The sequence below is a fragment of the Methanohalophilus portucalensis genome (assembly GCF_002761295.1).
GTDB classification, from domain to species: domain Archaea; phylum Halobacteriota; class Methanosarcinia; order Methanosarcinales; family Methanosarcinaceae; genus Methanohalophilus; species Methanohalophilus portucalensis.
Map to the genome: position 1 here is coordinate 433087 of NZ_CP017881.1, position 115343 is coordinate 548429.

Here is a 115343-nt window from a genome sequence, read left to right on the forward strand (position 1 = left end):
GGACCTTACGTTACAGTTGGTGGAGATGTTGTATGGACTTACAATGTCACAAACACCGGTAATTCGAATCTGACTGACATCGTGGTCCAGGATAATGTCACGGGTGTAACTCCAGCATACGTAAGTGGAGATACAAATGATGACGATACTCTCGAACCTGGTGAAGTCTGGATGTACAATGCCACAGGTGTGGCAGAAGAAGGTCAGTATGCCAATATCGGTAATGTTACAGGAACTGATCCAACCGATGCCGAGGTTACCGATGCAGATCCAAGCCACTACTTCGGTGTGAATTCCTCAATCGATATTGAGAAAGCAACCAATGGAGTAGATGCTGATGATCCAACCGGACCTTACGTTACAGTTGGTGGAGATGTTGTATGGACTTACAATGTCACAAACACCGGTAATTCGAATCTGACTGACATCGTGGTCCAGGATAATGTCACGGGTGTAACTCCAGCATACGTAAGTGGAGATACAAATGATGACGATACTCTCGAACCTGGTGAAGTCTGGATGTACAATGCCACAGGTGTGGCAGAAGAAGGTCAGTATGCCAATATCGGTAATGTTACAGGAACTGATCCAACTGATGCCGAGGTTACCGATGAAGATCCAAGCCACTACTTCGGTTTGAATTCCTCAATCGATATTGAGAAAGCAACCAATGGAGTAGATGCCGATGATCCAACCGGACCAACCATTGATGAAGGCAATACCGTGAACTGGGAATACGTTGTTACCAACACTGGTAATGTGAATCTTACCAATATTATCGTAACAGATGATCAGGGTGAGATTCCGGAATTCCAGGGCAGTAATATCAATGACGACAATATTCTCGAACCTGGTGAAGTATGGACATACACTGCCACCGGTACAGCTGGAATTGGCCAGTACGCCAATATTGGTAACGTTACAGGAGAACATAATGGGGATACTGTCACAGATGAGGATCCAAGTCACTACTTCGGTGAAGAACCACCCCGGTCAACTCTTGGTAACTATGTCTGGGAAGATCTTGATAGGGATGGTATCCAGGATGAAACCGACACTGGAATATCCGATGTAACAGTCAATCTCTATACAGGAGGGGGGGTGCTTGTAGGCAGTACAACCACCAATGAAACAGGGTACTACCTATTTACAGGCCTTGCTGCAGGAGATTACTTTGTCGAGTTCGTACTGCCGGATGATTATGAATTCACTACTGCTGATCAGGGAACTGACGACACAGTAGATAGTGATGCCAATGTAGCAAACGGAAGGACTACCACAACTTCACTGTTTGCAGGTGAAGTAGACCTTACATGGGACGCTGGAATGTATCTGCCGATTTCAATCGACATCGAAAAGTCGACAAATGGACAAGACGCAGATGATCCACAAGGCCCTAAGGTTGATGTTGGATCAACGGTTGAGTGGGAATATGTTGTTACAAACACTGGAAGTGCCAACCTGACTAACATCAATGTAATGGATGATCAGGGTGTAATTCCTGTATTCCAGGGTAGTGATCTCAACAATGACAGTATTCTAGAACCCGGAGAAACGTGGACCTACACAGCTAATGGAACAGCAGAATTCGGTCAGTATGTAAACAATGCAACTGCAACAGGTGAATACGAGGGAGAAATCGTTGAAGACGAGGATCCCAGTCACTACTACGGAGAGGAGAAAGATGTGCCTACTGCGCATCCGCTGCTAACAGTATCTCTCATTGGAGTAGGAATCGTATTATTCCTGAGAAGAAAAGACGAGTGAGAATGGATTTATAAAAAATTCATTCTTTATTTTTTTTATTGGTAAATTATAGATATGGAAAATTCAATAAGATTTTTTAAGTTGAAATGACTACAATGTTATTATTTGCATGTGCATAACATAATCTTGTATGATATATGGATTTTAAACTTCTTTTTGCATCTAACAAAAATCAGTAATTGTATTTAGAAACTAGGCTTTTATAACTGACTTAATCATCAATGTAAAAAACCGCTGAAAATAAGCTATACTTCAAAATACCTTTAATATGGCAGAAATACTATAGCAAATTCTAACTAATAAAAAGATAATTAATATTGACAATCATTGTTTGAATTATCTCTTTACTACCCATTTTTTACCTTCAAATTTTTGTTTAGAAACAAAGTATACGGCTAGTTAGAAACTAAGTTTACTACAGAACTATAAATCATCCACTTCATAGTTTATAGTATCCTACTACAATATGGTGGTATAAATGGAGTGGATACGATGAAGCAAATGAGGATAGTGCTGGCTATGTGCGCAGCATTGATGTTAATGATAACAATTCCCGCAGCCTCGGCTATAACGGTGGATGGGGTAATTGAGGACAATGAATGGAACGATAATTGGGCTTTTGGCCAAACCAATAATGCTACTGCAGCTTCTGAATATGATATATATGATGTTGGAGATAGATTAGAAGTCAGGCAAGGTGGCTTTGGTCAGGATACTACAATATGGAATGCAGAAGATCCAAAGGCAGATGCTGGAACAGCTCCTGATTTTGGTGATGATATAGCACAGGCAGGAGATTCAAGTGGAATGGACCTGCTAAGGGTATATGGTCACTACAATGTAACTGTAGATACTTTTTACGGACTTGCTACAGTTTATGGAATTCCTGGAGATTCTGATGGTGATGGAAACCTTGATGAGAACTGCTCAAATTGGAATGATTGTAATGGTACTGCAGGTCCTGCAAGTGCCCATCCTGACCAGATAGGAATTGGTCCTGAGGAGGTCTGGAGAATCAGAATAAGTCAGGTAGGAAGTCCAACTGCACAAATTGAAGTAAGTAACAACAATTGGACTGAAATCAATGGTGTATTGGATTATAATGACATAGATGCACGGTTCAATCCAATAGAGGGCGGTGTTTATGAAATTGCAGTAACAGGTATCAGAGACAGATGGGACATTGGCCCATGTCAGGAACCCATAAAAATAGAGGTACAGGGTTCAGTAGAGGGTGATGGTCCTGGGGAAGACACAGCAACTGCTTTTATACGTTTCCCCTGTCCTGATATCATGATCAAGAAGTATGTGTCACCGGACAACTCAACCTGGTATGATGCCCAAACACAAGCATCAGGGCCAATATTTGACAACTCTAGTGATGTTTACTGGAGATACAATGTAACCAACATAGGAGATGAACCACTCGTCGATGTGAATGTCACAGACAACAAGGAAGGCTTTATTTGTGATATCGGCGACCTGGCAGTATCTGAAACAGAGGTCTGCTACTACAGTGGTACTGTTCCAGACCCATGTGTACCTTACTCAAATGTGGGTACTACCAATGGAATCGGATTGGTATCCGGTGTTCCAGTGGATGATACTGACCCGGCTCACTACAATTGTGAAGAACAGCCTCCAAATGGTGTTCCTACAATGACACCGGTTGGTCTGGTTGCCCTTATTGGCATGCTTGGATTTGTCGCGCTGAGACGCCGTGACTGATCCTTTTCCTTTTTCTTTTTTTGACACTAATTATAAATAACGTAAAAGCATTCTTTTTATGGGGAATTCCGGGGGAATAAAATATAAGCCGCAAAAAAGATTCCAAATCACTGAAATATAAAATAAAAGAACTTGCGGATAATCGGGTAGCAAGGTTTGTCGCTCTCTACCTGTTTTATATAGGGCTTTTCACAGCCATGTATCTTTTCTTCAAAGAAGATCTGGGATTTTTGAGGAACCTGACCGCAGAAGTCTTCTCGTTTAGCATGAGCCTTCTGGGAGTCACAAATTCGGTTAATGAAAATGTATTACATTTTACCAATGGAATAACAGCAATGAAAGTCGTGGACGAATGTACCGGCATCTACGAGGTACTTGTATATTCTGGCTGTGTGCTGGCATATTCCACAACTTATCAAAAAAAACTTATGGGAATAGCCTTTGGTGTACCAGCAATACTTGGTATTAACATGGTGAGGTTGGTATGTCTTGGATTTGTAGGCCTGTGGTTTCCTGAAATATTTGACTATGTCCATTATTATTTCTGGCAGGTAACGTTGATTATAATTATAGTACTGGTTGTTCTGATATGGATCGAGAAAATAGTGAAACGATGAGGATTTCAATATTTCTAGGCAAGTTCCTGTTATACCTGACAATTTTGTTCATCCTGGGCATACCGGCAATCCGGGCGTACCTCGCCTCCCCGAGCCATGCTCTGAACGCATTTGATTTTATCACATTCTATCTGCCTCTGAATCTTGTGCCTTTTATTGCACTTATCATGGCTACTCCGATAGATAATAAAAGAAGGCTGAAACTTATCGTTGGGGGATCGTTTTTGATCCTCTTATTTACTCTGGTGGTTATAGTACTGCAATTTAATTTCATCTCTGTAGCCGGAGAACTGTTCTACATTTATGCTATCGGCAGGACAGCGTTTCCCTTTTTGTTGTGGTTTGCATTTGTATACAAGGATTTGAACTTTGAACTATGACCAAACTCCTCTGGAAGGAAAGGCAAATTGAGATAAAAAAGTAATTTTCTGTAATAATTCTCAGAAACATTTTTATTCAAATGCCGACATTAAGAGGATGGCTCGATGATTAATTATATATGATAGTTACGGTAACATATTGCATTCACATTTACGAGGAAGTGTTATGGAGAATATAAAGATCGCAATTGCAGGGATTGGCAACTGCGCTAGCTCTCTCATTCAGGGTCTGGATTACTACAGGGATAAAACCGAGACAGATGCTATCGGTCTAATGCATTGGACCATTGGAGGATACGAACCCTCTGATATTGAGGTTGTAGCTGCGTTTGATATTGATGAAAGAAAAGTAGGGAAAGACATATCAGAAGCCATCTTTGCAGAACCAAATTGCACTGCTGTATTCTGTCCGGACATTCCCGAAAAAGGCATAAAAGTTACAATGGGCAGCATCCTTGATGGTGTTTCTGAACACATGACAGATTATGAAGATAAGTATAAATTCATAATAAGTGATGAAAGCGAGTCCACCAAAGAGGATATCGTTAAGGTTCTGAAAGATTCCGGTGCTGAAATGCTCTTGAATTTCATGCCTGTAGGTTCAGAAAAAGCTGCACGCTTTTATGCAGACTGTGCCTTGGAAGCAGGGATTGGTTTCATTAACAACATGCCGGTTTTCATTGCCAGTAACCCCGAATGGGCTCAAAGGTTCGAAGAGAAAAACCTGCCTATAATTGGTGATGACATAAAGGCCCAGCTTGGAGCCACTATCACTCACAGGACACTGGCAGACCTTTTCAGCAAACGTGGGGTCAAACTGGAAAAAACCTACCAGTTAAACACCGGTGGCAATACCGATTTCCTTAATATGCTCAATCGCAGCAGGTTGTCCTCCAAGAAAACATCCAAGACCGAGGCTGTACAATCCGTACTCAAAGACCGGCTGGATGATGAAAATATACATGTCGGTCCAAGTGACTATGTACCCTGGCAAAAGGACAACAAAGTATGTTTCCTGAGAATGGAAGGGAAACTGTTCGGCGATGTTCCCATGAATATAGAACTACGTCTTTCAGTTGAAGATTCTCCTAATTCTGCAGGTGTTGTAATTGATGCCATACGCTGTTGCAAACTTGCACTTGAAAGGGAAACCGGTGGAATTCTGTATTCCCCTGCATCTTATTTCATGAAGCATCCACCTAAACAATACAACGATGATGAAGCCTTCCTCATGACAAATGCTTTCATCGAAGGCAACAGGGATAACTGAAACTTAAGATGCCTTATCAAATAAGGAAAATATTTGGTGTGGATTTTAGCGGCTCTAAAAAAGCCTGCTATAAAATATGGGTAAGTGAAGGCAGCGTTCACGATAAATCTCTCAGAATCCACACCTGTCATCCTGCTCACTTTTTTTCTGAAAACCATAATACTCAGAGCTGTATTGCTGCTCTTTATGGCATGATCTCCAGAGAAAAATATGCTATTTTTGGATTGGATTTTCCTTTTGCACTACCATCTTCCCTTACAGAAGAAAACAACTGGAAGGATTTTATAATCAATTTCCCTCTTAAACATGCGTCTGCAGAAAGTTTCAGGGATTATTATCGCCAGAAAACAGATGGAAAAGAATTCAAACGTAAAAAGGAAAATGAAAAAGGTGCACCATTTGCTGCATACAATCTCTGGCTGTACAAACAGACCTTTCATGGTATCTCAAGAGTAATTAATCCACTTGTAAGGAATAACCTTGCCTGTATTCTTCCTATGCAAACTCCGAATCCTGAAAAACCCTGGGTAATTGAGATATGTCCGGCCTGCACCCTTAAAGAAAAAGGTCTATATGTGCCGTATAAAGGAAAAAAGAGTGACAGAGAATCTAATAGAAAAATGATTGTGGATAAGCTGGAAGAATTCAATGTTATACTTGATGATGAAATAAAAGATATATGTATTTCAAACACTCAAGGAGATGCTCTGGACAGTATTCTGGCAGCATATGGCGTATTTAGGAATATGCAAATCCTGGAAGGAAAAAATCCGGATGAACTTGAAAAAAGAGAAGGGGATGTTTATTATTAATCCCCTTTTGGTTCTATATTCAACAGTTCATAAATATCATCAGGTTTTGTCAATATGTGTATGTTTTCCATTTCAGCCAGTTTTTCTGAATTGGTAACATCAATGTCTCGCATCTTCAGTTTCATTTTTCTTCCACTGGGTGCATAGGTTGTAACATCGCCACGTACCTGATCAACAGGCAGGACATAAATTGGTGTTTGCCCCTTTGCTGTCTGGGCCACCACATTTGTTACAAGAGTATCGGCAATACCGTGTGCTATCTTGGCAACAGAATTGGCTGTGGCTGGTGCGATTATTAAAGCATCATAATGGCCAACCTGCAGTGGGCCGGCAATAAAAGGCGAGTTGGGGCCCGAATCTGTTTTGAAGTTGGGGAAATCATTTTGTATGTTATCCCACATGCGATACCACTTCATTACAGTTTCCCCTTCTCTTGAAAGGAATACCATAAACTCAATATCGGTTTTTTTCTTAATGTCTACCATTATGTCATACGTCTCTTTTATAAGGTCACCTGAGCCTGTAATGCCCCATGCGATTCTTTTCATATTATCACTCCTTTAAGTTAATAACCTGTAAATAGTTCATATTTGACTTTTGCTTTATCGATAGCCATTTCAGATAGGATTTTTCTGACAGCCTTTACCATTGGAGGGGGCCCACATAAGTAGAACATACGGTCCCTGTAATCCGGAATTTCACGCAATATCATGCTTTCACAGACACGCTCCCTGCAACCTGCCCAATCATTGGAAGCCCTGGTTAATGTATGTACAACTTTCAGGTTAGGATTGTGTTTTTGCATAATTTCCAGTTCATCTTCAAAGGCAATATCCTGCTCTGTTTTGTTACTGGATATCATTACAATATCTGTATCCATGCCTTTATCTGTACAATAACTTGAAATACTAATCATCGGAGTAATGCCAATACCTCCACTTATAAGGGCAATTTTGTCATACTCTCCTGAATAGGTCATTTTACCGAAGGGGCCTTCAATGCCTATCGTGTCACCGGGTTGAAGTAAAGATAGTGCATTGGAAAATTCATGGCCTGTCAATTTCTTGGTGAATTCTATATATTCCTTATTGGAGGGGGCACTTGAGATGGTAAAGGGCTTGCGTACCTTATTGCCGTTGATTTCCAGTTCTACCATAATGTACTGGCCTGCAAGATACTCAAAACCATCAGGCCGGGGAAAAAGGAAACTTAGCACGTCTTCCGTTCTGGGAATAGTTTCCATCAGCCTTGCATCAAATTGCAATCTGTGGTCTCCTTTATTGTTCCAGTGTTTTCATTTGCCTGGATGTCTCAATAAGTTTTTTCATTGTACGGCGCAGACTGCGTAGGCCTTCCTCGTCCTCATCTATACCATCTGAACCTTTATCCTTTGACCAGAGGGTACCTCCCAGATTTGACCCGAAAGATCCTCCGGCAACAGGGAACATCTCACTGATTACATAAAAATTCAATATGGTCTGGAGGGCAGGCTCCTGGCCCCCAACACGGTCCCCTCCATCTGCCAGTGCGGCACCAACCTTATTTTGGAATGCTTTGGGATTTGCCGCTACAACCGCCCTGCACCTGTCCATTATGGTTTTGGTCTGTGCACTGAGATTTCCCTGGTATACCGGTGTCCCTATTATCCAGGCATCCGCCCACAACATTTTCTCATACAGGTCTGAGATGTCATCTTTGTGTATACATCCCTGTTTGGTCCTTATGCAATGATCGCAATGGATGCAGAATTTCAATTCTTTCCCGCTTGCAGAAAAATACTCCACTTCAGCATTGTATTTTTCCTTTGCATAATCCAGTGCATATTGCACGGCACGGGCTGTTGCTTTTTTGCGAGGACTGCCCGATATTCCAAGTATTTTAACAATGTCCGTGTCGGACATCAATTCACACTCCTTTCACTCAAGTACAATGGCATCAGCCGGACAGGCATCCACACACAGCTCACATTCTATGCAGTCATCAGGCCGTGAAACTACTGACTTTGTATCCCCGTTTGAATCTTCTTTCAGATCAAAAACTTCTGTGGGACATACCTCGGCACATTCACCGCTTCCTATACATTTATCTTTGTCTACAACTGGTGGCATATTCTTCCTCCTTACATATTCCTTCTAAACAAATAAATTGTAAATAATGCAATCAATCCAACAACACTTCCAAATCCGGGTGTTCCTTCAGACTCTACTTCACCGTTTATTCCGCCTTTAACGGACTCCATCTCTACAATCGGAACTTCATATTCTCCTCCAAATAGTTCATCTATAAGTGACTGGGGAGCAGATCTGTAGAGCAATTTCGTATCCACAATAATGGGGTCGACTACACCTTCTGGTAAAGTAAAATTGTGCACTTCAATGGCAGTTGATTCAGGCGCAATCCTGTTATCAGATATCACATCTGTAACTTCCCATAATTTCATAGTAGGATTGCCGTCAGCATCGGAATATACGGCCCAGTAAATAGTTCCATTCTCGATATTGCCATCCTTATCCAGATTCCCTGAACTGTAAATCTCGCGTCCCTGGCTGTCTTTTATATCCACCTGGGTCCACATTTGCCTGGCTTCAGTAAGTCCTGTAGGCAAATTATGACCTGCCCCGGAATTCGTAATCGACACTTCAATGGCAACTTCTTCGCCTGATTGCGCATTTTCGGGAATGTTTACCTCTAGTGTAGCCGCTTCCTGAAGTCTTTCGATTGCCATTTCTTTATGATCATCCTCGCCCAGTATCCCTGTAACAAAAACATTGGCTCCTGCGAAGTTGTGCACCGATATATGGTCTCTTTTGGGTGCACCAGATCCAGCACGCCCGGGATTTGCCTCAAATTCAGTAATTCCAGGTGTCATGTGGCAATCCTGGCATTGAACCTCTTCTTCAGCATAAGGGCCTTCGCTCCATGCCTGATAGGTGTCATCCAGCACTACACCGGATGTTGGATGGGTGATCTGGTGACACATTCCGCAATACTCTGATTTTGTATAGAATTCACTGTACTGGGATTCATGGAAAGTAGATTCGGAATCATCGAAAGGGCCATATTTGGTTTCAGAAGGGGCTACAGCATAACCTCCGTTGCCGATCTCAGAGGATTCCTTTACACTGTGGCAAAAATCACAGCCCACCCCTTCATCAGCCTCTTCACTTATATTTGGGTTATCTATAGGGGGGACCTGCCCTGAAACCACGCCGACAGGTATGTGACAGCGTGTACAGAACTCATCAAGGGAGCCATTCGACTCTTTACTTGCAAGTTTTAGTTCTTCCTGATAAAAAGGGTCATCAAAAGCATGGTAATGCATGCTGCCTTCCCACTGGCTCGTTGTGATAGCATGGCATCTGCTGCAGGTAGAATATGAAGTAAACTCTTCATGCGATAAGGTATCTGCTTCAGTGGGAGATGCATCTGCTATACCTCCGGCACAGGCAAAAACTAATGTAAAAATAATAAATATGGTTATAATTCTCACTACATACCCTCCTGAGATCCCCCAATATTAATCAGAAGGAGGCTTGTATGCCTCCTACTGTCTTACTCCTGCAGTAACTTAAGTGCCTCCCTGCATGCTGCAACTGCAGGTGCACCTGAAGTGATAGAGATCACTTCCATAGTTTCCATTATTTCCTCTGCTGTGGCGCCATTTTTCAGAGCGCTCTTCATCTGGGAGACTGTACAGGCCTCACACTGTTTGGAGGCAACGACTGCCAGTGCCATAAGTATCTTGTACTTGGCAGGCATTGCACCGTCTGACAACAGTTTGTCATGACATCTCCTGTACTTATTAACGAAGTTGGGATCGATTTCCTTCAGTGTGTGGAGAATATTCGGGGCAAACCCCATCTTATTCTCTATATCCTGTACTACTTTCTCATGTTCTGTCATCTTTAGTACCTCCTTTACATCATACACATGCATCTTCAACAGTATTTTCGAGACAATAATTGCACATGAAATGGGGCAATCCTTTGTGCAGGTGCTTCACATTTGGTGGTTTGCCTACAGAAACCTGGAGGGGCATCTCCTTTGCATGGGCAGAACACAGGCCTTTCCCACAAACAATACATACAACTGATGCTTCTTCCGTTTTACCTTCTTCCGCACAATCATAACATTTCATCATATTGATCACCTTAGGAATTTTCTGTCAGGGCTTCATGGCAGGGATTGCATATTATTTTCAGAAGAGGCTGCATGTCGTCAATTTCACATGCATCTCCCATACATTTGAGACGGATTTCATATTCTCCTTCCCATACGGGGACCTTTTCCCTTACATAATGTTCTTCACAGATGCCTCTGCCACAGATAATACAAATTCCAATTGTATCTGTTTTCTTGTTTTCTTTTTCACATTCAAAACATTTCATTATTGGTTCACTCCCTTATTGATTCTGAAATAATACATTAACAGGATGATTATTCCATAAGTTCCATTTCTTCCCCACAGCAAATAAGTACTCCGCCGCCAACTTCAGTGACTTCAACTTCGTTGCCACAGATATTACAAATGTATTTTTCACCTACTTTTTGAACTCCCATAGATTCAACTCCTTGTATTTATTTGCATAATAAAAGAGGATAGATGATTATTTATGCATATCGGTGGCTGGGAAAATATAGCAGCCTGTATTATATCAGTGCCCTTCGGGATAAGCCTGGTAGATGACTGATATATAAGCAAACAGGAATATGCCGTTCAAAATCAATAAGGTTTTAATATATGTATGCAATCCTCAATAGCGTCAAAATATTGAATTATAGGAGGATTCAAATGTCATTTGGAATAGAGTTCGTACCAGGAGACCCAGTTCTCAAAATCGCCCACTATGCAAAGCTTGCTGAACAACAGGGATTTGACAATGTTTGGGTTACAGACCACTACAACAATCGTGATGTTTATACCACCCTTGCAGTGTTGGCTATAAACACCAACAGCATAAAACTCGGAACAGGTGTGACAAACCCATACACAAGAAATGCAGCCATTACTGCATCCAGCATTGGTTCTATCAACGAGATATCCGGTGGCCGTGCAATCCTCGGTCTTGGACCCGGAGACAAGGCAACCTTTGATGCAATGGGAATCCCATGGGACAAACCATTGACCACAACCAAGGAATCCATTGAAGCCCTTCGTGGTTTTTTGGGCGGTGAAAAGGTTGAAATGGACGGTGACATGATCAAATTCGGCGGCGCGAAGATGGCATTCAAGACCGGCGATGTGCCTATTTATATGGGTGCACAGGGGCCCAAGATGCTCGAACTTGCAGGTCAGGTCGCAGACGGTGTACTGATCAATGCATCCCACCCAAGGGACTTTGAAGTCGCAATGGAAAAAATAAAAGCAGGTGCTGACAAAGCAGGCCGCAGCATGGATGAGATCGATGTAGCAGCTTATGCATGCTTCTCGATCGACAAAGATGCAGCAAAAGCCAAGAACGCTGCAAAAGTAGTTGTTGCTTTCATCGTTGCAGGTTCTCCCGACATGGTTCTTGAACGCCACGGAATCGACCCTGCAGCCAAGAAGGAGATAGGTGCTGCAATTTCCAAGGGAGACTTCGGAGCACTTATGGGTGACCTTGTAACGGATGAAATGATGGACGCTTTCTGTATCTGTGGAACCCCTGAAGACTGCAAGCAAAGGATCAATGACCTGAAGGACATTGGTGTTACCCAGATTGTTGCCGGCTCACCACTTGGACCTAACAAAGAAAAAGCAATCAAACTCATCGGTAAGGAGATCATCGGAGGAAACTGATGGTTCATCCGAAGATACTAGAGGTCATTGATTATGACGTCTGTACCGCTTGCGGGGCATGTGTTTCAGCATGTCCTGCCGGTGCCATCGTCATGAACAAAAAGGCCGAAGTAAGAGATCCGGACAATTTGGAGTTGTTCACTAAAGGTGCTGCCCCAAATGTCTGTGAAGGTTGCTATACCTGTGGACGCATCTGTCCCGTAGTGGATGGTTATGTCGAGGATGAATTTGCAAATGTCAGGAGTTTCTTTGGTGCAAAAAGTGACATCGAAGGACAGGACGGTGGTGCAACAACTGCAATTGCAAGCAAACTGCTTGAATTGGGAGAAGTGGACTGCTTTGTGGGAATTACCCGCAATGACAACTGGGAAACCCAACTTGAAGTATTCACCGATCCAGAACAAATCAAGAGGGCCAAAGGAACCAAATACACATATGATTCCGTACTCTCTGCTCTGAGGGACCCCTTCGAACAATATGATAAAATCGGTGTAATCGGTGTACCCTGCCAGGCTCACGGTGCACGCTTGATATCCGAAAATGTCAATGACAAGATCGTGGTTATTATAGGGCTTCTTTGTATGGAAAGTTTTTATCATGATGTAATGTCTGATAAAATCATCAAAGAGATAATGGAACTCAATCCTGAAGATGTTGTAAAGTTCGACTTCGCAAAGGGTAAGTTCTGGGCATACACAAAGGATGGCGAAAGTCACAGTGTCAAGATCCCACAAGTTGGTCCGCATGCCAGGAATCCCTGCCACCACTGCTGTGATTACACATCAGTTTCAGCAGATATATCAATAGGTTCTGTAGGTGCACCGGATGGATGGAACAGTGTTCTGATCCGTACAGACGAAGGTGAAAAATACTTCAAGATGGCTGAAGATGAACTTGAGATAATGGAAGATCCAAAACCGGGAATGGACCTTGTCAAGAAACTGGCAACAATGAAACACACCAACAATTCACAACATTATCTTGAAGTTTGCGAGAAATTCAGCTTCGACGAATGTGGCATCAGATAAAACATGAATCTTAAAAGGGCATTCTATATAGGGCGCTTCCAGCCATTCCACAAAGGCCACTATTCGGTCATAAAAACGATTGGAAAAGATATTGATGAACTCGTAATAGGTGTCGGAAGCGCTCAAAGAAGCCATGAAACACCGAATCCCTTTACTGCCGGTGAACGCATAATGATGATTCGTCATTCTCTTGCAGATACGGACATCAAACATTATGCAGTCCCCATTGATGACATCCAGCAAAACGCAGTTTGGGTTTCCTATGTCACCGCACGGACACCTCCTTTTGACATAGTTTATTCCAATAATCCTCTAATCCTCGAGCTTTTCGAAGAAGCAGGCATAGAAACAAAGCAACCTCCCATGTACCACCGGGATAAGTATTCAGGCACCCAAATCCGTGAAAAGATGATTGCCGGTGAAAAATGGGAGCAACTAGTCCCCGAATCAGTTACAGAAGTTATTGAAGAGATTGATGGTGTCAGGAGATTAAAACATGTCTCCGGAAGCGATCAAACTTTCTGATAGACTCCTGTCCTTAATTTTTTATATTACGTCCGTTGAATATTATATAGTGTAAGGAATATACAGGGGGCATCTAATGACTGATAAAGCACCGGTATTTTGTGAAAAATATTGTATTGTATGCAGGGGAGCAAGAGCTGGAAATCCTATCTGTAAGGCAATCCAGAATCTTGAACTCAAGATATTTGGTAAGGAAGGTTGCATATGGGGAAAAGCAAGGACCAGATATTACGGCGTAACACCTGATGAGGAAATACCTCCGGAAAAGAAAGAGTGATCAGAATATTTCCCCGCTCCAATCAAAAGCACCGGGTTTGAATTTATCAAGGGGCGGATGTCCTGAGGATATGCCTTCGATTATCTCTCTTACATCCCCCGCAACTTCACTCATACTTCGACCTGTGGTATCAACTTCAAATACCATTTCACAGTTTTCAACTGATTCTACAAGTATTACATCGAGGCATTCTGCTTCTATATTCTCGTCAACTTTTGCAGGTTTGTATCCCCTTTCCCCAAGCCTTTTTTTGAGTTCGTCGGGAGCCGTACGTAGGACGATGGAAACATCTGCAATCAGATGGGCCATGTGGCTGTCAATGATTACAGGCTTTTCAGATTCTTCTATGGCTGACAGCCGCTTTTGTACCACATCAATGTCAGTAACTACACAGTCGCGTTGCTCATCTTCTTCCAAGAAAAGATTCTCGGATTTTATGAGTTCGTTCAGATGAACTACTCGATATCCAAATTCATTCTCAAGCAGCCCGGATATAGATGTTTTCCCGCATCCGGGGGTGCCGGTTAAAGCAATAAACATATGTCCCGAATACAATTGCCTCTACTATTAAGGATTAATCCTCCTGTATGCCCAGAGCCAGAAAATTTTCAATAATTTTTAAACCATCACTCATAAGGACTGATTCAGGATGGAACTGGATGCCATAGACCAGGTGTTCCTTATGCTTTATCGCCATTATTGAGCCATCTTTTGTATGGGCAATGGATTCCAGGGAAGGGGCAAGTTCTTTAATTTCCAGTGAATGATATCTTCCTCCTTCAAAAGGATTGGAAAATCCCGCAAAAAGAAGCGAATCACTGTGAATTATTGATGAAGCCTTTCCGTGGACGGGCCCCTTTTCACATCTGCCCGTACTGCCTCCGTAAGCCCGATTTATAGCCTGATGGCCAAGGCAAACTCCCAGTATAGGGGTATTTGGGCCGTATTCCTTAATAATTTGGAGGCAGTTGCCGATATCCTCGGGTCTTTCAGGAATGCCGGGGCCGGGTGATATGACAATGGCGTCTGGTTTTATATTCCTGACTTCTTCTATTTTTACAGTATTTGGAACAACTACGGTTTCAACACCCAATACGGAAAAGGCATCCACAAGGTTCCATACAAAGGAATCCCGGTTGTTTACAAACAGTACTTTCATATCATTCACCTCTTACCGCTTTGAGCATGGCAGCCATTTTGCGCTCGGTTTCCTCATATTCTTTCGAAGGTACTGAATCTGCAACTATACCGGCACCTGCCTGAATCATTACATGTCCCTCTCTCATAACAACCGTACGTATTGCAATTGCAAAGTCCGCATCCCCGTTCCAGGAAAAGTAACCGATTCCTCCGCCGTAGACACCCCTGCCGATTCCTTCAAGTTTTCTTATGATCTCCATTGCCCGTATCTTGGGTGCACCTGAAAGGGTCCCTGCAGGAAGAAGTGCCTTGATGGCATCGAACTGGTCGCATTCAGGTCTTAATTTACCTTCCACCGTGCTTTCGATATGCTGTACATGAGAATAACGTACCACTTTCATGAAATCGGATACTTCTACAGAACCGCCTTCACAAACCATACGTACATCGTTGCGGGACAGATCAACAAGCATCACATGTTCTGCCCTTTCTTTTTCATCATGTAGCATTATTTCGGCATACCTGCAATCTTCAGTTTCGCTTTCACCCCTGGGGCATGTCCCTGCGATAGGATTGGTTATCACATGCCCATTATCCACAGTCATCAGGGTTTCAGGACTGGCACCCACCACGGCCATATCCTTAAACGAAAGCAGATACATGTAAGGACTCGGATTAATAGAGCGTAGTTTCCTGTATAGGTAAAGAGGACTATTGTGGTAGGGTAATTCATAGCGCCTTGAAAGGACTACCTGGAAAATATCACCGTCCAGAATATGTTCCTTAGCCTTGCTTACTGCATCTTCATATTCTGCCCGGTCCATTGTGCAGGAAATATTCTCACTTTTCGCACTTCTCGCAGATTCATTTTCCTTGATCAATGATGATCGGTTAAGTACTACCTGCATGCTGCGGGCTTCTTCAAGTACATCATCATAGACCTGTGCTGCATTTGAGGAATTTGCAAGTGGAGTTTTCACGTAATAAGTCCTCTTTTCAAGATGGTCAAAAACAAAGGTACTTGTAGTGAACATAAACTGCATGTCCGGTTCATCTGCGCCTTTTGGAATTTCCTGTTTTAACCAGCAGTCATAGATAATGTCATATCCGGCATATCCCATTGCTCCACCCAGGAAAGTCTGCCTGTCAAATCGATTTGCATTGAGAAGGGGGAGTGACTCATCGGCCACGAATACTTTCCTGAGGGCGTCTAAGACTTCATATCCTGTTTTTATGGTTCCTTCAAAATGACAGGATTTGGATTCAAGAGAATCGCATACCTCTCCCAGTCTTTTTTCCATCAGAGCTGTCAGGGCTGATTCATGTGACATTGTCAGACAAACACGTCTGCCTTTGACAGAAAATAATGCAAGGGGGTCTGCACCTACAAAAGAAAAACGTGCGTGCCTGCTCTCTTTTTCTACAGATTCAAGAATATAGGAGTAATCAAAATGATTCTCCAGAAGAGTGTATAGGTCAAGTGGGGAAAGGGATGTTTCCACCTCGGCTACCAGCTGTACAAGGGCCGGATTGTCCTCTTTATTAACAAGTGAAATGAAATCATCTCTTCCAATATCAAATTCCATCAATTACTACACCTCACAGATTCTATAAAATCACAAACAAGATTCAAATCTTTTTTACCATTCAATTCAACCCCGGAGGAAACATCCACTCCATATGGGGATACGATATCCACACATTCGCCTACATTCTTTGGGTTTAGGCCTCCTGCCACAATCAAAGGGACAGGGATGTTTTTTGCAACTTCACTGCTTATCTTCCAGTCATGGGTCAGACCACTGCCTCCGCCGCCACCGCTACAGGCAGTATCCAGAATTACTGCATCAATCAGGTTACATTCTGCGAGATCATTGATGATTTTAATCGTTTCCTGTATCTTTGTTTCATCAGAAATCGAAAATTTCTGGATTATCCTGACATGCATTGACTGCAGTGCAGTGAGTAATCCTCTGTCAGCAGTGGAATGTACCTGCACCATGTCCGGTCTAGCATTGCTTACAAGTTTCCTGGCATGTGTGATCGACTCTGGCATTATTACCATCACCGTAGTGACAAAAGGAGGAGTGGCTTTTATAAGCTCAATGCTTAATTTCATATCCAGATTGCGAGGCGTATCCACCGGCACTTCTGTTATAAAACCTACCGCATCAGCACCACAATTTACTGCAATACCTATATCATCCACAGACTTCATTCCGCAGATTTTCACCCTTGTGGCAGGTTGCATTTGATCCCCTGGAATTTGTGAATTGTGCAAGTTCTTCTAGCTTTTCAAGAGCTTTGCCATTGTCGATTACCTTTTCAGCAATTCTTGCGGCTTCATTGAGAGACGGGGCCTTATCTGCAACATAGATAGCAGCGGCAGCGTTAGCCACCACTATATCCCTTTTGGGTCCCTTTTCACCCTGCAGGATATAATGTATGTCCGTTGCATTTTCTTCTGGAGTCCCGCCGACAACATCAGGTGCAGATGCTCTTTTAAAACCAAGATCTTCAGGTTTAATCTCGTAGGTAGTGATTAATCCGTCCTTTAGTTCTGCTACGTATGTTTCCGAGAGGGTGGATATTTCATCCATGCCATCACCATGGACCACCAGTACTCTTTCTTTTCCAAGTTTCCTGAGGACCTGCGCAAAGGGTTTGCAGAGGGCTTTATCGTATACTCCCACAACCTGTCTGGAAGCAAGTGTCGGATTTGAAAGCGGGCCCAGGAGATTAAAGATTGACCGGAATCCGAGTTCTTTCCTGATTGGAGCAACCCTCTTCATGGCAGGATGGAAATATGGCGCAAAGAGAAAACCGATTCCTACGGACTCCATACATCTTTTCACTTCTGCCGGAGAACAGTTCAGGTCAATACCGAGAGATTCAAGCACATCGGCACTTCCCGAAAGAGACGTCACGGCACGATTCCCATGTTTTGCGATTGGTACATCTGCAGCTGCAGCTATAATGGCTGCTGAGGTGGAAATATTGATTGTGTTATGGCGGTCTCCGCCCGTCCCAACAATATCTACAAGTGGTCCGGCAATTGCTGGTTTTATTATGACAGCTTCATCAAGCATTCCTTCTACAAAACCACTTATTTCTTCCACACTTTCCCCTTTTATAGTCAAAGCTCCAAGAAAAGCTCCTATCTGGGCATCTGTTGCCTCCTGTAGGATATATTTCAGAGTTTTCTTTGCTTCAGTAGCATTCAGGTCTTCTCCGTTTACTATTTTTTGCAGGCACCGTTGCATATAATCACCATACATGAATGTATTAAGTTGTACAATTATGTACAGGTTTTCCATAGTATAAAAATATATCTCTCATAATGCAACACCCAAAATAAAAATACAATAAAACGAATAATAAAGAGAGGAGCAATGAGTGAGAGATTACAATTCTGAATTGTCCATAAAGGCAGGAATGGACCCCGGCACATTGATCCATGTTGGGGACAAAAAGGTAAAACAACCTAAACTGACATTGATAGAGTACGATGAAAAATATCTGGAAGTACATGTTAATCCTGTCATCGACATAATTAAAAATCTTAAAGTTGCAGAAGACAGGAAAATATGGATCAATGTAGATGGTCTGCACCAAACAGAACTAATTGAAAGTCTTGGACAGGTATTTGGGGTTCATCCTCTTGTGCTGGAAGATATCCTGGATACCACCCAGCGGCCCAAAACTGAATCCTATGACGATTATATCTATATTACGATTCGAACTATGTTTTACGAACGTCTGGAAAACGCAGTAGATTCAGACCAGATAAGCATAATACTGGGAAATAATTTCATACTTTCATTTCAGGAAATGGAGACTGATCTATTCAAGAAGATCAGACAGAGAATGGAAAGACCTGCAGGCAACATTCGCAAAAAGGGAGTAGACTATCTTACCTATTCCCTCATAGATTCGATTGTGGATAATTATTACCTGCTGCTGGAAGATATCGGAGAAGAAATTGAGAGGCTGGAAGATGAATTGATAAAAGAGCCAGCTCCTGCAACCTTACAAAGCATCCATGAGCTAAAAAGGGAAATGATCATTTTACGCAGGTCCCTCTGGCCACTCAGGGAAATAATTGCATCCCTTCAACGTGATGAATCCGGTTTGATCAGGGAAAGTACTGGCATATATTTGCGTGATCTTTATGACCACTCAATCCAGGTCATCGAAACCGTGGAAACTTACAGGGAAATGTTATCCGGCATGCTGGACCTTTATATTTCAACGGTCAGTAACCGGATGAATGAAGTGATGAAAGTACTGACAATAATTGCTACCATCTTTATTCCTCTTACTTTTATTGCAGGTATCTATGGAATGAACTTCGAGTACATGCCCGAATTGAAATGGGAATGGGGTTATCCTGCAGTTATGATCTTTATGGCTACTATATCTGTAATTATGCTGTATTATTTCAAAAAAAAGACCTGGCTATAAACCTCTGAAGAATTCACATATAAATATGCATGTCAAATAATACTAAATAGAACATATATCAATATATATCAAATAAAATTCATTGAAAATATTTTATTAATTGTTTAGATGGGGCATTTATCATAAAGTGGGCAAACATAAATCTTGAAACCAAACTGATACTTCTGATTACAATCGGAACTATAATTGTTTTACTTGGTGCCACGCTGGCTACCACTTCCACTGTTACGGATCAGGAAAAGGAACTTGCATACGACAAATCGATCAAGACTGCAGAAACTTATGCCAGTCAGTTTAATACGGATATGCAGTCAAGTATGTCCATTGCGCGTACCCTTGCGAGTAGCCTGGAAAAATACGATACAAGAAATCGGACTGAAGCCAATGCTATGCTGGAACAAATACTGCGGGATAACCCAGATTTAATAGGTAGCTACGTCTGTTTTGAACCAAATGCCTTTGATGGGGTGGATGCAACATATATAAACACAACCGGCCACGATGAAACCGGTCGCTTCATTCCGTACTGGAATACAATTGGGGGTGAGGTGAAACTTGATCCACTTGTAGATTATCAAACTTCCTCATACTATCAGTTGCCCAAAAGACTAAAAAAAGACGTAGTTACGGAACCCTATCTATATGAAGGGGCATTGATTGTAAGTTTTGTCTCGCCAATAATGAAAGAAGAAAACTTTCAGGGAATCGTTGGTGTGGATGTTTCTTTAAATTATATTGATGATATTGTCAGTGATATAGAAATATTCGATACAGGTTATGCTTCCGTGGTGAGCAGGACAGGAATCCTGATGTCCCATCCCACCGAAAAGGAATGGATTGGCCACAAATCATTGAACTCATTTGACATACCAAACATACAGAAATTGAAAGTGGATGTATATAACGGAAGAAGCGGTTATATTGAAACTCTTGATCCTATTACCGGAAAAGAAGTAACTATTTTCTATGAACCTGTAGAAACAGGCAAATTCTCATTTTTGCTGATAGTCCCTAAAGAAGAAATGCTAGCGGGAGTAACTACTCTCCAAAAACAACTTGCAGGCATTTCCTTTGTAGCAATCTGTTTTATGGGGGGTGGTGCATTATTAATAGCCCGCTCCATAACAAAGCCAATAAAGCGAATTGTTGGCAATTTCAATAAGATATCTGATGAAGCAATTAAAGGGAAACTGGACACACGGGCAAATACTGATGTAGATATTGATTTCCGGAAAATTCCGGAAGGTTTAAACAGTATACTTGAGGCCCTTGAGGAATCAAATGCTTCGATCCAGGAAATGAAGACAGTTATAGACAGCAGCCCGGCTATTGTTTTCAAATGGAAAGCTACACCCAACTGGCCGGTAGAGCTTGTATCCAATAATATCAATTTGCTGGGATATTCACCAGAAGAATTTGATTCAGGGCATTTGTGGTATGGTGACATAGTACATCCGGAAGACCTCGATAGGGTTCAGAAAAATCTGGATAAACAGATGGCAGAAGGACAGAATGATTTCACACAGGAGTACAGGATAATCACCAAATCCGGGGATATCAAGTGGGTTGATGAAAGGACACTCATTAAGAGAGATAAAAAAGGTAACATAACATATCTGCAGGGAATCATTCTTGACATCACTGAAAAGAAGGAAGCTGAAAAAGCAATTATTGAAGCAAAAATGATTGCAGAGGCGGCAAACCAGACTAAAAGCCAGTTTCTGGCGAATATGAGCCATGAATTGCGCACACCCTTAAATTCTATAATTGGTTTTTCAGATGTGCTATTAGAGGGTGCTTTCGGAAAATTAAATGAAAAACAAAAGAAATATGCTCATAACATAAACAATAGTGGGGAACATCTTCTTGAAATCATCAATGATATACTGGACCTTTCCAAAATTGAAGCTGGAAAAATGGAATTAAAACCTGAACACTTCGGCCTCGAAGCAATAATTGTCGAATTAAAAAATTCACTGGAACCTCTGGTCAAGAAGAAACAACTAATTTTGGATGTAGATACCAATCAGGAATATCCTGTTTATGCGGATAAGTTGAAGATCAAACAGGTACTGTATAATATACTTAGTAATGCCATCAAATTTACGCCTGAAAAAGGAAAGATTGCAATTGAAATTAATTACGGAGATCAAGAAATCACGATTAGTGTGTCTGATAGCGGGATTGGTATTCCTTCCGAAGAACAGGACAAACTTTTCAAACCCTTCAGACAACTTGATTCAAATTCCAACCGGAAATATCAGGGTACGGGTCTGGGATTGGCTCTGGTAAGGAATATTATAGATATGCACGGTGGTCAGATATGGGTTGAAAGTGAAGCCGGGAAGGGAAGCACCTTCATATTCACCCTTCCCCGACAAAATGGGTTTTAAGCAGCTACACCCATACCTGTTGCAACTATCAGCAGTCCTCCCAGTATTATAAACTGGCCATCTGCCATGAGATCACACAGTGAATTATTTCCTGTGATCCTCCCAAAGAAAATAACATAGCATAGTGCATAAATAACCCCTGCTGCCAGCACTAACAAAGATGCAATACCTAATTGTTGCATACCCGTATTTATCATGAAATAACCTGCTAGAAGTGTCAGGCAGATTAATAGTATGCGGGTTTTTTCTGCACCAAGCAGTACTGGTATAGTGTCAATTCCTGAAATACTGTCACCTTCGATGTCTCTCATATCAAAAATTACGGTATTTACAAATACCAGAGAGAAAAAGTAAATAAAGGTTACAAATACCAGATCTCCCATTGGCTGTCCATATACAAGTGAAGGGAGAAAGGCAGGAGTTGATGCCCATGCCGTTGCTATTACCAGGTTTTTTACAGATGGTATTTCCTTAAGCCGACGATAACGAAAACCTGAGGGAAGCCATGCAAAACTGTAAAGCAAGCCACTGAAAAGAGGTATAGCAGTAACAAGAAGAGCTTTTAATCCGTAGGGATAAGCAAGCAGGAAAGCAAAAATATAAGCAAGAATTGAAGATAGAAACAAGAATTTTTCATATTTCTTGGTAAACGAATAACGTTGTGAGTGGTTTATGGAATCTTCATCCTCGTCTGCTTTACGATCTATATTATAGACAGAATATGTGACAAAAAACATTATAGCCATCGTCTGCCAGGATAGGGCAAGACCCTGTAACTGACAGGCCATATATGCCATTACAGCTCCGGCTATCGAAAGATAAACCGAACTGTAGGTAAGGAAATCAAGAATTCTTTTGACAACTGTACCATCTAGATTCACCCTGTATGCAAGAGATTTATATTCACCCATGCATGCAATGTTTATAATAGGGGTAAACGTTAGTTGCGGTTCTTAAGATTAATCGATCTGATTAATCTTAGTCATAATAATATATGTATAGTTCTCAGCTTATATTGTATTTCGTAGGTCAAAGTTCATCCGGGAGATTTACATTATGTAAACTTCCGGAGGTTCCTTCAAAAACGATAGGTGTGTAAAAGACATGCTAAAAGAAGATCCCAGAATTTTGATAATCGATGACGAACCCGACATAATCGAATTGCTGGAAATTTTTCTTGAAAATTTCAAGACAATGTCATCCCTTTCTCCATTAGAGGGACTTGAGATTGCAAAAAATGAACATCCTGATCTAATTATACTTGATGTTATGATGCCTCAGATGAATGGTTATGAGCTATGCAGGGAGATTAAGCAGAATTCCTCTACACAAAACATTCCGGTTTTTATGTACTCAGCTCTTTCTGATAGTTCTGATATTAAGAAAGGAATACAGGCCGGTGCAGATGAGTACCTGAAAAAACCAATCCATCCCTGTGAGCTTGAAACAAAGGTGAAGGAAACTCTGCTTAAAAAAAAAGCATTTGAATGTCAGAATCCTGTCACCAGGCCTATGCTACAAAGGTAATACAGTTATATCAAATCCAATTCAACCGCATCTTCCATATAGTACTCAAACAATTTTTCACCCCATTTGATGGCAGTTTCATCATAACTGAAAAGGTCTGTTGTAGTATCATATGTAACTCCATCACTCTTGTACAAACCAAGAGAAAGACATTTATCAGTGACAGTAAATCCGAGATTTATATCATTATCGACCATGAATACCTGAAAATTGGGCAATTTTTGAAGCTGGTGAATTTCCTCAATGTAGGGTTGTTGTCTTAATTCTTCAATTACACTTTTTGTGACTATTAACTTTACAGGAATGCCTTCATGTATCCTTTTTCCAAGGATTTCAGCATGTCCGGAACTCATAATCGCAGTTATTCCATATATATGGCCTGCTTTTTTGATCATATCCAGAAAGTGGTGGTACACATTGAAAATTTCCACATTAGTATCACTGACGATCTTCGAATCATAAAGACTGCCTATGGACTCGAGTAAGGGTTGTGGTATAGCCTCCATGTAATGGGACTTCCAGAATTCTTTATGTTCCAATACAGTACCCATGGTCATTACAGAATCTGCAACTCTGGCGGCTACAATTTTACCCTGGGGTGTTAGCCTGTATTCATGTTCCACACTTTCTATCAACTGATTGGATTCAAGAATTCTTATCTTTGGCAGCAGGGCCTGTGAAGTACTCCCTGTCACTTGACGTAGTCTTGCCAGTGTGTTGTTGTCCTCATAGAGCGACAAAAGCATCTGTGCCTGCAATCTTGACCTGTAGATAGCCTGCACATCCTTTTGTACATCCTCATATATATCGAGTATATCCATCCGATCTCACTCTCTCTGGAAGATAGTGGTATTTAATCTATTTAATAATTTCATATTAGATAATTTTGGATATTGCAGCCGCTTTTCATAGACAAATCCAAAAAAAAGAATATGGCAAACCAAAAGAGGCCTTTGTATATCTACATTCAATTTTTTTTCAGGCCCAGGATGGAATATATTGTTTCCACATCCAGGGATTCTTCCATTAACTGTGCCAATTCTTCGTAAGGGTCATCTTCGAGGTCTTCCTCATTGTACTTGATTCCCCTTTTCTCCAGCAGATAGGATACAAAGGCTTTCCTTATGTTGGCGTTGGAAAACAAACCATGTAGATAGGTTCCCACTACCATTCCGCTTTCATCCACGCAACCATCGTCACCAAATACAGGAACATTTGAACCAGTATCTCCCATGTGAATCTCATAACCACCTATGGTTTCACCTTCTATTGAATCAAAAAGGAGGCTTGCCCTGTTTACTTTCTTGGTTACCTGAAAGGTTTTTTTCTTATATGCATCAAATACGGTATGGATATCCAGGAGGCCAAGTCCTTCATATGTAGCATCTGCTTCACCTTCAATTGCCGCATCTTCTATTTGTTTACCCAGCATCTGGTAGCCGCCACAAATGCCCAGGATAGGTACCTTCCCGTACAGGGATTTGATCTTTTCAGCCATGCCGCTATCAAGCAAATCCTGCAAATCACTTATGGTGTTCTTGGTACCGGGAATTATCACGGCATCAGGTATGCCTAATTTATCATCCAGGTCCACATAGCGAAGATTTACAAGGCGCTCCAGGGGTTCAAAATCTGTAAAATTGGAAATTCTGGGAAGCCGGATCACAGCCACATCGACATCATATATCCCTGATGGAGATGACTTATCTCCGATGGATACCGAATCCTCGGAAGGGATTCCGAGTTTTGAATAGGGCATGACTCCCAATACAGGAATACCGGTTATCTGTTCCAGCTCTTCTACACCAGCCTGAAGTATGGTGGGATCTCCCCTGAATTTATTAATTATCATTCCCCTGACATTTTGCCTGACATCTTCAGGCAGAAGCTGGATAGTACCATAAAGACTAGCAAAGACACCACCTCTTTCGATGTCCCCGACGAGTATTATTGGCGCATTGGTGATCCTTGCAGTGCCCAGGTTTACAATATCCCTTTCATAAAGATTTATTTCAGCTGCTCCGCCTGCACCTTCCATTACAATTACTTCATAATCGTTTCCCAGTGTTTCAAGTGCCTGACGAAGTACACCATGAGTTTCCTCTATTGAATCGTAGTAGGCACCTGCGCTTTTGTCGGCATAAGGTTTGCCCATAAGTATGACCTGTGAAACCCTGTCACCTTTTGGTTTCAAAAGCACGGGGTTCATCTCAGCTGTGGGTTCAACACCTGCAGCCATTGCCTGTATTGCCTGTGCGATTCCTATTTCCTTGCCATCCGTTGTAATCCACGAATTCAAGCTCATGTTCTGTGCCTTAAACGGGGCAACCCTGTAGTTGCGGGAAAATATCCTGCAAAGTCCGGTGACTATCGCACTCTTGCCTACATGCGATGCTGTACCCAGAACAAGTACACTTTTTGGAATAACATCTCTTTCCATTTACAACAACCTTTTATGTAGCTAGTGATATTGTATAGGTACAATATCCAATCAATTCCAATAAACTTTACTTGGGAGAACAATGTCTGAGCTACTACATATAAGCGGCGGGCCTACGAAACCCGAAATAATAGCTGTATCATTATCTAAACTTGACTTGAGTGAAGGATGCACCTTTTATGATATAGGATGTGGTACAGGTGCAGTTTCCATTGCTGCTTCAAAGTTGGCAAGGAATATAAAATTCACTGCCATTGATGCGCGTCAGGAAGCCATTGAAGTTGCAGAAAAGAATTTCAAAAATTTCGGACTCGACTGTGTAAAGCTCATACACGGTGAATCATCGCAAGTTCTTGAACAACTTCCTCCCGAAGAAAAAATTGATTGTGCCTTTGTAGGCGGTACAAAGAATATTGATGCTATTCTCAAATCTCTGGTAAAACATAAAGCAGGAAGCATCATCGTCAATGCAGTAAGGATTGAAACTGTGGTTTCTGTAATGAACCAAATGAAAGAACTTGGAATTTTTGATACTATTACTAATATATCAATATCAAGAGGATATCCAATTACCGGTGAAACTATGTTTAAACCAGAAAATCCCGTGTACATGATATCCGGAAAATACAGTAACATTCAAGGTGATAAAAAATGTTGATAGGAGTAGGACTTGGACCGGGTGACCCCGATCTTCTCACGCTTAAAGCTGTAAATGCACTTAAAGACAGTGACAAGGTATATGTGCCTGGCAAAATGGCAGAGGAACTGGTAAAACCATATAATGATTCGGAAATACTGGATTTTCCGATGTTGCGTGATTATGATGTACTAAATGAAATATGGAAAAAGAATGCTGACATCATTGCCAATGAAGCAAGAAATGGAACAGTTGTATTCGGTCTGATCGGCGATCCTAACTTTTTCTCAACATTTACACATTTAAAGAGAGTCATGCATAAATACTATCCGGACGTTGAAACTGCAACAGTGCCTGGTATTAGTTCAATTACTTCTTTTGCCTCACGTACCGATTCCGAAATCGATTCATCTTTTGAGGTATCTGATGGATCTGACAAAAAATCAAAGATTGTACTGAAAGCAAAACATACACAGGACATCATCCGCAACCTGACAGAAGAAGGATATGAGGATTTCATATTTGCAGAAAGATTATTCCTGGACCGGGAAAGAATTATTAAAGGTAAAGAGGACATTCCCGAGAAAGGCAACTATTTCAGTATTATCTATGCCGAAAAGGGAGAGAAATAACATGGATGACAAAATTGCTTTTGTCGGTGCCGGTCCGGGAAACGCTAAATTGATCACCGTACTTGGCAAGGAAAAACTGGAAGAAGCTGATCTTGTGGTATATGCCGGTTCACTGGTAAACCCCGAAGTGCTTGAATACACAAAAGGGGAAAAAATAGACAGCTATGGAATGACCCTTGAAGAAACTACCAAAGTTATGGTTGATGCACTTAATGAAGGCAAGAAAGTTGTCCGGCTCCACAGTGGAGACCCATCCCTTTATGGTTCTATCATCGAACAGATGGAAGAATTGAAAAAATACGATATTGAAGTCGAAAGGGTACCCGGAGTATCCTCTGTTTTTGCAGTTGCTTCAGCTCTTAACACCCAGCTGACATTAAACGGTGTTTCCGATTCCCTTATAATAACCCGTCCCGCAGGCAAAACACTTGGGGAAGATAAAATTCCTGCCCTTTCCAGACATGGTGAAACGATGGCAATCTTTTTGGGGACCCAGAAGATTGAACAGATAATGGAAAAAATGGAATGTCCTTCAGACACTCCGGTTGCTGTAATTTACCATGCATCCTGGGATGATGAACAGCTAATCTACGGAAACGTGGAAACAATTGCCCAAAAGGTCAAAGAAGCGGGAATCCAGCGCTCTGCCATGATTATTATCGGAGGTGTGGTGGATCCGAAAAATTACAGGAGGTCACACCTATACGGAGTACACCAGCCACCGCTGTAATAACCTTCAATCGTAATATTGACATTGCCCGCCAAATAGCAGAACATGTGGGAGCAGACCTGCTTATCTATAGCAAGGATATTTTCAAGGAAGCCTTTGAAAAATATGACCGGATAATTGCTGTTTTTGCTACAGGTATAGTTGTCCGGGATATCGCTCCTCTCATAAAAGATAAGTGGACAGACCCGGCGATTGTGGTGGTGGATTCGAATCTCAATTTTGCAATCCCGGTCCTGGGGGGGCACCATGGAGGCAATGAACTGGTCCGAAAGATTGCTGAAATTGGTGCGACACCCGTAATAACAACGGCAACTGAAGTCCATAATCGCAACTCTGTCGAAGGTATTGCCAAAAAAATGGGATGCGACATAGTGAACAAGGAATCCACAAAGGATGTGAATTGTGCACTGCTGGAGCAGGATGTCGAGGTTTTGAAAATAAAGGGACCAAAAATTGTGATCGTGGATAGTGATGTGTCCGTACTTAAAAAGGAACAGGAAGACACATGATTATAGGAATTGGTGCCCGCAGGGGAGTCCGCGAGGAAGAAGTCCTCGAAGCCATCGCCCAGGCACTGGAAACAACAAATACCAGAAAGGAAGATATAGAAGCACTGGCCTCAGCCGAACTTAAAAAAGATGAACAGGGACTTAAAAGTGCAGCTGGAACTATAGGCGTACCTATTCACTTCCTGTCCCACTCCAGGATTAACGAAATCGATGTACCTTCTAAATCCAAGGCATCAAGATTTGGCCTCAAAGGTGTGGCAGAACCCTGTGCACTTGCACTTTCTACTAACAAGAATCTGATAATGAATAAAAAAGTATATGGAAGGATTACAATTGCAATCGCAGACTGATAAAAAAGGAAAACTCTATGTAATCGGGATTGGACCCGGTTCGGTGGAACAACTTACCATTGCATCCAGGGATGCTATCCTGAATTCTGATTATGTAATCGGCAATGGTACATACTTGGACCAGGTCAAGGAACTCCTCAATGACCAGGAAATTATCAGGAGTCATATGGGAAAGGAAGTTGACCGTGCCAAAAAGGCAGTGGAACTTGCAGAAGACAATGTTGTCTCAATGGTAAGTGGTGGCGATGCCAATGTATATGGTATGGCCGGCCTTGTGCTGGAAGTTGCCGAACATCATGAGCTGGACGTGGATATTGAAGTTCTGCCTGGTGTTACCGCTATTACGGCGGGAGCAAGTGTACTTGGTGCACCCATTGTCAATGATTTTGCAGTGATAAGCCTCAGTGACTTGTTAACTCCATGGGAACGTATCGAAAAAAGGCTCAGGGCTGCTTCAGAGGCGGATTTTATCATATCCCTCTACAATCCGAAGAGCAGGCAACGTAATTCCAACTTCAGAAGGGCCATTGAAATTATACAAAAAACAAGGGATGGATCATCTCCTGTGGGACTTGTGAAGAATGCACTGCGAGGGGATTCCCAGGAAATGAAGGTAACAACCCTTGGCAAGGTGCTGGATTTTGACGACTGGGTGGATATGAGGACTATGATATTGATCACAACCCCTGAATCCCGTATATGGGGCAAAAATGGCATGGAAAAGATAATAACCCCCAGGGGGTATCAGAGAAAATATGACTACTGAAGAACAAAAAGGTCAGGAACTTGACAACCTTGTGGAGATCACAATGGAAGCAGAACCTGAACTCGTGGAAATGTGCAGGGATATGGGCGCCCAGACAGAAGAAGCAAAGGCCATTTACATGACCAGCAGGCGTATTGCCAGCAAACTGGTTGGAGATGATTCTCCACAGGGACGTGTCAGGCAGAGGTGCATGATATCCACAGGAGATCCTGAAGTTGCCGAAATAATGCGCTTCAAGAATGATCCAATAAAGGCAGGGGTAGAAGCTATCAAAAATGGTGCTCCCATTTTTGTCGATATCAATATGGTCAAAGCCGGTGTTACCAAAAAAGGCCATGATTGTCCGGTAATCTGTGTCCTTGATGAGGACAAGGATGCACAAATCGCTCACAAATATGGCATTACAAGAACAGCAGCCGGATTTTTGAATTGTCGTGACAGGCTTGAAGGAGCAATCGTAGCCATAGGAAACGCTCCTTCAGCTGCATTTGCAGTATGCCGCATGATCGACCATGGGATAAAACCTGCTCTTGTGATTGGAACGCCTGTAGGATTTGTCAATTCCGCTGAATCCAAGGAAGAGGTTCGCAAACGGGACATTCCTTCAATAACCTGTGTAGGTACGCGGGGCGGGACGCCTATAGCTGTAGCCTGTGTCAATGAAATTGTGGCGATCAAAAGAGATGAAGAAACCTGTGACTGATCAGAAGGTCACAAAAGGGTTGATGCTGAGCATCCAGATACCTGCGATAATCAGCACCAATCCAGCTCCTTTTTTTATATAATTCTGATATTTTGCAACATTGCCATAATTACCCGTAAAATGGGCGGAATAGGCAACCAATAACATCGGTATCGCAAAGCCCAGGGAATAAATGGAAAGCATCGCTGCTCCGTAGTATATATTCCCTTCAACAGCTATCCTGGTGAGCACTGCGCCGAGAATCGGGCCGATACAGGGAAGCCACACAACCCCAAGAGACAGGCCCAGGAGCAATCCGCCGCTTACTCCCCGATTTACGCTGGCAGGTACAGGGATTTTTGAAAAGATATTGAATATTTCCACATTGATGACCATAATGATACCAAAAACAATAATGACAGCAGCAGCCAGGATATTCAGGTAGGTCAGGTAATCGCGCAGAGCATAACCAAATGCAGAAGTTACAATTCCCATCGAGACAAAGGATATGCACAATCCTATAACAATGGCAAGGGGTCTGAAACGACCCCGGCCGGTGGATGAAGCAAACAGGGCGGGCAGCAGGGGAAATACACAGGGAGAAGCAATGCTAACAATACCTGCAACAAAGATCGCAATGGGAGTTATGGCATCGGTAATCATTTGTATACTGCCTTTATATCATGATGTATCATTCTGTCTGTAGGCGATCGCATTGTCCAGTGCCTGCCTGAGGATATCACCATCCGTCAACCCCACATAACGTGTGGATCTCCGGTCAAAAGAAACATTGCCATCAGGTCCCATGAACAGATACCTATCATCCTTGATTCCTGCAATGATACTCATGTCGGGTATTGAATACACTCCGAAGAACGAGGCTGCATCACGCTCTTCATTAATGTTGACCATGATCACAGAGGCCTCACCCTCATAATCATCTGCAATAATATCCAGAATAATATCCTGGTCTCTACAGGGGGCACATGTCGGTGAACCGAACTTGATGAGCACAGGTTCCTCTTCCAATAAGGTGTTCAGTTGCTCGATATCTTTAGTGTTCGATTCCTGTACAATAGTTTCCTGTTGCTGGTTAACTTCAGGAGTTGTGCAGCCAGCAGCCATAAATGCCAGTAACATCACAATCAGCACAAATCCATACATAATTCTGTTACCTGCTATCATCTATTAAGAGAGTGGTACATTAAAATATAAGTGTTATGCATGGTATCCCCAAATTTATACAAAACCCGGATGTAAAAAAATCAGGAATTTTTGAGTTTCCACTTCAACAGCACCCCATCCTCCATCTTTTCGGCACTTATAAGAGAACATGTTGGCATGTCGGCTTCGTCAAATCCATCACCGTCGATAAGAGTAGGAGCATTTGACCCTCCTATTATGAGATTTCCTATAAAAGAATATATTTCTTCCACAAGCCCGTTTTTGACAAGTCCCCAGTTAAGGCCGGCGCCACCCTCAACCATAAGACTCTTTATACCCATTTCATCCAGCACGGATAACAATTCGGGAAGATCCACCTGATCTCCGCCAGTCATTATGACCATAGCCTTTTTTCTCAGTGATTCCACCCTGTCAAAAGCTGCACTTTCAGAAACTGCAATTATTATTTTGCCAGCACCCTTCCTTAATATGTCAGCATCTGTTGGGATACGTGCTTTGCTGTCTACCACGATTCGTACGGGATTTTCATCAAGTCCTTTTGCAAGCCTTTTAGCCCGCTTTTCATCGGACTTGACAGTGAGGCTGGGGTCATCAGCAAGAACAGTTCCAATACCTACCATTACTGCATCAGAACTTGCTCGTAACTCGTCCATTCTTTCAAAATCCACATCACCTGATATCCTTACCTGGCACCTCTGGCGGGTGGATATTTTCCCGTCAATGGACATTGCAGCATTTATATATGTAAAGGGAGTGGGCATGAAATCCCTTCATCTTCAATTATAAGATCAGCTATCTATCAGTGCTTTCATGAGATAACGATCTCTCAACAGACCAATGAATGTACCGTTTGCATCCACCACAGGAACCTGATCGACCCTGTTTCTTTTCATTTTAAGAGCACATTCACTAACACTCATATTACTGGACGCCTTGATCAGATCGGTGACCATCACTTCTTTTACAGGCACATCCGGAACTTTTATTCTGGATACGCTATAATATATGCTGAGAGTATCTCGCATGGATTCCCACGTCCATTCATCATCGTCAGAACCAGCAGACATATCCGACATTTCAAGGGAATCTTCTATGACACTTGCACTGATTATGTCACGATCAGATATTATACCTACAAGATCAAGTTCTGAATTAAGAACCGGAACTGCTTTTATATGTGCAAGTTCCATATTCCTGGCAACTAAGGGCAAAGGTGTTTCACACCATACCGGACCAATGCCTCTTCTGCCCAGATATTTACTTATTGGATCATCGAGTTGCAGAGAGGCCATACTTGCAACAATATCGGCAACTGTTATCATGCCTTCAAGTTTGCCGTCATCATCCACAACCGGCAACCTTCTGAAACCATAATCAATCAGGTATTGCGCAGCTTTTTTGATGTTATCTTCCGGTTTTACCTTTATGGGGTCCCGTGTCATAAGCAAAGCAATCTGTTCTTCTTCAGGATTGCTCAGAAGATTACTTCTACTTACGATACCAACCACCCGATTATCTTTGATCACCGGCACACCGGATACCTTTTTATCTTTCAGGATACTCAGTACTTCATCTCGTGAACCGGGCAGAGTGGCTGCGGCTACATTAGTCACCATGATGTCCTTAATAAGGGTTTTTTCTGGCATTTTTAAATAACCTCAATAAAATCTTTTATTGATTTTTATTCCTCTCCATTTCCCCTTACTACCATAACGGGGACATGTGAGTTGCGGGTGACCTTTTCTGCAACGCTTCCAAGAAGGAATCTGTCAAGTCCACTTTTACCGTGGGTACCCATGACTATAAGGTCAATTCCATTGTTTTCAGCAAAATCAATTATCTCATGACCTGGATGGCCTTCAAGCAACTTTGACTCTATTTCGATATCTTCTCCGGTGTCAGATATCACTTTATCGGTTATTTCTTTCCCTTCCTTTTCAAGAAGTTCATACATCATTTCCCATCCGCCATCCATTGGAATGGAATCAAATGATGCGGTATCCACGACATACGTCACGTATACTCTGGCACCACTGAGTTTTGCCAGTTCAATTCCGTAAGAGACCGCTTTTTTGTTCTCTGTGGAACCATCGGTAGCGATCAGTATCTTTTTGTAGATTTCACTTGCCATGTTTGATCTCTCGAATAAATGAATAGATTAATGGATTATTGATAAAATATCGTCTGGCCTTGCCCGACGAACAAGACCACTTAATACATCCTGTATTCCTTTAAGATTATTTGACGTGCCATCCAATACCATCAGGTTTGCCTTATACCCTTCCCGCAGAGGGCCTTTTCCCTCCAACTCCAATATTGATGCCCCATTAAGTGTGCACATTTTAAATACTTGTCTATCCTCAAGTCCAAAAACCTTTGAAAGGAACTCCATCTCAGAGAACATATTTACAGAATTCAGCATAACATTGTCAGTACCTACACCCACATTTATACCGGCTTTCAACATTTCAGCAACCGGTGCCATCCCCACTCCCGTAAGGAAATTGGATCTGGGACAGACAACCACCGGAATAGATGCATCGGCAATGTTTTTGAGGTCTGACTGTACTGCCTGTGTCAGATGGACAAGGATATCCGGCTGCAGGGATAGTGCATCTTTAATATCGTGGCGGGATTTTTCACCGGCATGTATACAAAAAGGGTGTCTGGATTTGTGACAGGTATCTGCAATCTGTGCCAGTAGATTCAAATCCACATCATGTGCACCGCTCATACCTATACCATCGGCCTGGGAAAGAAGTAGGGATATCCCCTCATGCACATGCATACTGAACTCCCTGCTGTCGGGTCTTGCAAATATTCTGGAATCAATATCCATATCTTTTAATGCATCCTTCAGTGCCAGCACGCCTCTGGTTCCCCCTTCCCGGAAATCTGCAAAACAAGTGGTTCCGGTGGCAAGCATATCCCTGATGGAATATTTCATATATTCTACAAGTTCCCTATCAGAAGTTTTTGCAAGGATGCGATGTTTTAAGCCATCCGGTGGCCTGACCAGACTGTTCAGGTCTCTCTGTATCACAAAATCCTCAGCCGGGCCTATAAAGGGGTCTTTACAAACCGAGTCTCCTATATGAGTGTGACAGTTGGTAAAACAAGGAGCAATAATATTTTCAGAAGATGTAGGCTCCTCACATACTTCATGTATGATACCGTCCTTGATACATACATAACCTTTCATCAAAGACAGATCATCCCCATAGAGGATATTGCCATAAATAACCTGTTCACGTGTCATTGAAGACATAATCCTGTATTCATATGCATTAATAATTAAAAAATTAACGCTGGACATTTCCTATTTAAATTTTACAGTTACATCCTTTTTTCCTGAGAGCGTCTTTTTGCTCATCGATGGATGTTATAAGAATGTCCTGTCTGGATTCCCCTGTTGCAAGGAGGGGATCTAGGGGACTGTTGTGGTTATACCCTCGTTTTTGCATTTCGCTAACAAGGGTCTCATGGCGCAGGTACAGGGCGTGCAATTTACCTTTCCAGCGAAGAGTTTCAGGATGATTGGAATAAGCCTTTTTATTTTTAGTGATAATGGACCAGAGAGCATGCAATTCCCTGTGTTCTCCAAGCAGATGCTGTCTGCAAAGTTCCGATGGTGGCAAATCCCATATTCTCATGTAATATAGATTGATTTATTCTTATTTGAAATTAACAATCTGTGATTCAGGCATCCAAAACAAAAAATATATTTAACAATGATGTAACTTACTGAATCTTCAATTACAATCATTAATTCATATCAGGTTAGATACAATGAAAATCAGCAGACCAAGAGGAACAAGAGATTTCCTTCCTGAGAATACGCGATTGAGACGTTTTGTTGAAAACAGGATGAGAGACGTAGTTTCCAGATGGGGATACAGCGAAATAATCACACCTACTTTTGAAAATCTCGAACTATTCACCCTCAAATCCGGAGAAGGGGTTACAGGGGAGATCTACAATTTTTCTGATAAGGGTGACAGGGAGCTTGCCCTGCGTCCGGAACTCACCGCACCTGTCATGCGTATGTATGTGAACGAAATGCAGGCAACCCCCCGTCCGCTAAAACTTTTCTATTTCGAGAATTGCTTCCGTTATGAGAGGCCCCAAAAGGGACGTTTCAGGGAATTCTGGCAATTTGGAGTTGAGACTATTGGCAGCAGCCGTCCTGACGCTGATGCCGAAGTAATAGCTCTTGCCGAAGAAATGATCGAATCTGTAGGTATCAAAGGAGACTTGCATGTAGGGCACCTGGGGATCATTCGTCATATACTTGAAGAACTCGAACCGGAGCAACAGACAAAAATCATGAGGCTTGTGGATAAAAAGGACGATACCGGCCTGGATGATTATCTTGAACAAATCAATGCATCAATAGAGCTTCGCAATGAGCTGTTTGAACTTGTAAGTATCACTGGAGATGATGCAATAGAAAAAGCAAGGCAAATTGTGGGGGATATTGAAGAACTCCAAATTTTTGAAGAACTGACACAAATCCTGGATGCCTATAATGTGGAATATTCCGTGGACTTTGGTATTGCCAGGGGTCTTGATTATTACACAGGCATGGTTTTTGAGATATATGCCAGCAATCTCGGTGCCCAGAACCAGATATGTGGAGGTGGCTCCTACCAGTTGATACAGCTTTTTGGTGGAGGGGATGTTCCTTCAACTGGATTTGGACTCGGGTTTGATCGTATAATGGAGATATGTGAACTTGAACCTGAGCAAAAAAAGGAAGTTGTGCTTGTGGCAACAGATGACACCCGGCTGGATGCAATAGGGATTGCGCGCGAATTACGTCGGAAGGTGCCTGTATATCTCGATATAATGAAACGAAACTTCAAGGGCCAGCTGTCTCACGCCAATAACATCGGTGCCAGGTATGTGGTGATAGTGGGAAAAAGGGAAATGGAGGCTGGCAAGGTTACCCTGAAGGATATGGAATCCGGTGAACAGCACCAGTTGACCGTTGAAGAGGCCAGAGAACATATTCTCAAAAGCGGAATGTAACGGATATCATCGAGTTAGGATAACAAATATAGTTTGTATATTGTCTAAATAATACTAATTCCATCAATTTCGAAGTATAATATGATGAGTTGTAAATATTGCAAATTACCTTATGGGAAATCTATAATTCATAAAAAAGCAGGAATAGCAACCCATTAAGCAATCTTGCAAAACTGATAGTAAAAAAGCAAAATAATAAATAGCATGGAGTTCCAAGCTATTTTTCACACTGTTTATTATATAAGTGGGTTTTATGTATAGACAATAGGGCACAAAACATTTGTTCCTTACTAAATAACGCAGGAAAGAAAATACTATGGCACAATTCGAAGAAAAGGCAGAATTAGAAAAGGTTATCAACAAGAGTCCTGCCATAGTATTTCTCTGTAAAACTGAACAGGATTGGCCTGTGGAATTTGTATCAGATAATGTTGTAAAGTTAGGCTACACCGTAGAAGATTTTGAGTCAGGTTCGGTAAAATATGCTGATATTGTACATCCACAGGACCTAAATTATGTCCGCTCTGAGGTCTTGAGGAATTCAGAAGAGGGAAATACAGAATATACCTAGGAATATAGAGTACTAACAAAATCTGGATATGTTCGATGGGTAGATGACAGGACATTTATCCGGCGTGATAATAGCAACAAGATTACGCATTACCAGGGAATCATACTTGATATTACAAAACGCAAAGAAGCAGAAGAAAATCTGTATCTTGACGAATCACGGCTTGAAGCCCTTTTGAAACTAAATCAAATGACTGGTTCATCATTACAGGAAATTACGGATTTTGCCCATGAAGAGGCAGTCAAATTAACTAAAAGCAAGTTGGGGTATCTTGCCTTTATGAGTCCAGATGAAGGATCCCTTATCATGCATTCGTGGTCAACTCATGCAATGAAAGAATGTAATGTAAAAGACAGAAAATTCATATATCCTATCGAGACCACCGGGCTTTGGGGAGAAGCTGTAAAGCAGAGAAAACCAATAATAACCAACAATTATCAGGAGGCAAATCCTCTTAAAAAAGGGTATCCAGAGGGACACGTGAAGTTGACAAGACACATGAATGTTCCAATATTTGATGGGAATCGGATTGTGGCTGTTGCGGGGGTAGGCAATAAAGAAGAAGATTATGATGAAGCAGACCTGAGACAATTGATTCTACTCATGCAGGAAATGTGGAGACTAATCCGACGTAAGCAAATGGAAGATGCTCTTCAGAAAAGTTCAACTGAACTTTCAAAAGCAGAAATGGAACTCAAATCTTTTGATAGAGTAAAAGCCGAATTCCTGTCAAACAAGGAAGAGACTCAACCTGCAACTGAACACGGAAAAATGATCGATGATGAAACCCTTGAGATTATTAATGACCTTGAAAAAAAAGCCATTGAAAATGTAATACATCATTCTCAAAGATTAAGGCGTATAGTAGATTCTTTCATTTACACGAGTATGGAAGAAGCGGGCAAGATAGAATATAATTTTAAACCAATTGATATTTCTGTTCCACTGGAAAATTCCCTTGTAGACACCATTTTCATGGTAGAAGAAAAAGAAATAGTATTGGAAAAAACAATACCAAAATCTCTTCCTTTAATTAATGGGGATGAAGAAAAACTGACTGATATGTTTACAGTTTTGATGGATAGTGCTATCCGCTTTACTCCTTATAAAGGAAAAGTGGCCATAATTGTTGATGAAGAAGTGAATTATATTCATATTATACTGAAAGATAATGGGGCCGGTATTCCAGAAAAACTAATTCCCCATATGTTCCAGCGTTTTTATGAGATTGATTCCCAAACAAAAAACAATTCAGAAGGTATAGAATCCGGTTTTTATATATGCAAAAAAATAGCTGATGCCCATAAAGGCAGCATAAAGATTGAGAGCAAAATAAATGTGGGGACAGAAGTTCACATCTGGATTCCAAAAATCGATTTCTCCTCAAAAAAACAATTGGGTGAAGAATATGAAATCTGAGTTATTAGGAACCCTCTTTCTATCAGAAAAAAGAAAAGATCTCCTTCTTTTGCTGGTAAAAAAACCCAGGGATATTGATGAGATAAAAGATATACTTGATGTGAATTCAAGTGCAATAATGACCCAAATCAAGATACTTTTAAGTCATGGTTTAATCATTCATGACGATGATGTATATAAATTATCAGGCATGGGAAGAGTAATAGTAAAAAAGATGCAACCACTGCTGGATGTATTATCAGTATATACGGATAATAAAAATTATTGGGAAAACCACAATCTCAATGCGATCCCGTCTTGCCTTTTAGAAAGAATTGAAGAAATGGGAAACTGTGAATTGTTCGAACCTGACCTTAATAGGATGTATGAGTTACCAGAAAAAATGGTAGAATATCTTTATCAATCGACTTATGTACACGAAGTTTCTTCATATTTTAGTCCAGCATACCCAAAAATCTATATTGAACTCGCAAAAAAAGGTATTGACGTTTCAGTAATAATAACAAAACCAGTATTTGAAAGACTTCAATCTGAATATCAGGAAGAAACAAAAGAATTTGTGAATTTGGAGTGTGGAAATCTTTTTGTTTTTGGAGACAAGATCGAAATCGCATCAAGTACTGTAACGGATAAATTCACAGCAATCTCACTCTTTTATAATACCGGAATATACCACAACCATGTAATCATGAGTTTTGATAATAGTGCTTTGAAATGGGGAGAAGATTTATTTAGATATTATCTTAGTAATTCAACTCCAATCACAGACAAAGACATATAAACTATCAGATTGTCATAAATCACCCCCACACATACTTTATTTGTAGATTAAATGTTCTATTTCTTACTATTTAGGAATATGATTTACAATCAGGGTCAATATAGACTCAATGTTATCAGAGGCTTTGATTTGATTAAGGGTTTTGATATTCAGATAAGCAGTATTTCATGGTAACGCCGTTAACACAGTGATACTTCCGTTATAGGTTAACGCCGTTAACTAAACAGCTCATTCTCTTATAATTGGTGTGTATAATATAATAATAGGTCTCTACTGATATCATTTTTGTAAATCTGATTTCACAGGTTATGTTATATGTTTCTGATCCCCATCTTTATCTGTGCAAATTGAGAAATGGACATAATTTGTCCACCATCTCAAAAACTACACAGCAACATAATGCTGGAGGAAACATTAGATGGCGCAAGACATATTAAAAGAATTAGCGGAAGCTGTGGTTTCTGGAAACAAAGACTTAACAGCAGAATTGTCCGAAAAGGCGTTAAAAGAAGGATTGGACCCACACGAAGCTATTATTGATGGATTAGCCAAAGGAATGGTAATTGTTAGCGACAACTATGAGAAAGGAACAGCTTTCGTTCCACATCTGTTGATCGCTTCGCAGGCAATGTATGCTGGAATGGATGTGCTAACACCCCACATTGAAACAGAAGAATCATCCAAACCCGCAACTATGGTAATTGGTACTGTAGAAGGCGATGTGCATGACATTGGTAAAAATCTCGTCAAAACAATGATGTCAGCAGGAGGAATTGATACTATAGACCTTGGACATGATGTTCCTCTGGACAAATTCATTGAAACAGCAAGAGAAAATCAGGCCGATGTCATCTCTATGAGTGCACTGATGACAACTACAATGTCCGGAATGGAAAAAGTCATCGAAATGCTTCAGGAAGAAGGTCTCAGAGATTCCCTTATTGTAATGGTAGGAGGAGCACCCGTATCTGAAGAATTTGCCGAGAATATTGGTGCAGATAAAACAGCACCTGATGCTTTGCATGCTTCAAACTGGGCAATAGATGCCGTAAGTAAACTTTCACCTTCAAAGGAAAGGTGGAGTGATGAAAAAATCAACCTTGCTAAGGTGAAATACAGGGAAATTCTGGCAAAGAAACAGGTCAAATCGAAGAAAGATATTGGGCTTGAAACTGCAAAGAATATCATGGCAGAATTCGAAAGTGTTGGTGTCAAGACTAAAGAAAAAATGAGTCACGCTGACAGGACTCTTGCTGCTATGGCTGACAAGAAAGTCGACCGCCTTCCCGTATATCCACTTGCATGTGGTGCTCTGAGAAAATTTGCAAATGCAACTTACAAGGAGTATGCAATAGATCCTCATAAGTTTGCAGAAAGTGCACTCCTTGGTTCTAAATACTTGGATCTTGACATGTTTGTAGGCTTGATAGACCTTTCAGCTACCTCGGCTGACTTTGGATGTACCATAAAATATCCTGAAGAAGATACACCTTCATCAGAAGGACACCTTGAGGACTATGAAAGTATTGAAACACCGGAAGTCAAGGAAGGTACACGTGCCTATGAACTAATTGAAGCTTCAAAACTTGCCAAAGATAAGTTGAACAAGGAACTTGGCACCCCATTTGTTGGGTTCCATGAAGGTCCTCTTCTGACGTTGACACAACTAATGGGTGCAGATCGTGTGCTTATGGACATGAAAACCAACCCCGATGTTGTTCTTGAGGCACTTCAGAAATGTACTGACTATGTATCCCAGGTTTCAGAGGCCTTCTTTGAAGAAGATGCATGTGATGCCCTTTGTGTTGACAACCTGTGGTCAAATAATATAATTATGGATGAAGAGGACTATTGGAAATTTGATGGGAAGTTTGTATACGACCAACAAATTCCAGTTTTCAAGAAGTATGATCAACCATACATCATCCACAATTGTGCTGATGCTGTTCATTACGAAACTCAGATCAAGAAATTCGGAACAGCTCTATACAGCTATGCATACTATGAAAATGGGAGGGATAAAGGCTCACAAAACTATGCAGACCTTATTCCAAAGTATGGTGACATTTGCTGTATGATGGGAGAAATTGATCCTATTGATATGATGGACAATTCCCCCGAAGGTATACAGAAAATTGAAAACGATACAGAAGAGCTACTGAAAGGTGTTCATGAAACCCTGAAGGAGAATGGTATGCAGTCTAAGTATGTCATGTCTACTGGATGTGAGGTACCTCCAGGAGGCCCATTGACAGGTGTCAAGGCAATGGTGGACAAAGTCAAGGAACTTGGTCCACAGTTTCAGAAAGACATAATAGGGTGATATCAAACCCTATTTTTTTAGAGACGATCAATTCGCGCAAATTATACGTTCAAATTAAATTATAACACAGGAGGTTATAAGATGTACCTTGGACTTGGAATTGACACAGGAGGAACATATACTGATTCTATTATAATGGACATATCATCCGGGAATGTAATGGATGCTTGCAAATCATTAACAACACACTCCAATCTAATACAGGGAATAGAGAATTCGATTGAAGGTCTCAATGCTAGTTATCTGGAAAATATAGAATTTGTATCCGTTTCAACCACTCTTGCAACCAATACTACGCTTGAAGAAAATGGGCACCCTGCTGCACTTATTCTTATCGGCCATTCAATTAACGGACCCCTTTCAACCGATCAAATCCTATCCATAAAAGGTGGCCATGATGCTGATGGCAATGTTGCAGAAAATCTTGATGATCCTGAATTGATTGAAAATTTTGTAATGCAAAATAAAGATAAAGTCTCCTCTTTTGCAGTGTCCTCTTATTTTGGAGTAAGGAATCCTGAACATGAGATGACAGTAAAAGGTATTATTGGAAAACTGACTGATAAACCAGTTGTATGTGGACATGAACTTTCAATGAATCTTGGAGCTTATGAAAGAGCTGTCACAGCATTGTTAAATGCACAATTAATCCCGGTAACTGATCAATTTATAAGATCTATTCTTTCAGTAATGGAAAAGAAGGGAATTGATGCAGATCTAATGATGATGAAATGTGATGGTTCCCTTGTAAGAATAGAAGATGCACTGAAAAAACCCGTTGAGTCGATATTTTCAGGACCTGCAGCTAGCCTTGTTGGTGCGTCTCATCTTTCAAATCTTAAGACCTGCCTGACTATGGATGTTGGTGGCACAAGCACTGATGTGTCAATGATATCCAATGGGATTCCCGAGATAAGTGAAAGTGGTGCTAAAGTTGGGGGATGGAGCACAATGGTAAAAGCCATAAAGATGGATACGTCTGCTCTTGGCGGTGACAGTCATGTATGGGTTCAGACGCGTACAACAATAGGATCGAATAGGGTCATACCTCTCTGTCTTGCAGCATATAATCATCCTGCATTGATAGAAATACTTGGCAATGTCGATAAACCTAACGTACGCCTTATGGATAATATCATACAGCCTACAACCTTCTTTATAAAAAGTGATTTGAATAAATATGAATCAGATAACTTTAAATTGGACTCTAATGAGAAACGAATCCTTGATGTGTTGGATTCTGAACCTCTCTCCCTGTATGAGATATCGAATAAATTAGATGAACATATTTTGATGTTTTCCAGTCATCTTGAATCTCTTGTCAAGAAAAAATATGTCCAGCAGATTGGTTTTACTCCTACAGATGCCCTTCACGTTTTGAGGGATTATACCGGATATAATACAGAGGCATCAGATATCGGAGCTCAGCTACTAGGTGAATACGTGGGTATGAATAAAGATAGTTTTTGCTCACAAATAAAAGCACAAGTAGTAAAGAATATGTCAATGAATATAGTGTCTTATTTAGTAGAGGATATTAAAAAAACAGACATAGAAAAGATGATTGAGTCTTCATCTTCTTTGAATTTCAAAGTAAACCAACCCATAGTTCTTGTTGGAGGACCTGTAAAAGCATATCAGGAAGATATTTGCAAAATACTCAATGCTGACATAAGGGTTCCTAAGTATCATGAAGTTGGAAATGCAGTTGGTGCACTTCTCGGGGATGTTATCTACAGAACTGAATCCATTGTAAGGATAGACAGTACTGGATCCAAACAATATGTTGTTTTTTCAGAAAATGGAAGAAATATTTTTGATGAGTACGAAGAATCTGTAAATTTTGCTCTTGATATAAGTAAAAAACTTGTAGAAGGATATATGGCAGGATATGGTCTGGATATGTCTAAAATAAATTTAGATGTAGCCAGAAATGACATGAAAAACGGATATGGTGCGAAGCTTGAAACTAAAATTGTGGCAACAGGAATTGGAAATCCAAGGAGATAATTTTGATGAACTCAGCTGTAAATAATATCGGTCAACAACAGAACAATGCAGACGACATGTATCAACTTATGCAGAATGCTTACAAAAAAATCGGTCTGAAAAGTGATGTAGAGGACAAAGAACTTATCGATCATCTTGAAAGGGCATCGGTTGAGGTAAAAGAATTGTTGAGTACTTCATTTGGCCCCTGGGGCCTAAATAAATTAATTACAAATCATGTTGGTGACGTGTATTTAACCAACGATGGAAAAACCATAATTAAAGAGATGGATGTATTGCATCCTATAGTTACTTCTTTGAATGATCTTTCAAAATCAATGGATAGATCATGTGGTGACGGTACAAAAACCGCAGTTATACTGGCATCTGGTCTTATCGTAAATGCAATTAAACTTATAAAAATAGGTGTGCACCCTACCACCATCATAAAGGGCTATAAGCTTGCTCTTAATAAGGCATATGAACTTATCGAATTCAACAGTATAACTGCCAAATCATACGATGAGACCTACGCCGCAATCCTCAGTGCATCATTTGCCAAGGGTATAGAACTTGATCAAGCAAAGAAACTTTCAACTATGGTTGTTGATGTGATCGAACATTTAACAACAATATCCTCGGATGGTTATCTAGATCTCGAGGAAAATATAAAAATAATGAAGAAAGTTGGTGGGCCTGACATATTACATCTTAATGGTGTTATTCTTGATGAAACACCCGCAAGATTTGATATGCCAGAATCAGTCTCCGATCCAAATATTCTCATTTTAAACTATGATTTGAAAGTTAAAAGTGAATTTATAAATTCAAAACGTAACATCAGTATGGATGGCATTGAAACTGCTCATATGTTCAATGAAGAGAATAAAAAAATACTTGATGGCTTTGCTGATAAAATAATAAATTGTAACGCTAATGTTGTGTTTTGTGAAGGTGATGTGGACCCCCGAATAGAAGCACGCCTTGTGGAAAATAACATATTAATGTTCAAGAAACTTAAAAATAAAGACCTGGAGAATATTTCAAAGGCAACTGGTACCCAAATCATGTCCATAAAGGACAATCTGGAACCTAATCATCTTGGAAAAGCAAATGGTGTTGAAGTTACAAAGAAATGTGGTGAACATTTTGCTTTCATAAATGTCGAAAATCAAATGATTTCGACGATCTTGATATGGGAACCTTTCAACTATGCTCTTGAAAAGGTAGAAGAAGCTGCAGACGATGCATTGAACACTGCAGCATTTATCCTCAGGAATAAGAAATTAGTAACCGGAGGAGGCGGAGTCGAATTTGTAGTTTCTCAGATGCTAAAGAACTATGCAACTACAATAGAAGGAAAGGAGCAGCTTGCGGTTATCGAGTATGCTAATGCACTTGAAGAAATTCCCAGAATACTGGCAAGTAATGAAGGAATGAATGTTATAGATTCAATGGCAAAAATGTCAAATTTTTATAAAAAAGGATTGAATCCAAGAATTGATACTTCCAGATTTGTCACAGAGAATAATCCTTTAGTCTATGATTCAGCTAGCATAAAGAAATTAGCGGTCATTTCTGCCACTGAAACTGCAACCAGTGTGCTGAGAATTGATAAAATATTGTTGAAGAAATGACACGATATAAGTTATGATAACATGGTAAATTATGGATTAATATAATTTTGCACAAATACAATAATCATGGCAAAGCTAAGTGGTAAATTGGAAACAATTCTAAAAGTGAGGATTCATTATGAGTGGTTTAAACTTTAAAGAAAGGTTGTTGAATACTTTAAAAGGCAAACCTGTGGATAGAGTTCCTGTGATATCCATAACACAAACAGGCATTATTGAACTAATGGATGCAACAGGTGCTTCATGGCCAGAAGCACATAGTGATCCTGAGAAGATGGCAGAATTAGCCTTTGCAGCTTACGACCTCACAAGATTAGAAGCTGTGAGATATCCATATTGCTCAACAGTTCTTGCTGAAGCAATGGGTTGTAAAGTTAACCTCGGTTCAAAATGTATTCAACCTTATGTAATATCTCATCCTTTTTCAGAAGACACTGATAATATACAGTTTCCAAAGAATCTTCTTGAAAAAGCGAGAATTCCTGCTGTTTTAAAAGCTACAGATTTATTGAAGGAAAAGGTGGGTGAAAATGTGCCTATAATAGCAGGAATTGAAGGGCCATTAACCCTTTTTTCCCATCTTACGGGTGTGGACAGTTACATGAAATGGTCCACACTAAACCCTGAATATGCTACACAATGTTTGAACATTGCCACAAGTGCATGTATTGAGTATTCGAATGAACTAATCAAACATGGAGCTGATGTTATTTGTGTTTCAGAAGGTATTGTTTGTCCTGATTTATCATATCCAAAAATATTCGAATCTGTTGTAAAACCGGAATATCATAGATTTTGTGAAAACACAACAGGTATAAAAATCATATATATTTGTGAAAATTCAAACCCAATGTTAGAATCTTTGGCAGAATGCGGATTTGAAGGTATAAGTATTGAAGAAAAAGTCAAAGAATTCCAGGCTACTAAAAAAATGATTGGCGAAAAATCCTGTCTTATTGGGAATGTTTCAACTTCTCTGACAATGTAGAATGGAAGTTATGACCAGGTGAAAAGGGAGGCGAAAAAATGTCTGGCAGGTGAAATCGGTGTACTTTCTCCAGGAAGTGGAATTAATCCTAAAACTCCTTTTGAGAATGTAAAGGCACTTGTTCGAGCAAGAGATGAGTACTATGCCAAAAAATCCCATCAAAAATATAGACAAACAACCCAATTACAATAATTTGTGGCCATTAATAATAGCAGTTTTTTATGAAATTCTATTGCTCTATTTGTGAGGAGGAAGATCAGATGACAGAATTAAGCGTAAGATCAAATGTCTGTGATTTTACCCATAAGGTATGTGGAAAGATAGATGGTGATAAGATCATCATCGATATAGACACGCCCTGTGAAAAGGTCAAGAAGATGTCCCATCTGGAAGTTCCTATGATGGACCTGTTCGATATAAAGGACAACTGTGTAATACAAAAAGCCCAGGAAGCAAAATGCAGTGTTACATGCCTTGTTCCCTGTGCTGTCCTCCATGTGTGCTGCCTGGAAGCAGGCATGCTGTCGAAATCTTTGGTCCAGAAGGCAGGGGATGTTCGTATAGAGTTTGAATGATCTTTGGAATAGGGAATTAATACGAATAATCCGGGGAGTAATATATTGTCAGAAGAAATGACGTCCAGAGAGCGGTTTGTTAATGCTCTTGAGATGAAGGATGTGGATAGGATGCCTTATGGGTATCTGTGGTTCGGGGCAGGCAACGGTGTCCTGGAGCGCATGAACGCCAGCATGAGTGATGTCTACTATTCTGCAGAGGGGATCGCCAGGGCACAGATACTTGCAAGACAGATGTATCATCATGACAATGTTATGTCTCCCTGGGGGTGTTTGCTAGTTGAAGCAGAAGCACTAGGCACCCGGCTGAACATCAAGGATAATAGGTATCCCACGATAGCCGGGTATCCATTAAGTTCTGCTAATGAATATGATCAGATTGATCCACTGGACATTGAAAGGTCCCACAGGATAGATACTGTTGTAAATTCTATAGGGATCCTCAAAAAGGAGCTCAAGGATGAGGTCTTCATCACAGGGGCCATGCTTTCCCCTTTGATGCTTGCTTCTCAGGTACTTGAGGCCAGCAGTCTTTGCATAGAAATGCTCTCTGAAAAAGAGAAGGTTCATGAGTTACTTGAAAGACTAACACAAAGCTGTATCCTTTATGCTGACCGGCTTATTGAAGAAGGGGTTGACGGCATCTTCGTTGAGAACGGGGAGAACACGGCAGACCTTTTCAGTCCTGATATGGCTGAGGAATTCATGCTCCCTTATACAAAACAGCTCTATGCACACATCCAGGATAATGGCATTTATGTAATCTCCCATAACTGTGCTGAACATGCCTTCCACGAGATGGAAGCATCTTTAAGACCAGATGCCCTGAACTTCGCTTTCGGGGATGTTAACACTCTGGGCAAGAAGTATGGTATCGAATGTACTAAGATCCATAAGAAGGCCGGATGCAGTCCAAGATATTGCTTTAAGGAACTTGAAGAACACGGTATCTGCCTTATGGGTAACATCAATCCCAATGTTTTCTGCAGGGATTCTTTAGATGATATTGAGCACGAGGTAAAAAGTTGTATGTACTGTGCTCCAGAAAAGGGTTTTATTCTCTCGACAGGTTGTGAGATCCCTCTTAGCACATCGATCGAGGAAATGGAAACCCTCTGGAGATCAATAAGTTCTCGCTTTTAATGTTATTTATTTTATAGTCAATTTGTCAATCACATTAAGTAAGACGAGAATCCCAATCCAAAAAGTGATTGCATGGAACCAAAAGAAGTTTATCCAGATGAAAGGCTATTGAATAAGCAAAAATATCACTGGGAAAATGTATTTTTAAATTACAGTTCTAAATTCGGCTATGAACCAAGCGAATCTGCTAAAAGAGCAGTCAATTTTTTTAATAATAGAGGACTTACAAAAATACTCGAACTTGGAGCCGGTCAGGGCAGAGATTCCCTTTATTTTGCAAAAAAAGGGTTGGAGGTTTTTTCTGTTGACTATTCTAAACAAGGACTTAAGTGTATTTAGCAAGAGGCACTGAAAACTAATCTGTCTGGAAGAATAAATCTTTTGCAACATGATGTTAGGTATCCTCTGCCATTTGAAGATTCATCCTTCGATGCATGTTATTCACATATGCTCTATTGCATGCCAATTAGGTTTTCTGAATTGGCTGCAATGTCTAAAGAAATCAGAAGAGTTCTTAAACCCAGTGGATTGAATATATACACTGCAAGGCATGTAGGTGACCCGCAATATAAAACAGGAATCCACAGGCTTGAAGATATGTGGGAGATAAAAGGAGGATTCATCGTTCATTTCCTGAACAGAGAAAAGATTGGTTATCTTTCAGAAGGATATAAGATCATTGACATAAAGGAATTTGAAGAAGGTCAACTTCCCAAAAAGATGTATATGGTATCCCTTGAGAAAGAGAGGTAAGAAAGTTAATCGTAAACGATTTCCTAGAAACTAAATATAATAATTCTAAAAAGCTCACTCTTATCGACAATAAATACGAAACTATCCACAAATTGTATAAAAAATAATTTATCTACATTTTCTTGTTTTATCAATGTGCTAGCCTATAATTATAATATAGATTATTTTATAGAAAATTTTCATCTTGGAGATAGGCGGATATTTATCTAAATAGAAAGAATATCTGAATATAATTGGATATTTTCCATGCATATGGCTGTAATGGCACAAAATATATAACCCATGTGCCTTTAATTAGCACCACTTCGCCACTACAGGGAATCTCCCAACGTTCATACCTGTAACTTTATCGCCACTTTAAATTCAAATCAAAATAATAAGGAGTAATCATAATGGCAAAAATGCACACTCGCAGAAAAGGCCAGGCAGGGTCCACAAAACCCATTCGTACAGAAGTACCCGCATGGTCTTTGCAGGATGCAGAAGAGATCGAAAAGGTGGTTCTTGACTTGTGGAAGCAAGGCAACCCCACCAGTGTCATCGGAATGAAGTTGAGAGATAATTATGGAGTTCCTGATGTCAAACTCGCTACAGGAAAGAAGCTCACTGCAATCCTGAAAGAAAATGAAGTAGCACCTGGTGTTCCTGAAGACCTGTACAATCTTATCGTAAAAGCTATTGGCCTGAGAAAACATGTTGCAGCCAATAACAAAGATGTACATAACAAACGTCCTCTTCAGCTTACTGAATCCAAAATTCGCAGACTGGTTAAATATTATAAGGCAAACAAAGTCCTTCCAGCCGAATGGAAATACAAACCAGAAACCGCAGAAATGCTTATTACTAAGTAAACGAGGATTTGCATAAATCCTCAACCTTTTTTGAATTTAGTTCTGTTTTTTTCCTGCTGTATATCTTCGGTTAATTGCCATTTATTAAAGGCAATGTGAAGATAAAACCACACAAATCAATAGAAGTATAAATGTGTGCTGCATAATGCGTCCTGTAATATCAAAATACTCCATTTATAATTAGCATATGTGGACTGGCAGGTGAAAGTTTTTGGAAAAATTGCGACCCATTGCAAAACGGGCATCTGAAAAAATCAGTGAATACTCACGTGTAAGGCTCATATCCCATAATGATGCAGACGGGATTACCGCAGCAGCTGTAATGTGCCATGCCCTGCTGAGGGAAGATATAGTTTTCCATGCAAGCATTGTAAGCCGGCTAGATGAAAATGTTGTGGAAACAGTTAACAATAGCACTGATGATGGTGATCTCGTACTTTTCTGTGACATGGGAAGCGGCCAGCCTGAATTGATTGAAAAAGTCAAAAATGACACCCTTATAATAGACCACCACGCACCCGTGGGTGACACAACGGCACACATAATGGTAAACCCTCATCTTGCAGACATAGATGGTGCTTACTATATGTGCGCCTCAACCACTGCTTATGTTGTCGCAACAGAACTTAATCCCGAAAATAAAGAGCTTGCAGGGCTTGCAATTGCAGGTGCCATAGGGGATAAGCAACTTTTTGACAGGGAGAATGGCCTGATCCTGAAAGAAGGAATTGAACATGGCTCTGTTTCCATAAGAAAAGGATTAAAGATCGGAGATGGTGATCTGGCAGAAGTGCTGGAAAGAACACCTGAACCCTACCTTGATATAACAGGTGAAAAAGAAAAGATCGCAAACTTCCTTAATATTCTGGGTATCAGCGGCCCAATCGAGGAACTTGATGAAAACCAGATGAAAAAACTTACTTCTGCCGTGGCACTTAAACTGACAAAAACAGCCAGTCCTGAAGCGATTGATGCCAGTATCGGTGAAGTCTGCATTCTCAATCATGAGACTATACCAAATGTCTACGATATGGTTACCCTGCTCAATTGCTGTGGCAAACTTGAACGTGGGGGTCTTGCCCTTACTGCCTGTCTGAGAGATGAAAAGGCTGCAGAAGAAGGCTGGAAGATTGCGGAACAATACCAGCAAGTTTTGATGGGACAAATCAAAAAGGCAGAAAAGAAGATTCAAAAACGGCAGCATCTCAGGTATATTCAGGGAGAAGACATGGAAGCCACCGGTATGATCGCAGGTGTTGTCATCAGGTACATTCACCCAGATCTGCCCTTCATTGCCCTGAACAAAGTTGATGATGTTGTTAAAATTTCAGGAAGAGGAACCCGCAAACTTGTAGACAACGGACTGGATCTTGCAGTTGCCTTAAGAGAGGCAGCCTCCGGAGTAGGAGGTAGCGGAGGGGGACATAACATAGCATCCGGTGCGGCCATTCCTCCGGGAAGTGAAGATGAATTCCTGAAAGCCCTGGATTCCATTATCGCAAAACAGATGGGAAACAATGCAGATGAAAATTAAAAGCACTCTTAAACTGCCTGTAGGTCAAAGGGGCAAAACAATTATTGAGTCATTAAAGCCGGACAATCTTGCGAACATGGAAAGTAAAACCCTCTCCGATGAAAATTCCATAACTTTGAGGACAGAAAAACTTTCCTCTCTGATATCTGTTACGGACGATCTCCTTATGAATGCTAAAATTGCCGAAGACCTGGATTTCAGTGGAGCAAAAAATGATTAATTCATTCGAAGATTTAGAGGAGCAAATAAATTCGTGTACTGCATGCCAACTCCATGAATCTGCAATCCACAAAGTAATAATGAAGGGTGGGAAAAATCCAAAAGTACTTTTCATAGGTGAAGCCCCCGGCAAGAATGAGGATGCAAGCGGAATACCTTTCTGTGGCAGGGCTGGCAAAATACTGGATGATATGATAGAAGATATGGATATTCAGCAGGATGATTGGGCGGTGATCAATACAGTCAAATGCAGACCTCCTGATAACCGCAGGCCCCGTAAAGGAGAACTTGCCTCATGCAGGTCTTTTTTTGAAAGGCAAATCGAAATGCTTGATCCTGATGTGATTATTCTGCTCGGAAATACTGCTGAGGAAGCTTTTTTGGGAAACAGGCAACTTCAATGGGGTGAATGCAGGGAAATATACGGGAAAAATGTGGTGAAATTTTATCATCCTGCAGCCCTCATCTATACTAAAAGTCGCCAGCCTGAACAGCAAGAGTTTATAGAAAAAAACAGTGCATTATGGTAAGTCCGTTCTTTTTCCAACATGCTGGTTTGTGCCATCAGGTAAAACTTATAATAATTAGTAACAATAACTGAGTCGCTGTAAGGACTTTATTAATCATTATTTAATCATTTCGAGGAAATATAATGGATCTGGAATTCAGATTAAAAGCTGCCTTCAAAACTAGCGGGGACCCCGCACCCGCCGTAGATGCTATTCAGGAGTTTCTTGAGGGAGAAGCCCCAAAGGTACTCGCCAAAGGAGCACCAGAAGGGGAAGAAGCAAAAATTAAGAGCTGGAATGTAAAGGATAACCGGATAGACATTGAGATAGTCTCCGGCCGTTATGTCCGATCCCATGATGCAATTATCAGGCTGCGCAAGCCTCTTGCTGGCAAAATAGGAAAGGAATACCATCTGGGCATCCGGGGTATTGATGTTGATGAGTTTGTCATAAAAATGGCTTCCGAAAAATCAGTCGGAGAGCTGAAGATACCACATGTCAGTTCAATGGATTATGATGGGGAATACATCACAATCAATCTGGATGTTGGAGAAGCAGAACTTGAAAACCGTGTTCCTGACAGAATACTTACCCTTATGGAAGACAAGATAAGGGAAAAGGTCTATGGCGGCAAGACTGAACACTGGAACCTTCTATGGCAGAGTGAAAAAAAGGCACACCCATTTGAGAAGGATCCTACTCAGGAAATGCTAGAAAAAGGGTGGATTAAAAGAGGAGCCAGCAGAGGACAATGGATCCACGGCCCACAGTCCACGAAATTATTCCGAACTTTTGAAAAGATCGTTCTTGAGGAACTTCTTGAACCCCTGGGATACGGGGAAATGATATTCCCGAAACTTGTACCGTGGGATGTATGGAAAAAATCCGGACATGCCAAAGGGGTCTATCCCGAAATCTACTATGTATGCCCCCCGAAGACCCGTGATCCGGAATACTGGGAAGAGGTTGCTGATCACTACAAGGTTACAAAAGAAGTGCCTACAGAACTAATCAAGGAGAAGATAGGCGATCCTATAGGCGGCCTGTGCTATGCCCAGTGTCCCCCCTTCTGGATGTATTTACAGGGTGAAACTATACCAACAGAATCCTTCCCCCTGAAAGTCTTTGACCGCTCCGGGACATCCCACAGGTACGAAAGTGGTGGCATCCACGGCATGGAACGTGTTGATGAGTTCCATCGTATCGAGATTGTCTGGCTGGGTACAAAGGAACAGGTAGTCAAAGCCTCAGAAGAGCTCCACGAACGCTATATGCATATCTTCAATGAAATCCTGGATCTTGAATGGAGAAAAGCCTGGGTCACACCATGGTTCATGGCACAGGAGGGGCTTGCAGGTGTATCGGATGAGCAAAGTGCCGGTACTACAGACTATGAGGCGCCCCTGCCGTACAGGGGAGATGACGGCGAATGGCTTGAGTTCCAGAACGTGAGTGTCAACGGGGATAAATATCCTTCCGGTTTTAATGTGAAAAGTCAGTCGGGAGAGGAACTCTGGTCCGGATGTTCGGGTGTTGGGCTGGAAAGGTGGACCTCGGCTTTCCTTGCACAGAAAGGCCTGGATCCGGAAAACTGGCCGGAAGAATTCCGTAAGCGTTTTGGAGAAATGCCTGAAGGAATAAGGTTCTTCTAAACTGGATAACCGATTTGTTTATATATGGACATGTCTAGTATAGAGGGCCACTAATAGCCTATACTATAGAATTTATTAATTACATTGATCATCGAAAGAGAAATATCACACTAACACTGGAGGAAATTTATTGGCAAGAAAAGTACAGAGAAAACTGGATAAATGGAAGAACAAAACCTGGTATAACATTGAGACTCCTGAATTTATTGGCAGGACCGTTATTGGGACAACCACTACTGATGAGAGTGAGAAACTGGTTGGAAGGACGATCGAAACCACTGTAGGAGACATTACCAATGACTTCTCAAAGCAGAACATCAAACTACGTCTGGCTATCGACAGCGTAACCGGTGACACTGCAAATACTGCTTTCATTGGTCACGAGATCACTACAGATTACCTTCGTTCAATTGTAAAACGCCAGACATCCCGTATAGACAACAACCTTGAGGTAACAACCAAGGACGGACGTAAGCTTCGCATCAAGCCCATTGCATTTACTGTAAAGAGGGCAAGAAGCAGCCAGATAAGAGCAATCCGGGAAATTATGGCAAAAATCGTCCTTGAAAGATCTGCAGAACTTGACTTTGAACACATTGTCGAGGAAATCGTAACCGGTAAACTTGCAGCCAATATTTACAGGAATGCAAAAACCATCTATCCAATCAGAAGGGTAGAAATACGCAAGACCGAAGTTCTTCCTGTAAAGGCTAATGCTTCCGCAGCAGCCTGAAATTTGAAAAAATAAAAAAGTAGCCTTTCACTTATGAGTGAAATAGGCTACTACTCTCTTTTCTTTTACATCATCTATCCTGCAGAACCCAAAGCGCTCAAACTGCACAACTTTATCTATCTCATTTGCAATTTGTAATTCTCCCAATCCTGTGAATCTACCTTCAGGAGACAGAACTTCCACTTCCAGATTGTCCTCAGCTACCCACTGGACGATAGGTGGACGTTTTTCCCTGACCTCATCCATTGAATCACCAGTATGTTTTGCCTGGAGGGGTTGGGTTGATACAATTTCAATGTTATACAGGTCCTTGAGTCTTAATAGAGACCCGGAAGATAGTTCTTTTGCATCCTCGCCACTAATATAAACAATATTATCCACTTCTATACTCCTGTTTCCCAGATTTTCCACGGGATGCAGAGGTGGGGTGGCAACAGTGTGTTTTCCGTCTATAATCTCAATTTTTTGAGGGTCGGGGACAAAGAAGAAACGCTTTGACTTTGAGTCAATAAGTTTTCGGTTTTCAGAATAAAGGGAATCCATGCTTATACTGACATCGGTTTCCCCTACACCCATATCTACCATAAATTTACGCAGGGCCTCTGGTTTGATTCCACGCCTGCGGATTGCCCTGATTGTTGGAAGCCGTGGGTCATCCCAGCCGGTGTATTCGCCTTCTTCTATAGATTTCCTCAGTGCACTGGTGCTGAATTTTCCGAATTCATGCATTTTAATGCGGCCCCAGTGTGTTGTTTTGGGATATTCCCATCCCAGGTAATCATAAATATACTTCTGGCGTTTCTCACTGTCCATCAAATCTTTGCCCCGAATAATATGGGTCATGCCAAGTTCATGGTCCTCGATGGCTCCCTCAAAGTCAAGAAGGGGCCATACTACGTATTTATCACCCACTTCCGGGCGGGGGTGTGTAGCTTTTACAATCCTGAAAGCACCAAAATCCCTTAGTGCAGGGTCCTTATGGTCGATCTCTGTCTTGATACGCAATACAGCAGATTTTTCTTCGTAATCACCCTCAATCATCTTGTGCCAGTATTCCAGATTCTTGGCAGGGTCCCTGTCACGATCTGGACAGGAGGTACATGAATCTTTATACTTCTTGAAATCAGCCCCCTCACAGAAGCAGACATAAGCATGTCCCATTTCGATAAGTTTGCGGGCATATTCGTAGTAAAGGGTTATTCTGTCTGAGGCCTTTACCACACTGTAAGGCTCGATACCCAGCCACTGACAGTCATCCAGGTACCATTCATAGGCTTCAATTAGGGGGCGCTTGGTCTGGGGGTCGGTATCGTCAAAACGTATTATGAAATCCCCTCCATACATTTTGACATATTCGGAGTTGATTACCATACCTCTTGCACTACCCAGGGTAGCGGGCCCGTTGGGATTGGGCGCAAAACGCATAACAACCTTTTCCCCTTCTGCAACATCAAGGGGTTTGAGGCCTTTTTCAGGTTCTTTCTTTGTATTGAGTTCTTCAATAAGTTCAGGTGCGACCTCCTCAAGTCTCTGCTGCCATACATCCGGGTTGCCTTCTGCGACCTGGTTTATAACTTTCTGTACTTCTGCCGTAACGTCTTTGGCCATGGGACGCAGGTGGGGACACTGTCCCATTACACGACCCATGACAGCGCCAACCTGGGGAGGTTGTCCGTATTTTACAGCATTTTGCAATGCAAATTTCTCAATCGTTTTTATATCTTCATCCTCTAATGTCATCTGGCTGACCTCTATAAAATTAAAAACTGATGCAAATACAATTAAATTGAATTTCTTATCTGCTGAATATGAGATGCTTTTGCGATGATGTCGGATATTTGTCCGTCAAAATCTTCAAGGAATTTTTCCGTATTCTCACCGGCAACTGCTCCGTGTGATGAAGGCCTGATGAGATGTTCCTGTTCAAGTACTCGCAATGAATATCTTACTTTATGGGTTGGCATCCCGGTTTCATCCGAAAGTTTAAGGATGCCGATCGGACCTTCCTCAATAACCTTCCTGAGAACGATAAGATGTCTTTCAGTTAATTCAAGTTCCCTGTAAATTTGATCAAAAAGCATTATGATACCTCATTGGATAATGTGCCTATACCCTCAATGGTTACGTCTACGGAATCACCGGAATTAAGTTCACCTACACCCGGAGGGGTACCAGTGGCAATTACGTCTCCCTTTTCAAGGGTCATTACGGAGGATATGAATTCTATCAGAAAATCAACATCGAATATCAATCTGGAAGTTGATGAATTCTGTCTGGTCATGCCATTAACACTGCACTTAATGTTTGCTGCAGAAGCATTGAATTCTTCCACAGGAGTTATGAATGGGCCAATCGGGGAAAAAGTATCAAAACCTTTTGCCCTGGTCCACTGCCCGTCCTTTTGCTGAAGATCACGGGCTGTTACATCATTAAAACATGTGTATCCTTCGATGAAACTTTGTGCTTTTTCAGCATGAATACCGTGGCATTGCTGTCCTATGACAACAGCAAGTTCTGCTTCATAATCAACACGATTACTGCAGGAAGGATAGATAATATTTGCACCATGGCCGGTTACAGAAGATGGGGGTTTCATGAAAATTATTGGTTCATCCGGGATGTCCATGTCCAGTTCTTTGGCGTGATCAATATAATTTAACCCCACACAGATAATTTTGGAAGGACTTGAAGGCGCAAGTATATCAAGTGAATTAACATCATAAACATCTCCTCCGGGAGATATTACTCTTTCACCCTGTACATTACCCTCAAATATCTCATTACCGTGTTTGAATTTTCCGATCATGTTATCCACTTGCTAATAATAAAGAGGTGCATTGTCCTAGCAGACAAATTATGAAGATATGGTATAAATATAAATCCTTTTTCTTATCAATTCCGGCAAATGAGCGCCGGTTTGGCCAGAGTATGACCAATAAGGAAAACTTATTTGACTGTTTGGAAAGAATACTTTATTGGGGAGTGGATATGAACGATCTTTACTGCACAGAAGAAATAAACCATGTACTCAGGTATGTGAATAACATCCCGATTTCGGGTAGATATCGGACAGAACTGGTACGATGGATAAATACCTATCTTGATGAAGAAAATGTCGAAAAAAGCCTTATAAGTAAAAAGGATACATTTGACATGTCGGTAAAACAGGCAGCGCAAAGGGATCTTGAACTAACCATCCTTTTTGCCAAAAAAGAAGACAGGACCAATTCAGGAATAATTTTTCTGGAAGGGGAATTGCTTTTTCTGTTTAACCTGCTCTATGAAAAGGTGAAGGCACAAAAACTTGCTGCCTGATAATTAAAAATGGCACTTGCGACCTGAAGAATCACGTTCATAATGTCCGAATTCAGATCCTTCAAGTTCACCGCCATTGAATACAGGACCGTCCCTGCAGACACACAGCCCTTCAGGATCCATACTGCAGGCTCCGCAAACTCCTATACCGCATTTGAAATACCGGTGCAGGCTGAACTCTGTCTTTACGTGAACATTGCGTGCTTTCAAAATTTCAAAGACCTTATACATCATAATCTCCGGGCCGCACACATATATCCTGTCATAATCAGAGGTGTCCATTTCTGCCAGCTGGTCGGTCACAAAACCGCCCCTTCCTTCGGAACCGTCATCAGTGGTAATATCCACCCTGCCACAGTCAAAGCGTTCCCTGAACAAAAGTTCATCACAGCATCTGGAACCCAGAATTGTGCGGCCTTCAATTCCTCTTGCCTTTACAATATCTGCAAGGGGTGCAATCGGTGCGGCTCCTACTCCTCCTGCAATGAAAAGTACGTTTTCACCATTTCCGGGAATGGTGAAACCTCTGCCAAAAGGCCCCCTGAGTCCCATATGGTCACCTATTCCAAGTTCGAACATACGGGATGTTGCATCCCCTACTTTCTGGACAGTAATGGAATTCTTGCCGGATAGGGTCATAGGGACCTCATCGGTGCCATGTACCCAGACCATTACGAACTGGCCGGGAATGGCTGCTTCAAATTGTGTGTCAAAGAAAAAAGTACGCACATTGGGTGATTCTTCGATGATTTCGGTGATTTTTGAATGAATGGGACGCATCAGATCATCTCGTGTGATAGGCCTGTTATGTCTTCTGTGTATGAATAACCGTACTTTTGCAGATATGTATCAATACCTTTGTTTACTTTTTCAAAGATTTGTGTATCGTCATGTACAGCAGATCCGATCTCAACAGCACTTGCGCCAGCCAGCATCATTTCAATTGCGTCTTCCGGGCACGTAATACCTCCCACACCGATCACGGGTACATCAAGTGCTTCATACAGGTCATAAACACATTTTACAGCCACCGGCTTTACTGCAGGACCGGATAGTCCTCCAAAACGGTTGCCAAGTATCGGATACCCGGAATGGATATCAATGGCCATGCCCCGCACTGTATTGATAGCAACGACTGCCGATGCACCTGCAGATTCGGCTGCCCTACCAATGGAAGTAATATCCGTGACATTGGGTGTGAGTTTCACCCATACGGGTACATCCACAGCATCAACCACCGAGGCCGTGATTTCATGTACAAGATCAGGCTCAGTTCCCACCGAGGCCCCATAACCTTCAGCATGAGGGCAGCTGACATTAAGTTCAAAGCAATCAGGCTTTGATGAAAGCAACCCTTTCGCAACTTCAGTAAATTCTGTAGCGTTCCCGCCGAATATGCTGGCAATTAACGGTGCATCCGTTTTGCTTTTCGCAATTCCGATTTCCTCACAGAAACCCGTATAGGAAGGATTGGGCAATCCCATCGCGTTAATGTATCCGCATTCCAGCTCCACCATTGAAGGGTTATTATGGCCTTTTTTGGGAACCGGGCCAATTGACTTGGTTACCACTGCACCAGCACCGTTGCGGCTCATTCTTACAAGGGCTGCTCCTGTGGTTCCCATTATGCCTGAAGCCAGGATTGTAGGATTTTTGAGTTCTATGCCTGCTATCTTCATGAATGATCAATTATTTTTTTGGGACAACTGCGAGATGGCTTCTTTTACCAGCTCTTTTCCGCCCATAGCAACAAGTTTTTGACCCAGCTCTTTAGCATGCTCACGATAATTCTCTACCGGGATCATTTCATCCAGGCGGATGTCCCTCTTTCCGTCAAGGGATAATATCTCGGCACGTATATGTATCGTGTTGCCGTTGTCCACAAATTCTGCAAATGAACCAACCGGTACAATACATCCGCCTTCCACATCCCTGATAACTAGTCTCTCGACCTCTGTAGCGATGCGGGATTCGGCATGATCGATCTGGGAGCAGAGTAATTCCGCTTCACCGCCTGCCAGGGTAACCACTGCAATGGTTCCCTGATTGGCCGAGGGGCAGAAACCATCGGCGTCCAGCCGGTGACATTCGATGTCCCATCCCATGCGTTGTAAACCCGCTTCTGCCAGTATAATTGCGTCATACATACCGGATTCAAGTTTTTTAAGACGGGTATTTATATTACCACGCAGATCCTGAACATCCAGATCCGGACGGTAGCGCAAAAACTGTGCCCGCCTGCGCATGGATGTTGTCCCTACAATCGCTCTGTCGGGCAATTCGTCAAGGGTTGAACCATCATTCGTGAGAAGTACATCATGAGGGGAATCACGTTCGATCACTGCTGCGATGGAAAGTTCTGCGGGTCTTTCAGTGGGTAGATCCTTCATCGAATGGACTGCAATATCGATCTCCCCGGAAAACATCCGGTCATCCAGTTCCCTCACAAAGGCACCAACACCCTCCACCTCGTGGAGGGGGCGGTCAGTGAAGGTATCACCGCTTGTCTTTATGATCTTGCGGGTAGTGGGGAAACCCCGGCTATCCAGGAGGCCCCCAACGGTCTTTGCCTGTGCAAGAGCCAAGTCACTTCCCCTTGTACCAATTATCAAATCAACACATCCTATTAAAGGCAGGATTCATAAGCTTCAAAGGTCGTTTCCAGATCATCTTCGGTATGTGCCAGAGAGAGGAAATTTGTCTCAAACTGGGAAGGGGGTATAAAAATTCCCTGGTCCAGCATTTTATGGAAGAAATTAAAATAGCCTTCTTTGTCACATTTGAGTACATCCTGATAATTTGCTGGCATATCCCCAAAGAAGATCTTGAACATGGAACCAATACCTGAGACACTGTAATCCAGTCCTTTATCAGTGACCATCTCGGAAAGTCTGCTGCGTACATTTTGACCCATTGTATTGAGTTTCTCATGAGCATTTTCTTTCTCAAGCACATCAAGCACTGCATGTCCTGCAGCAACAGATGCCGGATGACCGCTAAAAGTCCCTGCCTGATATACCGAACCGGAAGGTGCTATCATTTCGATGATATCTTTCCTGCCTCCGAAAACCCCTATGGGCATTCCTCCGCCGATAATTTTGCCCAGCGTTGTCAGGTCAGGTGTCACACCATAATACTCCTGTGCACCGCCCATTGCAAGTCTGAAGCCGGTTATGACTTCATCGAATATGAGCAGGGTATCATATTCCTTTGTAAGTTTCCTTATCTCTTCCAGATAACCTTCCTGTGGCAATATCGGCCCGACATTACCCATTACCGGTTCCATGATGACAGCTGCTATATCATCACTTGATTCAAGCAGGTCTGTCATGGCTTCGATATCATTATAGGGTGCCTGAAGAGTATGTTTGGTGAAATCCTGTGGTACACCCAGAGAGTCGGGTTTACCTAATGTGGAAGCACCTGAGCCAGCTTTGACAAGTACTGAATCGTGAGCACCGTGGAATCCGCCTTCGATTTTTACAAATTTGTTCTTTCCTGTATAACCACGTGCTGCACGCAGGGCACTCATTGTGGCCTCGGTACCTGTGGATACAAAACGAAGCATATCGATGCCTGGATAGGCGGCTGCAATCCTTTCGGCCAGTTTGAATTCGGATTCTGTGGGGGTTCCATAGAGCCATCCCTTTTCAAGTTGATCACTTATTGCTTGCTTGACCACGGGATTTGCATGACCCAGCATATTGGGGCCGTAACCGAGGCAGTAATCGATGTATTCATTACCGTCAACATCTGTAATACGGCATCCGGAAGCTTTCTCGGTGTAGAAAGGATGGGGTTTGATTGCTCGTACCGGACTGCTAACACCACCAGGGAGATACTCCTTGGCCTTTTCAAACATTTCTTTTGATTTTTCCAGATTGACCATATAATCACATCAGTAAATCTTATTCATTCAGTAATTGTGCCATTTCCTTGGCAAAGTAAGTAATTATCATGTCCGCTCCAGCTCTTTTTATTGACATCAGGGATTCGTACATGACCCTTTTCTCATCCAGCCAACCCTGCTGGGCGGCAGCCTTGAGCATGGAATATTCTCCGCTGACATTGTAAGCCGCAGTTGGCATACCAAACTCCTGTTTTATCCGGTAGATTATATCAAGGTACGGAAGAGCCGGTTTTACCATGACTATGTCGGCACCTTCCATGATATCCAGTTCTACTTCTCTCAGGGCCTCATCCGAATTTGCAGGGTCCATCTGGTATGTAGAGCGATCTCCGAAACAATAGCATGAATCAGCAGCATCCCTGAAGGGGCCGTAAAATGCGGAACAGTATTTTGCAGCATAGGACATAATTGGCACATCATTGAAATTTTCCTGATCCAGGGCTTGCCTGATTGAACCCACCATGCCGTCCATCATACCTGAAGGGGCTACCATATCTGCTCCTGCTCGGGCATGGCTTGCTGCAATCTCGCCCAAAATGGGTAAAGTTTCATCATTAATCACATCATGGGTTTCATTATCAATAATGCCGCAATGGCCATGGGATGTGTATTCACACATGCAGACATCTGTAATCACAATCATGTCTTCACCAAGTTCTTCCTTGATAGCACGCGTGGCCTGCTGGACAATATCTTCATCCCCGCAAGCACTGCTTCCCTTTTCATCCTTGTCCGAAGGAATGCCGAAAAGCATCAAAGAACTGATACCCAGGTCTGCCACATTCCTGGCCTCATTGACAACCTCGGAAAGGGGCAGTCTCAGGACACCTTCCATGGAAGGTACTTCAACTATGGATTCAGCAGTTTCGTCAACAAACATCGGGTATATGAGGTCATCAACCCCAAGGGAAGTTTCACGTATAAGATTACCTATCTTTCCGTTCCTGAGCCTGCGCATTCGAATATTTGGGTACATTGGTATCACAAGTCCTTATTTGCAATTTTCCTTTTCTTTTTTAGCATAGGGTTTGATGTTAAAAAGCTTGCAGGCAGAATCAAGAAAAGCTTCATCATTGTATTCAGCTGCATTACGCAACACTTTGGTAGGTTCTGCCAGGACCTTGTTTGCTATGGCCCTTGTCAGGTCATCCAGGACCTCGCATTCCACATCCCCAATTGTGTGATAAGCTCCCAACCTGTTCACAGCCCTATCCATTTCATGCTTTCGCAGAGTATATATCTGGCTGTAAAGTTCGGACAAAAGAGCATCTGCCTTCTGTCTTTTGTACTGGTTAATGAGCATTTTGTATTCTTCATCAATTATAGTTTCAACTTTCTTTGCCTCTTCCATTCTCATCTGGAGATTACGCTCATTAATTACCCTTAAGTTATCGATATTACGCAGGATAACTCCGGGAAGGCTTTCAACTTCGGGATCTATGTCCCGGGGGCTGGCGATATCTATCAGCAGAAGATTATCGTTCCTGTTCTTAAGAGATTTTTCCACAGTTGCTTTCTTCAGGACATAATGGGGAGCAGATGTAGCACTGATTATGACATCGGCCTGCTGTGTATAGCGATTAAGGCTCATGAAATCCACGGCCTCACCTCCCAACTCATCTGCAAGTACTTTTGCCTTTTCATATGTGCGGTTTGCCAGATACACAACATTCATATCCCTGTGCGATAATGCCCGGGTCACAAGAGTGCCCATCTCACCGGTGCCAATAACAAGTATATTACGTCCTTGCAGGCCTTTTAACATTTCATCGGCAAGATCGACTGCAGCAGATGCAATAGATACAGAACCTCTGTTGATGTTGGTTTCTGTACGGGCTCTTTTACCTACCTGGATTGCCTTGCTAAAAGCGGTCTCCAGGATTTTGCCCATGGTGCCTGCATTTTTAGAGATGGTGTACAAATCCTTTATCTGTCCCAGGATCTGATCTTCTCCTATTATCATGGATTCAAGGCCACAGGAGAGTTTTAAAAGATGATATAAGGATTCTTCATGGTCATAGAATTCGACAATGCGGGAAGAAACACCCATCTTTTTTGCAAAATGGAAAAGGACACTGCTTCCTCTGGGGGATACTACATACATTTCCAGTCGGTTGCATGTCTTAAGGACTGCGCATTCGTACACGAGCTCATGGGAACTTAGCTGGGAAAGTATATCCTCGATTTCACCCTGCCAGGCATCTTCCATTTCCTCCACTGTTGCCTTTGCATGGGAAATAACCATGCTAGATATTTCAGTCAATGTTGTCCTCCGTTATTCGAGCAATGATCCAGATGTTCTTTTGAATTTTCATTTCCACTATTCTCGATCTGCTCCAACATTATATCGTATGCTATATTATACGCTTTTTCATATGACTCTTCAAAAGCATCCCATATTCTATCATCTTCAAGCACATCCCACAGAATTTGTTTCCTTAGGGGTTGGCTTTCAATTCGTTTTTTCAGGTTAGTGCGTAACTCATCCTGCAGATGTGCCATATCTGCGTAATTCGGAGTGATAGTATGTTCAAGTTTTATGCGCGTATATCTGGAAAGAGCGGGACTGTGTCCCAGAGTAGAGATTCCAACAGTTACCGGTCCTCTTTGTATCACTGACGGGACTATAACATCTCCTCTGGAATCCACAGAATTTACAAATATATCCATACCAGCAGCAATCTGGCTTATCTTCATATTGAGTTTTTGGTCATTTGTGGCCGGGATTACGATAAATGCCCCTTTGAGGTATTCATGAATTGCATCAGAAGACATTGCCCTGATATCTGCCTGCACTATATTTATTGCCTCAGAAGCATAAAGGGAAATGATTTTTTCAGAAAAATCTTCACTTATAACGGTCACTTCGCCATATTTATAAAAAAGGGATGCTTTGCGCTGGCCGACATGTCCTCCTCCGAAAATCACAATTTTCCGGGAAGATAAATCAAGAAAAAGTGGCATATATTGGCGATCATACATTCTTGGACCCTCTCATAATACAGTTACAGCCTTACACCTGTTTTCTTGAACTCATGTTCACTGAACAAAAGACGATAGTCATATATCCCGGTTGCATCTGCAATTTTTCCTGCAATTTCCTCACAGTCTTTTTTACTGTAAGAATGGACCATTGTAAAAAGATTGTATGGCCAATCTGGGTATCTGGGTCGCTCGTAACAATGAGTTACTTCGCTAAAATTGGACATCACATTGCCTACGTCTTCCACCCGCTCATCCGGTACATTCCAGATACACATAGCATTGGCAGTTATTCCGATGGTACGATGGCCTATTGATGCACCAAAACGACGTATGATCCCCTGATTTTGCATTTCCTTTAGCCGATCTACAATTTCCTGTTCACTTAATCCCGTCTCCTCTGCTATTTCCTTGAAAGGAGAATGGGTATATTCGATGCCGTGTTGTGTTACTTCCAGGATTTTACGGGAAAGAGGATCAAGTTTATCGGACATTGAATTTCACTCCTATCTTGAAAAGGCGTTTTGTGGGCAGGTCAAGTATAGGGCATCCTGTTTCATCCACAATCTGATTGATTATAGTGTCGAGGCGTTCTCGATTTGCTGCAGAGATGGTGAACCATATATTATACTCCGCCGGGCGCAAATAGTTGTGAGAGACTTCCGGATGTTTATTAATGATTTCTCCGATCTCATGGGTTTGTGAATCCGGGGCTTTCAGGGCTATGAGGGTACTGGTTCCCCCAATCTTGCGAGTATTTATCACAGGACCAATGCGCCTCAGGGCTCCCTGATTGTTAAGTCTCTCCAGTCTTTTTAACAATTCCTCTTCAGTAATTCCTATCCTTTCAGCCAGTACTGCATAGGGATTAACTGAAAGGGGAAATTCAAGCTGGATCTCATTCAATATCCTTTTGTCCATTTCATCAAGCCGGATCATGGGGAACTCACATTTATTCTTGAGAACAGAATAGGTTACGAGATGTAATCATGGATTATAATGTTTTCTTTCAAATTGTCTGAAATATTTGCAATAATAGTACTCTATATGGCACTCCATTCCGAAACTATAGATTCATAGGTGGAAAACATACTATATAAGCAAAAAAGTGACAGGGGGGATAAATTACCGCATCGACTATAAAAAATAAAAGCGGAATTTTCAACCCACTTAAAATCCGTTTTTATTTTTGGCGCGGATGATAGATACAGTAAGGTTCTTCTTCCAGATAATCCCCGGTTGCTGCATATGCCCGGGCACGGCACCCGCCGCACACATTCTTGTATTCACATTTGCCGCATTTTCCCTTAAGTAGACTGAAATCCCTGAGTTCATTGAACAAAGTTGAATTGTTCCATATTTCCCCGAAAGATTGGTTCCTTATATTTCCGGCTATTGCAGGAAGGTAACCACAGGGCTGCACATCCCCGGTACTTGAAACAAAACAAAAGGCAGTACCTCCCAGACATCCCCTGCTCACAGCATCAAAACCATGGGTATTGATTGAAACTTCCATACCTTCTTTTTCCGCACACTGGCGCATAATCCGGAAATAATGGGGCGCACAGGTAGCTTTGAGTTCAAGGGAGGTATGCTTTTTCTGTTCATAGAACCAGCGCAGTATCCTTTCATACTCTGCCGGAGGTATCTCCTCATTTGCAAGGTTTTCTCCTCTGCCTGTAGGCACAAGCAGGAAAATATGGAGGGCTTCGGCGTTCAGGGAAGTAGCCATTTTAAGGATACGTGGGATCTCTCCCAGATTTCTTTTGGTTATTGTAGTATTAATCTGAAAATCCATGCCTTCTGCCTTCAGGGCATCAATTCCTTCCATGGCTTTGTCAAAGGCGCCTTCAACTCCACGAAATCCATCATGGGTTGCAGAATCTGCCCCATCAAGACTTATGCTGACCCTCTTTATTCCCGCTTCTTTGAGTTTTCTCACAGTTTCCCTTTCAAGGAGGGTGCCGTTTGTAGCAAGTACCACCCTGAGGCCTTTATTTGTGCCATAGTTGGCAAGTTCATATACATCAGGGCGAACAAGTGGTTCACCTCCACTGAGAATTAATATCGGGGACCCAAGGGAAGCCACCTGGTCAATAAATGTTTTTGCTTCGGATGTGTCCAGTTCACCAATAGCTTTTTCGTCGGTGGATGCACCTCTGCAATGCACGCATGAAAGATTGCATCTGGATGTCAATTCCCAGGCAATTAATCTTGGAGGGTTGGGTTCTTCTGACATAGTCATATCACAGCCATTTCAATTTATTTAAATAATGGTATACTGATTGTACCATTGATCGAATATATAGAATATTTGCCAGGACCACATGACACATATAAGAGATAGGTAATCTAATTAATTGTAAATGAGTTGTGGTGCAAAACATGGACTCACTGAATACAGCATTTTTGATTGTGACTATAGCAATAGTTTCATATACAATATTCCTGATTCGAAAACGTTCACAGCTTCTTCGTGAATTTGAAAGGTTAAATCCTGAATGAAGGGAAACTGATGGATAAAAAACAAAAACAAATTCTTGCAGTTATTACAATACTTGCCTTTGCTATCCTGGGCTTATGGGGCATAGATACCGGCCAGACTTATTACATGGTATCTGAAATCAAGGAAAATCCAGATGGTTTTGAAGGGAATGATATCAACACAATGGGCGCCATCAAGCAAGGAACACTGGATGTAAAACCCGGTAATATAACTTTCATGCTCCGGGACATAGAGCAACCTGAAAAGTACATTGAAGTTGAATATACCGGTGACCTGCCGCCCAATCTTGAGGAAGGTAAAGAACTGAGTATTGAAGGAAAAATAGACCGGCAGGGAAATCTCAAAGCTGAAAAAATTGTCATGGGTTGCCCTTCCAAATACTCCGAATAACCTATGGTCACATTAAAGAGGTAAATCGATGGATATTGAAAAATGGGATGAATGCCGGAGTATAAACAAAGCACTAATTGACTTTGTGGAAGAAATTGACAACGGTTCCAATATGAAGAAAGTAGTTGCCCACATATGTCAATCGGGCGGGAAAAAAACCCGTCCTGTGATCCTCCTCTTGTCATCTCGTATATGTGGCAGTGAAATTGGAAATGCCCTTGATGCTGCTCTGTCAATTGAACTTATCCACTCTGCATCCCTTATTCATGATGACCTGCTGGATAGGGGTATATTGAGAAGGGGAGCTAAGACTGCCCATGAAGTATATGGTACCCCTGCAGCAATGCTTGCGGGAGATTACTTGATATCCAAGTCCATTGAACTAATATCTGCATACTGCAAAGAAGTAGGCATGGAATTCGGCAGGGCAGGTATGGAAATGGCTGAAGGCGAGGCCATGGATGTAGATTTGCTGGAAAAGAACAGCAATAATATTGTTGAGTATTTCAATTGTATTGAAAAGAAGACGGCTTCACTTTTTGCTGCCTCGGCAGCGATGGGGGCCTATATTGCAGGAGCAGATGAGGATACAGTTTCTAAATTCAGGCTCTTTGGCAATAAACTTGGAACTGCCTATCAAATCGTTGATGATATGCTGGAATACACCAGTAAGGTAAATAACAAGGAATCAATACACATGTCCCCATCGCTGGTAGACATATATAGGCAGGATATGACGGATGCACAAGCAATAGAAAAAACCAGGGAAATTGTTGAACAACTAGTTTCTGAAGCACATGAAATAATCGATCATTTCCCGCCTTCTCAATCTCGAAATAGATTACATGAGATTGCCAATTATGCCACAAAAGACCTTTTCCCTGAAGTTGGAACAAGGAAATGCTAAAAAGGTGAATTTATGAGAGTATATGAAAAACCCATGATTAAAGTTGATGCAAATGTGGAAGATGATAAAGTTGTACTCACCAGTGAGGGTCCCCTTTCCACCATTGCAAAACCTATTCTGAAACGTATTAACCGAATTTTTCAGGAAGAAAAACCCATTACATTTAATGATGAAGAGATTATATTTTCAACATGGGTCCCCCCAATTCCCAGCAATGCATTCAACAGGATGATAAGTTCCCAGATTGCTGCCATTATGAAAAAACGTGTGCCTGACCAATTCTCAATAGCTATTACCGATAGATGTCCGAATAATTGTATTCACTGCGGAGCTGCGGGTTTCCTTACTGAGGAAGAACTAACTACCGAACAAATCAACAGTGCTATCGATCAGTCCCTTGATCTTGGTGCTTACCTTATCTCTTTCGATGGCGGGGAAACAATGCTTCGAAAGGACCTTCCCGAAATGGTGGGGTCAGTGGATAAAGATAGGTGCATTGCAACCTGTTTTACTTCTGGCTTTGGCCTTACACCTGACAAAGCTTTGCAGTTGAAGGATGCGGGCATGTATGCCATGAGAATAAGTATCGACAGTCCTTTCGAAAAAGAGCATGACCGCATTCGGGGCAGGGATGGGGCATACAGGGATGCTATTGCAGGTATAAAGAACACCCTGGGAGCGGACATGCTGGCAGATATGTTTGTAGTAGTGTCACCCGATAATATCGATGACCTTGAAGATTTCTATGGTCTTGCTGCAGATATGGGGATGCAGGAGATGTCCATCTATGAGATCGTTGCTGTGGGTCGCTGGCTTGAACATGAAGATGAAGTTATCACTCCAAAGGATGTGAAGTCAATGGAACGTTTCCAAAAACGGATGAACAGTGGGGCAGACGGGCCACGTGTTACTTCATTCCCGTATTTCATGGGTCCGGATATGTTTGGTTGTTTTGCCGGAAGGCGATGGATGCATGCCACACCTGCAGGTGAGGTCATACCATGTGCCTACACGCCCCTGTCATTTGGAAATATAAAAGAAGAAAGCCTCTCGTCAATATGGGACAATATGGGCAAACACCAGGCGTATCGTTCCAATTCCGATTATTGCATGATGAGAAACCCTGAATTCAGACAAAAATACATCCATACGATACCCAAAGATGAAATATTACCATATAGAGTAAGAAATGAGTGAATTCTGTATTATATTTCTAAAAAGTAGTCATGTTTTTCATGAATAATTATTATAATCGGCAGGTTGCGAACCGGCAAGAACCGAATGGCTTATATGTAAAGTTGCTTATGGGTACCTGCTGTTAACTTGAACCCCCTATACGAATGATTAAACATTACAATTGTTCAATAGCAATCACCTGAAACCGAATAACTTATATGCGAGGTTGCTATAAGGGGCATAAAATCACGCTGCTTAATAAATCACAGACGCGATGAGGATTCACATGGCCAAGGACAAAATCTTATCCGAGATAAAAGAAGCAGAACAAAGTGCTGCCAAAAAGGTGGAAGCAGGCCTGAAGGAGAAGGAGGACAAAATCGCCAGTGCCCGTGCAGAAGCCAGAGAAATAATTAAAGAGGCAGAATTAGATGCAGAAAAATCTGCAAATAATGCACTTAAATCTGCACAGGAAGACCTCCAGAAAGAGCACGAAGAAATCGTCAGCAAAGGCAAAAAAGATGCAGAAGAGCTGATAAGCAACGCAGAATCTAATGTCGATAAAGCTGTTGCAACGCTGGTGGAGGAATTCGAGAGGGCGATCTATGCTTAAGCCAAAAAGTATGACCCGTGCTGTTATCGTCGGACATAAGGAAGTCATGGATGAAACAGTAGAAACATTACACGATATCAATATCTTCCATATTGAGGAATATAACGAAGAAGATTCTACTTTTAAGATAGGGAAACCCTTTGAGAATGCCGGAGATGTGTCCAAAAAACTTGTTCAACTGAGGTCGATTTCTAGTTTCCTTGGTATCAAACCAAAAGAAGTTCCAAAACAGGATACAAAAGTTCTGTGGAATGAACTCGATGAAAAACTGGCTAGTCTGGAAAATGAACTTGATGAAATGACCGAAGAAAAGAGCAGTTATGAATCAAGATTAAAAGAATTGGATTCTCTCAAAAAAGAACTGGTACCTTTTGTTTCAATTCCAATTGACCTTAAAAATTACAGAGGTTACGAGAACGTATCTGTTTTTACAGGCACTGTAAAGGGAGATATTAGTTCAGAACTATCTGGTATTACAAATGATTATGAACTCGAATTTGATCCAAATACACTCACCATTGCTCTGTTTGTCACGAAAGACAAAGAGGAAATTGTGGAGGGGATGCTGGCTGATAACGAGTTTCGTGAGATACGTGTTCCTGATATGGAAGGGCAACCTTCTGATATAATTGCTGATATAGAAAGTGAAAGAAACACTATCAAGGAGAAAATTACTTCACTTGAAAAGAGTATTTCTGACATAAAAGAACGTTATTCTGATTTCATACTTGCAAGCGATGAAATCCTATCTATCGAATCTCAGAAATCCGAAGCACCTCTGAGGATTGCTACATCAGAGCATACTTTTGTAATCGACGGATGGGTTCCATCCGATGAGTACAACAAATTAACCCGGACACTTGAATCCTCGACTGATGGAAGAGTATTTGTTTCCAAGCAGGAGGTTACAGAAGAGGAAGAAGAGGAAGTGCCGGTAGAGTATAATAACGCAGGGATCACAAAGCCTTTCGAAACAATCATGAATCTTTACGCAAGGCCCAAATACAAAGAGATTGATCCAACTGCATTAATATTCATCAGTTTCCCACTGTTCTATGGAATGATACTTGGAGATATTGGCTATGCTTTAATTCTTCTGGGGTTGGCATTTGGAGTTAAGAAATTGGTTAATTCCGATGCAATAAAACCCCTGATGAATATACTGATATACTGTCAGGTATCGACCTTGATCTTTGGTGTCCTTTATGCAGAGTTTCTGGGATTCCCTCTTGCAAGCCTGCATGGGGCCCATGGAATTGAACCCGGTCTCATCGCCGGATTCGAGACTATCAACCTACTCCAGTCTCCAATCGGTGGGGAAATGATTACATACCCAATACACAGAACACATCTGGTAATGACCCTTCTAGTGTTTACTGCTCTTGTTGGTGTTGCTCACATAAACCTGGGATATATCCTTGGTTTTATCAATGAGAAAAAGAAGCACGGCTTCAATGCAGCGATGCTTGAAAAGGGTAGCTGGATAGTAGTAGAGATTGGCATTGTGCTTGCAGTTCTCGGATATTTAGGATACCTCCCAATTGCTGTAGGTGCCGCAATATTCGTGATAGGCTTCATTATGCTGGTCAAAGGAGAAGGTGTTAAAGGACCTATCGAGTTGCCAAGTCTCTTGAGTAACTCTCTGTCATACACACGTTTGATAGCTGTAGGCCTTTCATCAATTTATATTGCATCTACTGTAAACTTCCTGGCCTTTGAAATGATCTGGCCACAGGGAGGTGTTGCAGCAGTATTCGCGATAGTCGTATTCATATTCGGACATGCACTCAATACAGCCTTAAGCATAATCGCCCCCGGTTTACATGCTTTGAGGCTTCAGTATGTCGAATTCTTTACTAAATTCTATGAAGGCGGGGGCAAAGAGTACAGCCCATTTGGATATATAAGAAAGTACACGGAGGAATAATAATATGGTAGGAGAAGAAGCAGTTACAATGATGGACCCAGCGGGACTTAAAGCAATAGGTGCAGGACTTGCAGTAGGACTTTCAGGACTTGCATCCGGTATTGCTGAAAAAGACATTGGTGCCGCCGCTATCGGCGCCATGGCCGAAAATGAAGGACTTTTTGGTAAGGGCCTTATCCTTACTGTAATTCCTGAAACCATTGTCATTTTCGGACTTGTGGTTGCACTGCTGATAAGCTAAGTGAAGTTTGAGAGCATTCAAAAATGCTCTTAAATTCTTTTTAAGGTGTGAGAGCATGGGACTTGAAACAGTAATCAAAGACGTTATGGATGTTGCGCAGGCGAAGGCCTCTGAGATCAATGCAGAGGCAGATGCCGAAGCGTCCCGTATTCTAGAGGATGCAAAGCAATCCGCCAAAGAAATCAAAGGGAAACGTCTTGCCAAAGCGGAAGATGAAATTCAGCGTATGAAACGGCAAGAATTATCCAGTGCAAATCTCGAAGTCAAAAGGACAATGCTCAATGCACGTAAAGAAGTGCTTGAAAAAGCCTATAACCAGGCATTCAATGAGATTGCAGGGTTATCTGCGGATAAACAGGAAACACTTCTCAAGAATATCATAGAAAGTCATGAATCTAAAGGCAGCCGTATCTATTCCAATAAGGAATCAGAAGATTTGGTGAAAAAACTGTCCTCTTTAGAGTATGCAGGCAACATCGATTGTGTTGGAGGTGTTGTTATAGAGAATGAGGATGGTAGTATCAGGCTTGATTATACCTATGATGGAATTCTTGACAGCGTGTATGAGCAGAACCTGAAACAGATTTCAGATATCTTATTCGGGTGATATCAAAATGAGGCTTTTCCAGAGACTCCGAAATAAGAGTTCCTCTGCAACAAGTAGCGGAGGATCAAATTATGCTTATGTAACTGCGCGTGTACGTGCAATGAAGAGCAATCTGCTTCCAAAAGAGACATATTCACGGCTTATGAACATGGATCTTGATGAAATTACCCGTTTTATCGGAGAAACCCAGTATAAGCAGGATGTAGACGAACTTGCGCGGAAATTTGAAGGAGTAGATCTCATCGAGCATGCATTGAACAGGAATCTTGCAGTCACATTCTCTAAATTGATTGATATTTCCGAGGGTGAACTCAACTATCTAATCACGGAATATCTGAAAAATTATGACATCTGGGATATCAAAACTATTCTCAGAGGCAAGTATTACAATGCAACTCTTGAAGAGATAAAGGATAACCTTGTTTCTGCCGGTCAATTCAAGTATAATTTCCTGTCTGAAATTGCTGAAAAGGAATCTTATGAGAATGTTATTGAGGCACTCAGCAATACTGATTATTATCCAATTCTTAAGAATTATGACGGGACTAACCTTCCTGAAATTGAAAATCAGCTTGATAAGTTATATTATCAGAGGCTGTTCAATGCAATTGGTACACCCAAATCAAGTGATCGTAAACTATTTTCCAAGCTCATTCGTACTGAGATTGACATAAAGAATATTAAAACAATGTTCAGGATGAAGAAAGAAGGTGTTGAAGATGGTGAACTTGAAGATCTGGTTCTAGATGGTGGTCTCCGGCTTAGTCTGAAAGAAATAAACTCATTGGTTCCTCTGCCTTTTGCAGATTTTATAAATTCACTTGAAAAATACCCATATTGGAGTGCGATTTCAGATTTTGCATCTCCTGATATGGAGTCTCTTGTTGATCTGGAAACAAGCCTCACCAAGTACACCATAAAGTCTGCTGCCAGTTTTTCGCATGAGTATCCCCTTTCTATTGTTCCGATCATGGATTACATGATCAGCAAGAAAAACGAGGTTAACAACCTGAGGATAATTACGAGAGGAAAGGCAGCTAATCTGGATGAAGATATAATTAAAAACCAGTTGGTGATTTGATGGACTTGGCAGTTGTAGGCGATGGTGAATTTGTCACCGGTTTTCGATTGGCCGGTGTGCAGAAAGTCTATGAGATTAATGAAGAATCCAAACTGGAGGAAACAGTAAAGGGAATATTCAACGATTCTTCCATAGGCATTCTTGTAATGCACAGTAATGATTTTGATAAGCTACCGGAGACCTTAAGAGACACTCTGAGTGAATCCGTCGAACCAACATTGGTAACCCTTGGCGGAACCGGACAAAGCTCTAACTTACGGGATAAAATAAAACAAGCGGTAGGTGTAGATTTGTGGAAATGAATGGTGAAATTTATCGAGTGGCAGGACCTGTTGTCACAGTCACCGGTATCAAGCCGAAGATGTATGATGTGGTAAAAGTAGGTCATGAAGGACTGATGGGTGAAGTAATCCGTATAGAGGGTGAAAAAGCTACAGTTCAGGTATATGAAGACACATCCGGCATAAAACCGGGAGAGCCTGTAGCAAATACGGGAATGCCTCTTTCAGTAGAACTGGGTCCAGGCCTCCTGGAAAGTATTTATGATGGTATACAGAGACCTCTGGAAGTTCTCCAGCAAAAAATGGGAGACTTCATTGAAAGAGGAGTAACAGCAAACGGTCTTACCAGGGAAAAGAAGTGGGAATTCACTCCTACAGTATCCAAAGGAGACAGTGTCAAAGGTGGAGATATTATCGGTGTTGTCCAGGAAACACCCAATCTCGAACACAAGATAATGGTCCCACCAAGAAAGTCAGGAACTGTAGAAGATATCAAAAGTGGTAAATTCGTAGTTGATGAGACTGTTTGTGTACTCTCTGATGGCTCTGAACTATCTCTTATGCAGAAATGGCCTGTAAGAGATCCCAGGCCAGTAGGCAAGAAACTCTCGCCAACAAAACCTCTTGTAACAGGGCAGAGAATCCTTGATGGAATGTTCCCTGTGGCAAAAGGTGGTACAGCAGCGATCCCCGGTCCTTTCGGATCAGGAAAAACTGTTACCCAGCAGCAACTTGCAAAGTGGAGTGACACTGATATTGTGGTTTACATCGGATGTGGCGAACGTGGAAATGAAATGGCCGATGTACTGAATGAATTCCCGGAACTGGAAGACCCAAAGACCGGAAGGCCACTCATGGAACGTACAGTTCTTATCGCAAACACCTCCAATATGCCTGTGGCTGCTCGTGAAGCATCTGTTTATACAGGAATTACCATTGCTGAGTATTACCGTGACATGGGTTATGATGTATCTCTCATGGCAGATTCAACCTCCAGATGGGCAGAAGCAATGAGGGAAATTTCCTCCAGGCTTGAAGAAATGCCCGGTGAAGAAGGATATCCGGCATATCTGTCCGCCAGGCTTTCTGAATTCTATGAACGTGCAGGAGCAGTCCATTCTCTGGCAGGTCTTGATGGTTCCATTACTGTCATCGGTGCAGTTTCACCTCCCGGTGGTGACTTCTCCGAGCCTGTTACACAGAATACCCTGCGTATCGTAAAGGTATTCTGGGCACTGGATGCAAAACTGTCCCAGAAGAGACACTTCCCTGCAATTGACTGGCTTAGCAGTTACAGTCTTTACAATGACAGGCTTGCAGGCTGGTTTACAGAAAATGTCGGCAGCGACTGGAATGAACTGAGGGATAACGCAATGGATATTCTTCAGGAAGAAGCCGAACTTCAGGAAATTGTGCAACTTGTAGGTTCAGATGCACTCCCTGAGGACCAGCAGCTTACCCTTGAAATTGCCAGGATGCTTCGTGAATACTTCCTGCAGCAGAACGCTTTCCATCCCGTGGACACTTTCTGCCCCTTTGACAGGCAGTATAAACTTCTGAAATCTGTATCACGGTTTGGCGAAAAAGCAATCGATAAAATGGAAAATGGAGTCCCCATCAACAAGATCATGGAAATGGAGTCCAAGGATGAACTTGCCAAGGTCAAATATGAGGAAGACTTTGATGCAGCCCTTGAAACAATCATGACAAAGATGGATGAAGAGTTCACAAAGCTCGGAGGCAACTGAAAATGACCAAAGAATACAAAACCATTGTAGATATTGCAGGACCACTCATATTCCTTGAAAAAACAGAGCCTGTAGGATATGGGGAACTTGTTCAGATTAATCTTCCTGATGGGACTACCAAGAGAGGTCAGGTTCTTGACACCTCCGCAGATATGGTTGTTGTACAGGTTTTCGAAGGAACTCAGGGTTTGAATGACGAATCCGGTGTAGTATTCAGTGGAGAAACCATCAAACTTCCTGTTGCAAAAGATCTCCTCGGTCGTATCCTTTCCGGATCTGGAGAACCCCTTGATGGTGGTCCAAGAATTATCCCTGAAAAAAGGGTCGATGTGAATGGGGCTTCAATGAACCCTTATTCCAGGAGGCCACCTGAAGAATTTATCCAGACAGGAATATCCACGATTGACGGTACAAACACTCTTGTAAGAGGTCAGAAACTTCCTATCTTCTCTGGATCAGGTCTGCCACATAATGAGATTGCTCTGCAGATTGCAAGACAGGCAAAAGTACCCGGTTCTGAAGAAGAATTTGCTGTGGTATTTGCTGCAATGGGTATCACCAATGAGGAAGCCCAGTCATTCATGGAAGATTTCGAGAAGACAGGTGCTCTTGAAAGGGCGACAGTTTTCCTCAATCTTGCAGACGACCCTGCAGTAGAGCGTATCATCACCCCGAGGATGGCACTGACAGCAGCAGAGTATCTTGCATACGAACACGATATGCATGTACTTGTAATCCTGACTGATATTACAAATTACTGTGAAGCACTCCGCCAGATGGGTGCAGCCCGTGAAGAAGTGCCCGGTAGACGTGGGTATCCCGGTTACATGTACACTGACCTTGCATCCCTCTATGAACGTGCAGGTGTAATCAAAGGTAACAAGGGATCTGTAACCCAGTTTTCTATCCTGACGATGCCTGGTGACGATATAACTCACCCGATACCAGATCTTTCTGGTTATATTACCGAAGGTCAGATTGTGGTATCCCGTGAACTTCACAGGAAGGGTATCTACCCACCAATCAATGTGCTCCCATCCCTTTCCCGTCTTATGAATTCCGGTATAGGGGAAGGTAAGACAAGAGATGATCACAAAGCAGTATCCGACCAGTTGTATGCCGGGTATGCAGAAGGACGTGACCTTCGTGGACTGGTTGCAATTGTCGGTAAAGAATCCCTTTCCGAAAGAGACCAGAGAATCTTGGAATTTGCCGATCTTTTCGAAGACCGTTTTGTAAGACAGGCAAAAGATGAAGACAGGAATATCGAAGATACTCTGTCCACAGCATGGGAAATCCTTTCCGAGCTTCCGGAAGCACAGCTCACCAGGATAGACAATAAGTATATCGATAAATATCACCCTGCACATCAAAAAGCAGAGTGAACAAAGAGTGATCCACTATGGGCACAAAGGATGTTAAACCAACTCGTTCCGAACTTATTGAACTGAAGAAAAAGATAAAACTGTCCCAGAGCGGCCACAAGTTGCTTAAAATGAAAAGGGATGGTCTTATCCTGGAATTCTTTGAGATTTTGAACAAGGCCAAGGGTGTACGGAACGAACTGGATGACGCCTATGACAATGCCACTGAAAAAATAGGGATCGCTGAGGCAGTCGAGGGCAGAATGGTAATAAAATCCACTGCTCTTGCTCTCAAAGATGGACCTGAAATAAGTCTTGAAAGCCACAACATTATGGGTGTGGTGGTCCCTAAGATCGAAGCATCCAGTGTGCATAAACCCATCAACAAAAGGGGATACGGTATTCTCGGGACAAGTTCCTACATCGATGAAACTGTCGATTCATATGAGATCCTTGTTGACAAGATTATTCTTGCAGCAGAGATTGAGACCACTATGAAAAGGTTACTTGAAGACATCGAGAAAACAAAAAGACGTGTAAATGCCCTTGAATTCAAGGTAATTCCCGAAATGCAGGAAGCAATGGACTTCATCCGTTTCCGGCTGGATGAGATGGAACGTGAAAACACCTTCCGCTTAAAGAGGATTAAGGCATAATGCCTACTGCAGCACCTGATCGGCCAGGACTGGCCGACAGGCTTTTTTTTAAAATCACACAACCCCACAACCTTGCGCGTATTCTGCGCTGGGCATGGTTAATATCCCTTATGATGCTGGTATTTGGGTATCTTATCATTTATTTCAGGGTTTCAGAATACTTGAATATCTGATTATACAATTGACTTGTATCATTCAGTAAAGTATATATATCTTCTTCCACTATATATGAACCGATAAATAAACAACATGCGGTTCTATTAGTTGTGATATTTTGCTCAACAAAGGTGGTATACCTATTTAATTTCATTCTGCCTGCATTATTTTTTTAGCTGTGCGTATGTTCTTATGCAATTTTTGCAGGCAAAATCATTCAATAAGTAATATAAATTAAAAATGTGGTACATTTATGACACAGCACACACAAGCACAAAAAGAAATAGCTAAAAAAATCGATTCTGATACTGTTATTGCCAACTGGAAGGATTGGAGATGGCAACTCAAGCATTCTATTGGTGATATTGATACATTTGAGACTTTACTTGGCATCAAATTCAAACCCGGGGAAAAGGATAAACTCAAACAAACTCTGGAAAAATTCCCATTATCCGTAACTCCATACTACCTTTCCCTCATAGATGCCGAGGATTTCAGGAATGATCCCATATTCCTGCAGGCCTTTCCTTCACCAAAGGAGCTGGACATCGATGAAGACGATCTTGAAGATCCTCTTTCTGAGGATGAGGACAGTCCTGTTGAAGGAATCACACACAGGTATCCGGACAGGGTACTATTCCATATAAGCAACACATGTTCGATGTACTGCAGGCACTGTACACGTAAGAGAAAAGTGGGAGATGTAGATTCCATTCCTACAAAGGATGCAGTCTCTGAAGGACTGGAATACATCAGGAATACCCCACAGGTACGAGATGTCCTGCTTTCGGGCGGAGATCCTTTTATGTTGCCTGATGCTTATCTGGACTGGATCCTGGCAAAATTGCGGGAAATTCCTCATGTTGAGATTATTCGTATCGGTACAAGGATGCCCGTGGTGCTTCCTTACAGGGTAACTGATGATCTTGTAAAAATACTCAAAAAGCATCATCCGCTCTGGATCAATACTCACTTCAACCATCCACGTGAAGTAACGGCATCTTCCAGGGAAGCCCTGCGCAAACTTGCAGATGCAGGAATTCCCCTCGGAAACCAGACGGTGTTACTTTCAGGAGTGAATGACTGCCACAGGATTATGAAAAGGCTTGTACAGAAACTTGTGCAAAACCGTGTACGTCCTTATTATCTCTACCAGTGTGACCTTTCGGAAGGCCTGTCCCATTTCCGCACTCCGGTTGGCAAGGGTATAGAAATAATGGAACACCTCATCGGCCACACAAGTGGTTTTGCAGTTCCTACCTATGTTATCGATGCTCCCCATGGAGGAGGTAAGATACCTGTCATGCCTTCCTATCTTATATCCTGGTCCACCAACAGGGTTATTTTGCGTAACTATGAGGGTGTAATCACCTCATATAAAGAACCGGATTCCTATGAGCCGATATACTGTGACCGTAAATGCGAAGAATGTAAACTCCAGCTCAAACTTGACGATGCAGCTGAATATAAATCTACAGGTATTGCAAAACTGCTTGCCGATAATGATGAAGTTGTAAGTCTTGTACCGGAAGATACCGAAAGAATGGAGAGAAGGGACGTTGAGTGATATAATCGAAAATATAGGCAGCTCCCTGATCCAGCACGGTACGTACAACAATCGTATTTACCTTATGAAACTGGATACTGGCGATCTGCCGGATATTATACCTGAAATGGATCAGTTGGCAGAACAACGCGGCTACAGCAAGATATTTGCAAAAGTCCCTGCAGATTCCAGAGTCGCTTTTGAAGCAAAGGGATATATAAAGGAGGCTGGTGTTCCCGGCTATTATTCCGGCAAGAAAGAAGCCCTGTTCATGTGTAAATATTTCTCAGAGCACAGACAGGAGGACACACAGGCCGAGGATGACCGGATCATCACCACTGCCAGAGGTAAGGCAGGAGACATCATGAAACCTGAATTACCCGAAGGTTTCCTTATACGGATATGTACGGAAGCGGATGTGCCTGCAATGGCAGAGATCTACGCCGAAGTGTTCCCTACATATCCTTTTCCTATCCAGGACCCGGCCTACCTGAAAGAGACCATGGAAGATAATGTTGTATATTTCGCAGTTGAAAATGAAGGTAACATAGTTGCCCTTTCCTCCTGCGAGATCGATTTTGAAAACCGGAATGCGGAAATGACCGACTTTGCCACACTCCCTCAGTTCAGGGGAATGGGTCTGTCCACTTATCTCCTCTCAAAGATGGAAACAGAAATGAATAAGAAAGGGATCCTTATCTTTTATACAATTGCCCGGGCCGCGTCCTATGGTATGAATACTGTTTTTGCAAGGCTTGGGTATGAATTTACCGGAAAACTTGTTCAAAATACCAATATATCCGGTAACCTTGAAAATATGAATGTATGGTACAAGCGCATCTGAGTAACTCTTAAATAAACATTCCCCATATAATTATTGTTGACCAAAAGGGGAAAGATGATGTTTTATGGAAGGCAGCGATAATTCAGGGAATGAAAAACAAGTAAGTATAGAAAATGAACCTATATTTCCCTGGGACGATGAACCTGCCGATGACAACAAATCCTTTTCTGAACAAACTGAAGATAAAGGTGGTCCGAATCAAAAAGAAGGGGATGTTGCCGAAAATACTGATTTTGACCACCATTTGGAAAAGAAACAACCTGATGAAAGTGATATTACTGACAGTTCTGCGGGTTTTTCCCAAAAATTGACATCAATGATAGGTCGATTGACCCGGCGCAGGGATTTCTTCCAGAATATAGATATCATTAAGGAAGGAAATCAACAGTCCAAAACAGAAAATCCTGTAAGAAAATTCTTACCTGCAGATCTACAGGTTTCAGATGAGTCTGACGATGAAGATTTTTACGATGAGAATACAGGAACCTACGGACAAAACCAGGAATCATTTCAGTCGTACTCTGAATACGTAACAATTCCCCAATCCAATACAGAAATTGCTAAAATCAATAATCAGATAGAGAATATCAATCAGGCACTGGAAAACCTTGAGAATGAACAAAATACATTCTCTTCAGATAAAAAGGAAGTTCAGGAAAATTTGGCTTCAGAGCTTGATTCTACCGGCTCCAAAATAAACGACCTTCAGGACAAGATAGAGACTATTGAATTAAACGTTCAGTCCCTGCAGGAAGAAAAAAACGAAATCCGTGATGCACTGCAATCTATAGAACAAAATATGCAAACAATTACTTCCTCACATGCCAACCTGCAGCAATTACTGGAAAACAACAGGGAAGTTGCTCAATCAAGTATGGACTACTCCAACAAGGTTGTCCAGGGTGTTGCGAATGATCTCGATGAACTCAAGGCTTGCGGCCAAAAAAATGAACGCAAGATGGATGAAATTACAGAGGCCCTTTCTCTCCTTATGGCAGACATATCACTTGTGAACAGCCAGAATCAGGAAGAAGGAAGTAAGGTTGAAGAGTATCGGAAGGAAAGTATACAGTTGGTTGAGGAAATGAAAAATTTTGTTGATGAACAACTCAAAAAAACGGGCTCTTCCGGTTACTACAATGGCAGCAATGGTGTGATAATAAATAATATTGTCAAAAATTCCACCAACATAAAGCTTTGTATGGAGTGGCTTGAGTATCTCATGGAACTTGTTGGAAGGAACAATTTACAGGAAATCCTGGCTTATTATGAAGAACTCGGATGGATAAGTGAAGATGTGCGTCTGGATCTTTTGAGATATGCAGAAGGAATTGATTTCTATATCGAAAAAACCGACTGGAAAATGTCGCCCGATGAACATGTGAGGTCCATCTGGTTCATGGAAAAACTGGCAGGTTTGGAAGTTGACCGGAACAAACTTTCTGTCGTGGAAAAAGATATAAAGAAAGTCAAAAACGGCACGGAAATATACGGCATATAACCAAAAAACTATTCATTCTATAATATCGATATTCAGTTCATTCTGTGTTACATGTAAATAAGTGATTCCTCCGGCCTTCACATCATAGTCTATTGTCACTGAAGAAGTGTCATAATCTACCGGATCACTATTACCATGACTATTAATATTAAACACCACAGGACCATCTTTTGTCATTAGTTTCAAATAATGCTGGGTAAGGTCATTCAGCGAAAATGATGTGTTTCCGTCGTCCTCAATAACAACATCAGGAAGTTCAGTTGTATCTCCCGGGGTGTCCCATGAGAAATCCGGATCTGCACCGTTGTTGTTGGGGGGATCGTATTTCATCACAAAAGAATCATTTAGGAAATCCACTGTGCTTTCGCCCTCATTTACCTGGAATACATCCTCTCCTTCCCAATATTCCACATAATTGCTATCCAGGGATGTATCCTTATAGGTAACCTCAATCTCCAACTGGTCATTGCCACCACTTTTGGAAAGGCTGTATATCAGAGTCTTTGTACCCGAAATTGCTTTTATTTCGTAGTTGGATGGATTCAGGTCTTGACTGCCTGCCGCTTTCAAACTCATAAAAAAATCATAGATAGGCAGAGTATTTGATGAATTCACAGCCCCTATTTTAATCTGGTTTGTAAGGGTTGTTGTTCCCATAGGGGGGATTACGTCAAGTTCAATAATTGCGGTTTTATTCACATCATCCTTTTCTGCATTTGTATAGACCATTGACTCCGCATAATTGGCCCATGCATCATAATATTCACTTTCAATATAGATATATATCTTATCAGAGGTCACAGGATTTGTTCTTAATGTAGATATGGATGTGTTGGGATACAGGACAAAAGGCCTGTTGTCCGATGTTACGGCAATATTTACTTCTCCTTTCCCTGCTGTTGAGGAGGAGCCGTTGATCGTCATTAGGGGTAAAGTGAGTGTCTCTCCGTTGTAATGAAATTCTGGAGGTGAAACCATCACAGAACCGCCATTATCCCTGTATTTTGACCAGACTCCACCACCTTCATAAGCAATCTTTCTTTCATCGAGTGTATATTCAAAGGTACCCAATGAGCAATTGAACTCCTCTATAGGTGTAGAATTTGTAGTGTCCTAGATGACGATTTTTATATTACTGTTATCGGAATTTGAATCAGCATTAACACCAACTTCGCCTCCCATGAGGGAAAACGATGTAGTCTGGAGAGGAGATTCCCCGAGGGCTACTTTACTCATGCGGGAGTCAAGAATCGTAAAAGCCTGTTCTACTTTTTGCGATTTTGAATTATCCTTCAGTTCATCGATTGCAGGGACGCTGTAGACCATCATTGCACTGATAGATATCACAGTAAGAGCAAACATGAGCAGAATCCCAATAACAGAAGAGACTGCCTTACAGGAGACGGATAGTTTATTTCTTCGTATCATACGTCCACCATTATTCCACTCTCACCTTCATAGGTGAATGTGTTATATACACATCTATATTTTCGGAAAAATCCTCTTTCCTTAAATTTACAGTTGTATTTGTTTCGTCTCTGTTTATTACCTTCATACCCATTGTTTCATTCAGGTAAGTTTCCCAGCCAGCATAATAGTCACTTTTAACAGTAATGTCAACAGATGAAACATTTTCATAAGAAAATACCGATGAATCCCCGGCGTCTGCAATGACCCTGATCAATCCCTCTCCAGAAATTCCATTTGAACCCATTACTGCAGCAACCGGTATTATCATATTGTTGTCAGAAAGGACAAACTCGGGTTTTTTGACTATAATTGTACCTCCATTTCCATATCTTGCCCAGACACCTGTATTTTCATAAGCTACTGCAGTTCCTTCATAAGAATGCTTAATTTCTCGCATTTGCCTCTTGAATGTTTGATTCTCCAAACCTGCAGGCGTTGATGAAGAATTCCAGGTCTGCATTGTTACATTGATGGTACTGGTGCCGCTGGTCAGGACATTACCTCCATACATTTTTAGTTCAACTGATTGTGAGGGAGCTATACCGAAAATGACTTTATTGACATTTTCACACAGTATAATATGACTCTGCTTTATATTTTCGGTATGGCCATGCTCCTGAATATTTTGAAGAGCAGGATAACCTGCAACACCTATAATAGATATGGCTATTAGCATTATTCCAAGTATCAATATAGTATCAACTACTTCCGACACTGCCCTTTCAGACTTGAATATTTTTTTGGGAACAATACGCATGAGATCGCCATTTTTCAGTGGATTTCTATTATATCCGTAGTACTGTTGTAAAAGAAGTAATGCTCACCGGTTGCACTGTCTATCGTAGCGGATTCTATATCTGTTGTTGTCAATTCATATGGTATCTGGACCCTGGTTTCAGCAATACCGTCAGATTCAAATATTATTTCATGTGTTTTGTTTGAAATTTGCATATAATAATATTCATCCGCGATTTTCATAGGTAACACAATATCGGATTGTATTTCTTCAACATCCCCTCCGGATTTTCTGGTAAGGTTTATTGTTGTATCAATCTTAGTAAGCTGAAGAGCAATGCTACTGCCATGTATTTCGAATTGCTCCCGCATAACGGAATGTTCATTACGATCCATCATTACATAGGAAGAATTCATCACAAACATAAATACCATGATCGTTATTACAAATGTTAATATAAAACCAATAGCTGTAGAAACTCCCCTCCTGTCATGGTATATTTTTTGCACATTAATCACTCACGGGACCGTTACGGGGAATGTCACATTGATTTTGTTTTTACTTGTAGCGATATCTACCGTTGCATTGATCATCTTGTATCTCTCACACCTGAATGATTCACCGGTGGAGAGTTTCCCTGATACTGAATAAAGTCCAACAATATTGCTTGAGTTTAAATATTTAAGGCTGTATTTTTTCCCTGCTGTACTGCTGTCAAACTGGTAGGTTGAATTACCTGTTATATTTATTAAGGGCGGGTTGATTTTATAGGTTTGATTTGAAACATTAGCCTCTATACTATTACTTCCGTCACCGTATATTTTCATAAACCAGATGGATGAACCGGATTGATCTAAGGCATGAACCTCGAAAGGTTCGGATATATTCCCCAGATTACTGGTATTAACTTCCATTGTGAAATTATCCGTAGCATTCACATTATCGATTATCGTCCAGTTCTCCTTTCCTGACGACAAACCGTTTTTTGTAAAATATGCATCATAGAGAGTACTGTTGGTAAATGAAAACGAAACTCCACTATATGCATATAATATTGTAACTTCACGGGAATAATTTTCGAGATAGCGACTGAAGACTGTATGATTGAAAGAAGAACCTTTAGTGGCATTGTAATAGGCTGCTTTTGTTGCTTCATCGGTCATACGGGCAATATTGGATACTTCAAAATAACTGATATCATTATTGGATTCAGAGGCCATGTTACTCGCATAAATAATATTATTTAGCATTACAGTTGAAACTACAATCATAAATCCTATGGTAAATGCAGCAAGCAGCAACATTTGTCCTGAATCATTAGACTTATCCATCATTTTCTCCCTTTTTTACATACGCCACATTGTGAGTTTTACATCAACTATATTGTAGAAATCCGTTGTATTGTCCATATCTGGAATTGAAGTTCTGTTCTCAAAGGAAGAGGTATTTGCAATATCGTTATTTGAAAGTACAACTTTCCTTGAAACTATCACAGCATTATCAGAGGGGTCACCGTTGTATATGTAAGGTGATGTGAGAGTATTCTCTGAATCCAGCCTGAATGTGAATTCCATATTGTGACCGATTCCTTTTGCTACCAGAGTTTGTTGCAGTAATTCATTGACCGGACCACTGATAGTATCACTGCCGTTTGCCCGGGATTTATAGTGAGTAGCGTTCCAGACATATTCATCACCACTCCAGCCTATGATCTCTTTTTTGAGTTGAGAGTCCTGATCATATTGTGAATGATCAAGTGCCATTACCATATCCTGGCCCAGGGTATATAGCTGTGATTCAATGTGTGCATTTGCTGTAGAAGATGTCAAAGGAGTAATTGTGGTTGCCTGAACGGCAAATATGAGTACCCCGATCATCACAATTGCTGCCATTATGGCTTCAAGGGTATGAAGTTGTCCTGAATCATTATTGCGAAAATTAAATCCCAGTGCCAATTTACCACACCCTGACAGATATTGTGGCTGTTTGTACATCGTTGTTTTCACAATCTTCAAGAAGAACTGTTCTTTTTGTTTGTCCTATGTTTCCGACAGAAGGGAGGGTTTTTCCAGCCATGTATACTGTCGATGAACTATTCTCAATAGTTACATTCAGATCATAACTACTAAATTCCCCTTTTAACCCAAGTGAGGATAAAGTCGAAGTATAATTGCTATTTAACAATGTAAAAAATTTATCCGTATCTTCGGTGTTAATAAGGTTGGTCGTGGTCATATCTCCAGAACTCATTTCTTTTTCTGTGATAGTTACTGACACACGATCTGCAATCAGGGTTACTTCATCTGATTCAGAATTAAATGGCGTAAACAACCCGGAAGTATAATTGAACACAAAAAAAATTACAAATATAAAAATTGTAATTGCAGCCAGATAATCGATTGTAATCTGGCCATCTAAGCCTGTTTTAAGCGTATTATCTTTCCTTGACCTGTATGTCATCATATTTCAGTCCATTCAAAAGATGCCAGAATATAACTATATGTTACCGATTCCTCAAGTATGTTTATTTAATGATATGAATTATAAAAATATGGCGATGAATGTTGATGGTATTGAAAGCAACTTCTGTGTGTACTAATATGTAAGACTTATGTACACAAAAAACAAAAGAAAAAAATTAAAGGGGCCTCTGGACCCCTTCATTTGCATCAGATGAAGTGTCATCAACTTCTTCAAAATCTGCCACATAGGTATATGCGGTATCATTATTTTCTATCATACGATATGTGACTACCACAGATGCTATCACAACAATCGGAGTGGTAATCAGGGAACCAAAGACTACATAGCTGCCAATGCCACTGATAATCCAGAGGATAATGGAAATGATTGCTGTATCCAGGAAATTGTTTTTTCCGATCTCAATACTTTCCTTGATGGCATCAATTCCACTGTATCCCCTGATGACAAGTAGTGGAAAAGCATACAGCAGCAGTATTAGAAGGATGATTCCCGGTATAATGAGCAGCAGGTAGCCAACTAACAATAGAAAACCCGCCACAATAGCGAAAACCCAGCTTCTCACGAAATGATCAAATCCACTGAATACATCTTTGTAATCAATAGGCTCTCCCTTTACACCCCTGACAGCCATATCTACCAGCCCATAGAACAGCGGGGCAATTGTAACAATAAGAATCGAACCGATCATAGCAACCAATGTAGCAATGATGTATGTCACGAAGTTTTCTTTGAAAACATCCCATGTGTCTGAAAATATCTTCTCATAATCCATAAATAATCTCCTGGAAATTGTGTATAATTACGAATCTAAAATATATGAGAACTTTATTATATAAATAGATAACCTGTCGATTTATAGTCATCTATGAAAGGAGGCCAAATGGATTGTTCAGGTTGTATTCTCTTGAAAAGCAATTTAACGTAAAACATACATAGTAAAGCCAGGAGGATAAGAATGAAAAATACCATCACCAGGAGTTTTGGACTTGGGGATTATGCAATAAAAGGAGCACAGATTGATGGATTCTCCATGATGCTGCATGATCGCGAACATTTGAGCACTGAAGTTAAATATGTGCCCGCTTGCTGTGACAGCTTTACAAAAGATCAGGTTGAGGAACTGATCCAAAGAATTATGGAAAAAGCAAGGTATTTCATGGAAAAACTTCATGAAAACATCAAATGCAAAGTCATTTTCGTGGATTTTGAAGAAACGGGTTTTACACCTGACAGTGACATGCCATCAATAGAGGTGCGCTCCCTGGAAAAGTTACACGTAATATACAGGTTTTCGGTGGAATATTATATCTAAAAAAGAAATTACAGGAGTTGAGTAGATTCTTCCTGTTTTTGCATTTTCACAACCAAAAAACGCAGAGTTCCGTCACCTGCGTTAGCTACCAGATGTGGGATCTTTGCAGGACTCTCAACAATTGCATCCTTCTCCACAATCTCGGCTTCATCGCCAATTTCAACTTTGGCCTTGCCTTCAAGTATATAGAAAAACACATCCACCGGGGTAATATGTTTTTTCAGAGACTGCTTTGGTTCAAGGGTTATGTGCATTGCCTGACCATGGTCTGATGCATACATCTTTCGCACATCTGCACCATGCGGATTCTTTTTTTGCTCGGCATCTTTTACGTATCTGATTTGCATATTTGGCTCTCCTAAAGAGGGGATGTGAGGCTTTAGAGCAGCCTCTCCAGATCATTTTCTACAGTTGTGTTTTTGCTGATGTTGAAATTTTCAACCAGCACGTTCAACACATTCGGGGAAACAAACGCCGGCAATCTTGGTCCCAGTACAATGTTCTTGACGCCAAGACTTAGCAGGGCAAGCAATACAAGGACTGCCTTTTGCTCATACCAGGCAATATTATAGGAAACCGGCAGATCATTTATGTCATCCAGTTCAAAGGCTTCAGCCAGCTTTTGGGCAATGACAACCAGTGAGTAGGAATCATTACACTGGCCCGCATCCAGTATCCTGGGTATACCGCCGATGTCTCCCAGATCCAGCTTATTATACCGATACTTGGCACAACCCGCTGTAAGAATTACCGCATCCTGTGGAAGTTGTTTTGCAAATTCAGTATAATATTCCCTGTCGTGCTGTCTCCCGTCACAACCCGCCATTACAATGAACCGGGATATCTGGCCGGCTTTTACTGCATCCACGATCTTGTCGGCAACTGAAAGAGCGGAATTGTGTGCAAATCCGGCAGGTATTGCGCCATTTTCCAGTTGTTCGGGTGGTTTGGATTGTTTTGCCATTTCAATGATTTCAGAGAAGTCTTTTGTACCGTCTTCTTTCTCTTCGATGTGCTTGAGTCCTTCAAATCCTACCATTGCTGTTGTGAATACCCGGTCAGAATAGGAATCCTTTGGAGGTACAAGACAGTTTGTGGTCATAAGCACAGGACCATTGAATTTTTCGAATTCGGTTTTCTGTTGCCACCATGACCCACCATAGTTGCCCACCAGGTGTTCGTACTTTTTGAATTCTGGATAGGCATTGGCAGGCAGCATTTCTCCGTGGGTATATACGTCGACACCGGTGCCTTCAGTCTGTTTCAGTAGTTGTTCCATATCCTTCAGATCATGCCCACTGATAAGAATTCCCGGATTGTTCCCGGTTCCGATATTAATCTCTGTGGGTTCCGGATGACCATAATTTGTAGTGTTGGCTTCATCCAGCATTGCCATTGTCTTGACACCGAAACTTCCACATTCCAGCACCAGGCCTGTGAGGTCATCTACTGATAGGGAATCATCAAGAGTGGCTACCAGTGCCCTGTCAACAAAAGCTTCAATATCTTTATCTTTGTGACCAAGTACACGGGCATGGTATGCATAAGCAGCCATTCCTTTTAGACCATATACCAGTAATTCTCTCAGGGATCTGATATCTTCATCTTCAGTTGCCAGGATGCTGACTGAATCCGTGTTTCCAAGTTCCTCCGGATTGACCGTTGCAGCCTGTGGAAGATCGCTCAGGTCCACTCCATGTGCCTGGAGTTCGGATTTAAGTTGTTCCCTTTTATCATATGCATCCTGAATCCACTTCTCGAAATCAGTAGCACTGAAGTTGACATTGGTTACTGTCGAGAAAAGGGCTTCTTCCATGAAATGGGAATCAATATAATCTTCTGGTTCTCCTTCCTCTTGCTCGTTTCCTTTCAGGGCATTTAATAATCGGGTTTTCAGTCCCGGATTTTCGGGAACTGTTTCTCTTGCTTTCTGGTTGACAGCGGCAAGCCCTTTGAGCATATAAATAAGCTGGTCCTGCAGATCTGCAACTTCATTTGATTTCCCGCATACTCCACCCTTTGTACAGGCTTCCCCTTTTGCTGTTTCTTCACATTGGTAACAAAACATATTTTTCCTCCACACATTATAGATATTTTGCAACATTGATATCTAGCAAAGTATATTATCGATACTAAGTATTATTAGGATACTGGTTTATATAATAGAAGGTTTCTAACTAGATACCATGAAAGATTGTACCCTTTACAAAATGATGGACATAATTGGCAAACGTTGGACGCTGTGTATCTTACTGGAATTGCATAAAGGTGATAAATACCAGAAGCAATTCAATGAACTCAAAGCAATGTTGGGGGATATTACACCAAAAATGCTGTCCACCCGCCTGAAGGAACTTGAGGCACATGGGCTTGTTGAAAAAGAACTTGATTCCTCGGCCATCCCTGTAAAATCCTTCTATTCGTTAAGTGAAAGTGGACAGGAATTTATCGAAATAATCAAGGAGATCAAGGGATGGGGTCTCAAATGGAAATTTGACAATCCTCTTTGCAGTGTTTCCGATTGTAGGTATTGTGGCGTTGCAAAAGCAACCGACAACTAAAACTGTAATTGTTATCGGGCGGATATTTCCAATATTCCCCTTGCCGCCAGGATTCCGGTTGCAGAAGCATTAACTATGTCTCTGGACAATCCTGCTCCGTCCCCGGCTGCAAACAGGTTCTTGATACTTGATTGCATATTCCCGTCAACCTGTATTTTCATGGAATAAAACTTAACCTCCGGAGCATAGAGAAGGGTGGAGTCACAAGCCACGCCGGGAATGATCCTGTCAAGGGTTTCCAGTCCTTCAATAATATCCATAACTATCCTGTGCGGCATGGCCATCGAAATATCCCCCGGCGTTACATCTTTCAGGGTATTCACCACCGGATTTCTTGTAAGACGCGCTTCAGTGGAACGCCGTCCTCTTCTCAGGTCTCCCATCCTCTGGAGGACAGGTTTGCCTCCTCCTATGGTGGTTGCCAGTTTTGCCACCGACCTGGCATATTTGATTGTATTCTCAATGGGTTTTGTCAGTTCGATGTGTACCAGAAATGCGAAATTGGTATTCTCAGAAACCGTGTCATGCATTGAATGCCCGTTGGTGGCAATGAATCCTTCATACTCTTCCCTGACGACAAAACCGTGTTCATTGGTACAGAAAGTGCGTATAAAATCGTCATATTTGCGGGTCTGGATATGGAATTTCGGATCACGGTTAATTTTGGTCACAGGATCCATTATTATGCCGGGAACTTCAACACGAATCCCAATGTCCACTCCTGCATAACGGGCATCAATTGAATGTTTATCCACTATTTCATTGACCCATTTTCCTCCAATCCGGCCCGGTGCCAGAAGCGTATAACTGGATTCTATTGTCCTGCCGTTATTCAGGAAAATACCTTTGCAGACATTGTTTTCAACCCAGAGATCCTTTACATCAGTATTCAGGAGAAAATCAACTCCACTTTCATCCAGTTTCTTTTTAAATTTCCCAATAACATCAGGTGCGTTATCAGTTCCTATATGCCTTTGTTTTATATCGATGAATTTTGCTCCCACCGACGCAGCCCGGCGTTGTAGTTGCTCTACATCTTCTCCCTTTGGTGAGATCATTTTTTTTGTGGCACCACACTGCAGGAATATATTATCCACATAATCCACAAGTTCCCATGCCTTCTCCTGATCATGAGTGAATTCTAAAAGGTCTCCTCCGATATCCGGTCTTAAATTCAGGGTCCCGTCAGAAAATGTCCCCGCTCCGCCAACTCCACACATGATATTGCAGGGGGTACAGTGCATACAGTGTTGAACGGATTCCATGGGACAATGTCTTTTTTCGACATCTCTGCCCTTGTCAATTACCAGGATTTTCAAACCATGACCGGAAAGTTCATTGGCTGCAAACATCCCGGCAGGTCCGGCTCCGATAATAATTACATCGTATCGATTGTTTACTGCCATAATGCCATTTTTCTCCCCATAAAACTGGATTTTTTATGATTAAATAGTTGTCCTTGTTTTCATCCGGCATTTGATGTAATATAGATAACCTGCTAATGATAATGACTAGTGTTTCTAACCCGGCGTCCAAAATTAATATAAGGTATTTAGATAGAGTATTCCATAACAAATTTAGGAAGAAAAAGCCAATTTGTACAATTTAAAAGGGGGTCCAATTTTAACAAGTGAAATATGACAACTTGTGGATTATTTCCTTTCAGGAGACGAGTATTGTTGAAGATAGATCGTAAATCGGAATAATTGTAAAAATTTATGAAAAGGAGGAGTTTCATGGAGGAAAATAAACAGAAAAACCCGATAGTAGCACTTATTCTTTCCTTTATATTTCCGGGACTGGGACAAATCTATATCGGCCAGCAACAAAAAGGTGTTTTATTCGTAGTTATCGGAATATGCCTGTTCCTGATGATCTACATACTTATCGGAATTGTCCTTTATCCTTTGTTCTGGTTGTATTCAATGTATGACGCTTACACGTCGTCCGCCAAACTCAATATGGCATAAACTGTAAAATATAGGACGGAGCAATTCTAATCAGAATCTTCTATGGGAAGGGTGAATAAAGTTGATATTAAAAAGAAGTTGGATATATGGTGGTGGTATGATGCAAAGGCTACTTTGAACTTTTTCACCTATAGTTTAGTAAATTTCTGTAATACATATAAATTTGGTGAACAACACAAAACCATCCAATATCCCTACTCAGGGCCAATACTTTTTGGCATAAGTAATTAGTAGGGTAACTCATTGTTATAAAAGCGGATTTATAGTAATATTAGATTGCCAATTATACTTCATCTTTTTCTGGAATCCAATTCTTATAAAAAAACTCTATCCAGAACTGGCCACAATATTTCTATAATTATATTTTCCAACAATATTGGGAAAGAGCTTGGAACATAGAATATAAATAAAATTTTTAAAAGCACAATAATGCACAATAAATACATTATATAATTTGTATATATTGGATTTGGACTAAAATATTCCAGTAGAAACTATAGGGGTTATTATAGAACGAAACATAAGAAAATAAAATCACATCTGATTTTTGTCACTAGCATTTTAAGTAGATGTGATAGCATATCTTATAGAGGAGTGGGTTTTAGCAGTATTCGTTTTTGAGTATCGAAGTGGAAACTATCTCTATAAATAGTCATATCTCAGATATATCAGTGTTAACTTACAAGATGGCGACCACAATCTCATACGAATAAATGGTTGCATACCTACATTCGCAATTAAAAATAAAGGTGATAAAATGTTCTGTTATCAGTGTGAAGAAACAATGAACGGAGAAGGTTGCACTAAGAATGGTATGTGCGGTAAGAAAGGGGAAGTTGCAGACCTTCAGGACGATCTTATCTATGTGCTTAAAAGCATTTCATTCTACAACCAGAAAGCAAGAAAGGCGGGTATTTCTGAAAAAAGCACTGATGATTTTATGTTCGATGCATTGTTCTCAACCATAACAAATACCGATTTCAGAGCAACCGGTATTCAGAAACGTATTGAAAGGGGATTCGAACTTCAGAAGGAGATAAAGCAGCAACTCCTGGATAACAATGCACTTGATGAGAACAATTTGCCCGAGATAGCAACTGTGACCCCGGAAAACCTCAAGGACAGGAATACCGGCATACTTGCAACAGAGGATGAAGATATCCGGTCATTAAGAGAACTGTTGATCTTTGGTATCAAAGGAATTGCAGCATATGCACATCATGCTATGATGCTTGGGCATACCAATAAAAAGGTCAATTCATTTGTTGAGGAAGGCCTTGTGGCAACCACGGATGACAGCCTGACTGAAAAGGAACTCATCTCGCTGGTCCTGAGATGCGGGGAAAAGGGTTTTGATGTGATGGCAGCACTTGACATGGCAAATACCACTACATTCGGGCATCCGGAATCGACTCAGGTCAATATCGGAACTAGAAACAACCCTGCAATTCTCATAAGCGGGCATGACCTGAATGACCTGAAACAATTATTGGATCAGACAGAGGGAACCGGTGTTGATGTATATACCCACGGAGAAATGCTGCCTGCCAATGCCTATCCAGAATTCAAGAAGTACGAACACCTGGTGGGCAACTATGGTGGGTCATGGTGGCACCAGAAGCAGGAATTCGAGAGTTTCAACGGACCAATATTATTGACAAGCAACTGTATAGTTCCTCCGAAGAAGACCTACATTGACAGATTATACACTACAGGAGCCGTAGGTTATGATGGTGCCACACATATAGTACCTAAAGATGGTAAGAAAGACTTCTCTGCCATCATCGAGCAGGCAAAAGCCTGTGAACCTCCTGTGCAACTGGAAGAAGGTACCATTACGGGTGGGTTTGCCTACAACACCGTATTGTCCAATGCAGACAAGATTGTTAATGCTGTCAAGGCAGGCAAAATTAAGAAGTTCATTGTAATGGCAGGGTGTGACGGACGTCACAAGGACAGGCAGTACTACACAGATTTTGCAGAGGCACTGCCCGAAGACACTGTCATACTTACCGCTGGATGTGCAAAATATCGCTACAATAAACTTAATCTGGGGGACATTGACGGAATTCCCAGAGTACTGGATGCAGGACAGTGCAATGATTCATTTTCACTGGTAATCATTGCACAGGGACTTATGGCCAGACTTGGATTTGAAGATGTCAATGATGCACCTATCTCCTACAATATCGCATGGTATGAACAAAAGGCAGTCCTTGTATTGCTTTCCCTCCTGAGACTTGGAATAAAGGATATCACGCTTGGACCAAGACTTCCTGCTTTTGTTTCCCCGAGTGTGTTGAACGTGCTGGTGAATAAATTCAACATAACACCGAACACTACTGTAGAAGAGGATATGGAAAGATTATTAAATTAAACTCTTAAAAAGTGAAGACAGGACCCTTCCGGGTCAACTGTTTTTAAATTCTTCCTAATATGAGGAATTTCTCCTCCCGGCTCATCAATAGTAGTGGACAGCAAAAAATAGGACTAAATTGCTGATTTTCATGTCACCAACACAATAAAAGTACAATGCATTTTCTCTCATATTCCTGACACTATCTAACCTGTGTTTAAAATATCCTATTCAAGGTCTGCATGCTAAAAAGACAAATATTTTATTACTAAAAACCTTACTAAGGGCGGAATACTTCAGATAATCGGGAATTTAAAATGGAAAGGATAATTGCTGTAGATATATCAGGGCGGCATCGGCATAATTCCAGATACCTGATGGTATGTGCCGCTGTATCCCTTTCGGTGTCAGGAGGGCATGTGAAACAGATACATGGTGTAAATATCAAACCATTTGTGAGTGACAACCCTCCCGAGGTTGTGGATGTTGTACAGATGATTGAAAGAACAGTTGAAGGAATGGGAGGAGTTATCATAGTGGCAGAGGAAGGGGATCTTTTCAACCAGCCTGAATGGCTTTCAAACAGTATGTTCACCGCATCTTTCAAATATCCAGAATCTCTGAGTGAAAGGATGGGTATTGAAATCGCTCACCATATATCCCTGAGCAGTCGCAATTTACTTCTTGATCCCCGGTCATGGGAACCAATCAAAGATAATCTATAATCTATATTTCATAATCCAGAGTTAAACCATATGAAAGATGTCATTCTTGTACAGAGGAGAATTCCCCGTTGCAGTGAGTCGGAAAACCAACGCAAACTCGCTGAATTAAGGGAACTTGCCAGGGCTGGAAATTATAATGTAGTCTCTGAAGTGATCCAGACCCGTAATCCTGACAGGCAATACCAGGTAGGTAAAGGTAAGGCAGAAGAGGTTGCAGAGCTGGCCCTGTCAGAAAAACCTGCAAAAATAATATTCTACAATCCCCTTTCTGTAACCCAGGTCTATAACCTCTCCGAGATGTGCAAGTGTGAGGTAATAGATAAGTTTCAATTGATCCTGGAAATTTTTGCAAGCCGGGCCACCACCAGGCGTTCTCGTATGCAGGTTGAACTTGCCAAGCTGGAATATGAACTTCCCAGAGCCAGGAAAATCGTATCCCTGCTTAAAATGGAAGAGCGTCCCGGGTTTATGGGTTTGGGAGGCTATGAGGACTCCTATGAGCAGGATGTCAAGAAACGTATAAGTCGCATTAAAAAAGAACTCAGCACAGGACAAAGGGACAGTGAAAACCTGCGTGGTTACCGGCATTCCAAAGGTTTTTCCCTGTTGTCCCTTGCGGGTTATACCAATGCAGGAAAAAGCACATTATTCCGGAGTCTGGTCGATGAAAATGTGGAGGTGGAAAATATGCTTTTTACCACCCTTTCTCCCACCACCAGATATCTGAACATTAATGGCCGATGGACCCTCCTCACAGACACCGTGGGATTTATAGAAGATCTTCCCCACTTTCTGGTGGATGCATTCCGCTCAACCCTGGAAGATGTATTCAGGGCGGATATTATACTGCTTGTGGTGGATATCAGTGAGCCGGTAGATGTTATTAGGAAAAAACTCGCCGTATCCCATGAAATATTCTGGGAACAGCTAGAAAAAGCCACAATCATCTCCGCTATCAACAAGGCTGACAGGCTTTCCCCCGAAGAACTCAGCTCCCGGCTCAAATCGATCGCCTACCTGGCTCCCAATCCAGTGGTGGTCTCTGCAAAGACAGGTGAAGGGCTGGATGAACTCAAGGATATTATTTACTCCCATCTGCCTGAATGGAAACGGTTTACCCTGGAGTTGCCTATGTCAGGTGAAAGCATGTCTGCTGTTTCCTGGCTTTTTGAGGAAGGAATCGTGCACAGTATAAATTATGGTAATACTGTTGTCATGGACGTGGAGGCCAGAAATGAGGTCTATCACAAAGCCAGATCTCTCGAAAAAAGATTAAGTTTCCGTTAATACGGCTGAAACCACCTCCAAAGATTTATAAATTCAGATTGCATAGCCTTTATTGTATGTTAATCGATCTGCATGTGCACTCCTGTTTTTCAAAAGATAGTGATTCTCAATTTGATTCCATCCTGGAATGGGCTAAAAAAAACGGGATGGGTGGGGTTGCTATATGTGATCATGACAGTGTTGAAGGTGGTTTTGCCTGTGCCAGACGGGCTTTAGAAATTGCATCGGATATACTGGTAATCCCCGGGCAGGAAGTAAGTTCTGCTGAAGGCCATGTGCTTGTGCTGGGTGCATCGGAAAGTGTGCCTGCGTCAATGAGTGTCCATTCCACCATCGAATATGCACACGATCGTGGTGGCCTTGTAATTATTCCTCATCCCTACAAAAAAACCTCTCACGGGATCGGGTACCTGAAAGGTCTGGATGTGGATGCGGTTGAAGTTTTCAATTCCCGTTGTTTAACTCCTTATGCCAATACAAGGGCAAAGATAGTTGCCGAAAGGCTGGGATTGCCGCAAGTAGGAGGCAGTGATGCTCATGAGCCATGTATGGTTGGCCGGTCCTATACTGACATCGATGTTGAAGATGAATCGGTGGATTCTGTCCTCTCCGCGATAAAAGCAGGCCGTGTAAAACCGGGGGGTAAGCTGACACCTCAGAAATATGTGGTAGGGCAGATGTTCAGGGGCATCAGGAAAAAAATAAATATTAATTGAAAATCAGGTTTTGATGTAATCCTCATGGAACATTCTTAACATCAGCAGGAAGGAAGAAAGAACTAGTGGCCCAACCACGATACCGACCAGTCCGAATAGGTATATTCCTATGAAAATTCCCAGCAGGGAAACAAAGGGATGGATTGCACCTACCTTTTCCTGAATATAAGGACGCAGGAAATTATCTATATTACTGATTATCATTCCTGCTATGAAAATGCCCCCAGCAGCAAAGAAATCTCCTTCTATAGCTTTGAAAATGATTGCAGGGACCCATACAAGAGGGGCACCTACAACAGGCATTATTGAAAGAATCAGTGTGACAAATCCCCATAGTACTGCTCCCTGGATGCCAAGCAGATAAAAGGTGAACGCAAGTAATCCGCCCTGCATGGCTGCTATGAAAAAGGTGGCTATTATTGTGGAATGGATGATATTCTTCATTTCCCTCATCAATTTATCCTTGTTGCTATCACTGAAAGGGATTATATTGGAAGTCATGTCCCTAAGTGTCTTATCATCCATGGTAAACAGGTAGTACAACAGGAAAACCATTATAATCAGGCCAATAAGCTGATTTCCCAGGTTTTGAATGGTTCCCAGCACAAGCTGGCTTACGAATCCCCCAATTGTTGTGACGATATCCGATGCTTTCTGTTCCAGGTCCAGAGCCGGAGCCAGTTCATTTATTTTTTGTAAATCCCCGTAGACAATATCCATATTTGCTGTTACTATGTCCAGCACCAGGCCTACCTGCTGGGATAGAAGGATTATAAGGTAGTACAGGGGAATTATTATAATTACAATAGATAGCACTATCAATACAACAGAGGCAACCCGGTTATTGATTTTCAGCCTTTTTGTCAGTAAATCATGCGCGGGTTTCATTATTACATAAATAATAAGGGCAGCAAAAAAAGCTTCAATATAAGGGTACAGTGCATAGGTAATTGCAATTGCAAGTATTGCTATAAAAAGCAGGGCGATTGCTATTTTTGCATCCTTTTCATTTTTCATCTTATACCCACGTTTGAGGTTTGTTCCCGTGATCTGAAATAGACTCGCCTTTTTTTTGGCTTGGTTTTCGGACCTTTACATTTTCACACGTGTAATATCAATATGACGTATTTCATCGGCTTCTATTGCAAAGAGCATTTTTTTACGCACACTGTTGGCCAGCCTGATTGCCCTTGACATAACCGGCAGGGAAAATTCATGTTGTGTGCCAATCGAATGGGTCAGGTATTCGGAATGGGGAATCTTTGATGAGGACTTCACTTCGCTGTATACCCTGAAATGAGTACCGAATTTGAATCCGGTTTTAGGTACGAGTTTGCGGTTCCTGAGGTCTTCGTATACCCTGTATTTCCTCTGGAAAAGCGGCTCGATATGCGCGGCTTTTTCGCAGAAATCATCAAAATTGAGTTTATTGTCATCTTTTCGTGTGGTTACTTCAATTATGTTGTTCTTTAGCAGGAAAGCACCTTCTACAAGGGACAGCTGTAGTCTTTTTTGATCCAGAGGCTTTCCATAAAAACCATTTTCGTATAGTTTACCGGAAGCTTCACCGTCCCAGACAATGACACGATCCTCAAGCATAGTTGCAGGAGTATGCAGTGAAGGGTACAGCTGTTCCATATTACCTGCAGGGTCTGATTCCTGCACTTCATAATAGGTAATGTCACTTTCCTCGTCTACAACTGCAATTATGAGCTGTTTACGCACGTTACAGGCTGATTCCAGATTTTTCAAAAGAACGGACAGGGGAAGGGCAACTCTCTCCGAATGGACATACACATAACTTCTGGATGAGGATTTTCCGGGTTTGCCGCCCCGTGGATATACCCTGAAGTCCGCAACTCCCGGCTGAACGTAAAAACCACGCTCTCGAAGGTCCTTATATACAATATATTTGAGTTCAAAATTGGGGTTTAACAGGGATGCACTCTTGAAATATTCTTCAAATCCAAGTGATACGCCTTCAGTTTCAATTTCGAGTTTCTCACGGTAAAGCAGGTGTGCTGCTTCAACCAGAGTGAGTATTAAATTGCCTTTTTTGGGTCTGCCGTAATAACTGGTTTCATATATCTCTTCAATTGCCTCTTTGCCGGCAACAACCCTGTCTTCTTTCAATTTTCCAATCAAGCCGAGCACCCGGTAAACAGTAAATAGCGATGGCACAATGAGATTTACTTTTATTTATAGGTTGTTTTCATTCAATTATAGAATCCACAAAGGATCTGGCAAATTCACGATAGGAGACACCTTCAAGGTGTGCATAGGATCCCAGTGTATTTTCTACTGTCATCCCGTCCCATTCACCTTTGATTCCGATGCCCCGGGAAAGTTTAATGGCAAAATCCGTGCTATCCGGGATGTCCCTTATTTCGGAGTGATGGAATTCATGGCCCCTGAATGTATTACCCTTTTTGCCTATTATCGCATCCTTTACGATTTGGCCGTTATTGTAACTAACCACACGGGTATGCCCCATAAGGGTGTGGCCGGGTAATGCTCCCACCATTTCGGTGGTGGCTTCGGGCATTTCTGCCATATGGTATGTGCCTTTACCCTTTACGCCAGTGGTGAGTTTTTCTGTAAGGTACATAAGCCCGCCGCATTCTGCATAAATGGGCATTCCTGATCTGGATGCTTCCCGAATCTCCAGGCGCAGGGATTCATTGTCCTGAAGCTGGGGGGCAAAAAGTTCGGGATATCCTCCTCCGATATACAATCCATCAACATCGGGTAACTTACTATCATGGACCGGGCTGAAATATTCCAAATCTGCACCTGCAAGCTGGAGCAATTCGATGTTATCATGATAATAAAAATTGAAAGCCTCATCCAGTGCCACGCCGATTTTAGGCCTCTTTCCTTTTATATCACGGGATGTGAACATGGTTTTTGGAGGTTTTTCGACAGGTTCTGCAGAGTTTGCAATTTTAAGTATCTCTGCAATATCCACTCCTTCATCCACCCTGTCCCGGATAGTCCCGATTCGCTGGTCCAGGTCACTGATACGGCTGCGTCCTTCAAGGGCGGGGATCAGTCCCAGATGGCGCATGGATATCTGCATTGCATTATCCCTGCGGATGGTTCCAAGTACGGGAATCCCGGTGTAGTGTTCAATGGCTTCACTGGCCTTTTTTGCATGACGGGGATTTCCGATATTATTCAGGATCACCCCTGCAATGTTTATACTTTCATCAAAAGAGGTGTAACCTTTCACAAGGGCCGCGGCTGAACGTGTGATGCTGCGGGCATTGATTACCAGCACTACGGGGCAGTTGAGTATCTTTGCTATCTGGGCAGTACTGCCTGTGTCGGTGAAACTATCAAAGCCTTCATAGAGGCCCCTAACGCCTTCGATGATGGCAACATCTGCCTTTCCATCAGTTTCACATCCATGGGTGAATACATCACGAATTCCTTCCTCGTCCATGAGGTAGCCGTCTATATTGCGGGCATTCCGACCTGTGATTTCAGAATGATAACTCGGATCAATGTAGTCCAGGCCTACCTTGAATGGCTGTACCCTGTATCCCTTTGCAGTAAGGGCTGCCAGCATTCCGGCAACAATTGTCGTTTTACCGGAAGAGGAACGATCTGCGGATACCAGGAGACGGGGCATTTCCATAAGATTTTGATCGGGCATACAATTCCTTACCGGGTAAGTTCCCTGAGCCGCTCATCTGTCAGTGCCCGGGGATCGACCGCACAATCGCTGGCCATTATATTTCTTGCAAGGGTGCGATACACTTCGGCAATATCTGTATCTCCCGCCTTTTCAAGAACTGAATAGCCATCCCTTTCGCAGTCCTGAACTATCTGCTCCTTTGGTATAAAGGCCACCAGATCACTTCCAATCTCATTTGCAAATTTGCTAACTATCTCCTCTTCCCGGCTGACACTGCGTGAGTTGCAGATTACACCGCTAAGTTTCGTATTTATACGGGACAGTCCCTTGCAAATGTTATTGGCTGCATACAGGGGCATGTATTCCCCGGATGTAAGGACGTAGGCCTCATTGACCAGTCCTTTCCTGATCGGGGCTACAAATCCGCCACAGACGATATCACCGGGCACATCGTAAATGATAAGGTCCATTTCTTTCATGGATTGGGATATCTTCTTGAGTTTCTGGATTGCAACAATGATTCCCCTCCCGGCACAACCTATACCCGGTTCCGGTCCGCCGACCTCTACACATTTCACTGCCTTGTATCCCTCAAAAACCACGTCTTCTTCCTTTTCTATTTCCATACCTTCCCTGAGTAGGTCCAGGATAGTGGGGATACGTTTTCCTCCCAGCAGGGTTATGGATGAATCACTTTTGGGGTCACATCCGATGATCATGACATTATAACCCTCATCGGCACACGCAGCGGCTACATTGGATGCAGTACTTGATTTCCCGATGCCGCCTTTACCGTAGATTGCAATCCTTTTCTGTGGATTCATTTTATTCCTCCAGGGCAAGCTGTCTCAAGGTAGCTCCGAATTCGGATTCCACGATATTTGTCACGCCCAGTGTTTTTGGATGGAGGTCTATCTCCACAAGCACATGTTCATGACCCATATCTTTCAGGGGATGAACCTGCCTGGGTCCATTTGTGATTGATATAAGTTCCATGCCTTCAAGCGCTTCCATCGGTATTGCATGGGGTACACCGGCGATCACGGCAAAATCAAAATCTTTGTATTTTGATTCTATAAGTTGCCTGACCTGCTGGCCTGCAATGGGATATTCATCCAGTCCGCCTATTATTTCATCTATTTTTACGTTATCATGCATATCTGCAAGAATATGTTCTGCATGCTGGCGTACCCGGGGTAATCCAAGCTCGGTATCAAGATTTGCGAAATTGACAATATTGTCCTCAACACCAAGTTTTACGGCTACTTCCTGCAGGGCCACCGTTATATCAGCAAACATGTAGGCGGTTTCTTTTTTGGCATTGAGGATGCAGATTCCTTTCTTGCCTGCTTTGAGCATTTCTATGACTCTTTTTGCCACAGTATATTTTACATCACCCCGAGAAGGTTCAAGATACTCCTTGCTGGCGGCTCCGTATTTTTTTTCGACATTTGTGGCTTCATTGAGAAGATGTTGCTGTCTTTCAAATTCCTGCCTGTCGATTATTCCTACATCAAGGGCGGATTCCAGAGCAAACAATACTCCTTTGGTGTTATCATTGTAGCCTGCATGGACCTCTACTTCGATCACAGGGGCATCCAGATTTGCTTCCATGACCGCTTCATGGAGTTCCTCGCCGATTATCATGCTCACACATGTCCCGACGACACCGATGCGTTTCGGGCTGAACCTTTCTTCGACTTTCTGTAACATATCTACAAGTCGGTCATGTCCCCCGAATACGAAACCGTTTTCGTCCAGGGCAGTGGTCACAACCCGGATTCCGTCCTCTTCCAGCAACCTTGCGTGCTTGAAAGAACAACCCGGTGGCCCGTGTAGGATTGCGACTTCTACATTAAGGTCTCTCAAAGTGTACAGCGCCGCGACTATGGAACTCGGGCGGGGATGCATGATAGAAAGGTTCTTCTGCTGCATTTTTTCTCCTCTTTTTTACCTGAAACATTTAACGCAGGATATAATGGTGTCGCCGCTGTCGGTTAACGAAAGGGCACATTCCAGGCCTTCCTGCAGATTTTTTCTGTGAATGATATTCTGTGAACTTAAGTTTTCCATGCGTTTGCCTATCAGGATCACATGGTCAAGGAACGGTTTGTATTCTGAAAGCAGAATCTGGACGTTTTCCGGAGGAAAGCCTTCGCATACCTGTGCGGCATGTTCTCCGATAATCAACACATTCTTTGCCGATCTATTCAGTCCCATTTCAATGGCCGATCTTGCAGAATCAATACCCAACCCCGAACTGGAGTTATCAATTAGTCTCCTTTGTTGAAACTCCACCTGCCGCATTCTTCCTTCTAAACCACTAAATCCTTCAAAGGTTCTCTTTATGTCGTGCGGGTCTGCTCCTGCCCGCAGGCCGGCACATGTGCTGGCGGCAAAAGAAATTGCATATTCTTCAGGATTGTAACCTGGTTGGAGTTTGCAGTCGATGGTCTTCCCATCAGATACGATACTGATAGTTTCTCCGGATATTCTGCTGATAAGATCGGCTTTTTGACTGTCGTTAGAAAATGTTATGATCTCAGTCTTTGTGTTATTTTCTATGAGCCTGGTATCCTGATGATTCATTATCACAACAGAATGTTGCATAATCTGCAATTTGGCTTCACTTGCCCATTTGCTGTCTGAAGCGATCCTGTAGTCAGGGGTGAGGGTTGTGAGTATGCCCATTTCTCCCGTGCCAGTTGTGCCCAGCGATTCTTCCAGCACATAAACCGATGGCTCAATTTCCTGCTCTTTGACAATATTAACAACTTCAAGTATGCTTGCGGGAGTTATACTGAGACCTTTATGGAGCATGATGTGTTGGTTTTCTGATAGGTATTCTATGCCCCGGGTAGTATGTAGTATGACTTTATCTTTAAAGGATAGTATCCTGGCCAGAAGGGTTGCAGTACTGGTCTTGGCTTTAACCCCGGTGATCTCGATTACTTTTGCTTGACTGAAGATGCCTTCCTCACGCAGGATCTGGCCGGTGATGTAATGGTGAGAATAGATGATATTTCCCTGCGATATGGCTTTTGCAAGAACAGGATAGGTGGGGTCAAGATGAACAGGTGTGATTATAATAGCGTTTTTGTCTGGCAGAGGTGGCTTACTAACCACCTCTACTTCAGCAGGCAGGCCAGAGAATTTTTCTTTGGGTAGTGTGCCGTAAACATCCACTGCGGTTACTCTGTATCCGTGGCCTGCAAGTTTACTGCTTATCAACAGGCCACCGTGATTCAGGTCAAGCACTATGAAATGTCTCTGCCCTGCTGTCATGTGGTCTCAGTAATTATTTCAGATAACTTCCTTTGCCCTTTCAAAGACAAGGTCTGCAAGCATTTCGTGGTTACCGAGGGGTTTTCCATAGACAACGGGAACTTCATTGCCATCGACCTCAAATTTTCCTTCATTTGTTTGGGGATCGAGTTTGAGAATCTCAGGAATGTCTTCGGTGATATGTACGCCTGATGCCAGAAATACCGGTACTGCTGCAATCCTGGTGACGCCGGTTCCCTCGAATTCTTTCATGGCTTCTTGCACGGAGGGGCCGCAGTTTTCCATGAAACCTGTACGGATTACATATTCAGGATGTTTTTCTGCGATGGTGTTGGCGATGTTTGTCACTACTTCTTTGTTGTAAGGTAATCTGCTTCCATGTCCGATTGCTAGAATTCCTATTTTTTCACTCATGTGGAATACCTCTTTTTTTGTCAGTGTAAGACACATATAAAAAAACACCAGTCTTACTTTAGTGGGGTGTTTGTGTTACTCCCTATGAATGAGTGATTGCATAAAAATAATTCGGATCGATTTTGCAGGGTGAACTTTTAGTAAAAATAAGGGTGGAGGGGATCAAAAAGGTTGGAGTTCAGACAACGTCGTATTCTCCATCGTCTTCCTTGTAACTGTCAGTACCTACCATTGCGGCTTCTATGGAATCAATTCCATCCATCCATTCGGCAACAATGCCATAGGGCATATCTTCCATTTCTTTGCCAGGAAGTTCCTTGCCATCCAGTACAAGGGCACCTATCCTTGCAACATATCCCAGGGCAGCCTCGAAATCTTCATCCTGTTCGGCTTCGACTGCACCTTTTATGAGGTCGGATATTTCTGATTCCTGATCAAAGTCCCCGTTCAGGTAGCATTCAAAGGAGACGAATGTTGCCAGTAAGGAATTCTGCAGCGATTCGATCATCATATCAGTGTCTTCGGATATGGAATCTACCTTTTTCAGAACTATTTCTTCGATGCTGGAGAGGATATCAAGGGTTTCTTCTACAGAATTTTCTCCACGCTGGTAGGTAGCTATGACCTTCAGGCATGCCAGAATAACATCATCCTGCATGTTCACAAAAATAGCGCTATCCTTCTCGGGAGTATCCCCGGATTCTTCAAGTTTGAAATTACTTTCTCCAACTTTTTGAAGCCAGTTGTTCCATCGCTTTTCCGTATAAAATTCATGAAATATCTGTTTATCACTAGTTTCTGGCATTCTAGCCCCTCGCATTATAAATATATCGGGATTTCCTTTTCAAAACTTAAGTTTGACTTTCTTATGTCCGCTGCATTGGTCACTTTCAATATTTCCCATGACTTCTGCAACTGTACATCTATCACCATTTTTTATTCCTGCAGGGTGGAACAGGTCGTATAATTCCTGGTCATCTGTGTCACATTTTGGTTCCTTATAGCTGATAGTGGAACCCTGGACAGCGTTGCGTGAATCAATGGCAGCAACAATCGGAGCTTTTGCCACATCAACTACGTATGCTCCTTGTTCATGAACAAAACATTCGTGCAGGGTATTTGTCCTTATTTTCCGGACTACATACTTGCGTCCCTTTTCCAGATTCATGCATGTATTCCTGAGTTTGCATTTTTCGCATTCAGGAGCTTCCCCTTCAAATATGAACTCTTCCCCTTCCCGGGCAAGTTGAGTTCCGATGAGTGTAATCATGGTATCTTCTTCATCCATAAGCATCACCTGTAATGACCAATAATCATGAAATTACTCCGGTGGTCCTTGCCACCACCTCGGCTGCGTCAGGTGTTATCCCGGTCCCGAGTATTGTGTACCTTTCCGGCCTAATTTTATGAGACTCAACAAGCGCTTGTAATATATATTTATCTTCGATTCCCAATTCATGGGCGGTTGTGGGAGCACCAATTATCCTGAGGGCATCCCTTATTTCCTTCCAGTCCCCGCCATGCAGGTACATCATTAGGATCGTCCCGATACCACATTGTTCTCCATGCAGGGCCGGATTTGGAGCTATGCGGTTTAATGCATGGCTGAACATGTGTTCCGAGCCCGAAGCGGGCCGGGATGAACCGGCGATACTCATGGCAACTCCACTTGATACAAGGGCTTTGACAACGATGCGGACCGAGCTTTCAAGTTCAGGCTTAATGGAGTCAGCAGATTCTATGAGAATGTTTGCGGTCATACTGGCTAAAGCTGCCGCATACTCACTGAATGTAACATTCTGTAATCTGTGTGCCAGTTGCCAGTCAAGTACTGCCGTACAATTGGAGATAATATCCCCGCAGCCTGCTGCAAGTAACCTGAATGGTGCTTTTGCGATGACTTCGGTGTCGGCGATTACTGCCATGGGTGCACTTGCCTGAATGGAGGTTGTTTCTCCATTATGTGTTATGGAAGCCCTGGAAGAGACGATGCCATCATGGGAAGCTGCTGTGGGTATGCTCAGGAAAGGTACATTATGTCTGGTAGCAGCCAGTTTGGCTACATCTATGGATTTGCCGCTGCCAACTCCCAGCAGGAAATCTGTATCCATTTCTCTGGCAATTTCCATGACATTTTCCACTTCTTCCATGGAAGCACTGCTTGATACATGGATCTGGACAATCCTGCCGGTCTCTTCAAGTTCTTCTGCGACCTTTATACCTGCGATACCCCGGGTTTTCTGGCCCGTTACGATAAGCGCATTGCGACCGAGTTGAAGGTCGCTGCATACATCGGCCACCTTCCCTAACATGTCGCTGCCGACCAGAACGTCCCGGGGCAGTTGCATCCATTTGTTGCTCTTGAGTTCGTTCAATTGAATTACCCTGCTCTTATTTGTGAAAACACTTATATTATATCTATCTCTTCTATAATTGTGTTTTCCGCCGCACTCTTCTGTATTTTAGCCCCAACGGGATTTTTCGGATTGTGATTTATATATGAATACGTTTACTGATAAGATTTTGCAATTTGTAAATAAGTATTATATTGATCCCATTATCTATGATAGTGGTTACAACCCGGTTAATACACTAACATGGGCCCTGATACTTGGTGCATGTGTTTTTGGTGTTATAAAGTTGCTTGACCGGATGAAAGTTGAAGTGGATGAACGCTTCATTTTTTCCATAATTCCTTTTGTCCTGGCAGGTTCGTCCCTCAGGGTGCTTGAGGATGCCAATGTATTCAGTGCTCCCCTGAAATATCTCTTTATTACTCCCAACATCTACTTCGTGGTTTTTGTTGTGACACTTGCCTGTCTGGTAGTATCCAAAAAACTCTATGATCTGGATGTTGTAGGCGACTGGAAAAAGACATTTGCCGCTGCAGGAGGATTGTGGTTTTTATCCAACCTGTACGCCCTGCTCTATTTTGAGGATATTGTAAGACCCGATGCGCTTGTCATGATTCTGGTGATAGGAACATTGGTTGCTTTTTCCATCTACGGCCTGGCACGCTGGCAGGGAATCGGCCTGATCACAGACAGGCTCAATTTCACCATTCTCTGGGTTCATTTAATGGATGCATCTTCCACATTTATCGGTATTGATATGCTGGGATATTATGAAAAACATGTTGTGCCTGCCTACCTGATCGATCTGACAGGCACGGCACTTGTGATGTATCCCCTCAAACTTGCGATATTCATCCCGGTGATCTATGTGCTGGATTCCCAGTTTAACGATAGCGAGGAATCAATATCTTTAAGAACTTTCGTAAAGATGGTTATTATTGTACTGGGATTGTCTCCTGCTACGAGAAACACACTGAGGATGGCACTGGGTATCTGAAATGAAACGCAATAATATTTTTCCCGGCTCTCTGGTTGCTGAAGACCTGCAGAGATACTTTATTTCACTGAAAAGCCTTTTTGTCCTGTCCGTTGCTGTATTTTTCATCTCGGCACTGGCCGGTTACATTTATACTTCCATGAATCCTGCCTCAGCTGACATGTCCCTGCAGGAGTTACAAAGCCTGGTGGATATCATCAAGGAACTTTCTCCCCTGCAGATAATGCTCTTTATTTTCCTGAACAATGCCCTGAAAAGCCTGGCGGTTATCCTGCTGGGTGTGAGTATAGGTGTCATTCCGCTTTTGTTCCTGGCTTATAACGGTTATGTGCTGGGTGCAGTGGCTTATGTGACCGGTGCCGAGGAGGGCCTTTCATTTGTTTTACTGGCGATAATTCCCCATGGCTTGATCGAGCTGCCGATGATATTTATCTCGGTTGCTATCGGAGTACGTATAGGATTGACCACTCTTGCCAAACTGCGGGGCCAGACAGTATCGGTAAAACAGGAAATAACAGCAGGTGTGGCTGTTTTCATACGTTTTGTAGCCCCTCTCTTGCTGGTGGCATCAGTGATCGAGACATTCGTTACACCCCTTTTCATTGCCCTTGTCTGAGGGCTTACAACAAATCTTTTATTCCAGATTCCTATTATGTTCAAGAAAGATTCACGAGGATTTTCCCATGATTGACAGGAAAGAGATCATCGATATAGTTAATGATTATAATACAGACAATATTCGGATAGGTACAGTAGCTTCCCACTCGGCTCTTGATGTTTTTGACGGGGCTATCGAGGAGGGTTTTCACACTCATGCCATATGCAAGAAGGGCCGTGAAAAGACCTATACAGATTATTTCCGCGCCCAGAGGGATCAGAATGGCAACGTTGTACGTGGTGTGGTCGATGATTATGTGAACTATGATAATTTCGATGAGGTCATGCTTGAGAAAAACCAGAAAAGCCTTGTGGACAATGATGTGCTTTTCATTCCCAACCGCTCCTTTACTTCCTACTGTGGAATCGATGAGATAGAGAATGATTTTGCAGTTCCGCTTGTGGGTAGCAGGAATATGTTGCGCAGCGAGGAAAGGGGACTGGAAAAGGATTATTACTGGCTGCTGGAAAAAGCGGGAATGCCTTTCCCGGAGAAGATCGCTGATCCACAGGATATCGATGAACTCTGTATTGTCAAATTGCCCCATGCTGTGAAAAAACTGGAGAGAGGATTCTTTACGGCTTCAAGTTATGAGGAGTATCTTGAGAAATCCGAATCCTTAATCAAGCAGGGAGTCATCACCCGCGAAGCGCTTGCAGAGGCGCGTATTGAGCGCTATGTTATCGGACCGGTGTTCAATTTTGACCTGTTCTATTCACCTCTTGAAGAGGAAATGAACCCTATCGAGTTGCTGGGCATTGACTGGAGGTTTGAGACAAGCCTGGACGGCCATGTGAGGCTGCCCGCTCCCCAGCAGATGGCCCTGGCAGAGCACCAGTTGACACCCGAGTATACGGTTTGCGGGCACAATACTGCAACCCTGAGGGAATCCCTGCTGGAGAAGGTTTTCGAACTGGCAGAGATGTACGTAGATGCTTCCAGGGAATACTATGACCCCGGTGTAATCGGCCCATTCTGCCTGCAGACCTGCGTGGACAAGGACCTGAACTTCTACATCTACGATGTGGCACCGAGGGTTGGCGGCGGTACCAATGTGCACATGTCCGTGGGCCACCCTTATGCCAATACCCTTTGGAGAAAACCCATGAGCACGGGACGCAGGGTAGCTTACGAGGTCAGAAGGGCCATCGAAACAGAACAGCTGGATAAGATAGTAACCTGATCTGAAATTTAGTTGACAGGATAATGCGGCGAAGCTGCCGCAATATCATTTTATTTATACCTTTGTATTCTTTTTTCGACCCCCTGTTTAGCAAGACTCTTATAGCATAATTCCATTATAATAATTATGAGAAGGGGACTAATCCTATACTCACCATTTATATATTGGGAGTGTTATAAATGAAAATTGTACATGCTCAAACTGTACTGACGGACGAGCAACTCGAAGCACTGAAGAAGAAAAGTAATGAATCTTCTACCAAGGACGCGCTCAGTATTGCAGTGCAACATTACCTCGAGTGTGAGTATACCGACATGAATGATGAAATGTGGACTCGCAAGCTAGAGAAGGTCGTACAGAAAAAGAACCAGAAATACTGAAAAGGAGAGTTTTAATGCAGATTCCAGAAATGTTTAAAAGAGACGATGCAGTATCCCCGGTCATCGGTGTCATTCTGATGGTCGCCATTACTGTCATCCTCGCAGCGGTTATAGCAGCGTTCGTATTCGGAATGGGTTCCCCAGAAGTATCCCCACAGGCAAGTTTGATGACAGATGACATTAAATTTGATAACTCCAACGATAACGCTTCAATCTATATCGACCATCAAGGTGGAGACAAAATTGATTTGTCTGAAGCAACCTTGACTGTAACTCAGGGAGATGAAATTGCCAAATTTTCCAAAATGAATGACTCTGAAGTTTTCTTTGAGGCAGGGGACTTGTTGATAGTCAATGTTAACACCACCAATAGTGGTATTATTTTGAATGGAGATGATCAAAGCCCTGTAGTTGATACTCAGTTTGAGATCGATTCTGAAGGAGACGATGTCAAGGTTTCGGTATCACATACACCGTCCGGTCAGCTTATTGCTGATATGAACTACGATGTATAAACCTTAACCTAAAACACTACACCCGCCGCAGCACTTGCGGCACCACTTTTTCTCTTTTTCCCAACAAACCCTGTTTTGCGTATGCCATGAATCCAATGGGACTCATGTTGTCATGTAACTTCGATTTATTAAGTCATTAATCGCCTCGGTTTGTGCCACAGCAAGGGCGTGGAATATAACTTCGAATTCAGATAAGTCGAACTTTAAATTGTTTCGTTTTGCGTAAATTCAATAGACTGGTGTGATCGCAGGAACCAACCAGACTAAAGAAAGTATAGTAAAAGTCAGCAGGCTCTTAAACGGAATTTTAGTATAACTCATTGCCAAAATTGGGATTGAAACCAAAAAGGAAACCATCAGTCCGATGGCAACCTGGGTAACAATTTGGAACTGGGCTAATTGAGTGTATACAAGAGTAAATAAGGAAATTGAAATTCCTATTAAGACAATATCCAGAATTAAGGAAACCCTGTTGTTCAACTCAATCTTTTCATTAAGTTTAATCAATCCGGCCCCGGCAATTATCGTGATGAAAGCCATTATGATATATTGCTCAAATCTATAGGGAACAGGTCCCAAAAACCTCAGATATTCGGATATGGTGGTTGAGAGGATTAGGTAAAATAGAAGGAAATAAATTGCAGGAAGGCAATTTTGGATTGTTTTACTGTAATCTCCGGATCTGATATAATCACTGGCCAGGAAGATAAATGAAACTAAAAATAAAAGGCCTGCAGCTAACTTTGAAAGCACGGAATCTATTGTAATAACATTAATTTGAGAATTAATTGGTTCTTTTTGTAAACTTGCAAGTGTAAAGTTTATGCATTCTTGCATAATATTTTCATCAAAGGTTTCGAGTAGGTGGCTGGAATTTTCGGAAATAACTAGTTTTTTAGCTGTATTGTCTTCAAAATTTCCATAAAGAACATTTTCTTCCAGATCTTTCCCGGTAAGCTGGAGTCCTACTTCTTTAAGTTTACCCGGGGGTACTATTGTGTCTTTAGCACCTGTTGCAAGAAGAAGATTTGTTGGAAAGATCTCAGGATTTTCTGGAGGATACCTGCCAGCAATAGCAAAAACCCCGTTTACATCCCTTTTTTCATAAGCCAGGTGATATGCAGTGTTCGCACCTCCGGAATGCCCGCCTATGACAATTTTTTCTGAATCGATTTGAGGTTGTTCTTTCAGGTACTCCAGAATAGTGCTAAACTGATCAACTTGCTCTTTTAGAAGGATATCTTTATCGTTGATTATTTCCCACTCGGGAACTCCTCCCTCAGATTTTCTATATGTGGGGCCTACTATAAGTATGGCAATATCCTCTTTTACAAAGCTTTTACCCCAATTCGTGTACATGGCCGGATCTGTACCGGAACCTGCACCAAAAAGGACACCTGGAAATTGGCCTGCATCATCTGGAACATATAAAGTTGCCACTACTTTACGCTCTTCTCCTGTAGAAAGAAGTAAGTGTTCAACTTCAAAGTCAGCTTCTGTATCCATTTCATTGGCAGTGAATCCCAGCCAACCTATTAATCCAATTAGTGCAAAGGTTATGAGTAAAATTTGTTTTTTATTAGCCATTTAATCATCCGGAGCAATTTACAAAGGGTGCAAATGGAAAAAAGATATATTTATGCTTTGTGTGATAGATTTTATATTTTTATAGAATATTGTTTAATTAAGTTATAATAATCAATTTATAATTGGCAGTCTTGTGACGGCAACTTTCATACTGGCTGCAGGGTTGAAGGAGAAGCTTGGAGTGGTCTGAAGCTAAAACACAAAGTACATTACAAATTATTGAGTTTAAACCATTGAAACATGGCAGGGATACAAGAAATTGATAAAGATCTAAAAGGTGACCTGGTACGCAAATCCATACATATACTATCCGGTCTGCTTTACATACCGCTTATTTATATTTCGGGACCTTTTGCATTTGAAGTTCTGGTTTTACTTGCATTAATTTATGCTCTTGTGATCATGTCCCTTTTAGTCCTTCATAGAATGCATTACCGGCCGGTTCTTGAAATGATTAAATGTTGGGGTCGGCAAAATGAAAATTATATCCCTCTAAAACCAACACTTTTGTTGCACACCGGAATTGGTATATCGGTATTGCTTTTTCCCGCCCACATTGTTTATGCATCTATAGCTATAACTGCCATGGGAGACGGGATCGCAACAATTTCGGGCAAAAAGATCGGTAAACATAAATTACCCTATTCCAAAATGAAATCTGTCGAAGGAACAATTGCAGGATTCGCAGCCGCCTTTTTAGGAGCAGCCCTTTTTGTCCCTTATCTGCAGGCACTTGTAGCAAGTGCAGCAAGTATGCTGCTGGAAAGTGTAATAGGGAGGGATATAAAAACGGATTCCTCGATAAAAACGGCATTCAACCTGTTAAAAAATGACAACTTGTTATTGCCTGTATTTTCAGGTTTTTTGATGGTTCTAACAGGTTGAATGATATTTATTTCCAATTGGCATCAATGGCAAAAAAGAATTGATGAAGGATCTCATCTGCCCTTTTAAAACAAACCTCGATAAAATTCATCAATTTCCCCAATGATTTCAGAATACATACTCATGTATTCATCAGTTGGTTTCATTTCGTATTTCGAATTCACATCATAGCATGATTCGAAATCTTTTCCTTCAGGGGCATCTGAAAGTCGATCTGCATATTTAGAATAGAGCATTTCAATAATTTCATTTGCCTCTGCCAGATCCAGATTCAGGGCCATCTTGCTCACCTCGCCCATAAATCTTGATTCCAGGCCAGTCGAATGATCAACTTTCTCTCCTTTGCCTCCAAGAGGTCCGATCAGCATTTCTCTGCCACAAACCGTATCACTTATGGCCTGAGCCGCGGTTTCATAAAACATCATATCGGTACAGCACCCTGCAATGTTGTGGAAGTATTTTGCTGTAGAATGTTGCATATTACGCGAAACCGCAAGGGAAGAAATATTTGAAGCCCACAATATTTCTTTTGTAGATGAAGAGTTTGTAGCCGAATCAATTGCTCCGCAGGCATGTATGCTTGCACTTGTAACCAGCCGGGATTGTATGGTTTCAGCAACATCAATAATAGCCAGTGCTTCTGGTGAATCTATAGCATCTTTTCCCAGAATGGGACATTGGCCGCTTATGAAATTATTCCCGTGCTCCTGATGGAATATGGATTTATGAAAAGTTTCAAAATCGGTTTGCAGATTATCGGATTGATAGACTTCATGAATATCATTCTTTGAATATAGCTCATTTGAAGATACGACCATATGTGCCTGTGAGGTATTTGGTGTTGCCGGACCTACAAGGGTCAACCCCTCCCTGCCGGCGATTTTTGTAGCCAGTCTTTCAAGTCTTGCTTCTTCTAAAGCTACAAACATTTCCTCTGGAGTATTGGTTCTTATAGGACCGTCATTGATTGTTTGCATGCATCCGGGATAGATCCCCTGGACTATAGGCTCAATCGCAGAACTGATATGGATATTCAGGAAATTTTTTTCAGAAACCTTCCCACCCATTGGTCCTCCTATAATTACAGGGGGCTTGCAATCCATTTCTGTCCTGCTGACAACATTTATTTTTTCCTTGAATCTCCCGATATCCACAGCGTTGGGTGTTCCAAGAGACTTCAATATTTCATCGTTATTTACCTGGATAGTTCTGCCTGTATCAGTACAGTATATTCCTACATTTGTCAGAAGTTCGATAGCGGCTGAAAAAACAGCATCTGCCATATCAAGTTCGTATGGTATGAATTCTTCGCCATCATTTATTATATCATAATCAGCAGCCAGTTCATTGGATAATTTTAAAACATCTTCATTATGTGTATCTTCACTTTTTTCTTCACCTGAAAAAGAGTTTCTTAGATATTTATATATGTCTGACATGTAGTATACCTCCTATATTTCTATTACTTATTCCCTTATATCAATAACTGATAATCTACAAACAACATTCAAAATATTACTAAACAAAATTAATTGTTTACAAAGTTATAGAATACAAGGTTTAGGTAATAAATATTTTAAAATAATTATTTTAAATATATTGCCTTAAATAAAAGTAAGAATAATTTGAACTTTTTTCATGTAAAGTCTCTACTTCTAAAAGTTAGATATATAATGGAAGGATACTTTATAGTTTAATTAAGGCGTAAAATCAAAGTGTTTTTGGTCACAT

At 41.9% G+C, this 115343-nt stretch carries 127 protein-coding genes and 3 pseudogenes; 70 read left to right on the plus strand and 60 right to left on the minus strand.

The genetic code is table 11. From position 1 onward, the window contains the following. The 6 genes from BKM01_RS02290 to BKM01_RS02315 all read left to right on the plus strand — a co-directional run. On the plus strand, positions 1–1767 hold a 1767-nt coding region (locus BKM01_RS02290; protein WP_157769605.1), incomplete at its 5' end, for a DUF7507 domain-containing protein. Positions 1768–2259: 492 nt separating this feature from the next. Beyond that, complete coding sequence (locus tag BKM01_RS02295; protein WP_084006305.1) at positions 2260–3495, plus strand: VPXXXP-CTERM sorting domain-containing protein; 1236 nt, start codon at positions 2260–2262, stop codon at positions 3493–3495. 197 nt (positions 3496–3692) lie between these two features. Next, positions 3693–4112, plus strand: coding sequence for an archaeosortase B (gene artB / locus BKM01_RS02300; protein ID WP_233125679.1), 420 nt, complete (start codon positions 3693–3695; stop codon positions 4110–4112). Next, positions 4085–4492, plus strand: coding sequence for a hypothetical protein (locus BKM01_RS02305; protein ID WP_084006304.1), 408 nt, complete (start codon positions 4085–4087; stop codon positions 4490–4492). Before artB ends, BKM01_RS02305 begins: the two co-directional genes overlap by 28 nt. A 166-nt stretch (positions 4493–4658) precedes the next feature. Further along, positions 4659–5762, plus strand: coding sequence for an inositol-3-phosphate synthase (locus tag BKM01_RS02310; protein ID WP_072360270.1), 1104 nt, complete (start codon positions 4659–4661; stop codon positions 5760–5762). 8 nt (positions 5763–5770) lie between these two features. After that, a complete protein-coding gene (locus BKM01_RS02315) occupies positions 5771–6574 on the plus strand; it encodes a hypothetical protein (RefSeq protein WP_072360269.1) in 804 nt (267 codons plus the stop codon). On the opposite strand, the gene afpA is transcribed toward BKM01_RS02315, so the two are convergent. The 9 genes from afpA to BKM01_RS02360 all read right to left on the minus strand — a co-directional run bounded on the left by afpA (position 6571) and on the right by BKM01_RS02360 (position 11134). Then, positions 6571–7122 carry an archaeoflavoprotein AfpA gene (afpA, locus tag BKM01_RS02320; protein ID WP_072360268.1) on the minus strand — a complete coding sequence of 184 codons (552 nt, stop codon included), beginning with the start codon at positions 7120–7122 and terminating at the stop codon, positions 6571–6573. The two genes, BKM01_RS02315 and afpA, sit on opposite strands and share 4 nt — an antisense overlap. 17 nt (positions 7123–7139) lie before the next feature. Further along, on the minus strand, positions 7140–7838 hold the full coding sequence (locus BKM01_RS02325) for a ferredoxin--NADP reductase (RefSeq protein WP_072360267.1): 699 nt from the start codon (positions 7836–7838) through the stop codon (positions 7140–7142). A 13-nt stretch (positions 7839–7851) separates the two neighbouring features. Further along, a complete protein-coding gene (locus BKM01_RS02330) occupies positions 7852–8475 on the minus strand; it encodes a flavodoxin family protein (protein WP_072360266.1) in 624 nt (207 codons plus the stop codon). A 15-nt stretch (positions 8476–8490) separates the two neighbouring features. Continuing rightward, entirely contained in the window at positions 8491–8682 is a 192-nt protein-coding gene (locus BKM01_RS02335; protein WP_072360265.1) for a 4Fe-4S dicluster domain-containing protein, read from the minus strand. Between the two features lie 11 nt (positions 8683–8693). After that, positions 8694–10064, minus strand: coding sequence for a multiheme c-type cytochrome (locus tag BKM01_RS02340; RefSeq protein WP_157769606.1), 1371 nt, complete (start codon positions 10062–10064; stop codon positions 8694–8696). 62 nt (positions 10065–10126) lie between these two features. Next, complete coding sequence (locus tag BKM01_RS02345; protein ID WP_072360263.1) at positions 10127–10477, minus strand: carboxymuconolactone decarboxylase family protein; 351 nt, start codon at positions 10475–10477, stop codon at positions 10127–10129. 19 nt (positions 10478–10496) lie between these two features. After that, positions 10497–10715, minus strand: coding sequence for a DUF2180 family protein (locus BKM01_RS02350; protein ID WP_072360261.1), 219 nt, complete (start codon positions 10713–10715; stop codon positions 10497–10499). Positions 10716–10725: 10 nt separating this feature from the next. Further along, complete coding sequence (locus tag BKM01_RS02355) at positions 10726–10962, minus strand: DUF2180 family protein (protein ID WP_072360259.1); 237 nt, start codon at positions 10960–10962, stop codon at positions 10726–10728. Between the two features lie 49 nt (positions 10963–11011). Beyond that, positions 11012–11134, minus strand: a complete 123-nt coding sequence (locus BKM01_RS02360) for a desulfoferrodoxin FeS4 iron-binding domain-containing protein (RefSeq protein WP_072360257.1) — start codon at positions 11132–11134, stop codon at positions 11012–11014. A gap of 232 nt (positions 11135–11366) precedes the next feature. On the opposite strand from BKM01_RS02360, the gene mer reads away from it, so the two are divergent. From mer to BKM01_RS02380, 4 genes are all read left to right on the plus strand, one after another. Further along, positions 11367–12353, plus strand: coding sequence for a 5,10-methylenetetrahydromethanopterin reductase (mer, locus tag BKM01_RS02365; protein ID WP_072360255.1), 987 nt, complete (start codon positions 11367–11369; stop codon positions 12351–12353). Then, positions 12353–13381, plus strand: a complete 1029-nt coding sequence (fpoF, locus tag BKM01_RS02370) for a F420H2 dehydrogenase subunit FpoF (RefSeq protein WP_072360253.1) — start codon at positions 12353–12355, stop codon at positions 13379–13381. Before mer ends, fpoF begins: the two co-directional genes overlap by 1 nt. 3 nt (positions 13382–13384) lie before the next feature. Continuing rightward, a complete protein-coding gene (locus BKM01_RS02375) occupies positions 13385–13906 on the plus strand; it encodes a nicotinamide-nucleotide adenylyltransferase (RefSeq protein WP_072360251.1) in 522 nt (173 codons plus the stop codon). Between the two features lie 76 nt (positions 13907–13982). Beyond that, complete coding sequence (locus BKM01_RS02380; RefSeq protein ID WP_072360249.1) at positions 13983–14183, plus strand: hypothetical protein; 201 nt, start codon at positions 13983–13985, stop codon at positions 14181–14183. Here BKM01_RS02380 and BKM01_RS02385 read toward each other — a convergent pair whose 3' ends face one another. Genes BKM01_RS02385 through trpD form a run of 5 tightly spaced genes read right to left on the minus strand, consistent with a single transcriptional unit; the run spans position 14184 to position 18586 of the window. Beyond that, a complete protein-coding gene (locus BKM01_RS02385; protein WP_072360247.1) occupies positions 14184–14723 on the minus strand; it encodes an adenylate kinase family protein in 540 nt (179 codons plus the stop codon). Positions 14724–14757: 34 nt separating this feature from the next. Beyond that, positions 14758–15342: an anthranilate synthase component II gene (locus BKM01_RS02390; RefSeq protein WP_072360245.1), complete on the minus strand. Its 585-nt coding sequence runs from the start codon at positions 15340–15342 to the stop codon at positions 14758–14760. A 1-nt stretch (position 15343) separates the two neighbouring features. Next, entirely contained in the window at positions 15344–16909 is a 1566-nt protein-coding gene (gene trpE, locus BKM01_RS02395) for an anthranilate synthase component I (RefSeq protein ID WP_084006303.1), read from the minus strand. Continuing rightward, positions 16909–17574, minus strand: a complete 666-nt coding sequence (locus BKM01_RS02400; protein WP_072360240.1) for a phosphoribosylanthranilate isomerase — start codon at positions 17572–17574, stop codon at positions 16909–16911. The genes trpE and BKM01_RS02400 overlap by 1 nt, the downstream gene beginning before the upstream one ends. Beyond that, positions 17525–18586: an anthranilate phosphoribosyltransferase gene (gene trpD, locus BKM01_RS02405; RefSeq protein ID WP_072360324.1), complete on the minus strand. Its 1062-nt coding sequence runs from the start codon at positions 18584–18586 to the stop codon at positions 17525–17527. Before trpD ends, BKM01_RS02400 begins: the two co-directional genes overlap by 50 nt. A gap of 133 nt (positions 18587–18719) precedes the next feature. On the opposite strand from trpD, the gene corA reads away from it, so the two are divergent. Then, entirely contained in the window at positions 18720–19787 is a 1068-nt protein-coding gene (gene corA / locus BKM01_RS02410; protein WP_084006302.1) for a magnesium/cobalt transporter CorA, read from the plus strand. A gap of 182 nt (positions 19788–19969) precedes the next feature. After that, positions 19970–22180 (plus strand): ATP-binding protein, encoded by a 2211-nt coding sequence (locus tag BKM01_RS02415; RefSeq protein WP_084006301.1) that lies wholly within the window; start codon positions 19970–19972, stop codon positions 22178–22180. Here BKM01_RS02415 and BKM01_RS02420 read toward each other — a convergent pair. Next, positions 22177–23091, minus strand: a complete 915-nt coding sequence (locus tag BKM01_RS02420) for a UbiA family prenyltransferase (RefSeq protein ID WP_072360237.1) — start codon at positions 23089–23091, stop codon at positions 22177–22179. The two genes, BKM01_RS02415 and BKM01_RS02420, sit on opposite strands and share 4 nt — an antisense overlap. Positions 23092–23284: 193 nt before the next feature. Here BKM01_RS02420 and BKM01_RS02425 point away from each other — a divergent pair, with 193 nt between their 5' ends. After that, on the plus strand, positions 23285–23707 hold the full coding sequence (locus BKM01_RS02425) for a response regulator (RefSeq protein ID WP_072360235.1): 423 nt from the start codon (positions 23285–23287) through the stop codon (positions 23705–23707). A 5-nt stretch (positions 23708–23712) separates the two neighbouring features. Here the strand turns inward: BKM01_RS02425 and BKM01_RS02430 are convergent, their stop codons facing one another. Together BKM01_RS02430 and BKM01_RS02435 are read right to left on the minus strand one after the other, a co-directional pair. Continuing rightward, complete coding sequence (locus tag BKM01_RS02430) at positions 23713–24528, minus strand: helix-turn-helix transcriptional regulator (protein ID WP_072360234.1); 816 nt, start codon at positions 24526–24528, stop codon at positions 23713–23715. Between the two features lie 146 nt (positions 24529–24674). Further along, entirely contained in the window at positions 24675–26147 is a 1473-nt protein-coding gene (locus tag BKM01_RS02435) for a cobyric acid synthase (protein ID WP_072360232.1), read from the minus strand. 82 nt (positions 26148–26229) lie between these two features. Between BKM01_RS02435 and cbiT the strand changes: the two genes are divergently transcribed. Genes cbiT through BKM01_RS02470 form a run of 7 tightly spaced genes read left to right on the plus strand, consistent with a single transcriptional unit; the run spans position 26230 to position 30474 of the window. Beyond that, positions 26230–26805, plus strand: coding sequence for a precorrin-6Y C5,15-methyltransferase (decarboxylating) subunit CbiT (gene cbiT, locus BKM01_RS02440; RefSeq protein ID WP_072360230.1), 576 nt, complete (start codon positions 26230–26232; stop codon positions 26803–26805). Then, positions 26799–27416, plus strand: a complete 618-nt coding sequence (locus tag BKM01_RS02445; RefSeq protein WP_072360228.1) for a cobalt-factor II C(20)-methyltransferase — start codon at positions 26799–26801, stop codon at positions 27414–27416. The genes cbiT and BKM01_RS02445 overlap by 7 nt, the downstream gene beginning before the upstream one ends. A 1-nt stretch (position 27417) precedes the next feature. Next, positions 27418–28146 (plus strand): cobalt-precorrin-4/precorrin-4 C(11)-methyltransferase, encoded by a 729-nt coding sequence (locus tag BKM01_RS02450; protein ID WP_072360226.1) that lies wholly within the window; start codon positions 27418–27420, stop codon positions 28144–28146. 47 nt (positions 28147–28193) lie between these two features. After that, entirely contained in the window at positions 28194–28655 is a 462-nt protein-coding gene (locus BKM01_RS02455; RefSeq protein ID WP_233125677.1) for a cobalamin biosynthesis protein CbiG, read from the plus strand. Continuing rightward, positions 28652–29005, plus strand: a complete 354-nt coding sequence (locus tag BKM01_RS02460; protein ID WP_072360222.1) for a cobalamin biosynthesis protein — start codon at positions 28652–28654, stop codon at positions 29003–29005. The genes BKM01_RS02455 and BKM01_RS02460 overlap by 4 nt, the downstream gene beginning before the upstream one ends. Further along, positions 28974–29771, plus strand: coding sequence for a precorrin-3B C(17)-methyltransferase (cobJ, locus tag BKM01_RS02465; protein WP_072360220.1), 798 nt, complete (start codon positions 28974–28976; stop codon positions 29769–29771). The genes BKM01_RS02460 and cobJ overlap by 32 nt, the downstream gene beginning before the upstream one ends. After that, positions 29761–30474: a precorrin-8X methylmutase gene (locus tag BKM01_RS02470; RefSeq protein WP_072360218.1), complete on the plus strand. Its 714-nt coding sequence runs from the start codon at positions 29761–29763 to the stop codon at positions 30472–30474. Before cobJ ends, BKM01_RS02470 begins: the two co-directional genes overlap by 11 nt. Here BKM01_RS02470 and BKM01_RS02475 read toward each other — a convergent pair whose 3' ends face one another. The 7 genes from BKM01_RS02475 to BKM01_RS02505 form a co-directional block, all read right to left on the minus strand. After that, entirely contained in the window at positions 30475–31116 is a 642-nt protein-coding gene (locus tag BKM01_RS02475; protein WP_072360216.1) for a cytochrome c biogenesis CcdA family protein, read from the minus strand. An 18-nt stretch (positions 31117–31134) separates the two neighbouring features. Further along, a complete protein-coding gene (locus tag BKM01_RS02480; protein WP_084006300.1) occupies positions 31135–31638 on the minus strand; it encodes a thioredoxin family protein in 504 nt (167 codons plus the stop codon). Positions 31639–31718: 80 nt separating this feature from the next. Then, positions 31719–32399, minus strand: a complete 681-nt coding sequence (locus BKM01_RS02485) for a 2,5-diamino-6-(ribosylamino)-4(3H)-pyrimidinone 5'-phosphate reductase (protein WP_072360212.1) — start codon at positions 32397–32399, stop codon at positions 31719–31721. 27 nt (positions 32400–32426) lie between these two features. Continuing rightward, positions 32427–33284 carry a CBS domain-containing protein gene (locus BKM01_RS02490; RefSeq protein WP_072360210.1) on the minus strand — a complete coding sequence of 286 codons (858 nt, stop codon included), beginning with the start codon at positions 33282–33284 and terminating at the stop codon, positions 32427–32429. A gap of 35 nt (positions 33285–33319) precedes the next feature. Then, complete coding sequence (locus BKM01_RS02495; RefSeq protein ID WP_013037925.1) at positions 33320–33769, minus strand: universal stress protein; 450 nt, start codon at positions 33767–33769, stop codon at positions 33320–33322. 27 nt (positions 33770–33796) lie between these two features. After that, positions 33797–34906, minus strand: coding sequence for an amidohydrolase family protein (locus BKM01_RS02500; RefSeq protein ID WP_084006299.1), 1110 nt, complete (start codon positions 34904–34906; stop codon positions 33797–33799). A gap of 55 nt (positions 34907–34961) precedes the next feature. Beyond that, positions 34962–35291, minus strand: a complete 330-nt coding sequence (locus BKM01_RS02505; RefSeq protein WP_072360208.1) for a pyrimidine dimer DNA glycosylase/endonuclease V — start codon at positions 35289–35291, stop codon at positions 34962–34964. Positions 35292–35427: 136 nt separating this feature from the next. On the opposite strand from BKM01_RS02505, the gene hisS reads away from it, so the two are divergent. The 19 genes and pseudogenes from hisS (at position 35428) to BKM01_RS02585 (ending at position 54346) form a co-directional block, all read left to right on the plus strand. Next, complete coding sequence (gene hisS, locus BKM01_RS02510) at positions 35428–36669, plus strand: histidine--tRNA ligase (RefSeq protein ID WP_072360207.1); 1242 nt, start codon at positions 35428–35430, stop codon at positions 36667–36669. 316 nt (positions 36670–36985) lie between these two features. After that, positions 36986–37240: a PAS domain-containing protein gene (locus tag BKM01_RS10975; protein ID WP_072360205.1), complete on the plus strand. Its 255-nt coding sequence runs from the start codon at positions 36986–36988 to the stop codon at positions 37238–37240. 15 nt (positions 37241–37255) lie between these two features. Continuing rightward, positions 37256–37372 (plus strand): annotated as a pseudogene (locus BKM01_RS11125) (PAS domain S-box protein); the annotation flags it as partial. Between the two features lie 57 nt (positions 37373–37429). Next, a complete protein-coding gene (locus tag BKM01_RS02515) occupies positions 37430–38659 on the plus strand; it encodes a sensor histidine kinase (RefSeq protein ID WP_072360203.1) in 1230 nt (409 codons plus the stop codon). Continuing rightward, the gene (locus tag BKM01_RS02520; RefSeq protein ID WP_072360201.1) at positions 38649–39440 is read left to right on the plus strand and encodes a helix-turn-helix transcriptional regulator; all 792 of its coding nucleotides are present in this window, start codon (positions 38649–38651) and stop codon (positions 39438–39440) included. Before BKM01_RS02515 ends, BKM01_RS02520 begins: the two co-directional genes overlap by 11 nt. Before the next feature lie 418 nt (positions 39441–39858). Beyond that, a complete protein-coding gene (locus BKM01_RS02525; RefSeq protein ID WP_072360200.1) occupies positions 39859–41763 on the plus strand; it encodes a uroporphyrinogen decarboxylase family protein in 1905 nt (634 codons plus the stop codon). A gap of 81 nt (positions 41764–41844) precedes the next feature. Next, complete coding sequence (locus BKM01_RS02530; protein WP_072360198.1) at positions 41845–43773, plus strand: hydantoinase/oxoprolinase family protein; 1929 nt, start codon at positions 41845–41847, stop codon at positions 43771–43773. 5 nt (positions 43774–43778) lie between these two features. Beyond that, entirely contained in the window at positions 43779–45389 is a 1611-nt protein-coding gene (locus BKM01_RS02535; RefSeq protein WP_072360196.1) for a TCP-1/cpn60 chaperonin family protein, read from the plus strand. Between the two features lie 118 nt (positions 45390–45507). Then, positions 45508–46569: pseudogene (mtaA, locus tag BKM01_RS02540) on the plus strand (methylcobamide:CoM methyltransferase MtaA). A gap of 68 nt (positions 46570–46637) precedes the next feature. After that, positions 46638–46952, plus strand: coding sequence for a DUF6951 family protein (locus BKM01_RS02545; RefSeq protein ID WP_072360194.1), 315 nt, complete (start codon positions 46638–46640; stop codon positions 46950–46952). 45 nt (positions 46953–46997) lie between these two features. Further along, positions 46998–48095: a uroporphyrinogen decarboxylase family protein gene (locus BKM01_RS02550; protein ID WP_233125675.1), complete on the plus strand. Its 1098-nt coding sequence runs from the start codon at positions 46998–47000 to the stop codon at positions 48093–48095. 72 nt (positions 48096–48167) lie between these two features. Beyond that, entirely contained in the window at positions 48168–48434 is a 267-nt protein-coding gene (locus tag BKM01_RS10985; RefSeq protein WP_233125673.1) for a hypothetical protein, read from the plus strand. A gap of 21 nt (positions 48435–48455) precedes the next feature. Next, complete coding sequence (locus tag BKM01_RS10995) at positions 48456–48848, plus strand: class I SAM-dependent methyltransferase (protein ID WP_327078537.1); 393 nt, start codon at positions 48456–48458, stop codon at positions 48846–48848. Positions 48849–49240: 392 nt separating this feature from the next. Next, entirely contained in the window at positions 49241–49699 is a 459-nt protein-coding gene (locus tag BKM01_RS02560; RefSeq protein ID WP_072360192.1) for a 30S ribosomal protein S15, read from the plus strand. Between the two features lie 211 nt (positions 49700–49910). After that, entirely contained in the window at positions 49911–51233 is a 1323-nt protein-coding gene (locus BKM01_RS02565) for a DHH family phosphoesterase (RefSeq protein WP_072360189.1), read from the plus strand. After that, positions 51217–51453, plus strand: coding sequence for a KEOPS complex subunit Pcc1 (locus BKM01_RS02570; protein ID WP_233125669.1), 237 nt, complete (start codon positions 51217–51219; stop codon positions 51451–51453). The genes BKM01_RS02565 and BKM01_RS02570 overlap by 17 nt, the downstream gene beginning before the upstream one ends. Continuing rightward, positions 51446–51982 carry a uracil-DNA glycosylase gene (locus BKM01_RS02575; RefSeq protein ID WP_072360187.1) on the plus strand — a complete coding sequence of 179 codons (537 nt, stop codon included), beginning with the start codon at positions 51446–51448 and terminating at the stop codon, positions 51980–51982. Before BKM01_RS02570 ends, BKM01_RS02575 begins: the two co-directional genes overlap by 8 nt. A 122-nt stretch (positions 51983–52104) precedes the next feature. Continuing rightward, positions 52105–53613 (plus strand): serine--tRNA ligase, encoded by a 1509-nt coding sequence (locus tag BKM01_RS02580; RefSeq protein ID WP_072360185.1) that lies wholly within the window; start codon positions 52105–52107, stop codon positions 53611–53613. A 130-nt stretch (positions 53614–53743) separates the two neighbouring features. Next, positions 53744–54346, plus strand: coding sequence for a 30S ribosomal protein S3ae (locus tag BKM01_RS02585; RefSeq protein ID WP_072360183.1), 603 nt, complete (start codon positions 53744–53746; stop codon positions 54344–54346). Between the two features lie 27 nt (positions 54347–54373). On the opposite strand, the gene BKM01_RS02590 is transcribed toward BKM01_RS02585, so the two are convergent. Genes BKM01_RS02590 through BKM01_RS02600 form a run of 3 tightly spaced genes read right to left on the minus strand, consistent with a single transcriptional unit; the run spans position 54374 to position 57152 of the window. Further along, positions 54374–56086: a glutamate--tRNA ligase gene (locus BKM01_RS02590; RefSeq protein ID WP_072360181.1), complete on the minus strand. Its 1713-nt coding sequence runs from the start codon at positions 56084–56086 to the stop codon at positions 54374–54376. A gap of 41 nt (positions 56087–56127) precedes the next feature. Next, on the minus strand, positions 56128–56427 hold the full coding sequence (locus BKM01_RS02595; protein WP_072360179.1) for a hypothetical protein: 300 nt from the start codon (positions 56425–56427) through the stop codon (positions 56128–56130). After that, entirely contained in the window at positions 56427–57152 is a 726-nt protein-coding gene (locus BKM01_RS02600; RefSeq protein ID WP_072360177.1) for a fumarylacetoacetate hydrolase family protein, read from the minus strand. Before BKM01_RS02600 ends, BKM01_RS02595 begins: the two co-directional genes overlap by 1 nt. Before the next feature lie 182 nt (positions 57153–57334). On the opposite strand from BKM01_RS02600, the gene BKM01_RS02605 reads away from it, so the two are divergent. Continuing rightward, complete coding sequence (locus BKM01_RS02605; RefSeq protein WP_143744145.1) at positions 57335–57661, plus strand: hypothetical protein; 327 nt, start codon at positions 57335–57337, stop codon at positions 57659–57661. Positions 57662–57664: 3 nt separating this feature from the next. On the opposite strand, the gene BKM01_RS02610 is transcribed toward BKM01_RS02605, so the two are convergent. The 10 genes from BKM01_RS02610 to ahbD all read right to left on the minus strand — a co-directional run bounded on the left by BKM01_RS02610 (position 57665) and on the right by ahbD (position 66798). Beyond that, the gene (locus BKM01_RS02610) at positions 57665–58441 is read right to left on the minus strand and encodes a dihydroorotate dehydrogenase electron transfer subunit (protein WP_072360171.1); all 777 of its coding nucleotides are present in this window, start codon (positions 58439–58441) and stop codon (positions 57665–57667) included. Then, positions 58441–59340 carry a dihydroorotate dehydrogenase gene (locus BKM01_RS02615; RefSeq protein ID WP_072360169.1) on the minus strand — a complete coding sequence of 300 codons (900 nt, stop codon included), beginning with the start codon at positions 59338–59340 and terminating at the stop codon, positions 58441–58443. The genes BKM01_RS02610 and BKM01_RS02615 overlap by 1 nt, the downstream gene beginning before the upstream one ends. 6 nt (positions 59341–59346) lie before the next feature. After that, positions 59347–60273 (minus strand): hydroxymethylbilane synthase, encoded by a 927-nt coding sequence (gene hemC, locus BKM01_RS02620; protein WP_072360168.1) that lies wholly within the window; start codon positions 60271–60273, stop codon positions 59347–59349. Between the two features lie 14 nt (positions 60274–60287). Then, entirely contained in the window at positions 60288–61550 is a 1263-nt protein-coding gene (hemL, locus tag BKM01_RS02625; RefSeq protein ID WP_072360166.1) for a glutamate-1-semialdehyde 2,1-aminomutase, read from the minus strand. Between the two features lie 19 nt (positions 61551–61569). Beyond that, a complete protein-coding gene (hemB, locus tag BKM01_RS02630) occupies positions 61570–62547 on the minus strand; it encodes a porphobilinogen synthase (RefSeq protein ID WP_072360164.1) in 978 nt (325 codons plus the stop codon). A 15-nt stretch (positions 62548–62562) separates the two neighbouring features. Beyond that, positions 62563–63834 (minus strand): glutamyl-tRNA reductase, encoded by a 1272-nt coding sequence (hemA, locus tag BKM01_RS02635; RefSeq protein WP_072360162.1) that lies wholly within the window; start codon positions 63832–63834, stop codon positions 62563–62565. Continuing rightward, positions 63831–64553, minus strand: a complete 723-nt coding sequence (locus BKM01_RS02640) for a precorrin-2 dehydrogenase/sirohydrochlorin ferrochelatase family protein (protein ID WP_072360160.1) — start codon at positions 64551–64553, stop codon at positions 63831–63833. The genes hemA and BKM01_RS02640 overlap by 4 nt, the downstream gene beginning before the upstream one ends. Positions 64554–64576: 23 nt before the next feature. Next, on the minus strand, positions 64577–65047 hold the full coding sequence (gene ahbB, locus BKM01_RS02645; RefSeq protein ID WP_072360158.1) for a siroheme decarboxylase subunit beta: 471 nt from the start codon (positions 65045–65047) through the stop codon (positions 64577–64579). After that, on the minus strand, positions 65037–65492 hold the full coding sequence (gene ahbA / locus BKM01_RS02650; protein WP_072360156.1) for a siroheme decarboxylase subunit alpha: 456 nt from the start codon (positions 65490–65492) through the stop codon (positions 65037–65039). The genes ahbB and ahbA overlap by 11 nt, the downstream gene beginning before the upstream one ends. A gap of 244 nt (positions 65493–65736) precedes the next feature. Next, entirely contained in the window at positions 65737–66798 is a 1062-nt protein-coding gene (ahbD, locus tag BKM01_RS02655) for a heme b synthase (protein WP_099816285.1), read from the minus strand. A gap of 140 nt (positions 66799–66938) precedes the next feature. Between ahbD and BKM01_RS02660 the strand changes: the two genes are divergently transcribed. The 17 genes from BKM01_RS02660 (at position 66939) to BKM01_RS02735 (ending at position 82097) form a co-directional block, all read left to right on the plus strand. Next, positions 66939–67058, plus strand: coding sequence for a CcmD family protein (locus BKM01_RS02660; RefSeq protein WP_072360152.1), 120 nt, complete (start codon positions 66939–66941; stop codon positions 67056–67058). Positions 67059–67068: 10 nt separating this feature from the next. After that, a complete protein-coding gene (locus BKM01_RS02665) occupies positions 67069–67449 on the plus strand; it encodes a cytochrome c maturation protein CcmE domain-containing protein (RefSeq protein ID WP_072360150.1) in 381 nt (126 codons plus the stop codon). 28 nt (positions 67450–67477) lie between these two features. Further along, positions 67478–68356 (plus strand): polyprenyl synthetase family protein, encoded by an 879-nt coding sequence (locus BKM01_RS02670; protein ID WP_072360148.1) that lies wholly within the window; start codon positions 67478–67480, stop codon positions 68354–68356. 12 nt (positions 68357–68368) lie between these two features. Beyond that, positions 68369–69553 carry a radical SAM protein gene (locus BKM01_RS02675; RefSeq protein ID WP_072360147.1) on the plus strand — a complete coding sequence of 395 codons (1185 nt, stop codon included), beginning with the start codon at positions 68369–68371 and terminating at the stop codon, positions 69551–69553. A 265-nt stretch (positions 69554–69818) separates the two neighbouring features. Further along, positions 69819–70145: an ATP synthase archaeal subunit H gene (gene ahaH, locus BKM01_RS02680; RefSeq protein ID WP_072360146.1), complete on the plus strand. Its 327-nt coding sequence runs from the start codon at positions 69819–69821 to the stop codon at positions 70143–70145. Then, positions 70138–72072: a V-type ATP synthase subunit I gene (locus BKM01_RS02685; RefSeq protein WP_072360145.1), complete on the plus strand. Its 1935-nt coding sequence runs from the start codon at positions 70138–70140 to the stop codon at positions 72070–72072. The genes ahaH and BKM01_RS02685 overlap by 8 nt, the downstream gene beginning before the upstream one ends. Before the next feature lie 4 nt (positions 72073–72076). Then, positions 72077–72313, plus strand: a complete 237-nt coding sequence (locus BKM01_RS02690; RefSeq protein WP_072360144.1) for a V-type ATP synthase subunit K — start codon at positions 72077–72079, stop codon at positions 72311–72313. A 55-nt stretch (positions 72314–72368) separates the two neighbouring features. Then, on the plus strand, positions 72369–72920 hold the full coding sequence (locus BKM01_RS02695; protein WP_072360143.1) for a V-type ATP synthase subunit E: 552 nt from the start codon (positions 72369–72371) through the stop codon (positions 72918–72920). 7 nt (positions 72921–72927) lie between these two features. Continuing rightward, positions 72928–74001: a V-type ATP synthase subunit C gene (locus tag BKM01_RS02700; RefSeq protein WP_072360141.1), complete on the plus strand. Its 1074-nt coding sequence runs from the start codon at positions 72928–72930 to the stop codon at positions 73999–74001. Next, positions 74001–74303 carry a V-type ATP synthase subunit F gene (locus BKM01_RS02705; protein WP_072360140.1) on the plus strand — a complete coding sequence of 101 codons (303 nt, stop codon included), beginning with the start codon at positions 74001–74003 and terminating at the stop codon, positions 74301–74303. Before BKM01_RS02700 ends, BKM01_RS02705 begins: the two co-directional genes overlap by 1 nt. Then, positions 74294–76030: an ATP synthase subunit A gene (locus tag BKM01_RS02710; RefSeq protein ID WP_072360139.1), complete on the plus strand. Its 1737-nt coding sequence runs from the start codon at positions 74294–74296 to the stop codon at positions 76028–76030. The genes BKM01_RS02705 and BKM01_RS02710 overlap by 10 nt, the downstream gene beginning before the upstream one ends. A gap of 2 nt (positions 76031–76032) precedes the next feature. Beyond that, positions 76033–77415, plus strand: a complete 1383-nt coding sequence (locus BKM01_RS02715; protein ID WP_072360137.1) for an ATP synthase subunit B — start codon at positions 76033–76035, stop codon at positions 77413–77415. A gap of 17 nt (positions 77416–77432) precedes the next feature. Continuing rightward, the gene (locus tag BKM01_RS02720; RefSeq protein WP_072360133.1) at positions 77433–78050 is read left to right on the plus strand and encodes a V-type ATP synthase subunit D; all 618 of its coding nucleotides are present in this window, start codon (positions 77433–77435) and stop codon (positions 78048–78050) included. Then, complete coding sequence (locus BKM01_RS10880) at positions 78050–78223, plus strand: hypothetical protein (protein WP_169922773.1); 174 nt, start codon at positions 78050–78052, stop codon at positions 78221–78223. The genes BKM01_RS02720 and BKM01_RS10880 overlap by 1 nt, the downstream gene beginning before the upstream one ends. A 236-nt stretch (positions 78224–78459) precedes the next feature. Beyond that, positions 78460–79773, plus strand: coding sequence for a lysine 2,3-aminomutase (gene kamA / locus BKM01_RS02725; protein ID WP_072360132.1), 1314 nt, complete (start codon positions 78460–78462; stop codon positions 79771–79773). After that, complete coding sequence (gene ablB, locus BKM01_RS02730) at positions 79766–80596, plus strand: putative beta-lysine N-acetyltransferase (RefSeq protein ID WP_072360131.1); 831 nt, start codon at positions 79766–79768, stop codon at positions 80594–80596. The genes kamA and ablB overlap by 8 nt, the downstream gene beginning before the upstream one ends. 64 nt (positions 80597–80660) lie before the next feature. Further along, complete coding sequence (locus tag BKM01_RS02735) at positions 80661–82097, plus strand: FlaD/FlaE family flagellar protein (protein ID WP_072360130.1); 1437 nt, start codon at positions 80661–80663, stop codon at positions 82095–82097. Positions 82098–82109: 12 nt separating this feature from the next. Here BKM01_RS02735 and BKM01_RS11275 read toward each other — a convergent pair whose 3' ends face one another. From BKM01_RS11275 to BKM01_RS02770, 8 genes and pseudogenes are all read right to left on the minus strand, one after another. Next, complete coding sequence (locus tag BKM01_RS11275) at positions 82110–82754, minus strand: DUF7308 domain-containing protein (RefSeq protein WP_449405471.1); 645 nt, start codon at positions 82752–82754, stop codon at positions 82110–82112. 24 nt (positions 82755–82778) lie between these two features. After that, positions 82779–83525 (minus strand): annotated as a pseudogene (locus tag BKM01_RS11280) (DUF7289 family protein); the annotation flags it as partial. A 10-nt stretch (positions 83526–83535) separates the two neighbouring features. Next, the gene (locus tag BKM01_RS02745; protein WP_072360129.1) at positions 83536–84324 is read right to left on the minus strand and encodes a DUF7289 family protein; all 789 of its coding nucleotides are present in this window, start codon (positions 84322–84324) and stop codon (positions 83536–83538) included. Between the two features lie 14 nt (positions 84325–84338). Beyond that, the gene (locus BKM01_RS02750; RefSeq protein WP_143744143.1) at positions 84339–84737 is read right to left on the minus strand and encodes a hypothetical protein; all 399 of its coding nucleotides are present in this window, start codon (positions 84735–84737) and stop codon (positions 84339–84341) included. 84 nt (positions 84738–84821) lie between these two features. Continuing rightward, entirely contained in the window at positions 84822–85637 is an 816-nt protein-coding gene (locus tag BKM01_RS02755) for a hypothetical protein (RefSeq protein WP_072360126.1), read from the minus strand. A gap of 12 nt (positions 85638–85649) precedes the next feature. Further along, the gene (locus BKM01_RS02760; RefSeq protein ID WP_072360124.1) at positions 85650–86258 is read right to left on the minus strand and encodes a DUF7288 family protein; all 609 of its coding nucleotides are present in this window, start codon (positions 86256–86258) and stop codon (positions 85650–85652) included. A gap of 1 nt (position 86259) precedes the next feature. Further along, entirely contained in the window at positions 86260–86766 is a 507-nt protein-coding gene (locus BKM01_RS02765) for a DUF7287 family protein (protein WP_072360122.1), read from the minus strand. A 175-nt stretch (positions 86767–86941) separates the two neighbouring features. Beyond that, positions 86942–87559 carry a glycerophosphodiester phosphodiesterase gene (locus tag BKM01_RS02770; protein ID WP_072360120.1) on the minus strand — a complete coding sequence of 206 codons (618 nt, stop codon included), beginning with the start codon at positions 87557–87559 and terminating at the stop codon, positions 86942–86944. Positions 87560–87742: 183 nt separating this feature from the next. Between BKM01_RS02770 and BKM01_RS02775 the strand changes: the two genes are divergently transcribed. Further along, the gene (locus tag BKM01_RS02775) at positions 87743–88099 is read left to right on the plus strand and encodes a hypothetical protein (RefSeq protein WP_072360119.1); all 357 of its coding nucleotides are present in this window, start codon (positions 87743–87745) and stop codon (positions 88097–88099) included. Positions 88100–88107: 8 nt separating this feature from the next. Here BKM01_RS02775 and BKM01_RS02780 read toward each other — a convergent pair whose 3' ends face one another. Then, positions 88108–88446 carry a cupin domain-containing protein gene (locus tag BKM01_RS02780; protein WP_072360117.1) on the minus strand — a complete coding sequence of 113 codons (339 nt, stop codon included), beginning with the start codon at positions 88444–88446 and terminating at the stop codon, positions 88108–88110. A 32-nt stretch (positions 88447–88478) separates the two neighbouring features. Continuing rightward, entirely contained in the window at positions 88479–90167 is a 1689-nt protein-coding gene (gene hcp, locus BKM01_RS02785; RefSeq protein WP_072360115.1) for a hydroxylamine reductase, read from the minus strand. A 118-nt stretch (positions 90168–90285) separates the two neighbouring features. Here hcp (BKM01_RS02785) and BKM01_RS02790 point away from each other — a divergent pair, with 118 nt between their 5' ends. Beyond that, a complete protein-coding gene (locus BKM01_RS02790; RefSeq protein ID WP_072360110.1) occupies positions 90286–90660 on the plus strand; it encodes a winged helix-turn-helix transcriptional regulator in 375 nt (124 codons plus the stop codon). Between the two features lie 11 nt (positions 90661–90671). Here BKM01_RS02790 and BKM01_RS02795 read toward each other — a convergent pair whose 3' ends face one another. After that, entirely contained in the window at positions 90672–92066 is a 1395-nt protein-coding gene (locus tag BKM01_RS02795) for an NAD(P)/FAD-dependent oxidoreductase (protein WP_072360109.1), read from the minus strand. 330 nt (positions 92067–92396) lie between these two features. On the opposite strand from BKM01_RS02795, the gene BKM01_RS02800 reads away from it, so the two are divergent. From BKM01_RS02800 to BKM01_RS02825, 5 genes are all read left to right on the plus strand, one after another. Further along, positions 92397–92630, plus strand: coding sequence for a DUF6677 family protein (locus tag BKM01_RS02800; RefSeq protein WP_072360108.1), 234 nt, complete (start codon positions 92397–92399; stop codon positions 92628–92630). Positions 92631–93387: 757 nt separating this feature from the next. After that, complete coding sequence (hcp, locus tag BKM01_RS02810) at positions 93388–95007, plus strand: hydroxylamine reductase (protein ID WP_072360106.1); 1620 nt, start codon at positions 93388–93390, stop codon at positions 95005–95007. A 296-nt stretch (positions 95008–95303) separates the two neighbouring features. Next, positions 95304–95711: a DUF2209 domain-containing protein gene (locus BKM01_RS02815; protein ID WP_072360105.1), complete on the plus strand. Its 408-nt coding sequence runs from the start codon at positions 95304–95306 to the stop codon at positions 95709–95711. A 30-nt stretch (positions 95712–95741) separates the two neighbouring features. Next, positions 95742–96998, plus strand: coding sequence for a GTPase HflX (hflX, locus tag BKM01_RS02820; protein ID WP_072360103.1), 1257 nt, complete (start codon positions 95742–95744; stop codon positions 96996–96998). Positions 96999–97054: 56 nt separating this feature from the next. Beyond that, the gene (locus tag BKM01_RS02825; RefSeq protein ID WP_072360101.1) at positions 97055–97714 is read left to right on the plus strand and encodes a PHP domain-containing protein; all 660 of its coding nucleotides are present in this window, start codon (positions 97055–97057) and stop codon (positions 97712–97714) included. A 3-nt stretch (positions 97715–97717) separates the two neighbouring features. Here the strand turns inward: BKM01_RS02825 and BKM01_RS02830 are convergent, their stop codons facing one another. The 10 genes from BKM01_RS02830 to BKM01_RS02875 form a co-directional block, all read right to left on the minus strand. Further along, on the minus strand, positions 97718–98731 hold the full coding sequence (locus BKM01_RS02830) for an AI-2E family transporter (protein WP_072360099.1): 1014 nt from the start codon (positions 98729–98731) through the stop codon (positions 97718–97720). A gap of 75 nt (positions 98732–98806) precedes the next feature. Then, positions 98807–99859 carry a tRNA-intron lyase gene (gene endA / locus BKM01_RS02835; RefSeq protein ID WP_072360097.1) on the minus strand — a complete coding sequence of 351 codons (1053 nt, stop codon included), beginning with the start codon at positions 99857–99859 and terminating at the stop codon, positions 98807–98809. Positions 99860–99926: 67 nt separating this feature from the next. Then, entirely contained in the window at positions 99927–101372 is a 1446-nt protein-coding gene (gene cfbB / locus BKM01_RS02840) for a Ni-sirohydrochlorin a,c-diamide synthase (protein WP_072360095.1), read from the minus strand. Between the two features lie 8 nt (positions 101373–101380). Continuing rightward, complete coding sequence (gene cfbC / locus BKM01_RS02845) at positions 101381–102178, minus strand: Ni-sirohydrochlorin a,c-diamide reductive cyclase ATP-dependent reductase subunit (protein ID WP_072360093.1); 798 nt, start codon at positions 102176–102178, stop codon at positions 101381–101383. 1 nt (position 102179) lies between these two features. Next, positions 102180–103289, minus strand: a complete 1110-nt coding sequence (gene cfbD, locus BKM01_RS02850; protein ID WP_072360091.1) for a Ni-sirohydrochlorin a,c-diamide reductive cyclase catalytic subunit — start codon at positions 103287–103289, stop codon at positions 102180–102182. A gap of 15 nt (positions 103290–103304) precedes the next feature. Next, complete coding sequence (gene cfbE / locus BKM01_RS02855; protein ID WP_072360089.1) at positions 103305–104639, minus strand: coenzyme F430 synthase; 1335 nt, start codon at positions 104637–104639, stop codon at positions 103305–103307. 18 nt (positions 104640–104657) lie between these two features. Then, a complete protein-coding gene (cfbA, locus tag BKM01_RS02860) occupies positions 104658–105089 on the minus strand; it encodes a sirohydrochlorin nickelochelatase (RefSeq protein WP_072360087.1) in 432 nt (143 codons plus the stop codon). A gap of 142 nt (positions 105090–105231) precedes the next feature. After that, positions 105232–105858 carry a DUF2150 family protein gene (locus BKM01_RS02865; RefSeq protein ID WP_072360086.1) on the minus strand — a complete coding sequence of 209 codons (627 nt, stop codon included), beginning with the start codon at positions 105856–105858 and terminating at the stop codon, positions 105232–105234. Positions 105859–105897: 39 nt separating this feature from the next. Beyond that, the gene (locus BKM01_RS02870) at positions 105898–106341 is read right to left on the minus strand and encodes a UPF0179 family protein (RefSeq protein WP_072360084.1); all 444 of its coding nucleotides are present in this window, start codon (positions 106339–106341) and stop codon (positions 105898–105900) included. A gap of 25 nt (positions 106342–106366) precedes the next feature. Beyond that, positions 106367–107428: an NAD(P)-dependent glycerol-1-phosphate dehydrogenase gene (locus tag BKM01_RS02875; protein WP_394328892.1), complete on the minus strand. Its 1062-nt coding sequence runs from the start codon at positions 107426–107428 to the stop codon at positions 106367–106369. Between the two features lie 124 nt (positions 107429–107552). Here BKM01_RS02875 and BKM01_RS02880 point away from each other — a divergent pair, with 124 nt between their 5' ends. The 5 genes from BKM01_RS02880 (at position 107553) to BKM01_RS11005 (ending at position 111140) form a co-directional block, all read left to right on the plus strand. Further along, positions 107553–108404: a DUF63 family protein gene (locus BKM01_RS02880; protein WP_072360082.1), complete on the plus strand. Its 852-nt coding sequence runs from the start codon at positions 107553–107555 to the stop codon at positions 108402–108404. A 1-nt stretch (position 108405) separates the two neighbouring features. Continuing rightward, positions 108406–109020, plus strand: coding sequence for a stage II sporulation protein M (locus tag BKM01_RS02885; RefSeq protein WP_072360080.1), 615 nt, complete (start codon positions 108406–108408; stop codon positions 109018–109020). A gap of 67 nt (positions 109021–109087) precedes the next feature. Then, complete coding sequence (locus BKM01_RS02890; RefSeq protein ID WP_072360078.1) at positions 109088–110245, plus strand: formate--phosphoribosylaminoimidazolecarboxamide ligase family protein; 1158 nt, start codon at positions 109088–109090, stop codon at positions 110243–110245. A 179-nt stretch (positions 110246–110424) separates the two neighbouring features. Next, on the plus strand, positions 110425–110625 hold the full coding sequence (locus BKM01_RS02895) for a DUF5371 domain-containing protein (protein WP_072360076.1): 201 nt from the start codon (positions 110425–110427) through the stop codon (positions 110623–110625). Between the two features lie 14 nt (positions 110626–110639). Next, complete coding sequence (locus tag BKM01_RS11005) at positions 110640–111140, plus strand: type IV pilin (RefSeq protein ID WP_072360074.1); 501 nt, start codon at positions 110640–110642, stop codon at positions 111138–111140. Between the two features lie 228 nt (positions 111141–111368). Here BKM01_RS11005 and BKM01_RS02905 read toward each other — a convergent pair whose 3' ends face one another. Then, the gene (locus tag BKM01_RS02905) at positions 111369–112727 is read right to left on the minus strand and encodes an alpha/beta hydrolase family protein (protein ID WP_072360068.1); all 1359 of its coding nucleotides are present in this window, start codon (positions 112725–112727) and stop codon (positions 111369–111371) included. A 240-nt stretch (positions 112728–112967) separates the two neighbouring features. Between BKM01_RS02905 and BKM01_RS02910 the strand changes: the two genes are divergently transcribed. Continuing rightward, positions 112968–113612 carry a diacylglycerol/polyprenol kinase family protein gene (locus BKM01_RS02910; protein WP_072360066.1) on the plus strand — a complete coding sequence of 215 codons (645 nt, stop codon included), beginning with the start codon at positions 112968–112970 and terminating at the stop codon, positions 113610–113612. Positions 113613–113677: 65 nt separating this feature from the next. Here the strand turns inward: BKM01_RS02910 and BKM01_RS02915 are convergent, their stop codons facing one another. After that, complete coding sequence (locus tag BKM01_RS02915; RefSeq protein WP_072360064.1) at positions 113678–115051, minus strand: monomethylamine:corrinoid methyltransferase; 1374 nt, start codon at positions 115049–115051, stop codon at positions 113678–113680. Between the last annotated feature and the right edge of the window lie 292 nt (positions 115052–115343).

Excerpts from the sequence above, each read along its gene's own strand:
- hemB (WP_072360164.1), bottom strand. The coding sequence starts at position 62,547 with ATGTACCCAAATATTCGAATGCGCAGGCTCAGGAACGGAAAGATAGGT.
- BKM01_RS02310 (WP_072360270.1), top strand. The coding sequence starts at position 4,659 with ATGGAGAATATAAAGATCGCAATTGCAGGGATTGGCAACTGCGCTAGC.
- BKM01_RS02575 (WP_072360187.1), top strand. The coding sequence starts at position 51,446 with ATGATTAATTCATTCGAAGATTTAGAGGAGCAAATAAATTCGTGTACT.
- BKM01_RS02485 (WP_072360212.1), bottom strand. The coding sequence starts at position 32,399 with ATGCCCACTCCCTTTACATATATAAATGCTGCAATGTCCATTGACGGG.
- BKM01_RS02335 (WP_072360265.1), bottom strand. The coding sequence starts at position 8,682 with ATGCCACCAGTTGTAGACAAAGATAAATGTATAGGAAGCGGTGAATGT.
- ahbD (WP_099816285.1), bottom strand. The coding sequence starts at position 66,798 with ATGACTATGTCAGAAGAACCCAACCCTCCAAGATTAATTGCCTGGGAA.
- cobJ (WP_072360220.1), top strand. The coding sequence starts at position 28,974 with ATGGAAGGATTACAATTGCAATCGCAGACTGATAAAAAAGGAAAACTC.
- BKM01_RS02830 (WP_072360099.1), bottom strand. The coding sequence starts at position 98,731 with ATGAAAAATGAAAAGGATGCAAAAATAGCAATCGCCCTGCTTTTTATA.
- BKM01_RS02615 (WP_072360169.1), bottom strand. The coding sequence starts at position 59,340 with ATGAAGATAGCAGGCATAGAACTCAAAAATCCTACAATCCTGGCTTCA.
- BKM01_RS02520 (WP_072360201.1), top strand. The coding sequence starts at position 38,649 with ATGAAATCTGAGTTATTAGGAACCCTCTTTCTATCAGAAAAAAGAAAA.
- BKM01_RS02915 (WP_072360064.1), bottom strand. The coding sequence starts at position 115,051 with ATGTCAGACATATATAAATATCTAAGAAACTCTTTTTCAGGTGAAGAA.
- BKM01_RS02350 (WP_072360261.1), bottom strand. The coding sequence starts at position 10,715 with ATGATGAAATGTTATGATTGTGCGGAAGAAGGTAAAACGGAAGAAGCA.
- BKM01_RS02475 (WP_072360216.1), bottom strand. The coding sequence starts at position 31,116 with ATGATTACCGATGCCATAACTCCCATTGCGATCTTTGTTGCAGGTATT.
- BKM01_RS02895 (WP_072360076.1), top strand. The coding sequence starts at position 110,425 with ATGAAAATTGTACATGCTCAAACTGTACTGACGGACGAGCAACTCGAA.
- ahbA (WP_072360156.1), bottom strand. The coding sequence starts at position 65,492 with ATGATCCGGCTTGATGAAATGGACAAAAGGATATTGAATGAGATCCAG.
- BKM01_RS02345 (WP_072360263.1), bottom strand. The coding sequence starts at position 10,477 with ATGACAGAACATGAGAAAGTAGTACAGGATATAGAGAATAAGATGGGG.
- BKM01_RS02675 (WP_072360147.1), top strand. The coding sequence starts at position 68,369 with ATGAGAGTATATGAAAAACCCATGATTAAAGTTGATGCAAATGTGGAA.
- hisS (WP_072360207.1), top strand. The coding sequence starts at position 35,428 with ATGAAAATCAGCAGACCAAGAGGAACAAGAGATTTCCTTCCTGAGAAT.
- trpE (WP_084006303.1), bottom strand. The coding sequence starts at position 16,909 with ATGGAATTTGATATTGGAAGAGATGATTTCATTTCACTTGTTAATAAA.
- BKM01_RS02905 (WP_072360068.1), bottom strand. The coding sequence starts at position 112,727 with ATGGCTAATAAAAAACAAATTTTACTCATAACCTTTGCACTAATTGGA.
- BKM01_RS02430 (WP_072360234.1), bottom strand. The coding sequence starts at position 24,528 with ATGGATATACTCGATATATATGAGGATGTACAAAAGGATGTGCAGGCT.
- BKM01_RS02560 (WP_072360192.1), top strand. The coding sequence starts at position 49,241 with ATGGCAAAAATGCACACTCGCAGAAAAGGCCAGGCAGGGTCCACAAAA.
- BKM01_RS02665 (WP_072360150.1), top strand. The coding sequence starts at position 67,069 with ATGGATAAAAAACAAAAACAAATTCTTGCAGTTATTACAATACTTGCC.
- hflX (WP_072360103.1), top strand. The coding sequence starts at position 95,742 with ATGAAAGATGTCATTCTTGTACAGAGGAGAATTCCCCGTTGCAGTGAG.
- artB (WP_233125679.1), top strand. The coding sequence starts at position 3,693 with ATGTATCTTTTCTTCAAAGAAGATCTGGGATTTTTGAGGAACCTGACC.
- BKM01_RS02865 (WP_072360086.1), bottom strand. The coding sequence starts at position 105,858 with ATGCCAGAAACTAGTGATAAACAGATATTTCATGAATTTTATACGGAA.
- BKM01_RS02670 (WP_072360148.1), top strand. The coding sequence starts at position 67,478 with ATGGATATTGAAAAATGGGATGAATGCCGGAGTATAAACAAAGCACTA.
- BKM01_RS02305 (WP_084006304.1), top strand. The coding sequence starts at position 4,085 with ATGGATCGAGAAAATAGTGAAACGATGAGGATTTCAATATTTCTAGGC.
- BKM01_RS02775 (WP_072360119.1), top strand. The coding sequence starts at position 87,743 with ATGAAAAATACCATCACCAGGAGTTTTGGACTTGGGGATTATGCAATA.
- BKM01_RS02700 (WP_072360141.1), top strand. The coding sequence starts at position 72,928 with ATGAGGCTTTTCCAGAGACTCCGAAATAAGAGTTCCTCTGCAACAAGT.
- BKM01_RS02505 (WP_072360208.1), bottom strand. The coding sequence starts at position 35,291 with ATGAGAATATGGGATTTGCCACCATCGGAACTTTGCAGACAGCATCTG.
- BKM01_RS02685 (WP_072360145.1), top strand. The coding sequence starts at position 70,138 with ATGCTTAAGCCAAAAAGTATGACCCGTGCTGTTATCGTCGGACATAAG.
- BKM01_RS02640 (WP_072360160.1), bottom strand. The coding sequence starts at position 64,553 with ATGTATGATCGCCAATATATGCCACTTTTTCTTGATTTATCTTCCCGG.
- BKM01_RS02910 (WP_072360066.1), top strand. The coding sequence starts at position 112,968 with ATGGCAGGGATACAAGAAATTGATAAAGATCTAAAAGGTGACCTGGTA.
- BKM01_RS02815 (WP_072360105.1), top strand. The coding sequence starts at position 95,304 with ATGGAAAGGATAATTGCTGTAGATATATCAGGGCGGCATCGGCATAAT.
- cfbA (WP_072360087.1), bottom strand. The coding sequence starts at position 105,089 with ATGTGTCTTACACTGACAAAAAAAGAGGTATTCCACATGAGTGAAAAA.
- BKM01_RS02500 (WP_084006299.1), bottom strand. The coding sequence starts at position 34,906 with ATGTCTTCAATGACACGTGAACAGGTTATTTATGGCAATATCCTCTAT.
- BKM01_RS02375 (WP_072360251.1), top strand. The coding sequence starts at position 13,385 with ATGAATCTTAAAAGGGCATTCTATATAGGGCGCTTCCAGCCATTCCAC.
- BKM01_RS02495 (WP_013037925.1), bottom strand. The coding sequence starts at position 33,769 with ATGGCAAGTGAAATCTACAAAAAGATACTGATCGCTACCGATGGTTCC.
- BKM01_RS02435 (WP_072360232.1), bottom strand. The coding sequence starts at position 26,147 with ATGGAAAGAGATGTTATTCCAAAAAGTGTACTTGTTCTGGGTACAGCA.
- BKM01_RS10975 (WP_072360205.1), top strand. The coding sequence starts at position 36,986 with ATGGCACAATTCGAAGAAAAGGCAGAATTAGAAAAGGTTATCAACAAG.
- BKM01_RS02870 (WP_072360084.1), bottom strand. The coding sequence starts at position 106,341 with ATGGATGAAGAAGATACCATGATTACACTCATCGGAACTCAACTTGCC.
- BKM01_RS02295 (WP_084006305.1), top strand. The coding sequence starts at position 2,260 with ATGAAGCAAATGAGGATAGTGCTGGCTATGTGCGCAGCATTGATGTTA.
- cfbD (WP_072360091.1), bottom strand. The coding sequence starts at position 103,289 with ATGCAGCAGAAGAACCTTTCTATCATGCATCCCCGCCCGAGTTCCATA.
- BKM01_RS02660 (WP_072360152.1), top strand. The coding sequence starts at position 66,939 with ATGGACTCACTGAATACAGCATTTTTGATTGTGACTATAGCAATAGTT.
- cbiT (WP_072360230.1), top strand. The coding sequence starts at position 26,230 with ATGTCTGAGCTACTACATATAAGCGGCGGGCCTACGAAACCCGAAATA.
- BKM01_RS02780 (WP_072360117.1), bottom strand. The coding sequence starts at position 88,446 with ATGCAAATCAGATACGTAAAAGATGCCGAGCAAAAAAAGAATCCGCAT.
- BKM01_RS02705 (WP_072360140.1), top strand. The coding sequence starts at position 74,001 with ATGGACTTGGCAGTTGTAGGCGATGGTGAATTTGTCACCGGTTTTCGA.
- BKM01_RS02695 (WP_072360143.1), top strand. The coding sequence starts at position 72,369 with ATGGGACTTGAAACAGTAATCAAAGACGTTATGGATGTTGCGCAGGCG.
- BKM01_RS02600 (WP_072360177.1), bottom strand. The coding sequence starts at position 57,152 with ATGATCGGAAAATTCAAACACGGTAATGAGATATTTGAGGGTAATGTA.
- BKM01_RS02580 (WP_072360185.1), top strand. The coding sequence starts at position 52,105 with ATGGATCTGGAATTCAGATTAAAAGCTGCCTTCAAAACTAGCGGGGAC.
- BKM01_RS02400 (WP_072360240.1), bottom strand. The coding sequence starts at position 17,574 with ATGCAACCTGCCACAAGGGTGAAAATCTGCGGAATGAAGTCTGTGGAT.
- mer (WP_072360255.1), top strand. The coding sequence starts at position 11,367 with ATGTCATTTGGAATAGAGTTCGTACCAGGAGACCCAGTTCTCAAAATC.
- hcp (WP_072360106.1), top strand. The coding sequence starts at position 93,388 with ATGTTCTGTTATCAGTGTGAAGAAACAATGAACGGAGAAGGTTGCACT.
- BKM01_RS11275 (WP_449405471.1), bottom strand. The coding sequence starts at position 82,754 with ATGGGAACAACAACCCTTACAAACCAGATTAAAATAGGGGCTGTGAAT.
- BKM01_RS02720 (WP_072360133.1), top strand. The coding sequence starts at position 77,433 with ATGGGCACAAAGGATGTTAAACCAACTCGTTCCGAACTTATTGAACTG.
- BKM01_RS10985 (WP_233125673.1), top strand. The coding sequence starts at position 48,168 with ATGGAACCAAAAGAAGTTTATCCAGATGAAAGGCTATTGAATAAGCAA.
- BKM01_RS02790 (WP_072360110.1), top strand. The coding sequence starts at position 90,286 with ATGAAAGATTGTACCCTTTACAAAATGATGGACATAATTGGCAAACGT.
- BKM01_RS02590 (WP_072360181.1), bottom strand. The coding sequence starts at position 56,086 with ATGACATTAGAGGATGAAGATATAAAAACGATTGAGAAATTTGCATTG.
- BKM01_RS02880 (WP_072360082.1), top strand. The coding sequence starts at position 107,553 with ATGAATACGTTTACTGATAAGATTTTGCAATTTGTAAATAAGTATTAT.
- BKM01_RS02570 (WP_233125669.1), top strand. The coding sequence starts at position 51,217 with ATGCAGATGAAAATTAAAAGCACTCTTAAACTGCCTGTAGGTCAAAGG.
- fpoF (WP_072360253.1), top strand. The coding sequence starts at position 12,353 with ATGGTTCATCCGAAGATACTAGAGGTCATTGATTATGACGTCTGTACC.
- BKM01_RS02595 (WP_072360179.1), bottom strand. The coding sequence starts at position 56,427 with ATGCTTTTTGATCAAATTTACAGGGAACTTGAATTAACTGAAAGACAT.
- afpA (WP_072360268.1), bottom strand. The coding sequence starts at position 7,122 with ATGAAAAGAATCGCATGGGGCATTACAGGCTCAGGTGACCTTATAAAA.
- BKM01_RS02535 (WP_072360196.1), top strand. The coding sequence starts at position 43,779 with ATGAACTCAGCTGTAAATAATATCGGTCAACAACAGAACAATGCAGAC.
- BKM01_RS02425 (WP_072360235.1), top strand. The coding sequence starts at position 23,285 with ATGCTAAAAGAAGATCCCAGAATTTTGATAATCGATGACGAACCCGAC.
- BKM01_RS02445 (WP_072360228.1), top strand. The coding sequence starts at position 26,799 with ATGTTGATAGGAGTAGGACTTGGACCGGGTGACCCCGATCTTCTCACG.
- BKM01_RS02715 (WP_072360137.1), top strand. The coding sequence starts at position 76,033 with ATGACCAAAGAATACAAAACCATTGTAGATATTGCAGGACCACTCATA.
- hemL (WP_072360166.1), bottom strand. The coding sequence starts at position 61,550 with ATGGTCAATCTGGAAAAATCAAAAGAAATGTTTGAAAAGGCCAAGGAG.
- BKM01_RS02460 (WP_072360222.1), top strand. The coding sequence starts at position 28,652 with ATGATTATAGGAATTGGTGCCCGCAGGGGAGTCCGCGAGGAAGAAGTC.
- BKM01_RS02480 (WP_084006300.1), bottom strand. The coding sequence starts at position 31,638 with ATGATAGCAGGTAACAGAATTATGTATGGATTTGTGCTGATTGTGATG.
- BKM01_RS02765 (WP_072360122.1), bottom strand. The coding sequence starts at position 86,766 with ATGATGACATACAGGTCAAGGAAAGATAATACGCTTAAAACAGGCTTA.
- BKM01_RS02515 (WP_072360203.1), top strand. The coding sequence starts at position 37,430 with ATGACTGGTTCATCATTACAGGAAATTACGGATTTTGCCCATGAAGAG.
- BKM01_RS02355 (WP_072360259.1), bottom strand. The coding sequence starts at position 10,962 with ATGAAATGTTTTGAATGTGAAAAAGAAAACAAGAAAACAGATACAATT.
- BKM01_RS02825 (WP_072360101.1), top strand. The coding sequence starts at position 97,055 with ATGTTAATCGATCTGCATGTGCACTCCTGTTTTTCAAAAGATAGTGAT.
- cfbC (WP_072360093.1), bottom strand. The coding sequence starts at position 102,178 with ATGAATCCACAGAAAAGGATTGCAATCTACGGTAAAGGCGGCATCGGG.
- BKM01_RS02470 (WP_072360218.1), top strand. The coding sequence starts at position 29,761 with ATGACTACTGAAGAACAAAAAGGTCAGGAACTTGACAACCTTGTGGAG.
- BKM01_RS10880 (WP_169922773.1), top strand. The coding sequence starts at position 78,050 with ATGCCTACTGCAGCACCTGATCGGCCAGGACTGGCCGACAGGCTTTTT.
- BKM01_RS02735 (WP_072360130.1), top strand. The coding sequence starts at position 80,661 with ATGGAAGGCAGCGATAATTCAGGGAATGAAAAACAAGTAAGTATAGAA.
- BKM01_RS02605 (WP_143744145.1), top strand. The coding sequence starts at position 57,335 with ATGAACGATCTTTACTGCACAGAAGAAATAAACCATGTACTCAGGTAT.
- BKM01_RS02380 (WP_072360249.1), top strand. The coding sequence starts at position 13,983 with ATGACTGATAAAGCACCGGTATTTTGTGAAAAATATTGTATTGTATGC.
- BKM01_RS02755 (WP_072360126.1), bottom strand. The coding sequence starts at position 85,637 with ATGATGGATAAGTCTAATGATTCAGGACAAATGTTGCTGCTTGCTGCA.
- BKM01_RS11005 (WP_072360074.1), top strand. The coding sequence starts at position 110,640 with ATGCAGATTCCAGAAATGTTTAAAAGAGACGATGCAGTATCCCCGGTC.
- trpD (WP_072360324.1), bottom strand. The coding sequence starts at position 18,586 with ATGCAACGGTGCCTGCAAAAAATAGTAAACGGAGAAGACCTGAATGCT.
- BKM01_RS02420 (WP_072360237.1), bottom strand. The coding sequence starts at position 23,091 with ATGGGTGAATATAAATCTCTTGCATACAGGGTGAATCTAGATGGTACA.
- BKM01_RS02770 (WP_072360120.1), bottom strand. The coding sequence starts at position 87,559 with ATGGATTATGAGAAGATATTTTCAGACACATGGGATGTTTTCAAAGAA.
- ahaH (WP_072360146.1), top strand. The coding sequence starts at position 69,819 with ATGGCCAAGGACAAAATCTTATCCGAGATAAAAGAAGCAGAACAAAGT.
- ahbB (WP_072360158.1), bottom strand. The coding sequence starts at position 65,047 with ATGTCCGATAAACTTGATCCTCTTTCCCGTAAAATCCTGGAAGTAACA.
- BKM01_RS02610 (WP_072360171.1), bottom strand. The coding sequence starts at position 58,441 with ATGCGTCCCATTCATTCAAAAATCACCGAAATCATCGAAGAATCACCC.
- cfbE (WP_072360089.1), bottom strand. The coding sequence starts at position 104,639 with ATGACAGCAGGGCAGAGACATTTCATAGTGCTTGACCTGAATCACGGT.
- BKM01_RS02750 (WP_143744143.1), bottom strand. The coding sequence starts at position 84,737 with ATGGTATTTATGTTTGTGATGAATTCTTCCTATGTAATGATGGATCGT.
- BKM01_RS02800 (WP_072360108.1), top strand. The coding sequence starts at position 92,397 with ATGGAGGAAAATAAACAGAAAAACCCGATAGTAGCACTTATTCTTTCC.
- BKM01_RS02360 (WP_072360257.1), bottom strand. The coding sequence starts at position 11,134 with ATGGGAGTTCAAAAAGTAGGTGAAAAATACATTTGTAATATCTGTGGC.
- cfbB (WP_072360095.1), bottom strand. The coding sequence starts at position 101,372 with ATGCCCGATCAAAATCTTATGGAAATGCCCCGTCTCCTGGTATCCGCA.
- BKM01_RS02890 (WP_072360078.1), top strand. The coding sequence starts at position 109,088 with ATGATTGACAGGAAAGAGATCATCGATATAGTTAATGATTATAATACA.
- BKM01_RS02525 (WP_072360200.1), top strand. The coding sequence starts at position 39,859 with ATGGCGCAAGACATATTAAAAGAATTAGCGGAAGCTGTGGTTTCTGGA.
- BKM01_RS02745 (WP_072360129.1), bottom strand. The coding sequence starts at position 84,324 with ATGCGTATTGTTCCCAAAAAAATATTCAAGTCTGAAAGGGCAGTGTCG.
- BKM01_RS02330 (WP_072360266.1), bottom strand. The coding sequence starts at position 8,475 with ATGTCCGACACGGACATTGTTAAAATACTTGGAATATCGGGCAGTCCT.
- hcp (WP_072360115.1), bottom strand. The coding sequence starts at position 90,167 with ATGTTTTGTTACCAATGTGAAGAAACAGCAAAAGGGGAAGCCTGTACA.
- BKM01_RS02490 (WP_072360210.1), bottom strand. The coding sequence starts at position 33,284 with ATGCCAGAAAAAACCCTTATTAAGGACATCATGGTGACTAATGTAGCC.
- BKM01_RS02885 (WP_072360080.1), top strand. The coding sequence starts at position 108,406 with ATGAAACGCAATAATATTTTTCCCGGCTCTCTGGTTGCTGAAGACCTG.
- BKM01_RS02385 (WP_072360247.1), bottom strand. The coding sequence starts at position 14,723 with ATGTTTATTGCTTTAACCGGCACCCCCGGATGCGGGAAAACATCTATA.
- BKM01_RS02450 (WP_072360226.1), top strand. The coding sequence starts at position 27,418 with ATGGATGACAAAATTGCTTTTGTCGGTGCCGGTCCGGGAAACGCTAAA.
- BKM01_RS02690 (WP_072360144.1), top strand. The coding sequence starts at position 72,077 with ATGGTAGGAGAAGAAGCAGTTACAATGATGGACCCAGCGGGACTTAAA.
- BKM01_RS02315 (WP_072360269.1), top strand. The coding sequence starts at position 5,771 with ATGCCTTATCAAATAAGGAAAATATTTGGTGTGGATTTTAGCGGCTCT.
- BKM01_RS02530 (WP_072360198.1), top strand. The coding sequence starts at position 41,845 with ATGTACCTTGGACTTGGAATTGACACAGGAGGAACATATACTGATTCT.
- BKM01_RS02545 (WP_072360194.1), top strand. The coding sequence starts at position 46,638 with ATGACAGAATTAAGCGTAAGATCAAATGTCTGTGATTTTACCCATAAG.
- BKM01_RS02795 (WP_072360109.1), bottom strand. The coding sequence starts at position 92,066 with ATGGCAGTAAACAATCGATACGATGTAATTATTATCGGAGCCGGACCT.
- BKM01_RS02390 (WP_072360245.1), bottom strand. The coding sequence starts at position 15,342 with ATGAAAGTACTGTTTGTAAACAACCGGGATTCCTTTGTATGGAACCTT.
- kamA (WP_072360132.1), top strand. The coding sequence starts at position 78,460 with ATGACACAGCACACACAAGCACAAAAAGAAATAGCTAAAAAAATCGAT.